104 protein-coding genes, 1 rRNA gene and 2 pseudogenes (1 of these 107 running past the window's edge) are annotated in these 115,343 nt (G+C 40.8%); 37 read left to right on the forward strand and 70 right to left on the reverse strand.

What is annotated here, in order from left to right; all coding sequences use genetic code 11:
• A 16S ribosomal RNA gene (locus FTU83_RS00005) occupies window positions 1–113 on the reverse strand; the annotation flags it as partial.
• Between the two features lie 538 nt (window positions 114–651).
• On the opposite strand from FTU83_RS00005, the gene FTU83_RS00010 reads away from it, so the two are divergent.
• From FTU83_RS00010 to FTU83_RS00040, 7 genes are all read left to right on the forward strand, one after another.
• Window positions 652–1,608 carry a VacJ family lipoprotein gene (locus FTU83_RS00010; RefSeq protein ID WP_180105432.1) on the forward strand — a complete coding sequence of 319 codons (957 nt, stop codon included), beginning with the start codon at window positions 652–654 and terminating at the stop codon, window positions 1,606–1,608.
• 98 nt (window positions 1,609–1,706) lie between these two features.
• Window positions 1,707–2,675: an RsbU family protein phosphatase GigA gene (gene gigA / locus FTU83_RS00015; RefSeq protein ID WP_078189557.1), complete on the forward strand. Its 969-nt coding sequence runs from the start codon at window positions 1,707–1,709 to the stop codon at window positions 2,673–2,675.
• Window positions 2,676–2,787: 112 nt separating this feature from the next.
• Window positions 2,788–3,306, forward strand: a complete 519-nt coding sequence (gene gigB / locus FTU83_RS00020) for an anti-anti-sigma factor GigB (protein ID WP_180009658.1) — start codon at window positions 2,788–2,790, stop codon at window positions 3,304–3,306.
• 32 nt (window positions 3,307–3,338) lie between these two features.
• Complete coding sequence (locus FTU83_RS00025) at window positions 3,339–4,163, forward strand: carbon-nitrogen hydrolase family protein (RefSeq protein ID WP_180105433.1); 825 nt, start codon at window positions 3,339–3,341, stop codon at window positions 4,161–4,163.
• 95 nt (window positions 4,164–4,258) lie between these two features.
• Entirely contained in the window at window positions 4,259–4,684 is a 426-nt protein-coding gene (locus tag FTU83_RS00030) for an organic hydroperoxide resistance protein (RefSeq protein WP_078189560.1), read from the forward strand.
• A 203-nt stretch (window positions 4,685–4,887) separates the two neighbouring features.
• A complete protein-coding gene (locus FTU83_RS00035; protein WP_180105486.1) occupies window positions 4,888–5,280 on the forward strand; it encodes a DUF4951 domain-containing protein in 393 nt (130 codons plus the stop codon).
• 171 nt (window positions 5,281–5,451) lie between these two features.
• Window positions 5,452–5,802 carry a hypothetical protein gene (locus FTU83_RS00040; protein WP_180105434.1) on the forward strand — a complete coding sequence of 117 codons (351 nt, stop codon included), beginning with the start codon at window positions 5,452–5,454 and terminating at the stop codon, window positions 5,800–5,802.
• A gap of 56 nt (window positions 5,803–5,858) precedes the next feature.
• On the opposite strand, the gene gspE is transcribed toward FTU83_RS00040, so the two are convergent.
• The gene (gspE, locus tag FTU83_RS00045) at window positions 5,859–7,346 is read right to left on the reverse strand and encodes a type II secretion system ATPase GspE (RefSeq protein ID WP_180105435.1); all 1,488 of its coding nucleotides are present in this window, start codon (window positions 7,344–7,346) and stop codon (window positions 5,859–5,861) included.
• 100 nt (window positions 7,347–7,446) lie between these two features.
• On the opposite strand from gspE, the gene FTU83_RS00050 reads away from it, so the two are divergent.
• Complete coding sequence (locus FTU83_RS00050) at window positions 7,447–8,268, forward strand: hypothetical protein (RefSeq protein WP_078192622.1); 822 nt, start codon at window positions 7,447–7,449, stop codon at window positions 8,266–8,268.
• A 9-nt stretch (window positions 8,269–8,277) separates the two neighbouring features.
• Entirely contained in the window at window positions 8,278–9,201 is a 924-nt protein-coding gene (locus tag FTU83_RS00055; protein WP_168379815.1) for a mechanosensitive ion channel family protein, read from the forward strand.
• Between the two features lie 121 nt (window positions 9,202–9,322).
• Here FTU83_RS00055 and FTU83_RS00060 read toward each other — a convergent pair whose 3' ends face one another.
• The gene (locus tag FTU83_RS00060; protein WP_180105487.1) at window positions 9,323–12,109 is read right to left on the reverse strand and encodes a DUF2339 domain-containing protein; all 2,787 of its coding nucleotides are present in this window, start codon (window positions 12,107–12,109) and stop codon (window positions 9,323–9,325) included.
• Window positions 12,110–12,272: 163 nt separating this feature from the next.
• On the opposite strand from FTU83_RS00060, the gene polA reads away from it, so the two are divergent.
• On the forward strand, window positions 12,273–15,038 hold the full coding sequence (gene polA, locus FTU83_RS00065; protein WP_180105436.1) for a DNA polymerase I: 2,766 nt from the start codon (window positions 12,273–12,275) through the stop codon (window positions 15,036–15,038).
• Between the two features lie 161 nt (window positions 15,039–15,199).
• On the opposite strand, the gene FTU83_RS00070 is transcribed toward polA, so the two are convergent.
• Genes FTU83_RS00070 through ppx form a run of 5 tightly spaced genes read right to left on the reverse strand, consistent with a single transcriptional unit; the run spans window position 15,200 to window position 20,309 of the window.
• The gene (locus tag FTU83_RS00070; RefSeq protein WP_078189567.1) at window positions 15,200–15,763 is read right to left on the reverse strand and encodes a YggT family protein; all 564 of its coding nucleotides are present in this window, start codon (window positions 15,761–15,763) and stop codon (window positions 15,200–15,202) included.
• 27 nt (window positions 15,764–15,790) lie between these two features.
• A complete protein-coding gene (gene proC / locus FTU83_RS00075; RefSeq protein ID WP_180105437.1) occupies window positions 15,791–16,621 on the reverse strand; it encodes a pyrroline-5-carboxylate reductase in 831 nt (276 codons plus the stop codon).
• Window positions 16,618–17,994: a tRNA lysidine(34) synthetase TilS gene (gene tilS / locus FTU83_RS00080; protein ID WP_180105438.1), complete on the reverse strand. Its 1,377-nt coding sequence runs from the start codon at window positions 17,992–17,994 to the stop codon at window positions 16,618–16,620. Before tilS ends, proC begins: the two co-directional genes overlap by 4 nt.
• Window positions 17,931–18,755, reverse strand: coding sequence for an acetyl-CoA carboxylase carboxyltransferase subunit alpha (locus FTU83_RS00085; protein WP_078189570.1), 825 nt, complete (start codon window positions 18,753–18,755; stop codon window positions 17,931–17,933). Before FTU83_RS00085 ends, tilS begins: the two co-directional genes overlap by 64 nt.
• A gap of 33 nt (window positions 18,756–18,788) precedes the next feature.
• Window positions 18,789–20,309 (reverse strand): exopolyphosphatase, encoded by a 1,521-nt coding sequence (gene ppx / locus FTU83_RS00090; RefSeq protein ID WP_180055945.1) that lies wholly within the window; start codon window positions 20,307–20,309, stop codon window positions 18,789–18,791.
• Between the two features lie 266 nt (window positions 20,310–20,575).
• Here ppx and trxA point away from each other — a divergent pair, with 266 nt between their 5' ends.
• From trxA to FTU83_RS00105, 3 genes are all read left to right on the forward strand, one after another.
• Entirely contained in the window at window positions 20,576–20,902 is a 327-nt protein-coding gene (gene trxA / locus FTU83_RS00095; protein ID WP_078189572.1) for a thioredoxin, read from the forward strand.
• 323 nt (window positions 20,903–21,225) lie between these two features.
• Window positions 21,226–22,494 (forward strand): transcription termination factor Rho, encoded by a 1,269-nt coding sequence (gene rho / locus FTU83_RS00100; RefSeq protein ID WP_067731074.1) that lies wholly within the window; start codon window positions 21,226–21,228, stop codon window positions 22,492–22,494.
• Window positions 22,495–22,906: 412 nt separating this feature from the next.
• Window positions 22,907–23,152: a hypothetical protein gene (locus FTU83_RS00105; protein WP_180105439.1), complete on the forward strand. Its 246-nt coding sequence runs from the start codon at window positions 22,907–22,909 to the stop codon at window positions 23,150–23,152.
• A gap of 286 nt (window positions 23,153–23,438) precedes the next feature.
• Here the strand turns inward: FTU83_RS00105 and FTU83_RS00110 are convergent, their stop codons facing one another.
• The 3 genes from FTU83_RS00110 to pheS form a co-directional block, all read right to left on the reverse strand.
• The gene (locus tag FTU83_RS00110) at window positions 23,439–23,735 is read right to left on the reverse strand and encodes an integration host factor subunit alpha (protein WP_004649746.1); all 297 of its coding nucleotides are present in this window, start codon (window positions 23,733–23,735) and stop codon (window positions 23,439–23,441) included.
• Window positions 23,732–26,113, reverse strand: coding sequence for a phenylalanine--tRNA ligase subunit beta (gene pheT / locus FTU83_RS00115; protein WP_180105440.1), 2,382 nt, complete (start codon window positions 26,111–26,113; stop codon window positions 23,732–23,734). Before pheT ends, FTU83_RS00110 begins: the two co-directional genes overlap by 4 nt.
• A gap of 130 nt (window positions 26,114–26,243) precedes the next feature.
• Window positions 26,244–27,224, reverse strand: coding sequence for a phenylalanine--tRNA ligase subunit alpha (pheS, locus tag FTU83_RS00120; RefSeq protein ID WP_180105441.1), 981 nt, complete (start codon window positions 27,222–27,224; stop codon window positions 26,244–26,246).
• A gap of 159 nt (window positions 27,225–27,383) precedes the next feature.
• On the opposite strand from pheS, the gene FTU83_RS00125 reads away from it, so the two are divergent.
• The gene (locus FTU83_RS00125) at window positions 27,384–28,412 is read left to right on the forward strand and encodes a hypothetical protein (RefSeq protein WP_180105442.1); all 1,029 of its coding nucleotides are present in this window, start codon (window positions 27,384–27,386) and stop codon (window positions 28,410–28,412) included.
• 85 nt (window positions 28,413–28,497) lie between these two features.
• Here the strand turns inward: FTU83_RS00125 and FTU83_RS00130 are convergent, their stop codons facing one another.
• From FTU83_RS00130 to FTU83_RS00140, 3 genes and pseudogenes are all read right to left on the reverse strand, one after another.
• The gene (locus tag FTU83_RS00130; RefSeq protein WP_180105443.1) at window positions 28,498–28,710 is read right to left on the reverse strand and encodes a hypothetical protein; all 213 of its coding nucleotides are present in this window, start codon (window positions 28,708–28,710) and stop codon (window positions 28,498–28,500) included.
• Window positions 28,711–28,819: 109 nt separating this feature from the next.
• Window positions 28,820–29,371 (reverse strand): adenylate kinase, encoded by a 552-nt coding sequence (locus tag FTU83_RS00135; protein WP_180105444.1) that lies wholly within the window; start codon window positions 29,369–29,371, stop codon window positions 28,820–28,822.
• Between the two features lie 73 nt (window positions 29,372–29,444).
• Window positions 29,445–29,777 (reverse strand): annotated as a pseudogene (locus FTU83_RS00140) (hypothetical protein).
• Window positions 29,778–30,079: 302 nt separating this feature from the next.
• On the opposite strand from FTU83_RS00140, the gene FTU83_RS00145 reads away from it, so the two are divergent.
• Window positions 30,080–31,048 (forward strand): hypothetical protein, encoded by a 969-nt coding sequence (locus FTU83_RS00145; protein WP_180105445.1) that lies wholly within the window; start codon window positions 30,080–30,082, stop codon window positions 31,046–31,048.
• Window positions 31,049–31,115: 67 nt separating this feature from the next.
• Here the strand turns inward: FTU83_RS00145 and rplT are convergent, their stop codons facing one another.
• Together rplT and rpmI are read right to left on the reverse strand one after the other, a co-directional pair.
• Window positions 31,116–31,475 (reverse strand): 50S ribosomal protein L20, encoded by a 360-nt coding sequence (gene rplT, locus FTU83_RS00150; protein WP_004647525.1) that lies wholly within the window; start codon window positions 31,473–31,475, stop codon window positions 31,116–31,118.
• 12 nt (window positions 31,476–31,487) lie between these two features.
• On the reverse strand, window positions 31,488–31,682 hold the full coding sequence (rpmI, locus tag FTU83_RS00155; protein ID WP_065994397.1) for a 50S ribosomal protein L35: 195 nt from the start codon (window positions 31,680–31,682) through the stop codon (window positions 31,488–31,490).
• Between the two features lie 223 nt (window positions 31,683–31,905).
• Between rpmI and FTU83_RS00160 the strand changes: the two genes are divergently transcribed.
• Together FTU83_RS00160 and FTU83_RS00165 are read left to right on the forward strand one after the other, a co-directional pair.
• Window positions 31,906–33,159, forward strand: coding sequence for an MFS transporter (locus tag FTU83_RS00160; RefSeq protein ID WP_180105488.1), 1,254 nt, complete (start codon window positions 31,906–31,908; stop codon window positions 33,157–33,159).
• A gap of 104 nt (window positions 33,160–33,263) precedes the next feature.
• Complete coding sequence (locus tag FTU83_RS00165; RefSeq protein WP_180105446.1) at window positions 33,264–33,998, forward strand: energy transducer TonB; 735 nt, start codon at window positions 33,264–33,266, stop codon at window positions 33,996–33,998.
• Between the two features lie 55 nt (window positions 33,999–34,053).
• Here the strand turns inward: FTU83_RS00165 and FTU83_RS00170 are convergent, their stop codons facing one another.
• A complete protein-coding gene (locus FTU83_RS00170) occupies window positions 34,054–34,482 on the reverse strand; it encodes a YqaA family protein (protein ID WP_180105447.1) in 429 nt (142 codons plus the stop codon).
• 12 nt (window positions 34,483–34,494) lie between these two features.
• Window positions 34,495–34,779: a hypothetical protein gene (locus tag FTU83_RS00175; protein ID WP_078189584.1), complete on the reverse strand. Its 285-nt coding sequence runs from the start codon at window positions 34,777–34,779 to the stop codon at window positions 34,495–34,497.
• Window positions 34,780–35,053: 274 nt separating this feature from the next.
• Here FTU83_RS00175 and FTU83_RS00180 point away from each other — a divergent pair, with 274 nt between their 5' ends.
• A complete protein-coding gene (locus FTU83_RS00180; RefSeq protein WP_180012434.1) occupies window positions 35,054–35,422 on the forward strand; it encodes an energy transducer TonB in 369 nt (122 codons plus the stop codon).
• Here FTU83_RS00180 and FTU83_RS00185 read toward each other — a convergent pair.
• Complete coding sequence (locus tag FTU83_RS00185; protein ID WP_168378472.1) at window positions 35,405–36,022, reverse strand: glutathione S-transferase N-terminal domain-containing protein; 618 nt, start codon at window positions 36,020–36,022, stop codon at window positions 35,405–35,407. The genes FTU83_RS00180 and FTU83_RS00185 overlap by 18 nt on opposite strands.
• Before the next feature lie 315 nt (window positions 36,023–36,337).
• On the opposite strand from FTU83_RS00185, the gene FTU83_RS00190 reads away from it, so the two are divergent.
• Entirely contained in the window at window positions 36,338–36,799 is a 462-nt protein-coding gene (locus FTU83_RS00190; protein ID WP_168378471.1) for an Hsp20 family protein, read from the forward strand.
• 702 nt (window positions 36,800–37,501) lie between these two features.
• Here the strand turns inward: FTU83_RS00190 and infC are convergent.
• Together infC and thrS are read right to left on the reverse strand one after the other, a co-directional pair.
• A complete protein-coding gene (gene infC / locus FTU83_RS00195) occupies window positions 37,502–38,050 on the reverse strand; it encodes a translation initiation factor IF-3 (protein WP_078192643.1) in 549 nt (182 codons plus the stop codon).
• A gap of 5 nt (window positions 38,051–38,055) precedes the next feature.
• On the reverse strand, window positions 38,056–39,978 hold the full coding sequence (gene thrS / locus FTU83_RS00200; protein ID WP_180007231.1) for a threonine--tRNA ligase: 1,923 nt from the start codon (window positions 39,976–39,978) through the stop codon (window positions 38,056–38,058).
• Between the two features lie 401 nt (window positions 39,979–40,379).
• Between thrS and FTU83_RS17345 the strand changes: the two are divergent.
• Window positions 40,380–41,917 (forward strand): annotated as a pseudogene (locus FTU83_RS17345) (glutamate synthase-related protein).
• Between the two features lie 63 nt (window positions 41,918–41,980).
• Here the strand turns inward: FTU83_RS17345 and FTU83_RS00210 are convergent.
• Both FTU83_RS00210 and FTU83_RS00215 read right to left on the reverse strand, forming a co-directional pair.
• Window positions 41,981–43,132 (reverse strand): alanine racemase, encoded by a 1,152-nt coding sequence (locus FTU83_RS00210; protein WP_180062964.1) that lies wholly within the window; start codon window positions 43,130–43,132, stop codon window positions 41,981–41,983.
• A 57-nt stretch (window positions 43,133–43,189) separates the two neighbouring features.
• Window positions 43,190–44,470 carry a D-arabinono-1,4-lactone oxidase gene (locus FTU83_RS00215; RefSeq protein WP_180105489.1) on the reverse strand — a complete coding sequence of 427 codons (1,281 nt, stop codon included), beginning with the start codon at window positions 44,468–44,470 and terminating at the stop codon, window positions 43,190–43,192.
• Between the two features lie 535 nt (window positions 44,471–45,005).
• On the opposite strand from FTU83_RS00215, the gene FTU83_RS00220 reads away from it, so the two are divergent.
• Complete coding sequence (locus FTU83_RS00220) at window positions 45,006–46,646, forward strand: acyl-CoA synthetase (RefSeq protein ID WP_180065880.1); 1,641 nt, start codon at window positions 45,006–45,008, stop codon at window positions 46,644–46,646.
• A 174-nt stretch (window positions 46,647–46,820) separates the two neighbouring features.
• Here the strand turns inward: FTU83_RS00220 and yjgA are convergent, their stop codons facing one another.
• The 9 genes from yjgA to mazG all read right to left on the reverse strand — a co-directional run bounded on the left by yjgA (window position 46,821) and on the right by mazG (window position 53,494).
• Window positions 46,821–47,354, reverse strand: coding sequence for a ribosome biogenesis factor YjgA (gene yjgA / locus FTU83_RS00225; RefSeq protein ID WP_180105448.1), 534 nt, complete (start codon window positions 47,352–47,354; stop codon window positions 46,821–46,823).
• 2 nt (window positions 47,355–47,356) lie between these two features.
• Complete coding sequence (locus tag FTU83_RS00230; RefSeq protein WP_180105449.1) at window positions 47,357–47,626, reverse strand: HPr family phosphocarrier protein; 270 nt, start codon at window positions 47,624–47,626, stop codon at window positions 47,357–47,359.
• Window positions 47,623–48,474, reverse strand: coding sequence for an RNase adapter RapZ (rapZ, locus tag FTU83_RS00235; RefSeq protein WP_078189595.1), 852 nt, complete (start codon window positions 48,472–48,474; stop codon window positions 47,623–47,625). Before rapZ ends, FTU83_RS00230 begins: the two co-directional genes overlap by 4 nt.
• 22 nt (window positions 48,475–48,496) lie before the next feature.
• The gene (gene panC, locus FTU83_RS00240; RefSeq protein ID WP_078192648.1) at window positions 48,497–49,345 is read right to left on the reverse strand and encodes a pantoate--beta-alanine ligase; all 849 of its coding nucleotides are present in this window, start codon (window positions 49,343–49,345) and stop codon (window positions 48,497–48,499) included.
• A 3-nt stretch (window positions 49,346–49,348) separates the two neighbouring features.
• Entirely contained in the window at window positions 49,349–50,158 is an 810-nt protein-coding gene (panB, locus tag FTU83_RS00245; RefSeq protein ID WP_111884734.1) for a 3-methyl-2-oxobutanoate hydroxymethyltransferase, read from the reverse strand.
• Between the two features lie 46 nt (window positions 50,159–50,204).
• A complete protein-coding gene (gene folK / locus FTU83_RS00250; RefSeq protein ID WP_180005386.1) occupies window positions 50,205–50,690 on the reverse strand; it encodes a 2-amino-4-hydroxy-6-hydroxymethyldihydropteridine diphosphokinase in 486 nt (161 codons plus the stop codon).
• On the reverse strand, window positions 50,687–52,156 hold the full coding sequence (gene pcnB / locus FTU83_RS00255; protein WP_180105450.1) for a polynucleotide adenylyltransferase PcnB: 1,470 nt from the start codon (window positions 52,154–52,156) through the stop codon (window positions 50,687–50,689). The genes folK and pcnB overlap by 4 nt, the downstream gene beginning before the upstream one ends.
• Window positions 52,157–52,290: 134 nt before the next feature.
• Window positions 52,291–52,722 (reverse strand): ComEA family DNA-binding protein, encoded by a 432-nt coding sequence (locus FTU83_RS00260; protein WP_180105451.1) that lies wholly within the window; start codon window positions 52,720–52,722, stop codon window positions 52,291–52,293.
• On the reverse strand, window positions 52,700–53,494 hold the full coding sequence (gene mazG / locus FTU83_RS00265) for a nucleoside triphosphate pyrophosphohydrolase (protein WP_180105452.1): 795 nt from the start codon (window positions 53,492–53,494) through the stop codon (window positions 52,700–52,702). Before mazG ends, FTU83_RS00260 begins: the two co-directional genes overlap by 23 nt.
• 104 nt (window positions 53,495–53,598) lie before the next feature.
• Between mazG and FTU83_RS00270 the strand changes: the two genes are divergently transcribed.
• On the forward strand, window positions 53,599–54,375 hold the full coding sequence (locus FTU83_RS00270; RefSeq protein ID WP_180105453.1) for an SDR family oxidoreductase: 777 nt from the start codon (window positions 53,599–53,601) through the stop codon (window positions 54,373–54,375).
• A gap of 165 nt (window positions 54,376–54,540) precedes the next feature.
• Entirely contained in the window at window positions 54,541–54,960 is a 420-nt protein-coding gene (locus FTU83_RS00275; RefSeq protein WP_078192655.1) for a hypothetical protein, read from the forward strand.
• A gap of 87 nt (window positions 54,961–55,047) precedes the next feature.
• On the opposite strand, the gene FTU83_RS00280 is transcribed toward FTU83_RS00275, so the two are convergent.
• Entirely contained in the window at window positions 55,048–55,689 is a 642-nt protein-coding gene (locus FTU83_RS00280) for a 4'-phosphopantetheinyl transferase superfamily protein (RefSeq protein ID WP_180105454.1), read from the reverse strand.
• A 277-nt stretch (window positions 55,690–55,966) separates the two neighbouring features.
• Between FTU83_RS00280 and FTU83_RS00285 the strand changes: the two genes are divergently transcribed.
• Window positions 55,967–56,536: a hypothetical protein gene (locus FTU83_RS00285; protein WP_180105455.1), complete on the forward strand. Its 570-nt coding sequence runs from the start codon at window positions 55,967–55,969 to the stop codon at window positions 56,534–56,536.
• A gap of 74 nt (window positions 56,537–56,610) precedes the next feature.
• On the opposite strand, the gene der is transcribed toward FTU83_RS00285, so the two are convergent.
• The 23 genes from der to FTU83_RS00400 form a co-directional block, all read right to left on the reverse strand.
• Window positions 56,611–58,020 (reverse strand): ribosome biogenesis GTPase Der, encoded by a 1,410-nt coding sequence (gene der / locus FTU83_RS00290; protein WP_078189606.1) that lies wholly within the window; start codon window positions 58,018–58,020, stop codon window positions 56,611–56,613.
• Between the two features lie 173 nt (window positions 58,021–58,193).
• A complete protein-coding gene (gene bamB, locus FTU83_RS00295) occupies window positions 58,194–59,339 on the reverse strand; it encodes an outer membrane protein assembly factor BamB (RefSeq protein ID WP_180105456.1) in 1,146 nt (381 codons plus the stop codon).
• Window positions 59,336–60,034, reverse strand: coding sequence for a tetratricopeptide repeat protein (locus FTU83_RS00300; protein WP_180073271.1), 699 nt, complete (start codon window positions 60,032–60,034; stop codon window positions 59,336–59,338). The genes bamB and FTU83_RS00300 overlap by 4 nt, the downstream gene beginning before the upstream one ends.
• 30 nt (window positions 60,035–60,064) lie before the next feature.
• Entirely contained in the window at window positions 60,065–61,360 is a 1,296-nt protein-coding gene (hisS, locus tag FTU83_RS00305; RefSeq protein ID WP_078189609.1) for a histidine--tRNA ligase, read from the reverse strand.
• A gap of 3 nt (window positions 61,361–61,363) precedes the next feature.
• Window positions 61,364–62,485 (reverse strand): flavodoxin-dependent (E)-4-hydroxy-3-methylbut-2-enyl-diphosphate synthase, encoded by a 1,122-nt coding sequence (gene ispG / locus FTU83_RS00310; protein WP_078192661.1) that lies wholly within the window; start codon window positions 62,483–62,485, stop codon window positions 61,364–61,366.
• Between the two features lie 23 nt (window positions 62,486–62,508).
• Complete coding sequence (locus FTU83_RS00315) at window positions 62,509–63,303, reverse strand: helix-turn-helix domain-containing protein (protein WP_180105457.1); 795 nt, start codon at window positions 63,301–63,303, stop codon at window positions 62,509–62,511.
• Window positions 63,294–64,097, reverse strand: coding sequence for a type IV pilus biogenesis/stability protein PilW (pilW, locus tag FTU83_RS00320; RefSeq protein WP_078189612.1), 804 nt, complete (start codon window positions 64,095–64,097; stop codon window positions 63,294–63,296). Before pilW ends, FTU83_RS00315 begins: the two co-directional genes overlap by 10 nt.
• A 15-nt stretch (window positions 64,098–64,112) precedes the next feature.
• The gene (gene rlmN / locus FTU83_RS00325; RefSeq protein WP_180105458.1) at window positions 64,113–65,348 is read right to left on the reverse strand and encodes a 23S rRNA (adenine(2503)-C(2))-methyltransferase RlmN; all 1,236 of its coding nucleotides are present in this window, start codon (window positions 65,346–65,348) and stop codon (window positions 64,113–64,115) included.
• A gap of 123 nt (window positions 65,349–65,471) precedes the next feature.
• Window positions 65,472–65,903, reverse strand: coding sequence for a nucleoside-diphosphate kinase (gene ndk / locus FTU83_RS00330; RefSeq protein ID WP_004697669.1), 432 nt, complete (start codon window positions 65,901–65,903; stop codon window positions 65,472–65,474).
• Window positions 65,904–66,012: 109 nt separating this feature from the next.
• A complete protein-coding gene (gene iscX, locus FTU83_RS00335; RefSeq protein ID WP_078189615.1) occupies window positions 66,013–66,213 on the reverse strand; it encodes a Fe-S cluster assembly protein IscX in 201 nt (66 codons plus the stop codon).
• Window positions 66,214–66,334: 121 nt separating this feature from the next.
• Window positions 66,335–66,886: a phosphatase PAP2 family protein gene (locus FTU83_RS00340; RefSeq protein WP_180105459.1), complete on the reverse strand. Its 552-nt coding sequence runs from the start codon at window positions 66,884–66,886 to the stop codon at window positions 66,335–66,337.
• Between the two features lie 190 nt (window positions 66,887–67,076).
• On the reverse strand, window positions 67,077–68,354 hold the full coding sequence (locus FTU83_RS00345) for a glycosyltransferase family 4 protein (protein WP_373685347.1): 1,278 nt from the start codon (window positions 68,352–68,354) through the stop codon (window positions 67,077–67,079).
• Window positions 68,355–68,473: 119 nt separating this feature from the next.
• Complete coding sequence (locus FTU83_RS00350) at window positions 68,474–68,947, reverse strand: sensor histidine kinase (protein ID WP_180105461.1); 474 nt, start codon at window positions 68,945–68,947, stop codon at window positions 68,474–68,476.
• A 475-nt stretch (window positions 68,948–69,422) separates the two neighbouring features.
• Window positions 69,423–69,833, reverse strand: coding sequence for a hypothetical protein (locus tag FTU83_RS00355; RefSeq protein ID WP_180007213.1), 411 nt, complete (start codon window positions 69,831–69,833; stop codon window positions 69,423–69,425).
• Between the two features lie 13 nt (window positions 69,834–69,846).
• Window positions 69,847–72,156 carry a fimbria/pilus outer membrane usher protein gene (locus FTU83_RS00360; RefSeq protein WP_180105462.1) on the reverse strand — a complete coding sequence of 770 codons (2,310 nt, stop codon included), beginning with the start codon at window positions 72,154–72,156 and terminating at the stop codon, window positions 69,847–69,849.
• Between the two features lie 5 nt (window positions 72,157–72,161).
• Window positions 72,162–72,890 carry a molecular chaperone gene (locus tag FTU83_RS00365; protein ID WP_180005391.1) on the reverse strand — a complete coding sequence of 243 codons (729 nt, stop codon included), beginning with the start codon at window positions 72,888–72,890 and terminating at the stop codon, window positions 72,162–72,164.
• 92 nt (window positions 72,891–72,982) lie between these two features.
• Window positions 72,983–73,483, reverse strand: a complete 501-nt coding sequence (locus tag FTU83_RS00370; RefSeq protein WP_180005392.1) for a hypothetical protein — start codon at window positions 73,481–73,483, stop codon at window positions 72,983–72,985.
• An 834-nt stretch (window positions 73,484–74,317) separates the two neighbouring features.
• Window positions 74,318–75,142, reverse strand: a complete 825-nt coding sequence (locus FTU83_RS00375; RefSeq protein ID WP_257222505.1) for a hypothetical protein — start codon at window positions 75,140–75,142, stop codon at window positions 74,318–74,320.
• 114 nt (window positions 75,143–75,256) lie between these two features.
• Window positions 75,257–75,715 carry a hypothetical protein gene (locus FTU83_RS00380; protein WP_180005394.1) on the reverse strand — a complete coding sequence of 153 codons (459 nt, stop codon included), beginning with the start codon at window positions 75,713–75,715 and terminating at the stop codon, window positions 75,257–75,259.
• Window positions 75,716–75,747: 32 nt separating this feature from the next.
• Window positions 75,748–76,098 (reverse strand): DUF2971 domain-containing protein, encoded by a 351-nt coding sequence (locus tag FTU83_RS00385; RefSeq protein WP_180005395.1) that lies wholly within the window; start codon window positions 76,096–76,098, stop codon window positions 75,748–75,750.
• Window positions 76,099–76,704: 606 nt separating this feature from the next.
• Window positions 76,705–77,721, reverse strand: coding sequence for a ketol-acid reductoisomerase (ilvC, locus tag FTU83_RS00390; protein ID WP_078192867.1), 1,017 nt, complete (start codon window positions 77,719–77,721; stop codon window positions 76,705–76,707).
• A gap of 109 nt (window positions 77,722–77,830) precedes the next feature.
• On the reverse strand, window positions 77,831–78,322 hold the full coding sequence (gene ilvN, locus FTU83_RS00395; RefSeq protein WP_078189625.1) for an acetolactate synthase small subunit: 492 nt from the start codon (window positions 78,320–78,322) through the stop codon (window positions 77,831–77,833).
• Window positions 78,319–80,046 carry an acetolactate synthase 3 large subunit gene (locus tag FTU83_RS00400; protein ID WP_168378448.1) on the reverse strand — a complete coding sequence of 576 codons (1,728 nt, stop codon included), beginning with the start codon at window positions 80,044–80,046 and terminating at the stop codon, window positions 78,319–78,321. The genes ilvN and FTU83_RS00400 overlap by 4 nt, the downstream gene beginning before the upstream one ends.
• A 758-nt stretch (window positions 80,047–80,804) precedes the next feature.
• On the opposite strand from FTU83_RS00400, the gene FTU83_RS00405 reads away from it, so the two are divergent.
• The 7 genes from FTU83_RS00405 to FTU83_RS00435 all read left to right on the forward strand — a co-directional run bounded on the left by FTU83_RS00405 (window position 80,805) and on the right by FTU83_RS00435 (window position 90,465).
• Window positions 80,805–81,101 (forward strand): DUF4124 domain-containing protein, encoded by a 297-nt coding sequence (locus FTU83_RS00405; protein ID WP_373683082.1) that lies wholly within the window; start codon window positions 80,805–80,807, stop codon window positions 81,099–81,101.
• Between the two features lie 128 nt (window positions 81,102–81,229).
• Window positions 81,230–83,851 carry a leucine--tRNA ligase gene (leuS, locus tag FTU83_RS00410; RefSeq protein WP_180105463.1) on the forward strand — a complete coding sequence of 874 codons (2,622 nt, stop codon included), beginning with the start codon at window positions 81,230–81,232 and terminating at the stop codon, window positions 83,849–83,851.
• A gap of 201 nt (window positions 83,852–84,052) precedes the next feature.
• Window positions 84,053–84,586, forward strand: a complete 534-nt coding sequence (gene lptE, locus FTU83_RS00415; protein ID WP_078192675.1) for an LPS assembly lipoprotein LptE — start codon at window positions 84,053–84,055, stop codon at window positions 84,584–84,586.
• A gap of 9 nt (window positions 84,587–84,595) precedes the next feature.
• On the forward strand, window positions 84,596–85,579 hold the full coding sequence (gene holA, locus FTU83_RS00420) for a DNA polymerase III subunit delta (RefSeq protein WP_180005398.1): 984 nt from the start codon (window positions 84,596–84,598) through the stop codon (window positions 85,577–85,579).
• A gap of 137 nt (window positions 85,580–85,716) precedes the next feature.
• Complete coding sequence (locus tag FTU83_RS00425; protein ID WP_180005399.1) at window positions 85,717–87,069, forward strand: MacA family efflux pump subunit; 1,353 nt, start codon at window positions 85,717–85,719, stop codon at window positions 87,067–87,069.
• A gap of 2 nt (window positions 87,070–87,071) precedes the next feature.
• A complete protein-coding gene (locus FTU83_RS00430; protein WP_180005400.1) occupies window positions 87,072–89,051 on the forward strand; it encodes a MacB family efflux pump subunit in 1,980 nt (659 codons plus the stop codon).
• A gap of 10 nt (window positions 89,052–89,061) precedes the next feature.
• Entirely contained in the window at window positions 89,062–90,465 is a 1,404-nt protein-coding gene (locus FTU83_RS00435) for an efflux transporter outer membrane subunit (protein ID WP_180005404.1), read from the forward strand.
• Window positions 90,466–90,500: 35 nt separating this feature from the next.
• Here FTU83_RS00435 and FTU83_RS00440 read toward each other — a convergent pair whose 3' ends face one another.
• From FTU83_RS00440 to FTU83_RS00450, 3 genes are all read right to left on the reverse strand, one after another.
• Window positions 90,501–90,902, reverse strand: a complete 402-nt coding sequence (locus tag FTU83_RS00440; protein WP_180005401.1) for a hypothetical protein — start codon at window positions 90,900–90,902, stop codon at window positions 90,501–90,503.
• A gap of 379 nt (window positions 90,903–91,281) precedes the next feature.
• A complete protein-coding gene (locus FTU83_RS00445) occupies window positions 91,282–91,992 on the reverse strand; it encodes a hypothetical protein (RefSeq protein ID WP_180105464.1) in 711 nt (236 codons plus the stop codon).
• The gene (locus FTU83_RS00450) at window positions 91,989–93,248 is read right to left on the reverse strand and encodes a hypothetical protein (RefSeq protein WP_180105465.1); all 1,260 of its coding nucleotides are present in this window, start codon (window positions 93,246–93,248) and stop codon (window positions 91,989–91,991) included. Before FTU83_RS00450 ends, FTU83_RS00445 begins: the two co-directional genes overlap by 4 nt.
• A gap of 366 nt (window positions 93,249–93,614) precedes the next feature.
• On the opposite strand from FTU83_RS00450, the gene FTU83_RS00455 reads away from it, so the two are divergent.
• Window positions 93,615–94,366, forward strand: a protein-coding gene (locus tag FTU83_RS00455) for an IS5 family transposase (protein WP_373683053.1) whose coding sequence is annotated in 2 segments (ribosomal slippage) — window positions 93,615–93,849 and window positions 93,849–94,366 — 753 coding nt in all. Because the reading frame shifts where the segments join, the coding sequence is not laid out codon by codon here.
• A gap of 100 nt (window positions 94,367–94,466) precedes the next feature.
• On the opposite strand, the gene FTU83_RS00460 is transcribed toward FTU83_RS00455, so the two are convergent.
• The 5 genes from FTU83_RS00460 to FTU83_RS00480 form a co-directional block, all read right to left on the reverse strand.
• Window positions 94,467–94,961 carry a tetratricopeptide repeat protein gene (locus tag FTU83_RS00460; protein WP_180004529.1) on the reverse strand — a complete coding sequence of 165 codons (495 nt, stop codon included), beginning with the start codon at window positions 94,959–94,961 and terminating at the stop codon, window positions 94,467–94,469.
• A gap of 19 nt (window positions 94,962–94,980) precedes the next feature.
• On the reverse strand, window positions 94,981–99,720 hold the full coding sequence (locus FTU83_RS00465; RefSeq protein WP_180004531.1) for an RHS repeat-associated core domain-containing protein: 4,740 nt from the start codon (window positions 99,718–99,720) through the stop codon (window positions 94,981–94,983).
• 65 nt (window positions 99,721–99,785) lie between these two features.
• Window positions 99,786–103,202, reverse strand: a complete 3,417-nt coding sequence (locus tag FTU83_RS00470; RefSeq protein ID WP_180105466.1) for a type VI secretion system Vgr family protein — start codon at window positions 103,200–103,202, stop codon at window positions 99,786–99,788.
• A gap of 237 nt (window positions 103,203–103,439) precedes the next feature.
• Entirely contained in the window at window positions 103,440–105,254 is a 1,815-nt protein-coding gene (locus tag FTU83_RS00475; protein WP_180004536.1) for a tetratricopeptide repeat protein, read from the reverse strand.
• Between the two features lie 115 nt (window positions 105,255–105,369).
• Window positions 105,370–106,140 carry a ThiF family adenylyltransferase gene (locus FTU83_RS00480; RefSeq protein WP_180004537.1) on the reverse strand — a complete coding sequence of 257 codons (771 nt, stop codon included), beginning with the start codon at window positions 106,138–106,140 and terminating at the stop codon, window positions 105,370–105,372.
• 198 nt (window positions 106,141–106,338) lie between these two features.
• On the opposite strand from FTU83_RS00480, the gene FTU83_RS00485 reads away from it, so the two are divergent.
• A complete protein-coding gene (locus FTU83_RS00485; RefSeq protein ID WP_218945745.1) occupies window positions 106,339–106,779 on the forward strand; it encodes a GNAT family N-acetyltransferase in 441 nt (146 codons plus the stop codon).
• A 56-nt stretch (window positions 106,780–106,835) separates the two neighbouring features.
• Here the strand turns inward: FTU83_RS00485 and orn are convergent, their stop codons facing one another.
• Complete coding sequence (gene orn, locus FTU83_RS00490; RefSeq protein WP_067763591.1) at window positions 106,836–107,393, reverse strand: oligoribonuclease; 558 nt, start codon at window positions 107,391–107,393, stop codon at window positions 106,836–106,838.
• Between the two features lie 125 nt (window positions 107,394–107,518).
• Here orn and rsgA point away from each other — a divergent pair, with 125 nt between their 5' ends.
• The 4 genes from rsgA (at window position 107,519) to secB (ending at window position 109,849) form a co-directional block, all read left to right on the forward strand.
• Window positions 107,519–108,577: a ribosome small subunit-dependent GTPase A gene (gene rsgA / locus FTU83_RS00495; RefSeq protein ID WP_180004539.1), complete on the forward strand. Its 1,059-nt coding sequence runs from the start codon at window positions 107,519–107,521 to the stop codon at window positions 108,575–108,577.
• A 93-nt stretch (window positions 108,578–108,670) separates the two neighbouring features.
• Window positions 108,671–109,078: a rhodanese-like domain-containing protein gene (locus tag FTU83_RS00500; protein ID WP_078189639.1), complete on the forward strand. Its 408-nt coding sequence runs from the start codon at window positions 108,671–108,673 to the stop codon at window positions 109,076–109,078.
• Window positions 109,079–109,098: 20 nt separating this feature from the next.
• On the forward strand, window positions 109,099–109,353 hold the full coding sequence (gene grxC / locus FTU83_RS00505; protein WP_078189640.1) for a glutaredoxin 3: 255 nt from the start codon (window positions 109,099–109,101) through the stop codon (window positions 109,351–109,353).
• 40 nt (window positions 109,354–109,393) lie between these two features.
• Complete coding sequence (gene secB, locus FTU83_RS00510; protein WP_078189641.1) at window positions 109,394–109,849, forward strand: protein-export chaperone SecB; 456 nt, start codon at window positions 109,394–109,396, stop codon at window positions 109,847–109,849.
• A 150-nt stretch (window positions 109,850–109,999) separates the two neighbouring features.
• Here the strand turns inward: secB and FTU83_RS00515 are convergent, their stop codons facing one another.
• The 5 genes from FTU83_RS00515 to FTU83_RS00535 form a co-directional block, all read right to left on the reverse strand.
• The gene (locus FTU83_RS00515) at window positions 110,000–110,806 is read right to left on the reverse strand and encodes an enoyl-ACP reductase (protein ID WP_078189642.1); all 807 of its coding nucleotides are present in this window, start codon (window positions 110,804–110,806) and stop codon (window positions 110,000–110,002) included.
• Between the two features lie 152 nt (window positions 110,807–110,958).
• Window positions 110,959–111,780, reverse strand: a complete 822-nt coding sequence (locus FTU83_RS00520; RefSeq protein ID WP_180004540.1) for a TatD family hydrolase — start codon at window positions 111,778–111,780, stop codon at window positions 110,959–110,961.
• A gap of 8 nt (window positions 111,781–111,788) precedes the next feature.
• Window positions 111,789–112,745: an RsiV family protein gene (locus tag FTU83_RS00525; RefSeq protein WP_180105467.1), complete on the reverse strand. Its 957-nt coding sequence runs from the start codon at window positions 112,743–112,745 to the stop codon at window positions 111,789–111,791.
• Window positions 112,746–112,819: 74 nt separating this feature from the next.
• Entirely contained in the window at window positions 112,820–113,647 is an 828-nt protein-coding gene (locus tag FTU83_RS00530; RefSeq protein ID WP_180004542.1) for a hypothetical protein, read from the reverse strand.
• Window positions 113,648–113,753: 106 nt separating this feature from the next.
• Window positions 113,754–115,343: the 3' portion of a peptide chain release factor 3 gene (locus FTU83_RS00535; RefSeq protein ID WP_078189646.1), read on the reverse strand. The gene runs 3 nt beyond the window's last position; the window shows 1,590 of its 1,593 coding nt (coding positions 4–1,593); the start codon falls outside the window, past its right edge — the gene reads right to left on this strand; the stop codon is at window positions 113,754–113,756.

The raw sequence follows: 115,343 nt of genomic DNA on the forward strand, positions 1-115,343 counted from the left end.
ACTCACCCGTCCGCCGCTAGAAATCGGTAGCAAGCTACCTATTCCCGCTCGACTTGCATGTGTTAAGCCTGCCGCCAGCGTTCAATCTGAGCCATGATCAAACTCTTCAGTTTAAAATCAATAGTACCTTAAAGGGTACCAATCTTGGCTCATCAATTACTGACAAAAATTTGCTCAAATAAACTTCGAGTAATTTCTACCATCAATCAATGAAAATAATTTCGATCGATCAATCAGTAAAAATCCACACAAGTTGTTCTTCATAATCTCTTAATGATCTTCTTGTTGGTTCGTCACCAGCAAGCTAGGTCGGCTATATTACTCTTTATTTCTAAAGAGTCAACCGGTAATTCAAATTATTTTTAAACTTATCAAATAAAACCCAACTCAATCAACTCAACCAAGTCATTGTTTTATTAGAAGTTTTAATCTTCATCACCGCCGATGGATGTGCATTCTACAGCATTTCTGATCCAACGCAACACTTTTTTTAAAATAATTATTTTGAGCGCACATTTTTCACTCAAAATTACATTTTTTCATTCATATTTTGATCAAATTTGGTTTAATAGTAATAAATCAGGATTATTTGAACGTTTTTACTTATTATACGGCAAACATTTTGCCGCGCTAAAAGCGTCAGGACTATATATGCGCCAAACTTCTTTTTTATATGCAGGATTATTGTCACTTGTCGTAACAACACCTGTATTTGCAAATGACGAGTCTTCAGCACCTGTTGCTCAAGACTCTGAAGCTGCCAATAAATCAAAAACACAACAACTTGCGCATGCTGCGATGGTCAAGTCATCTGAAGTTGCAAAAAAATTATCTGTAAATGCCAATGCAGCACAATCAGAAGAAGATAAAGACCCTTTTCAGCCGATCAACCGAAAAGTTTACGCATTTAATGATTATTTAGATGTCCATATTGCTCGCCCTGCTGCTGTGCAATATGTAGCGAAAACTCCTAAGGATATTCGTGAATCTTATCGTTTATTCCGTAAAAATTTGGGCGAACCGTGGAATGCGTTTAACCAACTCATCCAAGGACGACCGACACGTGCCGCAAAAAGTCTAGGTCGCTTTACTGTTAATACACTGACAACTTTAGGCTTTGCTGACCCTGCGAGTCGCCTAGGCCTAGAAACCGAAGATGAAAATTTTGGTGCAACTTTAGGATATTACGGTATTCCTTCTGGTCCTTATATTGTTTTACCGGTGCTTGGTCCAAGCACATTGCGCCAAACCGTCGGTCTAGCTGTAGATAGTCAAGGACGTCCACAGAAATATATGCTTGATGGTCATGATGTGGCGTATTGGTCTGAGCAAACTTTACGTGGAATCGATACTCGCGCTCAATTACTGGATATTGAAGGTGTATTGCAAGGCGATAAATATGCTCAAATTCGCGACATCTATTTACAACGCCTAAACTATTCTATTGCCGAGAAAAAAGGTATCGCTGAAGAAAACCTATTTATTGATGAAGAAGATGACAATATTGATGAATCTGAAGATAATTCAACAGACGTTTCATCTGATGATTCTACCGATTTCATTGATGATAGCATTTCAGATGATACCGACACGGTATTAACTGAATAAATAAAATTTTTCAATTGGCTGGTGTGGTTTTTCCCTCCAGCCATCATTAGCTTGCTATAGTACACTTATTATCTATCGAAGGATTCATCTAATTCTTTATGTATTTCATTCAACCTACTCGTGATATTCCATATTTAGATCAGGTACTTGATGCGCTTCCTAGCGTACAAATGATTAACATTGAAGATCTAGACTTGTATGATCCAACGATCATTGCAATTGCTGATGTTGCCGACTTTTTAAATCACCAATGGACACTTCCTACTATTGTGCTCGCTTTTGAGCATGAAGGTGCTGCATTGGCTCAAGCTTGGCAACAAGGCGCTTTAGCCGGATGGGTTTGGGATCATATCCCAACTAACCTTCAGGTGGCACTTACTAAAATTGATGCACAATACAAACGCAATCAAGATAGCCGTGATCTCCCTTCTGCTGCAGATTTGCAAAAACGTTTACTGCCCAATCCGATTGAACTCCACAACTATAAAGTTGAAACATTCTTCCAGCCTTCAGCCTATTTATCCGGTGATTGGTACGATTACTGGAAAATCAGCGATAAAGAAATCATGTTTTATCTTGCAGATGTATCTGGTCATGGGGTAACGAGTAGTTTACTAACCTCATGGATGGCTGCTTTCCACGGTCGTTCAAAAACCCCAAGAGAGTTGATCAAAAAACTCAATGGCATGTTGGTTCAAGAAAATATTGAAAAGCACATTACCATGATTGCGGGAATACTTAATCTCGATACGCATGTCTTGAAATGGTCTAGTGCAGGCCATTATCCGCCGGCCATTTTATTTGAACCTGGTCTTCCCGCACGAATTTTAAATACCAGTAGCTTTCCACTTGGCTTAACTGAAGACCTAGAAGTTGAAGAGTTTGAATTTACCTTAAATCGTTATTCACGCTTTGTAATTTGCTCGGATGGCGCACTTGAACCTTTTGACGGTGGATTGAATGAACAGCTAGGTCAATTGGTCTATCACTTGCAAAATCAATCATTTCAAGCACCAGACCATGTTGCTGATGATATTGCCATCCTAAGTTTACGTCGAATCAATTAATCACGAAATCAACTACTTAAACCGAATACGACTTTCTGATCATACTCGGCTACTTGAGTAAGCTGTGCCCCTATGGGATAATTTACTATCCTTCTCTGCAAATGGCATTTATATGTCAACAGGTCATGTTGAATATGCAAGCTTGAACGGAACGCATATTTTTAAGCTTATTGGCGAAGTGCGTGCCCAATCTTGTATTAGTCTAGACAAGTTATTAAACAAAATTGAACAGCAACAAAATGTCGTCGGTGCAATCGTTGATTTAACCCAAACGACATTTATCGATAGTACTGTTCTTGGCATTTTGGCGAAACTGGGTTTGAAGCTCAAACAAGTTCACCATATCCAAGCGGTAATGTTGTCTACAAACTCTGATATCACAACGCTTGCCAATAGCATGGGTTTAGGTCAAGTGTTTGTTATTTTGAATTATTGTGGTGATCCAAGTGTATGCACTCGCGCACTTATGGAAGAACACATTACCCATAGCAATATGCTGAATACGGTTTTAGATGCACACAAAACGCTGATGAAACTGAATGATAGCAACCAAAATATGTTTGAGCCTTTGGTCAAACAACTGCAAAAAGAGCAGGATAATCTAGTGCAACCCAAGCAGCAAAATGTCTAATTTAGGTTAATCACAGCAGAGACCCTCTTCGCATGACTTTACTTTCCGTTGCACAAATGAATTCTCAAAATGACATTGAAGATAACTTCAAAGTGATCGAGTCATTGATGCAACAATGTCAGGCTCAAGGTGCGAGTCTCATTGTATTTCCTGAAAATTTTGTCTGCTTTGCCGCAGGTAAACAACGCGAAACCGCGGCGCAATTTGAAAGTATTCAGCAGCGACTAGAACAACTCGCACATCGTTATCAACTTTGGATTGTTGCGGGCACACTCCCATGCCCTTATCGTCCAGATGGTTCAATCATTCAAGATGGCCGTGTCCGTACTGTTAGCCTGTGTATCAGCCCTGAACGTACCGAAGCACGTTATGACAAAATTCATTTATTTGATGTGCAAGTTGGTGACGCTGTCGGTGGCTATCAAGAATCAAAATTCTTTGAACCTGGTACTGAAACCGTAGTTGCAACAACACCTTTTGGCAATATTGGCCTGATGGTGTGCTACGACTTGCGCTTTCCTGAACTGGCTTTGAAACTTCGTAGCCAAGGTGCAAACATTTTAACGGCGCCTGCAGCTTTTACTTATACCACGGGTGAAATGCACTGGCAGTTGTTACTGCAAGCTCGTGCCATGGATAGTCAATGTGCTGTATTAGGTGCCGCACAACAAGGCTGGCATGGTGAAAAGCGTCAAACTTGGGGTCATGCTGGAGCAAGCAACAGCCGTGGTCAAATTTTAGCAATCACCGCAGAAGAAGGCGCTCAACTACTCACAGTTCCTTTTGACTTAGACGAGCAGCAACAGATTCGCGCATCAATGCCACTGATGCAGCACCGTGTTTTGGTTCAATATTGATTTTCACTCTGTATAAAATTACAAAAAAACTGAATATTATTTAAACAAAATCCCCCACGATATGATTTTGAACCATCATCTGAGGGATTAGAAAAATGACTTTAGAAAAAGCAGTTTATACAGCCCATGCAAAAGCCACTGGTGGTCGTGATGGTCGTGCAACGACGTCCGATGGTCATTTAGATGTTCAATTGGCGGTGCCGAAAATTATGGGGGGTACAGGTAATGGTACGAATCCTGAACAACTCTTCGCCGCTGGTTATTCAGCCTGTTTTTTAGGTGCAATGAAATTTGTGTCTAACCGAGATAAAATTTCGATTGCCCCTGCTGCCTATGTTGAAGGTGATGTTGGTATCGGCCCTATTCCAACAGGATTTGGTATTGAAGTGACGCTTAATATTCATCTTGAGGGTATGGATGCAAGCGAGGCACAGAAATTGGTCGATGCTGCACATATTGTTTGCCCCTATTCAAATGCGACCCGAAACAATATTAATGTCACTTTAAATGTTTTGACTTAAATCCATTTGTACCTATCTATACAAAGCACTGTTTTAATTCCTTATAAAATAGTGCTTTGAACTTTTTTGACTTCTACAAATCTACAGCTGAGCTCAAAATAAAGCCTTATCCATTTCCAATGCATTTAAATATTCTTATTCAGCTACCAAAACCTTGCTAAAATATATAACGATTATTATTTACATTCATTTGTTGATCTATGATGCTTAAACCTCTCCTTATCAGTACATTGCTAATCAGCGCACCCACACTAAGTTTTGCCGAATTAACCCTATCTGAAAAAGTCCGTCCTCAGATTAAATCCTTGGTTAATCCAGATATTCAACGTCTTGCGCTACCGCCAACACCGAACAACATGTCTTTACCTGCCTATGGTCAAGGCATCATTGGTTGGGGTACAGGCCCAGAAGGTGCTGCAGCGCGCTTAGCCAACATCACCAAAGCCGACGTTGAAAAGCTTAAAACTCAAGATGTCACTTTAGAGATGGTTCAAACTTGGCAAAAGTTTTATGAAAATGAAACGCAGCGCAATGCAGGTAACCCAACCGCGCCCATTCGTGCTGAATTGATGAAGAAAGTTGTCAGTTTGTGGTAAGTGAAAGACCGTACAGCCCATATTTTTGGGCTGTTTTTGTTCAAATTAAAATAAAAAATTATGAGACATTCGATAGAAAGAATAATGAATAAAATTTAAAAAATGTTTAATATTCAAACTATAATTAACTATACATCCATAAAAAATTAAAATCATTTTCAGGACTTTACAATGAAAACATACTTTTCGATGCTTTTTCTAAGCTTGGCCTTAGCCGCATGTAGCCAAACACCTGCGCCTGATTTTTCAGGGGAATGGAAACAAACACCTGACATGGAGAGCCTACGCAAACTTTCCATTAGCAAACAAGGCGATGACTACCAAATTAAAGACGAATTTTGGCTCGATAAAAATAATACTGAGCGCACTTCTAGTACTACATCAGGTATGGCCGAAGTGAGCCATGATGTTTTGAAATATAAAGAGAGCAATAGCATTGAAATGAAACTCAGTGATGCAACTCACCTCACTCTGACAGACAAAGCATATGATGCTGTAATTCATTTTGAAAAGATTAATTAAAGCAAAGCCCCGAATCATTACACAGGCTTCGGGGCTTTATTTATATTTCACACCGACTATTCAGCCGCTTCATTCGTCACTCTGAGCACTTCTTCAATGGTGGTTTTACCTGCCAAAACTTTACGCAAACCATCATCACGAATTGAACCCGCATTTGCACGTACATGATTTTCTAACTCAAACTCAGCAGCATTACCATGAATGAGGCGACGTGTTTGCTCATCAATCGGGACGATTTCATAAATTGCGGTACGCCCTGTAAATCCAGTATGCGAGCATTGTTCACATCCTTTAGGTTGTGGCAATTTTAATTCGGCCGATGCATCGAGATGCTTAAATAAGTCTTTTTCAAAATCATCGGCATCATGCCAAGTCGCACAGTGACGGCACAAGGTTCGAACCAAACGCTGCGCCACCACACCGATCAATGAGCTTGAAAGTAGAAAGGGTTCAATCCCCATGTCTTTAAGACGGGTCACCGCACCGATTGCTGTATTGGTATGCAGCGTTGAAAGTACCAAGTGGCCTGTTAATGACGCTTGTACTGCAATTTCAGCAGTTTCTAAATCACGAATCTCACCGACCATCACCACATCTGGGTCTTGTCGAAGCATGGCTTTTAATGCACGAGCAAAGGTCATATCCACTTTGGTATTGACCTGCGTCTGCCCGATCCCTTCAAGTTGATACTCAATCGGATCTTCTGCAGTCAATATATTTTTTGAACCATCATTTAGATCAGACAATGCCGCATATAAGGTTGTGGTTTTACCCGAACCCGTTGGTCCCGTAACTAAAATAATGCCATGCGGACGATGCACCAGTTGTTTCAGTCGATCATAGTCATGTTGCATCAAGCCCAAATGGGTCATATTTAAACGCCCAGCTTGTTTATCGAGTAAACGCATCACCACACGCTCACCATAGGAAGACGGTAAGGTTGATACACGAACATCAACTTCTCGGCCTGCCAAACGCAGTGAAATACGACCATCTTGTGGAATTCGCTTTTCTGCAATATCGAGTTTAGCCATGACTTTGATCCGTGACACCAACAATGGCGCAAGCTCGCGACGTGGCTGGACAATTTCACGTAATTGACCATCGACACGTAAGCGGACAGACAGCTTTTTTTCAAAAGATTCGATATGAATATCTGAAGCACCGACACGGATCGCTTCCGACAATAAGGCATTGATTAAGCGTACAATCGGCGCATCATCCTCCTGATCCATCAAATCTTCAGCTTCTGGTACAGAGTCCGCAAGGCTAAGTAAATCAGGATGATCTTCCAGACCCGCTGCCACTTGTTGAGACTCACCGGTGTCTCCGGCAAAGCTTGCACTGAGTAATTGATTAAATTCTTGCTCGCCACATAATTGATATTGTGCAGGATGCCCTAAATAGCGACGTGCTTCTTGTAAAGCCAGCAGTGGCGTGCTGTCACGACGTACAATAAAAGCTTGATCACCCTCATATCGAAGCAATACGCCATGACGTTTGGCAAAACTATATGGTATTTGTAATTGTTTAAGTACTTGCATCACGCATTATAATGATGAAAAAAGTTGTTTTGAGTGTACTCTAAGCATCTGACAGCGTGAAGTCTGTTTTTAGGATTTATCAGGACAAGGGATATACGCATTGCCATTAGAAAATGATTTGACTGAAAAGGAATCCCCAAAACGTAAATGGTGGGGGGAATATCAATTTGAACTGAATCACCCGCGCAGTTGGCAGTTTGGGTCTTTATTGTTCCGTGTAACGCGCGGCATGCAAGAGTGGCGTATGGAATACCATCGCCCGACCTTTCAGTTTGACTATGAGCAGCAATGGCATCCGATTCAAGACCCTGAATTTGGTTTTCCACAGCCCATTAAAATGGAACGTTATATGTTCCGCCAGACACATGACAAAATTCAAATTATGCCACGTTTGGCCGATCGGTCTGTGGTGATTAAACCAGTCGATCCGATTTATATTCCAGCTGGACAGCGCGGAACGCTATATATCAGCACACCGCTTTGGATTGCTGGTTTTGTCGAAGGTCTTAGAGAACCTTTGTTTGATATACCTGTGATTCTACCAAAAGATACCTGGTTTGGTCCGAACCATCGAATGGGTGAAATTTGCTATGCCACAGCAGTTGATGGTCGTACAGAACTTAAACAACTCAAACCTCGTGCTTTTCGTGCTGTAACCCCTATTGAGTTTCATAACGTGAGTAATCAACAGATTCGCTTTGACCGTATGAATGTCCCTGTACCGGCTTTGCCATTATTTTATAGTGAAAGTACAGGACGTTTATGGACTTCACAAATTCGGGTCGTGCATGAGGGTCATGACAAACCGCCGCGGGTCAAAATTGAAAACCGTACACCGCCACAAGCAGGTGACGTGATTTATCTGCATCCGCCACGCGAGTCAGCCAATGTGCTGTTCAATATGTTTGATTCATTTTTCTAACGGTGAGCCATGGCAGATTTAAATATTTCGACAGAAATTACCAGCAGCCTAAAAGGAATGGTCGCCAATCTCAATACTGATCGGCTGACGGAATTATTGGTGGCTGTATTATTGGCAGTCATCGGCTTTCTGATTGCTCGTTTTATCTCGAATACCTTTATTCGTACTGTAGGTATGCGTTTCAATGCCCATCAGCAGTTGGTTTGGCGTCGCGGGATTTTCTATTTCATCTTTTTAATCTTTGTGATGGCCAGTTTAAAAGAAGCCGGCTTTAAACTCAGCGTGTTCTTGGGTGCAGCGGGTATTTTAACGGTCGCACTGGGTTTTGCCTCGCAAACGTCCGCATCCAACCTGATCAGCGGGATGTTCTTGATCGGTGAAGGTTCTTTTGAAGTCGGTGATACCATTCAATTAACACTGATTCGTGGGCATACCATTGAAGGTGAAGTGATCTCGATTGATTTACTGTCGGTCAAATTACTCACGCAGGACAATGTCTATGTCCGTTTGCCGAATGAACAACTGATTCGGGCACCTGTACATAACTTGTCTAAGTTTCCAATACGGCGCATTCCAATTACCCTTGCGATTAACTTTCATGAAGACATCATCAAAGTCCGCGAAGTTTTATTAGATGCCGTCAGTAAATATCCATTGGTCTTGGCCGATCCTAAACCTGCCGTGACCGTCACTGCCTTTCGAGAATCTTCCATTGAGCTGCTTTTTGCCATTTGGTGTCAAAGAGAGAATTTCCTAAAAGTCCGCGATGAGATGCAAGAACGGATTCGTAATGCCTTTGTAGAAAATAAAATTGAAATCCCTGTACCGAAAATGGGTTTTGTTGACCACCCGCTTTCTACACAAGTAAACGATGCTGACGTCGATCAATATGCCAATGCACAAGAGATTCAACGAGAGCCTCAACTCAAATAATGGTTTATAGACTTGATATAAAAAGCCCTGCATATCATCAAATGTGCGGGGCTTTTTTATCATCTACTATTATAGTCATCGACCTGTACAGCTTAGTGATTTCGTACCTTTAAGAACTTCATCATGGCTCAATCTTGTCATTCGGCATGGGGGCAATATAAGCAATCAAAAGCATGGCAAAACCTGCGGCCATAAACGAAATCACTCGCATGAGGGTGCCGACATGAGATAAATCCAGTAAGACCAATTTCAACGTCACCAAGACCAAAATACTGCCGCCGAGTAGCCAAACTGAACGTAATTGGCGCTGACTGGCAAAGCGCATACTCACTAAAGCCAATAACACCCACAGCACGGTAAAACTTAGTTGAACGGTCGCATCACTCCAAATATCTAAACTGTTATAAGGCGTATCCAGATACATATGTAAGGCACGGAGCACAACATAACTACTTAACCAAAGTAGCCCTAGGACACTCAACACGGCAGCCAAGCTACGATCTAAACCAGCTTTTAACTGTTGATTCAACATCCATAAAAAAGCCGCTAACAACAGCAAACTCACTGCATCAAAAGGATTCAGTATCGGCAAGATATATCCCACAAAGGCCTGCTGACTAAATAATTGCGAACTGATGATCCAACTTAAAGCCAAAAACAAGCTGCTACGCGCTTGCCAAAACATTTTCCAGGCCGGTTGCTGCGCTTGCCAATAACACCATGCACAAAATATCAGCGGCAAAATTACCACACTGATATACGGCATACTGGGTATCAGTGTCAGACTGGTCCACGCCAAGCTGCTTAGAATCCCAAAACTGACCCATTCTTTTTCTTCACGCACACCGAGTAATGGTCGTAGCCAAAGCAGCGTCAAGCTCAGCCCAGCGAATGCAAAATACATCTGCTCCATCGTTGAATGCCAAAGTAACTGACCGTTCTCACTCACTGAAATAACTTGGTACAGCCCCATCACACAAACAGGTACTAGACCCGTCGACTTAATGATGGACCAACTCCACGAAGCTTTTCGTTTTAACAAGCCTTCATTCACCAACAGATAGGCCACACTGACGATCAATAGACTCAAGGCCAATTGATGACTACTCTGCAGCCAATCTAAGAGCAACATGATGAACATAGTAGTTGCTGAGAGCATTTGCACACATTGAAAGGCAATACTCGAACTTGAAAGCTGTTTATGAAATGCAGGAACAGCGTGCGTCACGATAATGGCCGCCAAATAGCTCAAACACACGCCCCAATACATCTGTGCAGGGAAATGTGGCAGTTGAACCAAATAATACAGACTTGAACAACCCGCCATCACCAAGAGCGCCATGCCTAAATAACGGCTGATATTGGACTGCTTGTATAGGGCATATATAAATATCAACGCACCTTCAACTGCCCAACCAACTACACTCCACTGCTCTTTCAATACTATCGGTGGAATCAATGCCAAGAAAATTAAGGTCAAACTCAAATAACTTTGTGCAATCAGTGGAATCACAGCACTGCGTTTACTGATGCTATACAGTACGGCAAAAAGCGCTGCGAATAGCAAGCTATACCCCGCCTGCCATACCGTTTCCTCAAAATACATCAAATACAATGCCAGATAAGCAAGCACTGGTGCGGCAAAAATCAGTGCAATATCCAAGGCAGGTTTAAGCTGAAAATGCTCAAGATCTTGTTTCGCCAATAACTGACTAAAACGAAAACCGAGCCAAATAAAAATTGCAGCGTGAGCTAAAACCAACACGCTCATCATCTGACGTTCGGTGGTGTATCCGTGGTAAAAAGCATATCCACCACCCATAATCACCGTCATCAAAAATGCGATTTGATTCAGATATTTCCACGGTCTTAAAGTACTCATGACCGCAACAGCAATATTAATCACAAGATAATAGGCAATAAATTCCGTTGCAGTTGCATCACGAACAGGCAAGGTAAATGGAGCAAGATAGGCAATCAGCATCGCCATGATTGCCAGCTCTACCGACTGCTGTTTCAAACTGAGCCAAATCGTCAATGCCATAAGCGCTGCATACAGTACACAGGCTATGCTAAAGCCCGAAATCACGGCATTGTAATAGGCAAAAAATAAAGTCAAAAACAGCGCTGCAAGACCTAAACCTTCTAGCGCCAAGGCAAAACTGCGGTTTTTGGTTTGTAGCCAAAAACCCAGTCCGACAACACCAGCACTGATCAAGCTCACAATCAACAGCTTCATGGCTAAGCTCAGTTGCCAATGCTCTGTGGCAAATCTAAGTAAGAGCACCACGCCAATCACCAAGACCAACACCGCCACTTTTAACACAGGATTACCTTGGAAAAGCCATTGCTGAATTTGACTAGATAGATTTGGCGCAGACTTGGATGGTGTATTAGTAGACGATGAATTGACTACTGCCTGATGTCTAGCTGTACCAATTGCCGTCGCGGGATGTACAAATGGTGTATTGTCAGAATCAAAAATTTCAGGACGGTCTATTGTAGGCGCTGATATTGAAGTAGCTGCATGACTCGATTGCGACTGAAGCGCACGTCCTTGCAATAGATGCAGCTGACGTTCTAATCGTTTCAGCCAACGCAGAAAAAAATAGACCCACAGGCTTATCCCAATCGCAACTAAATATCCCAATTCTGTTAACAGTCCAACGACCGTTAATAACGATGCAATATATAACGGAACCTTTGATGTCACTTGAAATGGTTGTTTGGATGAGCTCAGTGCATCAGCGCCGTGCTGCAAATCATCGACATAATTCATCACACTGAGCATAAAACCGATGCCGCTGATATAACTCAGGATACGGACATCTAAGTACCATGCCCCGATCCCCACCATAATCAGCGACATCAACCAAATCATCTTGATTTCATTATTCTGTTTCAGCATACCTGCTTCGTCATTTTCCTGAATGTTTTGATGATACATGAGCCTGACCGATGGATTAAAACTATTCATCAGTGATTCGGTAAGTTACATATACAATCTAGACTCAGCGTACGGGCAAAAAATCACGTACAATAAAACCGTTTTCAGGATTAGGAAATTATCCATGCCACCATTTGTCTTGGTCGATGGCTCATACTTTTTATTTCGTGCCTACCATGCACTGCCACCATTAACCACTTCAACCGGTTTGCATACCAATGCAATCCGAGGTGCCATTTCTGCCATCCAAAAATTAATGCGTCGCATCCAACCGACGCATATGGCCGTTATTTTCGATACACCTGAACCAACCTTCCGTCATGAATTGTCCCCGATTTATAAGGGTGACCGTCCAAGTATGCCTGAAGAATTATCACAACAAATTCCATATCTTCATGCATTAATTCGTGCTCTAGGGATTCCACTACATATGTTGCCAGGTGCTGAAGCCGATGACATTATCGGAACTTTAGCCAAACGCGCTGAAGCAGCCGGTCATCAAGTTTTGATCTCCACCGGTGATAAAGACATGGCGCAGCTCGTTACTGAGCGTGTCACTTTAGAAGACAGCTTCAAAGACAAACCGATGGACGTTCAAGGCGTTTTTGAAAAATTTGGGGTGTGGCCGAATCAAATCATTGACTACCTAACATTGATGGGCGATGCCTCTGACGGCATCCGTGGTGTACCCGGTGTTGGCGCAAAAACAGCAGCGAAACTTTTAACCGAGTACGGCTCGATTGGCGGCATTTTAGAAAATGTCGACAGCATTAAAGGTAAAGTCGGTCAAAACATTAAAGAAAATGTTGAAGGAATTGCTCTTGACCACCAACTGGCGAGCATCGTTTGTGACCTCGACATGGGCCTTAAATACGAAGATTTGAAACTTGCCGACCCAAATATTCCAGCACTGCGTGATTTATATACGGAACTAGAATTCCGTAACCAACTGCAGTCTTTAGATCATCCGAACAACCCCAATGGCGCAACCTACAAACAAGCAGCCAAAGCCATCAACACCACGGCGACTGTAGCCAATGCACCTGAAGTTGAAGATCAAGCGGACAAAACCAGTGTTGATGATTTACTCGGTGAAGCACGTTATCACACAGTATTGACCCAAGAAGATTGGGATGTGTTATTCAAGCGTCTAAGTACTGAAAAGCGTTTTGCCTTTGATACCGAAACCACTAGCCTTGACTACCGCGTGGCGCAGATTGTAGGTTTCTCGGTGGCTTTAGATGCACATGATGCCTATTACGTGCCGCTTGCGCATGATTATGAAGGTGCGCCGCAACAACTTGATCGCGACACAATTCTGAATCAACTCAAACCTTTACTTGAAGATAATGACGTACAAAAAATTGGTCATCATCTCAAATATGATGCACATGTCTTAGAAAATCATGGTATTCATTTGGCAGGTTGGTATTTCGATACCATGTTAGCCTCTTATGTCCTCAACTCTGTGGCAACTCGTCATGGAATGGATGACGTCGCGCGTTTGTATTTAAGTCATCTCACAACGACGTTCGAACAAGTGGCTGGCAAAGGTGCAAAACAAAAGACCTTTAACCAAATTGAGCTTGAAACTGCAGCCCATTATGCCGCAGAAGATGCCCATGTGACCTATCGTCTGTATGAAGTACTCGATAAAAAGTTACAAGCCCATCCGGAACTGATCAATATTTTGCACAATATTGAAATGCCGGTTGCCCGTGTTCTAACCTCTATGGAAGAAAACGGCATTGAGCTAGATATGAACTTCCTCGACCAACTCGGTGTGGAATTTGCCAATACCATTCAAAATTTAGAAACAGAAATTACCGATCTTGCGGGTCAAAGCTTCAATGTCAGCTCACCAAAACAAGTTGGTGAGATTCTGTTTGATAAATTAGGTTTAAAAGGCGGTAAGAAGACCTCTACAGGTCAGTACAGTACCAGTGAAAGTGTCTTAGAAAAAATCGACCATCCGATTACCGACTTAATTTTGGAATATCGTGGTCTCTCTAAACTGAAAAGCACTTATACCGATGGTCTGTTAAAACAAGTGAATAATGACACACATCGTGTGCATACCAGTTACCACCAAGCTTTAACGGCTACAGGTCGTCTGTCATCTACCGATCCAAACTTACAGAACATTCCTGTCCGTGAAGATATTGGACGTCAAATCCGTAAAGCCTTTATTGCACCTGAAGGTCGCATTTTACTGGCAGCCGATTACTCGCAAATCGAATTACGTTTAATGGCGCATTTCTCGCAAGATCATGCATTGGTCGATGCTTTTAATCATGGACAAGACGTACATAAACGTACTGCGGCAGAAGTTTTGGGCATTCCACTCGATGAAGTGACCAGCAACCAACGTCGTCAAGCCAAAGCGGTGAACTTCGGCCTGCTCTATGGTATGTCTGAATTTGGTTTGACCCGTCAGTTGGGTTTCACTCGAGAAGAGTCGCGTAACTATATTGGTAAATACTTCCAACGCTACCCTGGTGTTTTGGAATATATGGAACGTACTCGCCAAGTTGCACGTGAACAAGGTTTTGTGGAAACCATTTTAGGTCGTCGTCTGTATACACCAGACATTATGGCGAGCAACAAAATGGTGAAACAAGGCGCTGAACGTGCAGCGATCAATGCACCACTACAAGGTTCTGCAGCGGATATTATTAAATTGGCCATGATCGCCGTCGATAAAATCTTACCGAAAGATCAAGCCAAAATGTTACTGCAAGTACACGATGAATTGGTGTTTGAAGTTGATGCTGCAATTGCCGATGAACTGTCTGCCCAACTGACTGAAGTGATGCAATCTGTGTTGAAAATTTCCGTTCCACTGATTGTGGAAGTCGGTCAAGGCAATAACTGGGACGAAGCACACTAATTCATTCACGTTCATTCACACCTTTCTCCTTATAGGAGGAAGGTTGGGATGGAGGTGAGATGTTTCTTAGTTAGTAGAAATATCTTGTTTTACACCACATATTAAATCCACAAAAAAGGACGCCTCGGCGTCCTTTTTAATTTAACTCGTCTTAGCTCAGATTAAAGACCAGTCAATAATGCAATTGCGACTTGCTTCATAATGGTTTCCGCAACCAACAATGCCAAAATCGCAAAAATTGGTGACAAGTCAATCATCCCCATATTTGGAAGAATACGACGGAATGGCGCAAGTAGCGGTTCTGCCAACTCTTGAACCACTTCAATATAAGGCGAACGTGACTGGCTAAACATCACGACCCAACTCAAAATAATCGATGCAAAAATTAAGTAACGACAGAAACGGATTAAATCCTGAATCATGGTCACAAAGGTCATAATGATCAGATGGAATGGACTATTCACCGCCACGCCTGACAAATACATCAAACCAAACATTTTTAACAAATACAGAATCACCACCAACACCAATGCTGCGGTATTCACTCGACCTTTGGCCAAAGTTGGGAAAATTCGGCTAAAGATGTCGACAATTTTTGTTGCTTTTGCTGTTGCCAAAACCACAGGGTTATATGGACTCACGGCAGCAAGCTGCATTAAAAAACGGAAAAATACGAGCAAAATTGCAACGTTAATAATGATTCCAAAAATTTGAGCAGAGCCCATACTTGAACTTTCCTAAATCAAATCGAATTATTTGGTGCTTTCGCTTAACTCTTGTGCCAACTCTTGACTACGCTTTTGCGCTGCGGCTAAAGCGGCCTGAATATTTTGTGAAATTTGAGCACGATCAAATACTTCAATCGCAGCTTGTGTGGTACCGTTTGGAGAGGTTACATTTTTACGTAACTCCGCAGGACTATTGGCACTGGTAATTGCCATTTGTGCGGCACCTAATGCAGTTTGCAAGGTTAGCGCTGTAGCTACCTTTTCATCCAAGCCCATGTTTTTACCTGCACGGATCATACTTTCCATCATATAGAAAAAGTATGCAGGACCTGAGCCAGAAACTGCTGTTACCGCATCAATTTGCGCTTCTGAGTTTACCCAAAGTGTTAAACCCGTTGAAGCCAAAACTTGACTTGCAAGATCACGATCTTCAGCTGAAACCGCTTCAACTGCATATAAGCCATGCGCACCGGTTTGAACTAAAGCCGGTGTATTTGGCATGACACGAACAATACGCTCTGTGCCTAATAGTTTTGAAATCGTTGCAATTTCTGCACCTGCAACAATTGAAATCACCAACTTCCCTTCTAGCAAACCTTGTAATGGTGCCAAAACTTTTGCCAACACCTGAGGTTTAACTGCAAAAAGAACAATGTCAGCATCTCGAATTGCCGCAACATTATCATCGGTCACATGCAAATCTTTTTCAGCCAAAAGCTCACGTACTTTTTCTACGGGATCTGAAACTGTAATACGTGTAGTCGGGACACCACGTGCAATTAGGCCACCAATTAAAGCCTGTGCCATGTTGCCGCCACCAATGAAACTGATATTACAATTTAGAATTGCGCTCATGATTGAAGATCCGATATTGCAGATTTAGCGTTAAGAGATAATGTCGGTTGCCAGCCAGCTTGAGTACAAAATTCAGACTGCGCCAACCAAAAGCCCTGAGGCGTAAAGACGCCTAGCATAACATTATCTCGGCTTAATATTTGAATAGTATGACGCTGCCATGGAAAAATTTGCGCCTGCTGAATGGCTTTTTTCAAAGGCCAACTTCCGACACGACCATATAAATGAATTTTTTCGCCGCCAAGGCGTGGGCGTATCTGCAGTTGCTGCCCCAATAATTCAGGTGATAAGCCAACCTCTGAGGGTTGAATCACAAAATGGCCGGCAGGCAACTTGAGGCACTGACCTGCAACACAAGTTACAACTTCAACCTCTTGAATGGATTCTGCTGGCAGATAATCCGCTTTGGTAATCCGATGAAGTTGCTGTTGAAAGCGCAGATAATAAAATCCATTCCAGTGTAATGCCGCTTGCGAGTCTTCGCGTGAGCCAATCACTTCTGAAAATAATCGCTGTACCATTTCAAAACTTGGACGATATTGCCCCTCACCTTTCATCCAGTGCGATAACAACTGACGCTGACGTGCCAGACTGAGCTGTTGTAAAACCACTAAAGATAAAGTTTGCGATGAACCACAGGCTGCCAAATCTTGTTGCAACACCTCGTGTAAAATTTCATCAGCATCTTGCATCAAATAACTGGTTCGGCTCAGAGCTTTCTGCATTTTAGGAAATCGCTCACTGAGTAGTGGCCACAAAATTTCACGACTCCACGCGCGGTCATAGTCGGTATCAAAATTAGTGAGATCTTGAATATTTTGCACATGCAGTTGTGCTGCCCATTGGCAAATTTGCTCACGTGAAAGATCCAATAGCGGACGCCATAAAGCAAAATCTTCACGTACATCGAATTTTTTCATGGCAGCAAGGCCATGGACACCAGCACCTGAAAGTAGCCGCAACATCAGTGTCTCGGCTTGATCTTGCTGATGATGCGCGAGTACCAATATTTCATCTGCTTGTAAATGTTGGGCAAAGGCTTGATAGCGGGCCGAGCGTGCTTGATTTTCAAGGTTACCTTGCGCAACCTGAACTTTTTGTATGATGAATGGAAGATTCAGCGCTGCACACTGAGCACGTACAAACTCCCCCCAAGCGTGACTACTCTCTTGTAGTTGGTGATCAATATAAATTACCCGTATTTTTTCAGGGCACAAAAACGGCATAAGATGCAGCAGCAACATGGAATCCATGCCACCACTACATCCTATTAAAAATCGGCTTTGTTCAGGCAGCGCCTGAATTTGACTTAAGCAGTCAGCCCTAAATTGTCGCTGCCAAACTTCATTAAACGCTGATAACGCGCTTCGCATCGTTCGTTTGCATCCATTGGTTGCAGTTCTTCTAGAGCTTGCTTCAAGACCACTTTCAAATCCTGCATGACTTTTTCAGGGTTTAAATGTGCGCCTTCCGCTTCGTCCACCACGTATTCCACAATGCCCATCTTCTGCAATTTATCTGCCGTCAATGCCAATGCTTCACTTGCTTGTTCTGCTTTCTCTGCAGTTTTCCACAAAATAGATGCACAGCCTTCAGGTGAAATCACTGAATAAATACTGTGAGATAGCATAATCACACGGTCAGCCACGCCAATACCGAGCGCACCACCCGAACCACCTTCACCCAATACCGTTGCCACTACAGGCACTTTGAGTGAAGAAAGCTGAGCTAAGCTAGTTGCAATCGCTTCGGCCTGACCACGCTCTTCTGCACCCACACCTGGGTACGCACCCATGGTATCAATAAAGGTAAAGACTGGCAGATTAAAACGCTCGGCCATATCCAATAAACGCTGTGCTTTACGGTAACCTTCGGGGTTACTCATACCAAAATTATGTTGTAATTTTTCACGTGTACTACGACCACGGTGCTGACCTACAATCATCACAGGCTGACCATCTAAACGAGCCAAACCACCAATCATCGCGCCGTCATCACCAAATAGGCGGTCACCGTGCAAAGCATCGAACTCTGTAAAAATTTCGCCAACATAATCCAAAAACTGCGGACGTTCAGGATGACGTGCGATCTGAACCGTAGTCCAGGCTTTAGATTGAGCTGCTTTATTTTTCATAGGTCGATCATTATCCCTAACTTAACTGGTCTGTTAATTGATAAATTGTTCCGACTGGATATTCAGTTCAATATCCCAATGCTTAAATTGCACCTGCTCATCATGCAAGTCTGCAACCAACAAAGGCCACTGTTTGGCATCACCAGAAACACTAAGTTGCCATTGTTGCGCATTGTCCACGCTTAATTCAATGGCAGGAAGCATCTCATCGCTGCGACTATGATTTAATAAAACTGCTAAACGAAGCAATAGACATAAGTAAACAAGTTTGTTACCACCGACTTTCATCACATCAATGCGCGCGTCACTACGTAACTTACGACGATGATGCGCCACTAAATGTGACAAATGGTTTTGATCAATTTGTGAGAAACCCGGAATATCCGAATGTTGCAGTAAATAAGCACCATGACGATGGTAACCACTATGACTGATCGCTAAGCCAATTTCATGCAAATACGCTGCACGACGCAGTAAATCACTGTCATCACTGGTCAAATTCAGTGCGGTCGCCACACCATTAAACAGTTGTTGCGCGGTATTGACTACACGCTCAGCTTGTTTCACATCTGCGTTGTAGCGACCCATCAACGCATGTACAGAACGATCTCGAACATCTTCATGTTGGAAACGACCCAAGAGGTCATACATCACGCCTTCACGTAATGCGCCATCCGAATAGACCAATTTATCGATATTCAGCACATCAAAGACGGCATATAAAATGGCAATACCGGCTGGCAAAACTGCTCGACGGTCTTCTTTTAGACCATCAAATTCCATTTCATTGACATGCTTATATTTAAGCAATTTATCTTTGAGTTTAAATAGACCGTCACGTGTCAGTTCTTCCTGATCGTTACTCCAGCCCATATTGACACAAATCTGACGACACGCTTTGATCGTACCGCTTGAACCGACAACAGTATCCCAGCCCGCAGCTTTATAAGTGTTAGCAATACCTGCAATTTCCTTGCGAGCAGCATTTACCGCTTTATCAAAACTTTTCAGGTTAATTTCACCATCGGCAAAAAACGCTTTGGTAAAAGCGACACAGCCCATTTGCACGGATTCAGTATGAATCGGTTCAAACTCTTCACCAATAATCAGCTCTGTAGAACCCCCACCAATATCAATCACTAGACGACGACCACTGTTTGCCATGGTATGTGAAACTCCCAAATAAATGAGACGGGCTTCTTCACGACCAGCAATGATTTCAATGGGTTTCGGTAAAATTTCAGCGGCTTTTTGAATAAATTCATGACCATTTTTTGCTTGGCGCAAGGCATTGGTCGCCACAATACGTAAACGGTTGGCTTGGACAGGATTTAAACGCCCTACAAATCGTGCTAGGCAGGCTAAACCTCGTTGCTGTGCGGCTTCAGTCAAATTTTTATTTTCGTCTAGACCTGCGGCAAGCTGTACTTTTTCTGACATTGATGCAACTTTTTTCACTTCGCCATGGTCTACACGTGCGATAGCCAAGTGGAAGCTGTTCGATCCCATATCGATAGCAGCAAGTAATTCTTCATCAATCAAAAAATCAGACATTATTCAAAAAAACCTGTTCAGAATTGTGCTTAGATTAATTCACATACATGCAATTTAAAAGCCATTTATGAGCAGTTCGAACGGAACTTATCGTTTTTTTATCTGAAGCAATGATAGTCATACACGATCATCGGCATCGTGATCATCCATTAGACAAACTGACCATTCAGGTCGAAAATTTACATAACCCCCTACATTGTTATAGTTGGCTATGTAATACTTATAAGCATAGAGTCAACTTAAAAATTAAATCCGGAGCAAAATCCATGTCTGGCAATATCGTAAATACAACTGATGCAAACTTCCAAGCTGACGTACTAGAGTCTGATACTCCTGTACTTGTAGATTTCTGGGCAGGTTGGTGTGCTCCTTGTAAAGCCATTGCACCTGTACTTGAAGTACTTTCAACTGAGTTTGAAGGCAAAGTTAAAATCGTTAAAGTAGACGTAACTTCTTGCGAACAAACAGCTGTAAACTACAACATCCGTAACATTCCTGCATTATTAATGTTTAAAAACGGCGAAGTTGTAGCAACCCAAGTCGGTGCCGCACCAAAATCTAAATTGACAGCTTTCATCGAAGAAAACATCTAATATTTTTTCGATAAAAACAATCGAAAATACGCTGTTTTACACAGCGTATTTTTTTGGTTGATAAATTGACAAATGCTGTGTTCTCTCTTATATTGTTTACTCAAGAAATTAAGGATCTCAAATCCTGTCATTTTCTTACAACACAACACATAAAATGCCGCTCGGCAACAGAATTGTTTTTCACATCTCTCTTCATATAACGAATCAGATCTCTGAATTGTTTTGTGCAAACCAATTGCTATCGTTTCTTGCATGATCGCGGCACATTTGTTGCTCCCTTTTCCAACCTGTACCTCAGAATTTTAGATTCTATCTGACCACCTATGAACTTAACCGAACTCAAGAAAAAACCGATTGGCGAACTCATCAAGATTGCCGAGTTTATGGGCCTCGAAGGAATGGCTCGTAACCGTAAGCAAGATATTATTTTTGCCATCTTAAAGCGCCACGCAATGAACGGCGAAGAGATTTTTGGTGATGGCGTTCTAGAAATTCTGTCGGACGGCTTTGGTTTCTTACGCTCTGCAGCGGGTTCTTACCTAGCCGGCCCTGACGATATCTATGTGAGCCCATCACAAATCCGTCGCTTCAACCTTCGTACTGGTGACACTATTACAGGTACGATTCGTCCACCTAAAGAAGGCGAACGTTACTTTGCATTATTAAAAGTTAATCAAATTAACTACGACACACCCGAAAACTCACGTAATAAGATTCTTTTCGAAAACTTAACACCTTTATTTCCAACCGAACAATTGGTAATGGAATTAGGTAATGGTACAACAGAAGACTTAACTGCGCGTGTGGTTGACTTGGTTGCTCCGATTGGTAAAGGTCAACGTTCAATTATCGTTGCACCGCCAAAAGCGGGTAAAACCATGTTGTTACAAAACATCGCACAGTCGATTGTTCGTAACAATCCTGAATGTTTCTTGATTGTCCTTCTGATTGACGAACGTCCTGAAGAAGTAACAGAAATGGAACGTACTGTTCGTGGTGAAGTGGTTGCTTCAACATTCGATGAATCACCAGCTCGTCACGTACAAGTTGCAGAGATGGTGATTGAAAAAGCTAAACGTCTTGTTGAACACAAAAAAGATGTAGTGATTTTGCTTGACTCAATTACTCGTTTAGCACGTGCTTACAACACTGTAATCCCTTCATCTGGTAAAGTTCTTACTGGTGGTGTGGATGCCCATGCTTTAGAACGTCCAAAACGTTTCTTCGGTGCAGCACGTAATATCGAAGAAGGTGGTTCACTGACAATTATCTCAACTGCGTTGATTGAAACTGGCAGTAAGATGGATGAAGTGATCTATGAAGAATTCAAAGGTACAGGTAACCAAGAAATTACCCTAGACCGTCGTATTGCTGAAAAACGTGTGTTCCCTGCGATGAACATCAAAAAATCAGGTACACGTCGTGAAGAGCGTTTGATGTCTGAAGATAACCTACGTAAAGTTTGGATTTTACGTAAATTGCTTCATACACAAGACGAACTTGCAGCGATGGAATTCTTGCTTGATCGCATGAAAGAAACCAAAACCAATGATGATTTCTTCGATCAAATGAAACGTAAAGCATCCAACTAAGTTGAATGTTTGACTGAAAAGGCCATCTATAACGATGGCCTTTTTATTTGGTTGACTTTAGTTACACAAAGAAACATTTGATAGATCTCCATGTAAACTTATTTTCAAGTTTATGATTATAAAAAATATATGTTAAAAAACCCTATTCTTTTTAGTAGTTTATTTGCTATTTCGCCAATATAAAACTTTCTCTTAATTGTTATTTTCTGTTAAAAAATGGCCGTTTTTCACCTATTTTTAACGGTTTTTTCAAAGTCACTAGTAGCATTTCAAAATACTCAGTGATAGCATACACGCAGACCAGTTAGACTGCTCTATGCATTTTTAATACCTATTCAAATTAGGCATAATAAAAGCACACAACAGACTAACGCAGGTTATTTTTTAATCTCATATTTTAGAGAGTGATGCCATGTTATTCAAAAAAATCGCTATTGCTGCTGCAGTTGCTACTACTTTAGCTTTCGTTGGTTGTGCTAAAAAAACTGAAGAAGCTGCTCCTGCTGCTGCATCTGAAGCTGCTGCTTCTGAAGTAGTTGCTGCGTCTGACGCTGCTGCTGTTGAAGCTGCTGCATCTGAAGCTACTGCTGCTGCTTCTGAAGCTACTGCTGCTGCTTCTGAAGCTACTACTGCTGCTTCTGAAGCTGCTGCTCAATAATCTAACCGATTATTCAGCACAAAAAGAGAGCCCTTTGGCTCTCTTTTTTATTGCCTCAAACTTTAAACCCTAGTTCATAAAAAGAGCTAAAATTCAAAATACTAAACCCATACTTATTAAAAAATAAAAACTGACAATTTAGCTAAAGGAAAGCCACAATCAACCTCTACGACAACTCAACTCAACTCAAGTATATCGTCTCACTTTAAAAGAATATTCTTCAACATGAATTGTGCGATAGATGATGAGCACTGCGCCTACTAAATCAAAGACAAAAAAAAGCAGATCAATCGATCTGCTCATTTCCAACACGTTGACGGAATTTTTGTCCCGCACGGAAGGTCACTACACGACGGGCAGAAATCGGAATTTCTTCACCCGTTTTCGGGTTACGGCCTGGGCGTTGACGTTTATCACGCAACTCGAAGTTACCGAAACCAGAGAGTTTAACTTGTTCCCCAGAGATTAGCGCTTGGCTAATCTCATCGAAGAATAACTCGACCATTTGTTTTGCTTCACGACGGTTTAAACTCGTGAGCTCACTTAAATGATCAGCCATTTCTGCTTTTGTTAATGCTGTCATGAAGCCCTCAATGTCGCCTGGTAAGTGTTTTCCAACACCTGAAGTATGTTATCCATACCGGTTTTGATTTCAGCATCTTCTAATGTACGTGTTGGATGTTGCCATTGAATTGCAAATGCCAATGAGCGCTTGCCTTCTTCGACACCTTGACCAGTGTACACATCGAACAACCAAACTGCGTCTAAAAGTTCACCGCCTGTTTTTTCGATAAGTTGCTGAATTTCACTAACATTAATCTTATCACTAATTAAAAGCGCAATATCACGTCGAACCGACGGAAAACGTGATAATTCTGTAAAATTAGATACATAAGTTTGCAAAACAGCCAATTGATCCAATTCAGCTACCCAAGTAGTCGCCAAATCCAACTCATCTTCTAAAGATGGGTGTAAACGACCGAAGTAACCAATTGATTGACCATTGACTAAGATTTCAGCAGATTGGCCTGGATGCAACCACGTACGTTCTGAACGTACATATTCAACATTTAAACGTGCAGAATTTAAAATCTCTTCTACATCGCCTTTAAAGTCAAAGAAATCCATAGGCTGTGCTTTACCATGCCAAGATTCAGTCGTACGCGAACCTGTTGCAACTAGTGCAAAGGTTGGGATCTGTTTAAGATCATGAATGCTGTTCGCACCTTGATAATCAAAACGTAGACCAAGCTCATAGAAACGCACACGGTTTTGTTGACGGTTCACGTTGTATTGCACACATGGGATCAAACTTGATAATAAGGTTGAACGCATCACTGCAAGGTCGCTAGAAATCGGGTTTGCAAGCGCTAGTGGTTGAACCTGTGGATTCAATTGTTTCTCTAGTTTCGCATCTGCAAAGCTAAAGCTAATCGCTTCTTGATAACCCAAAGCCACTGCAGTTTGACGTAACTGAACCAATTCAAATTGGTCTTGGTATTTCGCTAGTTTGACATCAATCACCGGCAAGCTAATTTGAATATTGTCGTAACCGTGAATACGTGCCACTTCTTCGATGAGGTCTTGATAAATCGCCATATCAAAGCGGTGTGATGGTGGTACAACAGTCCACTCACCTTCTGCTTTCACAGTGACATTGCAACCCAAACGCGTTAAAGCATCGGTAATAAATGCAGATTCAACTTTATAACCGAGGAGTTGATCGACTTGTGCTTGATTTAGTTCAATGGCTTCACGTTTTGGTAATAACTCTACTTTTTCAGCAACAGTAATTGGACCAAATTCACCGCCAGCTAAATCAGCGATAAGCTGAGAAGCACGGTGCATTGCCGTCATCGGCAATTCAAAGTCTACACCGCGTTCATAACGCTGAGATGCATCAGTATGCAAACCAAAACTACGTGCACGACCTGCGATATAGAGTTGATCAAAGAACGCCGACTCAAGGAAAATTTCAGTGGTATCGTCAGAAACGGCTGAACTTAGACCGCCCATGATTCCTGCAATCGCCAAAGCTTTTTGATCATCCGCAATCACCATCACGTTTTCAGATAATTCAACTTCTTGTTCATTCAACAACGTTAATTTTTCTGCTGCTGTTGCTTGGCGTACACGAACTGACCCTTCAACTTTACCGCCATCGAATGCATGTAAAGGTTGACCCAATTCCATTAAAACGTAGTTGGTAATATCGACCAAAATACTGTGCTGACGAATGCCCGCACGAGCCAATGCACGTTCCATCCACTCAGGAGTTGGTGCTTTGGTATTGACGTTTTTGATCACTCGACCTAAGTAACGTGGGCAACCATCAGTTTCAATAACAACTTTCTTCTCATCAGTAATTGTTGCAGCAACTTCTTTAATTTCAGGGGCAGTCACAGGGAGTTGATTAATCACACCAATTTCACGTGCAATACCACGAATACTGAAACAGTCACCACGGTTTGGTGTAATACTGATATCAATCACATTGTCATCAAGATCTAAATATTCACGCACATTTACACCAACAGGAGCATCTGCAGGAAGCTCTAATAGACCGTCGATTTTGTCTTCAAGATCAATTTCAGACGCACCGCACAGCATGCCTTGCGATTCAACACCACGAAGCTTGCCTTTTTTGATTTTGAAATCGCCCGGAAGTACTGCACCAATGGTTGCTACAGGAGCTTTCATGCCTACACGCACGTTTGGAGCACCACAAACGATTTGTAACGGCTCGCCTGAACCGATGTTTACAGTAGTGACACGTAAACGGTCAGCATCGGGATGTTGAACCACTGTTAAAACTTCACCGACTACTACACCAGTAAATGGTTTTGCAGCAGGAGATAAATCATCAACTTCTAAACCTAACATGGTCAGTTGGTCAGAAAGTGTATCGCTATCAATGGCTGGGTTAACCCATGTACGCAACCAATTTTCGCTAATTTTCATTGTATAAAAACCTATTAATTCTAAATTTCTAATCCCCTCTAGCGCCCCTTTAAAGAAAGAGGACGAACCCTAAGTCATGATGGACAACCCCTCTCCTTTTAGGAGAGGTTAGGGAGAGGTATAAAACTGTTTAAGCAAATTGGCGTAAGAAACGCACATCATTTTGGTAGAACATACGTAGGTCATTAATGCCATAACGCAACATTGCAAAACGTTCTACACCTAAACCAAAGGCAAAGCCTTTGTATTTTTCTGGGTCAATGCCAGCGGCTTGTAAAACGTTTGGATGCACCATACCGCAGCCCAAAACTTCCAACCATTTACCACGTTCATCCATGATATCCACTTCCGCACTTGGCTCTGTAAATGGGAAATAAGATGGACGGAAACGTACTTTCAAATCTTTTTCAAAGAATTCATTTAACAAGTTAACCAACAAACCTTTTAGTTCTGCAAAGCTGGTGTTTTCAGCCACATACAAACCTTCGATTTGATGGAACATTGGCGAATGCGTTTGGTCCGAGTCACAGCGATAAACACGACCAGGACACACAATACGGATTGGAGGCTGCTGATTTTCCATCGTACGAATTTGCACGCCTGAGGTATGCGTACGAAGTAAATGATTCGCATCAAAATAGAAAGTGTCGTGCATCGCACGTGCAGGATGATGACCCGGAATGTTCAATGCTTCAAAGTTGTGATAATCATCTTCAACTTCTGGACCAGTCGCAACAGTAAAGCCAGCTTTGGTAAAGAATTGGCAAATACGTTCTTGAACTTGAGTCACAGGGTGAATACTACCCACCGTTTGACCACGGCCGGGTAAAGTAATATCAATCGTTTCGCTAGCAAGCTTTTGTTCTAATGCAGCTTTTTGTAATTCAGCTTGACGAGCAGTCAGTGCGTCAGTAATCGATTCACGAACGGCATGAATTTGAGCACCAAAAACTTTACGTTCTTCTGGGTCCATTTTACCGAGCGACTTCGATTGTTCCGCGAGCTGGCTTTTCTTCCCTGTAAATTGCACTCGCACTTGGTCGAGTGTAGCAAGGTCCTCTGCTGCTGCAATCGCAGCGAGCGCTTCAGTGGTCAGGGCTTCCAGTGACATAGTAACTCTCAAAGCAACAATTTAAAAAAATAATATAAACCCCTTATTCTAACAGTTTTTAGCCGTTATGATGAAGCGCATTCACAAGTTAAAATTGCATTAGCATCAAGTTTTAAAAAAAGTATAAGATAAACACAATATCAATGGGATCCAATCTTTATGGCACTCGATCCAATCTGGAAACAACAGCTCACACTCGTCACTTATGGCAATGAATTTCTCAACCAAGGTTTGAGTTTTCAACGTTGGTTGAATCACCACATTTTTGATCAGCACAGTTTCCATTTTCGTGATTTGCTATCACAGCATTTATTGGCTCAACATTTCCAAATTTGGCTAGAAGGCTTAAAAAAACACGGGGTACAACGCTTAAGTTTACATAGCTCTAGCTTGCTAAATGATGAACAAAATCCGAATGCTAACGTTGAACTTCTTCCCTTTGCCCATTTTATTGTGAGCCACGAACAAAATAAAAAGCAGGCATGGATTTTTGGTAAAGAACTTGCCGAGTGGTATAACGCAGAAAATGACTATGAAGCACCTGTATCCCAACAACTACAAATACGTCGCGAAACTTTTTGGCGCTATGAGCTGAACCATAAACTCATTAAACGCATTGAAGCGGATATGCAGTTACCCAAATGGGATGATATTCATAACTTCACTGAAGCAGAATTATTTTTGCAAAAACCGGCGGAAGGTTTTATTGAGCCGGAGGTGTTAGGCACACCTTATTATGGTACGCAGCCTGATCTAAGCAGCGAATCGAATGAATCCGCAAAACTTGCACTCTTGCCAACGGATGCACAAGCGGATTTCGCACATGATAGCTTACATCGCTTAGATGCATTAAACCGCCATATTCAGTCTAAAATTCAACATCCCTATCACGCAGATGGCAGCATCTATACACCTGAAGAACAGTTAAATTTGCGCCATTTTGCTCAAAAAACTGAAGATTTAACGGCAAAATTTATTGTTAAAGTCGCCAATCACTATAAAACTGCACGCTTAACTCCTGTAGTTGAAAGCTCTCCTCTGGATGGTTTTAAAACTGAGCAAAGAAAATCAAATCCTCAGCATGCACACACGCCTAACCCGCCCCATAAACCCGGTGCAGGTGGAGTAATCACCTTAATTATTATTACTGTTGTAATTTGCTTATTGGCTTATTACTTCGGTCTTTAACTGTATAAATGTGATCAACATTAAAAAGCCCTTCTCATAGAAGGGCTTTTTTTATAAACATGCTTATGTATGAAAAACCTCAAAATTATGAGGTAATTAAATAATTAAACGGACGAATTTCTAATCGAACACGATGCTGATCGGCATGTTGATTAATATAATGACTGACAGAGACTACTTCCCCCTCAAGCTCTGCATCTGCACCATACATGATTTTGACCGCCTCACCTTTGCGAGGGATCATTTCAAGTTCTACTGTGATGTTGCCTTGACCCACTCCAACAATTTCAGCCAACATTTTATTTTCCTTTTGTTTTTTCTATCCATACATTAGGCATGGCGCAAAGCTTGGTATAAAGATTATTTCTGTAACTTGGCTGCACTTTTTATTGATAAAACATCAAAACTTAAACATCAAAAACATAAGAGTCCAATTGTTCTAAAAATGCATCAACAGCATTTGCAGACTTTAAACGAATCCATTGAATATGTTGATATTCAGGTGCATTCATCATCTGTAGATATTTTTCACGATTCTTTTTATGGGTCTTAATCATCCACCAAATAATTGAATCTCGACCAAACATCCGCCACAAACTTTCCTGATTATTTGAATCTGGCCAAAGATCTTGTTTGGACTTAGCCCGAGAAATTGCGCGCTTTACAGAGCGGTATAAATTGACTGGAAATGGTAGATCGAGCCATATCACTGTATCTATTTCAGACCATTTCACCGGAATCGCCCGAGTATAGTTGCCATCAATAACATAACCATTTTTCGCTTTGGCAATTTCAGCTCCGATACGTGCAAAAAAGATTTCGTCAGGACACTCCTGCCAATCATCTAGCCAAAATAGATTATCCAGTTCTATATAATTTAGTCCTAATTTGTCCGCCAAAGCTCTGGAAAAGGTTGATTTTCCAGTGGCCGATGTACCGACTACGTTTATTCTTTTCATTGCCATGATGATCTACTTGAGTCTGGTGAATCTACTTCAAGATAACAGCATTGGATCTGTAGGTTAACTTTTATTATTCACGATAATCCAAAAGATCTGCATCGATATTGATAAAGTCAGGCTTTGGGGTTTGTTCAAATTGAACGGCTAATATTTGCGACTGAGTGGTTATGCATGCTTTTGCGACTCGATGCATCCCATCCATCACTCGACCACTGGCACATAAAATAATGGGATAACTTAAGTCCGCAGCATTTACCAATTGCAGATGTTCAATAATTTGCTGTGTGGTCGGTGCAGATTTTTGAAATTAATATGCTTCATTTAACTATTGAATGTCATTTACAGGGATTTGCTGAATCTTAAAATTTTGACTGAGTTTTACTAAACGATGTACATCCCAAATATACGTATCATCGCCTACTTAGCGGAAGTGATACTGTTTGCGCATCAAGCAGTTACCTTTTAAATCAAATTAAAGCTAAGATAGCTTACAATTGAAAAATAAAAAAATGCTTCATTATGATAGATCATTACGAACAATTTATTCTTGGTTTGCAATATAACGCTCAACGTTTTTTTAACCAGAAAATTTACTATGACGAGATTTTGCACCCATGGTGCGGCCAAGCTTGCGACATTTTCTTGATTCGCGATTTTAAAACCAATGCATTACTACATGACTCAGTTGATCATTTGATCATGTATATGGCTGAAAAGCGGATTAGAACATGCTCACTTTATCCATTTGATCTTCTTTTTGAGCATGCAAAACTTAATCAACATCCTCATTTTGACTTTGTAAAAACCAACTACCCTCTTGCTGTTTTCCACAACAATTTAAATCAAGCCTTTGCACTAGTTCAAATCCAATCTGAAACGAAAATTTTAGATATCAGCCCTATTGGTGATCCTCGGGAGTTTTGGGGTGCAAGTTCCACACAATTTCATGACGCATTCGGGCTGTTTACATTGATTGAGCTCAATCAACAACAGCGGAACGAATGCTTTTGCTTTGATAAAAAATCGAGTTGGAGCAGTTTAGTAAATAGCATTCAACTGGATTTATTTGAACATCCGTTTTCTACCCACATTCAGCCTCAATTTAAACTGATCCATAATTTGTATTATTATGACCTTCAGGATGATTCACTCCCTCTTCTTTTGGAGAATCCTCAAGCTTCGCCTCAAGTTGGATTAAGTCTGCTTGAAATGCTCAATTCAATCGAAGCTGCTATCAAAAATTTAAAACATGTAAAAAACGAAAGCTCACCGATCCATTTATTTACAACCGAAGAATATGCACAACTATTAGATTATGAGTACAAACTGTCAGAACACCATGTAGATGTCACGTGCTATACAGCCAATCATTTCAACCGCGAAAATTTAGTCAATGATGAAGAGAAAGCTTTACTCAAACAACTACAGAAAAAATACCCCAAAGCTAATTATTTCAACGCAACATCCGATCAAGCTCTTTCCGCCACCAGCACTTCAACAGATAAAAAGCCTGAAAAACCATGGGTTGCATTTTTTTCTTTAGTTTTAATTTTTGCCATGCTATTCGCTTTACTTTATGGCTTTTATTTACTTTTTAAACAATTTGAGTTTATAAAATTTGCCGCAATCACAATTGGCATCATTGTGTTTTTAGCCATATGGTCGAAAAAATAAGATGTCAAATCAAATTCGTCCATAAAAAAAGACCGCTAAAAGCGGTCTTTTTTTAAGTCATAAAGACTTATGCAGCTAATGCATCTTTAGCTTTAGAAGCTAAAGCAGCAAATGCAACTGCGTCATGCATAGCGATGTCAGCAAGTACGCGACGATCGATAATCACTTGAGCTTTTTTCAAGCCAGCGATCATACGGCTGTACGACAAACCATTTTGACGAGCACCGGCATTGATACGCGCAATCCATAGAGCACGGAATTGACGTTTCTTTTGACGACGGTCACGGTAAGCATATTGACCTGCTTTGATTACTGCTTGGAACGCTACGCGATATACGCGTGAACGAGCGCCGTAGTAACCTTTAGCACGAGCAAGAATTTTTTTATGACGGCGATGAGCCTGTACACCACGTTTAACACGAGCCATTTATAAATCTCCTTAGATGTATGGGCACATACGGCGAACTGAAGCAACGTCACTTACGTGAACCATTACACAGCCGCGTAATTGACGGATACGCTTAGCAGATTTTTTGGTCAAAATGTGTCGTTTGAACGCTTGGTGACGTTTAAAACCGTTTGCAGTTGGCTTGAAGCGTTTAGCTGCACCACGGCGAGTTTTCATCTTAGGCATAAGAACCTCTTTTGAACACCTGTTCGGCACGTCTGCACCATTGCAAAGACGCCCTGCAGGTAAGGGAGCGAGTATTCTAAAGCATCTTTGCTCAAAACAAAAGCAAATCTTTCTACCGAATATCGATCTTAATTAATTTTCTGATATAGATTTTCCGATGATTTTATAAGCGATGTCCAATAGGGCTTATATAATGTCGGCACGCCAACTATTAATGTCCATTATGAAACCTGCACAGGATGCTTTTGCAGCCCTACGTTATCGGGATTTCTCGATTGTTACGCTCAATCAATTTTGTCTGACCTTAGCCATTTTGATTCAAGAAATTATTGTTGCTTATTCACTGTATCAAATCACTAAAGACCCGCTAACACTGGGCTTAATTGGTTTAGCCGAAGCAATTCCTTTTATTGCTCTCTCTTTGTGGGGAGGATACTTTGCAGATCGTTTCAATAAACAGACCATTATGAAAATTTGTCTGTTTTTTTCTGTACCGATGCCACTGATTCTTTGGGGGTTATTTCACCAATACGGTCTCGGCCAAATTGATGTCACCCAACTGTCTTGGGGTATTTATTCGGTCATTTTTGGGCTTGGAACGATCCGTGGTTTCTATAATCCCTCGGCAACGTCGCTTAAACCTTTTTTAATCCCACGGGAGCTCTATGCCAATGGTGCAACATGGACAACGATTGGTTGGCAAAGTGGGGTGATTATTGGGCCAATGCTTGGCGGTTTTATGTTGGCATTTTTAGGCCGTGAAACCAGTTTGCTCAGTGTTGCAGCACTACTAACGGTCTGCTTCGTCCTCATTAATCTGCTCAGTAAACGCAGTTTCCCTAAAATTGAATCTGACAATTTAAAAGATAGTTTAAGTGAAGGTTTTCGATTTATCTGGAAAACCAAAATTGTCCTTTGGGCGATTTCACTCGATTTAGTTTCTGTGCTTTTTGGTGGCGTGATTGCCCTCTTACCGATTTTTGCCGAAGATATTTTAAAAGTGGGGCCTGAAGGTTTAGGCTACTTACGGGCAGCACCGTCTATTGGCGCCCTGATCACCATGATTGCATTGACCAAATTCCCTCCAACTCATCATGCATGGCGTAATATGTTATTGGCTGTAGCGGGTTTTGGTGTATTTACCATTTTATTCGCATTTTCAAGCCATCTTTGGTTATCACTCTTTGCACTGGCAATGACTGGTGCATGTGACAGTGTTTCTGTCGTCGTGCGTCAAACTATTTTACAGCTCTATCCGCCGGAAAATATGCGTGGGCGTGTTGCCGCGGTCAATGGCATGTTTGTCTCCAGTAGTAATGAACTCGGTGCATTTGAATCTGGATTGGCTGCAAAATATATGGGCACGATCATGGCGACAATCTTTGGTGGCTGTATGACCATGGCTGTAGTTGCAATCAGTTGGGCAAAAACCCGTGACTTATTTGGAATCGACATTACCCATCAGTCAAAAAAATAATGGCATATTTTCCATTTAAACCTTGCCAGTATTTCCAATACAGGAAATACTGCGCAGCAATATCGACGCATTCATCACTCACTTTGTGATCTTAGAATAGACTTATGAAACAATATCTGTGCTTAACCCTTTTGGCCTGCGCTCCATTTTCTATAGCGTTTAGTGCTTCAACCAAAACCCATCAACTTCCGGCACAGAATATTGAAGTTGCTCCTGCGCATTTAACCACGCGTTTAAATTGGTCGGTTTTTCCAAAACCGGTATATGCCAATGAAGACCTCAAGCAACGTGACCGCGCGGCCATTATTCGTGTTACAGCAAATGCAAAAGGTACAATTACCGATGCAAGTGTTGAAGAAAGTACAGGGGTCGATCAACTCGACCGAATCTTAATTTCTGCTGTCAAAAAAGCTAAAGTCAAGCCACATTTAGAAAATGGTGAATCCAAAGCCATTATTGGCTATCAAGCGTTTAATTTGAGAGTTAAAGGCAATACGCCTGAATGTGATTTCAACTTTGATTCAAAAGTTTGGAATGCACAAAGTGCAAATAAGAAAACGCCATTCCAATATGTATCTCAACCAAAATTAGATCTCACTAGTCATGAGTTGAAACAGCACGATCGTAAAGTCAAATTTAACTTTAAAGTGGATAAACACGGACAAGTAAAAAAGGTGAAGATCAAGCAAGGCTCTGGCATTTATGCACTCGATCAGAAAGTCGTTGAAGCACTAAGAAATAGTCAGATCTCGGTTAAACGTACTGCGAGCACCCTTTGGATCTACAAAAAGTCGAACTTTAAAGATGAAATTCAGTTTCAAGTAAATGGCTGTAAATAAGTAATAGATTCAACATTTCAAACAGGGATTGAATGTTTCAATGCCCTGTTTTATCTCAGAAGAAACCTAAAAATATAAGATAAATACAGAGATAACGCCCGGTTTTCGCTACGGTCACCATGAACACAAAGCGCCAGAAGTTTTCTTTCATTAAACCCGCAATTAAAGTAATAGGGTCTCCAATAATCGGCAGCCAACTCAGTAGCAAAGACCAATAACCATATTTGTGATAAATACCCTGTGCCTGCTGCATTTTCAGCTCTGACACGGGAAACCATGTTTTATTTTTATAATGTTCTACTTTTAAACCGAGCCACCAATTCACACAGGAACCGAGAACATTCCCGATACTGGCCACCACAATCAGCAGCCATGGATTATGTTGACCATAGCTCAACAAGCCGAGCAATACGGCCTCGGACTGTAAAGGAAGTAAGGTCGCAGCCCCAAATGCCGCGAAGAATAAAACTAAAAATGACCACATCGAAACGAATGCTTAGAGACCTAATTTTTTCTTCGACTTCAAATATTCAAAATTTGACCAAAGCACTGCGGCAATAATCACAACGATTCTCGACCATTTATATTGTGAAGAAATCGGTTCAATCGCAGCTCGCATCAAGTTTTGATCTTTGGTATGTAAATCTGCAAGAATATTTTGAACATGCACAATTTCAGCGACAAATAGCACTAAGCAGCCTGCAATACCAAAAATAATACTCCAATAGATTCTTGGGTTATTTTCAACAATACGGGTAAAATTTAAGAAAAAGTCTTTCATCGCAAAATCGTCCAACTAAGCCGTCAACAACGCGTTCTTTTCGGCAGCGCCGCATTCTAACACAGCGTTAGAATTTTCTTCCGTCCTATCTAAAATCTTAAGGGGAGTCTTTCCGCACTTTACTTTTATACATGAGACTTCTAATCTGCCACGCAAATATTGAATAATTTTAACTCACTTTATGAAAAAAATTCTTTGCTTAAGTTTTATCGTGTTATTACAAATTTTGACCGCTTAATATGCACAAAGTCCTTCTGAAATTGCCAAACAACACTTGATTACACAAGATCAAATGATTTGGAAAAAGCGACCTATTTTTAACTTCAACAATGACGATCTGGGCAATCAAAAACGTGACCTTAGTTTTAAATTATATGTTTTAGCCACCGGCGAAGTTCAAAAAGCTGAATTAATCAAAAGCTCTGGACTTACACACATTGATAAGCGGGTTGAGCAGTCACTTTTACGTGCCAAGTTCAAACCTTATATCGAAAATGGTGTAGCCTCCCCCCTTTGTTGCCTTACAGCCCTTCTCACTCAAGACCCTGAAAGAAAACCAAAGACCTTGGTGGAAAAAGCTTCTATTCATTTCATAAAAAAAAGAGCATGTTTCCATGCTCTTTTTTTAAACGTGTATTGCTAAGGCTTTTTGTACCGCTGGACGGGCCGTCAGTCGATCGATATAGTCTTTCACGTATGGATAATCTTCCAGCTGAATTTGCTGCCATTCATGACGCAGTGCCCAAGGCAGAATAGCCATATCTGCAATCGAATACTCTCCAGCCACAAATTTTTGACCAATCAACTGATGGTTCAAAACTTTATATAAGCGTTTAGACTCATTTACATAACGTTCAGTTGCATACGGAATACGTTCAGGTGCAAAACGACTAAAATGATGATTTTGTCCTAACATGGGCCCAAAACCACCCATTTGCCACATCAACCATTGTTCAACTTCAACGCGCTCAAACTCATCTTCTGGATAAAACAAACCTGTTTTACGTCCAAGATATTGCAGAATCGCACCAGACTCAAAAACTGAAATCGACTCTCCTCGTGGGCCATTCTGATCCACGATTGCAGGGATTTTATTGTTCGGAGAAATTCTCAAAAAGTCTGGCTGAAATTGATCATTTTCCAAGATATTAATCGGAAAAATTTGGTATTCCAAACCCATTTCTTCTAAAGCGATGGTAATTTTATGTCCATTGGGTGTACCCCAATAGTAGAGATCAATCATCTATATTCCTTTTTAATTTTCAGTAAGGCAATCTCATTTTGCTTTATGTATAACATGTTTAATCCAGTGAAAGCTTGTCAGTTTTTCTGAAAAGTAACGTTAAAATGTGAATTATCACTTTGCTTTTAAAATCACTTAAGGTACAAAAATTCAAAAAATATAATTTTTTTATAAAAATCCCTTGAAAAAAATCAGCACAGACCGATATTGATACATGTACAAGGATCAAACGATCTTGTTAGTGAACAGTGGATGCCAAGCATCACTGAACATTTCTTATTGTTACAACTTTGCTTATTAAAGAGAGTTCTAATTATGAGTAGTTTAAATCTTAACCCACTTTTCCGTCGTAGCATTGGTTTTGATCGTTTCAACGATTTATTTGATTATGCCATGCAAAGCGACACACCAAATTACCCGCCATACAATATTGAAAAAACGGCTGAAAATAGCTATCGCATTGTGGTGGCAACCGCAGGTTTTACAGAAGATGAACTTTCGCTAAACTTAGAAAATCAAGTGCTAAGCATTTCAGGTAAACCAACTGAAGCGCAAGATACAACTGTGGAATTCCTGCATAAAGGCATTGCTCGTCGTACATTTAAACTGTCTTTACGCTTAGATGAACATATAGAAGTGCAACAAGCCCTATATGAAAATGGTTTATTGACAGTGGACTTACAGCGTATTATTCCTGAAGAAAAACTGCCACGCCAAATTCCAATTGGCAAAAAGGCATTGATAGAAAGTCCTGTCCAAGAAAATAGCGCTGAGTAAACCCTCATAAAAAAAAGACCCTTCGGGGTCTTTTTTTTGAAAAAAATAGTTAAATTCGTAACATGATAAAAAAGAATTAAAATCATCCCATCTCAAAAATATAGTGTCTAGATTGCAAATTTTATGTTCTGATTTTTTATTCCAAACTAAATACTCCATATAGGTGTTTTTAATGAATCCTTGGTGGGTCTGGCTTACAAGCTGCTCATCTACTCTTTTTAAATTTTGGCGTATCTTGCAAAAAATAATCCTACTCTGTATTACTATCTATTTATATGAAATGTACTTTGTTCTGATTGCTTTTATGACATGGAATATACGACCTAATATTACCAAGATGAAAATCTATTGGAGGGTACTGAAAACCCCTATTTCACGGCCTGTTTTATGTAAATAGATCTCACATAGTTAGCTCAATAAAAAGCTTTGCTCACTTTATACCTACATTAAAACTAAATTAAAGCATTTCAAAACGTCTGAATCGAAACAACGATTGAATATCAATTAAAATATAATCAAATTTGTCTTTCTTAAAGAAACTTACTTAATACTCTCAGACATAAGTTCGCATTCATGAATTTTGCTCTATTTTCCAATCAATACGCAGCAAAAATTATTTGTGCCCTTGAACATCATTGAGATTAAAAACCAAAATATAGGCAAAAAAAAGCACTGCAAATGCAGTGCTTTTTTAATGGATACTTACTTTTTCTTTTTAGGACCAAGTAGCATACCCATTTGACGGCCTTCCATTTTTGGTGTTTGTTCAACAACACCATAGTCAACCACGTCAGCTTCAATTTTTTGCAATTGAGCCAAACCTAACTGTTGGTGTGCCATTTCACGACCACGGAAACGAAGCGTGATTTTTACCTTATTGCCTTCTTCAAGGAACTTGATAATGGCACGTAGTTTAACGTTGTAGTCACCAACATCAGTACCAGGGCGTAGCTTGATTTCTTTCACCTGTACTTGATGTTGTTTTTTCTTCGCTTCTTTTTGCTTTTGTTTTAGATCAAACAAATGCTTGTTGAAATCCATGATTTTGCAGACTGGTGGCTCAGCATTGGCAACGATCTCAACAAGGTCAAGATCTACTGCTTCTGCAGCACGCAAAGCGTCAGCAAGAGATACAATCCCTTTTTGCTCGCCATTTTCGTCTACTAGACGGACTTCTTTTGCACGAATTTCATCATTCAAGGCAGGACGGTTTGACTTTCCGCCCTGTTGATTACGGTCAGGCTGTTTAATCGCTTTTACTCCACAATGTACCGGCCGCGTTCGGCTACGGCTGCTTTTACTAAGTCGATGAATGCATCAATTGACATAGTACCCAAATTTTTTCCAGAGCGAGTACGGACGTTTACAGTACCTTCCTCAACTTCACGGTCTCCAAGAACCAATAAGTAAGGAATACGCTCTAAAGTACGTTCACGAATCTTAAAGCCGATTTTCTCATTTCTCAAGTCTGAAATCGCGCGGATACCGCTTTCTTTAAGTTTAGCGACGACTGACTCACATGCTTCAGCTTGTGAATCAGTAATGTTCATCACACATGCTTGAATTGGAGACAACCAAGGTGGCATGAAACCAGCATAGTGTTCAATAAGTATACCAATAAAACGCTCGAAACTGCCAAGTATTGCGCGGTGCAACATTACAGGCTGATCACGGTCGTTATCTTCAGTCACATAAGATGCGTCAAGACGTTCTGGTAAGTTAAAGTCACATTGAATTGTACCGCACTGCCATACACGACCTAAGCAGTCTTTCAATGAGAATTCAATTTTCGGACCGTAGAATGCACCTTCACCCGGTTGAAGTTCCCACTCTAGGCCTGCAGCATCTAAAGCATCTGCTAAAGATTTTTCTGCCATGTCCCAAAGTTTGTCATCACCTACACGTTTTTCTGGACGCGTCGACAATTTCATTTGAACTTCTTCAAAACCAAAGTCTTTATAAACATCTAAAGTCAATTTAATGAAGTCTGCAACTTCAGTACCGATTTGTTCTTTCGTACAGAAGATATGCGCATCATCTTGTGTAAAGCCACGTACACGCATAATACCGTGTAATGAACCCGATGGTTCGTTACGGTGACATGAACCAAACTCAGCTAAACGGATTGGCAGGTCACGGTAAGATTTTAAACCTTGGTTGAAGACTTGCACGTGACATGGGCAGTTCATTGGTTTTACTGCATAGTTACGGTTCTCTGAGTGAGTCGTAAACATGTTTTCAGCATAGTTTGCTGCGTGACCTGATTTTTCCCAAAGCGTGAAATCAACCACTTGCGGTGTACGGATTTCTTGGTAACCATTGGCTTGTTGAACTTTACGCATGTATTGTTCAAGCACTTGGTAAATCGTCCAGCCGTTTGGATGCCAGAACACCATACCCGGCGCTTCTTCTTGCATATGGAACAAGTCTAACGCTTTACCAATTTTACGGTGATCGCGTTTTTCAGCTTCTTCAATACGTTTGATATACGCAGCTAACTGTTTTTTGTCAGCCCAAGCTGTACCGTAAATACGTTGCAGCTGTTCGTTTTTCGCATCACCGCGCCAGTAAGCACCAGAGATTTTAGTCAACTTGAACGATTTTAAGAATTTAGTATTTGGAACGTGCGGACCACGACACATATCCAAGTAGTCTTGATGATAGTACAAGCCCATTTCAGTTTCTTCAGGCATGTCTTCTATCAGACGCAGTTTGTATTCTTCGCCGCGTGCAGTGAACTCTTTGATCACTTCATCACGTGGAGTCATTTTTTTGATGACATCATAGTCTTGGTCGATGAGCTTTTTCATGCGCTCTTCGATTGCTGCCATGTCATCTAAAGTAAACGGACGTGGCATCCAGATGTCATAGTAGAAACCTTCTTCAATGACAGGACCAATGACCATCTTTGCTTCTGGGAACAATTGCTTAACTGCATGACCTACCAAATGCGCACAAGAGTGACGAATGATGTGAATACCATCTTCATCTTTAGGCGTGATAATTTGTAGGCTAGCATCTTCTGTAATTAAATCAGATGCATCAACTAAACGATCGTTTACACGACCCGCAACTGTATTTTTTGCTAGACCAGGACCGATGCTTTGAGCAACTTCCATCACAGACACGGCATGATCAAATTCTTTTTGATCGCCATTAGGCAAAGTGATAATTGGCATATAAAAATCCTTAAGGAGTGATGCCCCGTACAATGGAGCATGTCACCGCGAGATTATGATCGAGGGAGACCCTCAAAAGATAAAAACGGTGGATAAATAAAATTCGACCTAAATTTTACACGCCCTGCCAACTTTAATAAACCTCTAATCCCATAGAAGTTGATTTTTCTGCCGCCTTTTACAAGACTCCTGATAATTCAAACAGATTTCAGCCGAAATGCGCTTTATGCTGTCAACATAATAATCACGTTCTAATTCATAAAATTATTCCGAATTTCGAACACCTATACCCACTGAACTCTCTATGTAGGCAGGTATCATGCAAGCACATTCACTTATATCTTGGTCTAGTTTAAAACCGCTCCAAACCCGCTTATGCCCTTGCAGCCAATGTCGATCTTGTGGTCTTACGGCTCGAAGATGATGATGTAGAACAAGTCGTGGTCATGTATGGTCGCTGTCAGCATCGCGGCGCACTCATGGCCGATGCCCATATTCAAGGAGATAAAATCGTCTGTGGGCTGCATGGCTCTCACTATATTTATAAAACTGGCATCAACCCACGTTATCTGAATAAAAATCTGCAAAAGTTTAAAGCGTGGGTGGAAGGCGATCAGGTGTATGTCGATCTTGAAGAAATTCAAGCGTGGGAAAAAAGAAATCCTCAACAATATAAGCGTGATCAATACCAAGGCCTATATGCTGACTCCGCGCCCGCGCCAGAAGAACCATATAATAAATTGATCTTGGAACTCGCACGAAATGGCTTAAGTAAATTTGGACATCATGGCCCGACAGCGGCAATGGGCGTGCCTTTCAATCAACTTCCGAAATGGGATGATATTCAACTGATCACCGCACAACTGTGGAAAATTCCATTGTTAGATAATGCACCCGTAGCAACCGAAGTGGTGATTGGCCCAAATGCTAAAAAACCTTTAAAACTCAACATTCCCGTGTTTGTGTCAGATATGAGTTTTGGTGCGCTATCTCAAGAAGCCAAAGTTGCCCTTGCAACAGGTGCTGAACTTGCAGGTACAGGCATTTGCTCAGGTGAAGGCGGAATGCTTACTGAGGAACAAGCGGCTAACTCCCGTTATTTTTATGAACTCGCGTCTGGTCGTTTGGCTATGACATCGAAAAAGTCAAAAAGTGTCAGGCCTTTCATTTTAAAGGCGGTCAAGCTGCAAAAACAGGTACGGGAGGACATCTTCCAGGCCATAAAGTGATTGGAAAAATTGCAGAAGTACGTAAATTACCAGAAGGCACCGCTGCTATTTCTCCTGCAACCTTCCCCGACTGGACGCATCTATCACAATACCGTGAATTTGCAGAATATGTCCGAGTAGAAACCGGCGATATCCCGATCGGCTATAAACTCTCTGCACAGCATATTGAACGTGATATTGACGCAGCACTGAGCATTGGTGTGGACTATATTATTTTAGATGGACGTGGCGGTGGTACAGGTGCAGCCCCAACCTTGTTCCGTGACAATATCTCAGTACCAACCATTCCTGCGCTTGCACAAGCACGTCGTCATTTAGACCGTTTAGGACGGTCAGATATTAGTTTAGTGATCACAGGTGGACTTCGTGTACCCGCTGACTTTATTAAGGCACTCGCTTTAGGTGCAGATGCCATCGCGATTTCAAACTCTGCCATGCAAGCCATTGGCTGTTTAGCTATGCGTGCCTGTCAGACCAATGATTGTTCTGTCGGCATTGCCACACAACAAGATCATTTACGTCGTCGTTTAGAAATAGACAAATCGGCACAACAACTGGCGAATTTTCTAAATGCATCTGTTGAACTGATGCAAGTCATGGCTCGTGCCTGCGGACATCATCATCTGAATCAATTCTGCAAAGATGACCTGACCACATGGAAAAAAGAAATGTCGAACCTCACGGGTATTCACTACAGTGGATTTGAGTAAGCTTCAAATCATGAGCTTTTTTCAAAACCATTGAACCTAAAAAGAGTCCATACGGGCTCTTTTTTATTCTCTGAAGGTTTCAAAGGCCATGAATTGAGCGGCTTGGTACAACCAAAGCTGTGCAAATTGAGGGATGATCATTTCACTTTGTGCAGGACGTAAAAAAATATAATCATCTACGTCTATGCTGCTTGTCTGTGGAATTTGCACAAGTTCCTGATTACTACTGCGACCATATAATGCATGGGGCTGACTGCCTTGAGGATAAACATAGTCCCCACGCCAATAACCTCCATAAATAAACACAGCCTGAGACTTTGCCCAACGACTGAGCCATTCTAACTGTGGTAATTCTGTCCTTGGCAACACTTTTAGCACGGGTGCGGCGATCCATAAGGCACTTTGAAAAGCGTGCAATTTTTTCAATTCAAAATCTACGGGTTTTAATAACATCGAGCCAAATGAAACTTCGTTACAGACACTTTGCTGACAATGAAAATTAAAACTAGGACTACCACCACCATTCCAACAGGTGTGTTCATCACAAAAGGTTGGGTAGCGCTGTTCTACATAAGCTTTGAATTGTTGATAACTTTGCTGGGACTGTTGATAAGTCTGTTCAGCAGATTGGATCAGCCGTGGAATCTTCGCCACATGTGCGTCATAGCCCATTAATCCTGAAAATTTTAAATGTTGGGGATGTTGAACGATTACATCCAAAACAGCCTTTAGCTCATCGATCGTTTTCAGACCTCCACGGTGTAGCCCCACATCGATTTCAATATTGATGCGTAGACACAGTTGATGCTGCTCAGCAAATTTGAGGTATTGGGCTAAACGCTGTTCACTATCAATCAGCCATTGCACTTGCGATTGCGTTGCCTGCAAAAATGCCTTGTCTGCATGGTGCAAGGCCTGAATCGGCATCGGTTTCCCAAACAACACATCGGCTTGCGGCATCGATTCGAAAAGTGTTTTCAGATGTGCAAAATGAAATAGCATGAAACGCTGTGTCTGAAGCTGTGTAGCACAATGTTGGAGCAATGCCATGCACGCCAAGGATTTCACTACCAAGCGCGGATACAGACTATGTGGTATTTGCTGCTGAGTGATCACCAAGTTGTGATTTAATGCGTCAACATCCACGATTAACTGGGGCATCCCCGTCCCGTTTTGCTTTAACAGCGTATTCAACTGTTGAAAATATGCATCCATGCCATCCCCTTTTTCATATCGTTCAATTGGTCTTCAGTGTTTAACCTTCCACGACGCTTATTCAATCAGTAATTGCTGTAGCTCTGGACTGAGCCACTTTTGCTGAGGATCTAATTCTTGTCGAATATTCAAAAAATCTTGCCACTTGGGGTACACATTTTGAAGCTGCCGCGCATTTAGGCTATGCAATTTCCCCCAATGCGGACGCCCGCCATATTTTAAAAAAATCGGCTCCACGAGCTTAAAGATGACTTGATAATCTTGCTTATAGAACTGATGCACCGAAATTGAGGCCGAATCTTGCTGATAAAACGGACTGAGCCAAATATCATCCCCACGTACAAGTCGATATTCTAGCGGGAAAAACATCGGAACCTTATGTCGTCGAAGGGTATGCAAAATTTCTTCTAAACAATTCATCCCGTGTTGCAGCGGAATCTGGTATTCCATCTCATTAAATTTGGTACTTCGAGCAGAAGGAAAAATTCGACTTGACCAGTCTACGTTGATCGAAGGTTTGACAAAAACACCTAATAATTTTTGTAGCCATGGATTCAGTGGTGGAAAAATTCGCGTCAATTCTGCACAAAGTTTGAGTAATACGTCGTCATCTAACCACTGTTCTTTTCGAGGTTGAAGGTTATCTTCCGTCTCATCTAAGGTTTTTAAAATAACCTGATCGGCATGACTAAATGCCCAGAACTCAATATGTCGATGTTCATATTGCCATTGCTGCATATTCTGCAAGACATCTTTCAGCGGACATAATCGCGTCTGTTCTTTGAGTTTATACATCGGTCGGTTTTGCAGCTGTACATGCGTCAGCACGCCTAAACTCCCGAGTGAAACACGCCCTGCTTGGAAAATTTCGCTGTTCTGTTCAGCACTGCATTGTATTAATTCACCCTGCGCGGTTAATAATTCAAACCTCGTAACCAGCGCCGATAAACACGGTAATTCGAGTCCGGTACCATGTGTTCCTGTTGAAATAGCTCCAGCCAAACTTTGACGATCAATATCACCTTGATTAATCAGTGCCTGATCAAAAGACGCGAGCTTCTCCCCCAAATCAAATAATCGTGTGCCAGCTTGGACGGTACTTTGGCAGCGTTCAGCATCGATATCTAGAATACCTTTGAGATGATCTAAACTTACTAAGGTATCTGTAGTTTTTGCCAAAGGGCTAAATGAGTGCCCTGCGCCAACCAAGCGAATCTTAGGATGGGATTGCACCACATCCATTAATTGCTCAAGATTTTGCGGTTGTGTAAATGACTTCGGGATCGACTTCTGAGCACCTGACCAATTTTCCCATGCAATGTCGTGTTGAATTGTCATATTCATCCTTGTCGCCATACTTTTTATTGTATTTAGCCGTATTGTTTTATTTTTGATTTCCGCTTTTGCAATGTTAATGCACAAGCCATCTTGATTTTTTACTTAGATTATACGAAGTTCTGTATCTTCTCAAATTTAAGTTTATTGTTATAAAACAGCAAATAAGCCACGATCAATTAAAGAGAAAATAATTCATCTATATAGCCACACAGACTATTCAAGGCGCTCTACATTTTTCATTAAGCATCATTCAAACCGAATCAATAAAAAAGATCACACACAGAAATATCTGCCAAATCAGTATAAAAAACCAACAATACCTGTATGTTTTTCAACTAAATTATTTATGCTAAAAAATCAATTTTGAGAACCATAGGGTTCATTTTCGTCACTTTACTGTTTTTATTTTATTCAATTTCAATCACTTAAAAATTTAGTGTAAATACTCGACTAAAGCATAAATGCAGAGAAGCTGCGGACTGAATTATTGTTAAGTCAGATTTAAAACAAATAGACATGGACTTGGAGTACCACGATGGTTAGCGCATACGATGAATTGCCACGGACCCCGGCAAATTTTGTGGCACTTTCGCCTCTACGTTATTTAGAGCGTGCAGCCTATATTTATCCTGATCAGGATGCCATTATCCACGGCAATCGTCATATTTCATGGCGCCAAACGTATAACCGCTGTCGTCAATTTGCACATCAGTTGCAACAATTAGGCATTGGCAAAAACGACACCGTGTCTGTGTTATTACCGAACGTTCCGGCTATGGTTGAAGCACACTTTGCCGTACCGATGGCAGGTGCGGTACTGAATACGCTAAATACACGTCTTGATGCGAAAACCATTGCCTTCATGCTGGAACATGCAGAAACCAAAGTCCTGTTGGTCGACCCTGAATTTACTCAGGTTGCCACAGAAGCTTTAGCTTTAATCGATCAAGATATTTATGTCATTGATGTGGCAGATGCTGAATTTGAAGGCACAGCACAACCGATCGGACAAATTGAATTTGAAGACTGGTTGGCGCAAGGCGATGCCAACTTTGAATGGCATTTACCCCAAGATGAATGGGATGCCATTAGCTTAAGCTATACCTCAGGCACCACAGGGAATCCAAAAGGCGTGGTGTATCATCACCGCGGCGCATATATCAATGCAGCGAGTAACATCATTGCTTGCGGCATGACGCCACGTGCAACGTATCTGTGGACGCTTCCTCTATTCCACTGTAATGGCTGGTGCTTTGCTTGGACAATGGCAGCCAATGGCGGAACCAATATTTGTCTACGTAAAATCGACCCTGAACTGATTTTCAAACTGATTGCTGAACACAAAGTAGATTATTTCTGCGGTGCGCCAATCGTACTTTCAATGATGATCAATACGCCTGAAGAGAAAAAAGCACAATTTGACCATCGCGTTGAAGTGATGGTTGCTGGTGCAGCGCCACCTGCAGCGATTATTGAAGGGATGCGTAATATTGGTATCAATGTCACACATGTTTACGGTTTGACTGAAACATATGGTCCATCGGCACTTTGCGCATCGCAAGCAGGCTGGTCTGATCTTTCCATTCAAGAACAAGCACAGCTGCATTCTCGCCAAGGTGTACCATACCCGCTTCAAGACGGCATGAAAGTCATTGATCCTGAAACCATGTTACCTGTTCCGCATGATGGCCAGACCATGGGCGAAATCATGTTCCGTGGCAACATCGTAATGAAAGGTTATTTGAAAAACCCAGAAGCAACGGCTGAAGCCTTTGCCGGTGGCTGGTTCCATACCGGCGACTTAGCAGTCTGCCAACCCGACGGTTATGCCAAAATTACTGACCGCTCTAAAGATGTAATCATTTCAGGGGGTGAAAACATTTCATCGCTCGAAGTGGAAGAAATTCTGTATCAACACCCTGCTGTACTGACCGCTGCAGTGGTTGCAAAGCCTGACCCTCGTTGGCAAGAAGTGCCTTGTGCCTTCATTGAATTGAAAACAGGCAAAGAGGCAACACCTGAAGAACTGATCGAATTCTGTAAACAACATCTTGCACGTTTCAAAGTGCCAAAAGATGTGGTGATTACCGAAATTCCAAAAACCTCGACAGGTAAACTTCAAAAGTTTGTTTTACGTGAATGGGCTAAAGAGCGCGCTGTTGGTGAATTTGGTTAATATTAAAACTCAAAAGCCAAGCTTGAATTTTTCACCATTCAAGCAAAAAAAAGCGACCTGATCAGGTCGCTTTTTAATGTAAAGTCTACATCTTCACGCTTTGCTTTAATGATCAGATCATGTTGAATTATCTGATCATTGAGCTATCTAAGCACTTGGCTATCTAATCATGCATTAGTTATCAGATAATAAAGCCACTTGTTGAATGTAGTTAAACAATTTCAACTTTGACGCAGTCAGTTCTTCTTCGCTTACATTTTTTGCTATATCACGTTGAATACGCAAAATATGCTGACGAATGGGATGATGTTCAGCAGCATTATGTGCTTTCATGAACTCTTTAATGACGGGATCACCTTGGGCAATCATACGTTCAGTCCAGCGTTGAAGCTGCGCTGTTTTTTTCGCACCTTGCTGCGGGGTTAAGTAAGATAAAATCATGGTTTCATCTTCATTACGCAGCAATTTACCTACACGTTGAAACTGACGGCGTCGCGCTTCATGTGAAGTAATTGTTTGTGCATCTAGTAGTGCTTCGATCAGACGCTCTTCAACAGGAAGATTTTTAACCTGTTTAGGATTCAGTTTTGCAAGTTCCTCGCCCAAAGCAGCCATACGTTGTACAGCTTTCTTTTGCTCAGTTTTACTTGCACGTCCTTCTAAGGATTCAAAGTCTTCTTCGGTATAGCGGTTCGGTCGACGTGCCACGTTTAATCTGCCTCGTAAAATTTTGCCGCAAACAGTGCTTGAATTTCAGATAAAGCATTTTCTTCATCTGCACCTTCAATCACTAAGCGTAAAGTTGTGCCCTTGCCTGCGCCAAGCATCAGCAAAGACATAATATTTTTGGCATCTACTAATTTTCCACCCTTACCAATTTGAATCGACGAGCGAAATTTGGTCGTGACTTCGATTAGCTTGCCAGATGCACGCGCATGTAAACCCAGTTTATTAATTACGTCAACAGTTGTGTCGATCATGACCAGTGCTTCATTTCTCTATGTAGAACCTGAATAGACCATTTTGCCTCAAGTGCTTTTTTTAGTCTATCTACGATATATACCGAACGGTGTTGCCCACCTGTACAACCGATCGACACCGTCATGTAATGACGATGCCCTTCGGCAAATGCCGGCAGCCATTTATCCAAGAAATTATAAATATCTTGGAACATTTCATTGGTTTGTTCACTTTGCTGTAAAAATTGACGAACTGGCTCATCTAATCCTGAATACTTACGTAATTCCATATCCCAGTGCGGATTGGGCAAATGACGGACGTCAAAAACATAATCTGCATCGAGTGGAATACCATGCTTATAGCCAAAAGACTGTAAGATCAAAATTAAATTATCTGCCTGTCCAAGTTTAGACAGCAACGTATGTTTTAAATCATGTACACTCTTATCTGTAGTATCAATATGTACTGTCGAGCGTAATTGAATCGGCAACAGTAAAGATTTTTCTTCCTGTATGCACTCATTTAAACTTTTGAAACGACTTGCCAACGGATGGGGACGTCGAGATGAACTGAATCGCGCAATCAATTCCTGATCACGCGTGGTCAAATAAATAATATCGACTGAGCCATGGCGTTGTAGCTGTTGAAAAACCAAATCGAACTCTTGTAAATCTGCACGTGTACTGCGGACATCCACACCCAGTGCCAATTGTTCAAGATTATTTTCTGAATCGAGTTTTTCAACAATTTCGGGGAGTAAGGCCAATGGCAAATTATCGATACAGTAATAGCCCAAATCCTCAAGTATCTGTAATGCAGATGACTTTCCAGATCCAGATTGTCCTGTAACAATTAAAATGCGCTTCATCGCTTGCTACCCCATAGCCGTTTTAAACTGCAGTATATTTAACCTGCATATTATCAATAAGACGTGTTGCGCCTAATTTAGCCGCAATAAACAACACCACGTCTTGATCAAATTCTTCAATTTTCTGTAATTCAGGTGTACGTGCTTCAACATAGTCCACAACAAAACCCGCTGCTGTCAATGTTGCTTTAATATTCGCTAACACATCTGCAAGTTGAGTTCCAGCATGTAATTCTGCCTCAGCCGTTTTCAAGCTTTGGTAAATCGTTGGTGCAATCGCACGATTTTCCGCACTTAAATAACCATTACGTGAGCTCAATGCCAAACCATCTTCAGCACGAGTAATCGGCACACCAATCACTTCTAGTGGAATATTTAAGTCACGTACAAACTGACGAATCACTGCAAGTTGCTGGTAATCTTTTTGCCCAAAGAATGCAAAATTCGGTTGAACAATATTAAAGAGTTTTGTCACAACAACAGCAACACCGTCAAAATGACCCGGACGCTGTTCGCCACACAAATCATTGGTAATGCCGCCCACGCTAATATTGGTTAAACGCGGTTTGTTGCCATACATTTGTTCAACAGTCGGTGCAAACACGATGTCACAACCCACTTCAGCCAATAAGTGCTGATCTTGTTCCAAAGTACGTGGATAGTTGTCAAAGTCTTCATTTGGACCAAACTGAATTGGGTTAACGAAAATACTCACCACCACGACATCACACAGTTTACGTGCTTCACGAACTAAATTAAGGTGACCTTCATGCAAGTTCCCCATCGTTGGTACAAAACCAATGATTTTGCGCGCAGCACGTGCTGGATTTAGCGATGCACTTAAACCTTGAATCGTTGTTTCAGTTTTCATGTCTTACAGCTCAATTTGGAATGTATGTTCTTTGGCAGGGAAACTACCATCAAGTACGGCAGCATGATACGCCTTAAACGCATCCACAATTGCTGTTTCCCCTGCTTGCTCTTTCATAAAGTTGCGAACAAATTTCGCCACGTGACTAAACGTTAGTCCCAACATATCTTGTTGAACCAAGACTTGAGCATCCGTTTCTGCACCGGCACCGATCCCAATCACAGGTGTATTTGGGAATAATTCACTAATTTCTTTACCCACTTGGGCAGGAACACATTCCAAAAGTAAAATTGCTGCACCTGCATCAACCACAGCTTTACAATCTGCAATGAGTTGATCCGCGGTTTCGCGTGTACGTGCTTGCACTTTATAACCGCCAAACACATGAACCGATTGCGGAGTTAACCCTAAATGCACACACACTGGAATACCATTACGGGTCAATACTTCAACTGTTTCTGATAACCATGCGCCACCTTCCAATTTGACCATCTGTGCGCCTGCTTGCATCACGGTCTTTGAATTCACCAAAGCGTCATTCAAAGTGGCATAGGTCATAAATGGCAAATCAGTCAAAATAAACGCATGTTTATTGCCACGACGCACTGCAGCAGTGTGATATACCATATCTTCAACAGTGACAGGCAAAGTTGAGTCATTCCCTTGAATGGTCATCCCCAATGAATCACCAATCAGAATACTATCGACTTCAGCAACTTCCATTGCTTTTGCCATGCTCGCATCATAGCAAGTCAGGCAGGAGAATTTGCGGCCTTCCGCTTTAAATTTTTTCAAGTCACTTAGACTAATCATTTCAATATTCCTCAGATGACGGCTTTCTCAAGTGGTCATACAAAAATTAAAGATGGGCCCAGTTTCCTGCATCCAATACAGTTAAATTTGGATTATTCAAAATAGGTAAATCTTTTAATGGTTGTCCTTTAATCTGTAGATTCTCATCTAAATCCAACAAAGGTTTCAACACAAAATCACGTTCTAAAACACCAACATGAGGCACCGTCAAACGTTCATTTTGAATGTGCTGTTCACCATAAATCAGTAAATCTAAATCCAGTGTACGCTCCCCCCAATGACGTAGGCGTACACGCCCCGACTCTTGTTCAAAGCGTTGCAATTCATCTAACAAAGCCAAAGGTGCTAGATCCGTTTCTAATGCAACCGCTGCATTTAAATAATTCGGCTGATCTTGTGGACCCATTGGCGGACTTTGGTACAGTTGTGAGACTTTCACTGTACCGAGTGTCGCAAGTTTATGCACCGCTTCACTGAGGATCTGTAGAGAATCACCTAAATTACTGCCTAAACCAATATATGTCAGCGTCATTGTGTTGGCCCAAAAATAACCTGAGTCAAATCTCGTTTCACACGTTTACGTTTTAAAATCGGATGATCTGCACCAATTTCACCACTGGCTGACGCTGCCACGATTGACACTGTCGCTGGACTGTTGGCATGTGATTTAGGCTTACGTTGACGGCGACTTCTGCTTTCTGGTTCATTCACCAGCGGTTCAATTTCAACTTGCTGATGTGCAGAAGTTTTGGCTTCCACATCTTCATGCGCCGCTTTACGACGACTCTTGGCACGTTGACGATTGTATTGGCTAATTGCCAGTTCTTTTTCGTCAGTGCTCATCTGCTGATAAGCATCCCACCACTGGCCCATACCTTGCGTGCTTATATCGCCCGATTTTTCACGCAGCAGCAGAAAGTCAAAGCCTGCACGGAAACGTGCATGACCTGAAAGTGCTTCAATTTGCTGTGGTTTTGGATTCAGCAAACGGGTTTGCATTTCCCAAACTTCACGAATAAATGTTTCGGCAAAGCGTGGAATAATGGTTCGTGTAGCCTGACGTTTCAATACATCTAAGCCTGCTTGAGCACGTGCTTCAGCAGGAACAACACCTTTATTTAGATAGAACGTACAACGCTCTTGGAACGGAATCCACAATAACACGGCATAGAAAAATGCAGGGTTAATGGTTTTCCCAATCGAAATACGTTGATCGGTATTTTTTGCAGCCAACTCAATAAATGGGGTTACGACTGGTTTGATATCTGCAAATAATTGATACCAAATACCAAAATCGATCAGCATCGGTAAGACGCGATTGAGATGCCCCATAGTAAAGAGTTTTTGTGACTCGTCGTATAAACGATGTGGAGACACATCACGCAGCAATTGAGTAAGTTCTGGAGTAAAGACATCCAGAATTTTTTGATCAATATTAAAGTTTAATTTGGCTGCAAAACGTAAAGTCCGAAGCATCCGCACAGGATCTTCTTCAAAACGTAATTGTGGATCACCCAATAAACGCAACGTTTTATGCTTAATGTCATCTACTGCATGGCAAAAATCTAGCACTTCACCTTTGCGTGGTTGGTAATACATTGCATTGATCGAGAAGTCACGACGTGCAAAGTCTTGCTCAATCGTACCCCAATTATTATCACGTAAAATCATGCCCGCAGCAGAAGTCACGGCTTTTTTAGGCGGCGCACGGAAGGTCGCAACTTCGATCAGTTCACGTCCTGAGTAGACATGCGCCAGCTCAAAACGACGACCAATAATTCGGCAACGTCGCCCGAAGACTTCTTTCACCTGAGCTGGTGTCGCATTAGTTACGGCATCAAAATCTTTAGGTGCATGACCCAACATTAGGTCACGGACACCGCCACCCACGATATAAGCTTCATAGCCTGCCTTAGTTAAGGCATCAATCACATCTAAAATGGAAGAAGGTAATTGTGCGGTTGATAAACCACATTTGGACGCGCGCAAAGTTTGCAAAAGACGCTGTCTCCTACGTCTGAACGTAAAATTCTTAAGATGTCGCTAATGATATCTCTAACACAATCAAAGGGCAATTTGATTATCTCGATGCCCAAGCTGAGCTTAACCTAATTCTTTTTTTTACACTTCACTTAAAGTGCCAATTTTGCTTTATTTTTAGCAAACAGCGCAGGACCGATTCCCTTAACCTGTTGAATATCATCAATGCTTTTAAATAAGCCATTACTTTTACGATATTGCACAATGGCTTCTGCTTTTTTCTGACCAATCCCATGTAATGTTTGCAGTTCATCAACTGAGGCTGTATTTAAGCGTACTTGATCTGATCGGCTATTTTGCTGAGTGCTGGGTCGTGACAAATAATAGTTGGTATTGCTCGGTGCAGTTGTCGCTTTGGACTTCGAGGCCTCAGATTGCTTTTTTAATTGCTGATCTTGAGCTTGCTGCATGGCTTTCCATTCCGCGTAGCCCGAAGGGCTTTGCGCAAAAGTTAAATCTGCCATTAAACTCAAAACCAAGACAAGTAGTTGCGTAAAGTATTTATTCTTTAGGATGTGGTACATATTTAGCCTGTTGTTTTAATTGTTGTTTTGCCTGTTCCCACAACTGATCCATTTCAGTCAGAGACAGGTCTTCTACATGTTTTTGTTGTAATGTGGCCTGTGCTTCAATATAAGCAAAACGGCTTCTAAATTTATGAATGGTACTTAAAAGTGCCATTTCACTTGAGATGCCAATCTTACGTCCAACATTCACTAGAGAAAATAAGCAATCACCAAATTCATCAAATATTTCGTCGGATTTTTTGCCTGCTAATGCCTCTTTTAATTCCCCTAGCTCTTCCTCAAGCTTGCCATAAGCCCCTTCAATATCTGGAAAATCAAAGCCAATTTTCGCCACATTTTTTTGAATTTCATCTGCTTGGCTTAATGCAGGAGCATGTTTAACCTCATCTAATCTTGATGCTAATTTCCCTCCTTTTTCTTGTTGTTTAATCTGTTTCCATAGTGTTGCCACATCATCCGCATTGAGTGCTGAGAACTGCTCTGCCTGAAACACATGGGGATGACGGCGAATTAATTTATCTGTAATGGCTTGCACCACATCTTGAAAATCAAATGCGCCTTGTTCGCTATACATCTGCGACTGAAAAACCACTTGTAGTAATAAATCCCCCAGTTCATCTCGTACATCATCACTCTGACCTGAACGAACTGCCGCTTCAACTTCATAGGCTTCTTCGATGGCATAACGAGTCAAACTTTCTGGGGTTTGCTTTTGATCCCATGGACATTTTTCACGTAATTCTTTCATCACTGCTAATAATTGTTCCATGTGAACTCCAGCTATTTACTCATCAGTACATTGTTTCGATTACAGAATTTGATATGCTCAAAATTCACTCAAGGAATGAGCAACTCAATTCAGGGAAGCATAACATGCAAAGTATTTTTATTAGCGGTGCAGGACAAGGGATTGGCGCAGCAATTGCACGACTGTTCATACAACAAGGATATAAAGTTGGGCTCTACGACATTAACCAATCTCAAGTTACCTCCTTAGCTGCCGAACTCAGTAGCCATGCCAAAGCTGGACATTTAGATGTAACACAACCAGAGCAATGGCAAAGCGCTTTAGCTGAATTTGTTGCATGGGCAGGTCAGCTGAATATCTTAGTCAATAATGCCGGAATTCTGTATTCAGGTAGCTTTGAACATACGGAACTGTCTGCACACCACCGTACGATTGATATCAATGTCAAAGGGGTGATAAACGGTTGCTATGCGGCATTTCCCTATTTAAAACAAAGCAATTTTGCTCGTGTGATTAACCTCTCTTCGGCTTCAGCAATTTATGGACAAGCGGATTTAGCCAGTTATGCTACATCTAAATTTGCTGTCCGCGGGTTCACTGAAAGCTTGGATATTGAATGGCAAAAATACAATATTCGCGTTTTAGATGTGATGCCTTTATTTGTTCAAACCGCGATGGTGCAAGACATGGATGCCCAAAGCATTAAGAAAATGGGGGTGAACCTTCAACCGAGCGATGTCGCTCAGCAAATTTATGCCTTGGTACAAAAAAAGGATACGGTCTTAATGGCCACACATACACCTGTGGGAATGAAAGCTAAATTTTTATTTAATTTATCGAAGTTTAGCCCGCAGTTTGTCAACCGCTTAAGTAATATTTGGATTGCACACAAACCCAAATAGCAACGTGTTACTAATCATTTAATTTTGCAATCATATTTGTACGCAAATTACACAAAGTTACACAATTGTCACATTTTAACAGGACAAAATTCCTTTTTTTGAATAATATTCACCCGCCCATTACTTTCGGGCGTTTATTTTCTAACAATAAAAGTGAATTATTTCATGAAAAAATTACTTGTTCTTGCAACTGTTACTTCTATTTCAATTTCTGCTTTTGCTACAACTCAATTCGCATCTTCAGAATTAAAAGCGATGGATTGTGCAACTCTTGCTGTTGAAAAAGCGAATGCTAAGCGCTCTTTAGAAGCTGCTGACAAAAACATTGCAAACATCCAAGCATCTGCTCAAGCGCCAGGCAAATCATTGAGCAAATTTGCTGGTTTAGCGGGTGGCGCTCTTGCTGCTTTCGGTGGTAACTCTGAAAAAGCTGCTCGTGCAGGCAACATTGCAAACAGCTTGGCTGGTGAGCAAGATACTTCTGATGCAGGCAACCTTGAACTTCAACAAGCGAACAAATCTGCTGCTCAAGCAAACATCGACAACATTGGTATCTACCAAGGTTCTAAAAAATGCAAAATCTAATCTAAAGCTAGTTTAGATTGATTTTCAAAAAAAGCCCTGTTCAGCCAGAACAGGGCTTTTTTCATGATGATTTTATTTCATACCGATTTATAAGACATTCAACTCAATATTAGGCAAATGAAAGCCTCGGCAAGATTGTTCACTTTGCCATGCCACCGTCAACATGACATGCGGCAGTTGAATATTCTGATAAGCAAAAGTGCCAATTGCGGGATGGCTACACATCCCACCATTCTGCTCAGGATGACACTGCGTATTCAGTTCATTCAGGTTCACTCGAATCCCTAAACCTGATGCTTTAAGTACCGCCTCTTTGGTGGTCCAAACTTTAAACCAAAAATCAGGATCATGCTCAAAGTTCTCCCAATTGAGTAATTCTTCGGGATGAAAGCTATGTTGAGCCATCGCATCAAAACGAACTTTTCGATTTAAATCCTCAATATCCACACCAATATTGGCGATTTTTTCACTGCTGGCCAAAACATAATGCTGCTGGCTATGACTATGATTAAAATGAAAATGTGGCAAATCAGGAATAAAAGGCTTACCAAACGCAGACTTTGAAAAATCTGAATTTTCAACTGATCTATTAAGCCGCTGCGCAAGTAATTGATTGCGATATTGGTAAATGGCTTGTTTACGCACGGCAATTACCTCTTGACGACTCAAGCCATGCGGCTCCACAAAGAAGTCAGTAATTGCACTATATTCAAGCTGAATTTTCGCCATAAGTTATTGATCCAATATCTTTTACACTACGTCCATGACGCTATATTTTATGCGACTGCCCGACACAAAATACACTACCATAGAGATGAGCGCATCGGTCATTTGACTCAGCTAAATTTTAAAACCCAGTTTAAGAATATATAATATTAATTAAGAAATACTTAATATTATAAATATATTCAAATACTTAAGTATAATAAATATTTCAAATACATCTTTAATTAGGTAAAATACTCTAGATTCTTATAACTTTAATTTAAAACTCGGGGTAAACCAGATGCTAAGAAAAATCACGTTAATCAGTTCACTTTGCGTCCTACCATGTTTCGCTCAAGCAGGTTTATTGGATGCGGCCGTTGCAGTGATGGGTGCCAAAAATGGCGCGATTATGGACCAAGCTGAAGCACGTATGAATCAAAGCCGTCAAGAAGCTGCCTATGCTGTGGCTCAAGCAGACCGTGGCTATGCCTCAAATTTCAATCAAGCTAGCCAAACCAACAATAGTGTTTATAGCACAAGTTATTTAAAAACCTTAGATTGCACTGATCTAAGCGTTGAACGTAAGACTTTTGAACGTACATTAGAAGCATCGCAACTGGCATTAAGCCAAGCGTCAGCACAGCAAAATAATCAAGTTTCAAAATGGGCAGGCCTTGCTGGCAACGCGCTATCCGCATTTTCTGGTCAATCAGAAACAGCGGCGCGTATGGGACAATTTGCTACAGCTTTTTCTGGCAATAAAAATACACAACAGGATAGCAGCAGCGCACAGCAAGCCCTGGAAGTTGCTCAAGCTAACCTCGATAATATTGATATTTACCGCCAAGCTAAAAAGTGCAAAAACTAATTTCTACATTTTTTAGATACATAAAGTGAAATAAAAAAGCCTGCATATCTGCAGGCTTTTTTGCTCATCTAAACTTAGCGTTTGAATTTCTTTTCCGCTTTTTTGAACTTCTGAACATAACGACGTTTACGTGCCGCCGTACGCTCATCGATTTGCGACTTACGACCCTCAAATGGGTTATCAGAGGTTTTAAATTCAATTTTGACTGGCGTACCTTCAAGTTTATAAACTTTACGGAACACGTTTTCTAGGTAACGACGATAGTCATTTGGCGTTTTATCGACTTTGTTACCATGAATCACAATCGTCGGTGGATTTTGTCCGCCCATATGTGCATAACGCATTTTGATACGACGACCTTGAACCATTGGTGGTTGGTGTGCATCAGTTGCATCATTCAAGATTTGAGTAATCTTCGCAGGTGATACTTTCAAATGAGAAGAATCATAAGCACGGTGGATCGATGGATAAAGATCACCAACACCTGTACCGTGAAGTGCAGAAATTAAGTGAATTTTTGCCCATGGAATAAAGTCAAAACGACGTTCAACATCTAATTTACATTGTTTACGGTCGTAGTCAGACATGTTGTCCCATTTGTTGATGGCAATCACCATCGCACGGCCTGCTTCAAGCGCATAACCAATCAAATGCAAGTCTTGCTCAACGATCCCTTCACGTGCATCGACAACAATTACCACAACATGCGCATCTTTCATCGCTTGTAAAGTTTTCACAATCGAGAATTTCTCGATCATTTCGTCCACTTTACCTTTACGACGTACACCCGCAGTATCGATTAATGTGTATTTACGGCCATCACGTTCAAATGGAATATAAATCGAGTCACGTGTTGTACCCGGTTGGTCAAATGCAACCACACGGTCTTCACCCAACAAACGGTTCACTAAAGTCGATTTACCCACGTTTGGACGACCAATAATCGCTAAACGTAAGCCTGTGTCTTTATCGTGTTGTTCTTCACTTTCATCTTCAGGCACTTCAGCTAACACTTCTTCAAGCATTTGCTGAACACCACGACCATGGCTGGCAGCCACTTGAAGTGGTTCACCCATACCCAATTTAAAGAATTCAACTAAAGCTGCCTCGGCATGTACACCATCAACTTTGTTGGCAACAAGATAAACTTTTTTACCTAGCGTACGTAAGTCACGTGCAATTTGCTCATCAGATGCCAATAGGCCTGCGCGCGCATCGACCACGAAGACAATAATATCTGCTTCATTAATGGCAGTTTTTGACTGTTCTGCCATGTACGAATCGATACCACCTTCAGTTTCGCCAATACCCCCAGTATCAACGACAATGAAAGATTTATTTTGATAAGTCGCGTCACCATATTTACGGTCACGAGTCAGACCGGCAAAGTCAGCAACGAGAGCATCACGGCTCTTGGTTATCTGGTTAAACAACGTTGATTTTCCGACGTTCGGACGACCAATGAGCGCAATTACGGGTTTCATAGATTAACCTTTATTCCAGATCAGCCAGTTTGGTCTGGTCTGAACATCAGAAAGCTTAGGAAGAATGGAAATAGGATAAATGCCTAAAATAAATAAAAACACGGGGCATTGATGATTCAATCCCCCGCGTTAAAAATACGGTTTGGCTTATTTTAACATAAGCCGCAGAAAAATTAACGGTTCTGCCAAATGCTTAATGCACCCTTACGTGTCGACACATATAATTGGTTGTCAATCACACGTAGTGAACGTACTTCACCACTAGTTTTAGAACGACCAACCAACTCACCTGTCGCTGGGTTGATTAAGTGAAGTACACCATCCAGATCACCAACCACAAGGTCTTGACCTAACATCACTGGGTTACTCAAATTACGATTAAGCAATTGGTCATTTTCCCACAATGTTTGACCAGTGGTAATTTCGTAAGCCACAATTTTACCATCAGTTTGTGTCACAAAGACACCATTGCCCGCAACTTCAGGACGCTGAATGCTGCTCGCATCATTGCTCCAGATCACTTGTTGTGAGGCAAGATCAAGCGCTGTCACTTGGCCTTGGTAACTGGTGGTAATTAAAAATTGACCTGCTACAGTCGGTTCACCGTCAATATCAATGAGACGTTGTACATCTGAACGACCGTCTGACACTGCAACACGACGCTGCATTTTCGGAATACCGCTCAATGCATCAATCACATAGATATAGGCATTTGAAGAAGCAATGAGAACATGACGCGCATCGAGTGATACCGGTGCTGCCATACCACGTAAACTAAACTGCACATTTGGCAAGTTATAGGTCCAAGTTTGTTGGCCCGCTGCCACATCGTTTGCGTATACCGTACCATCATTGGTAACTGAAATAACGCGACCTGCTTGAATCAACGACGGTGAAAGTAACGCACCGGTTAATTGCGCTGTCCACTTTTGTTCACCTGTTGCCTGATCTAATGCAAATAATTGACCTTTTGCATTACCCACAACCACAATTCCGTCAGCTGCTTCTACACCTGCAGTCAAACCTTGTTTAGAGATTTTCTTCTGCCATAAACGCTCTTTGCCTTTGTAGGCTTGAACTTCACCATTAGGATTTACGCTAAAAACAACGCCATTATCTGCATCCATACGTAAACGTAGTGGATCTGCTTCTTCAGTTGAAGCCACACTGTTTGAAAATACAGGTGCTAAAGTTTTTGCCTGTTCCAATTTTGGTAAAGGATTTGGTTTTACTTTTTCTACTTTTCCTTTATTTGCACAACCAGCCAAAGCAAGTGTTAAAACTGTCAGCGCACAGGTAATTTTGTATTTTCTATTCATTCAGTTGCTTCCACTTGTGTATCTATAATCGGACGTTCAATTTCAGGATCATCAACTAAAACGCCTACACTTTCGAGTTTAATTTGTAAAATTTGACGTTCTTCTTGTCGCTCAACCAAAGCTTCCCATGCACTTTGATAAACTTTCTTTGCATTTTCGATATCATTTTTTGCAACATAGACATCGCCACGGGCTTCATCTGCAGTTGCTTGAAAAGCAGGTTCTTTAACCGCTTCTAAAGTTTTTAATGCTTCATCAAATTTCTTTTGTGCCAATTGTGCATACGCCAAACGTAATTTCACCAATTGAACTAAGCCTGCATCATCAACTTTTGAATTTTCAACTTTTTTCAAAGCTTTTTCAGCGTTGGCATAATCCGCTTTATCATACGCCAATTTTGCCATAAGCAACTGAGTTTGGATGGCTTGTGGCGAATCTGGCGCTTCTTTTACAATTTTATCTGCAGTCGCAGAAAGTTGTGTAAAAGCGTCACCCGTCGCCGACTGAGCATCATCCATTAACTGCTGGACTTTGGCTGTTTGCATTTGTGATTCAGCCAAAGTTTTCTTCTGCCAGTATTCCCATCCGAAAAAGGCAATCAACGCAATTAAAATGCCGCTAACAATGGCAGAGCCATATTTTTTAGCAAACGATTTTAAATTATCAAGTTGTTCTTCTTCACTCAATGCGCTCATGAAATTACCTTTTTCCTTATGTTATAGGGATTATTTTGAAGAAATTTTTTCGATAATGAAGGCAACAAAGTCTGCCACATTCACTTCGTGTTGTTCTGCAATCGCTAGCTCTTTCACCAGCACTTGCCCAGCTGCTTGCTCACGTTCACCGTAAATCACAGCAAATAAAGCGCCTGATTGGTCGGCTTTTTTCATTTGCGATTTCATTGAACCTTGTGAACCAACTTTTAAGCGAATGTTGCTACCCGCTGCTTCAAGTTGATCACGAATTTGTTCAGCAAGGACCAATGCCTTACCTTGAGTTGCAGGATCTGAAACCAAGAATAGCTCACAGTCACGCACTGGGGTATTGTCTTCCACTTGTTCAAGTAGAAGAAGCAAACGCTCCATACCCATTGCAAAACCAACAGCAGGCACAGACTGGTCTGCTTTACCTTTAAGCTGACCGACTAAACCGTCATAACGACCACCAGCACATACCGTTCCTTGAGAACCTAAGTGTGTAGTTGTCCATTCAAAGACCGTTTTATTGTAGTAGTCGAGACCACGAACCAATTTCTGATTGATCACAAAACCAATACCAGCATCAGTCAAATACTGCTGCAATTGGGCAAAGTGAGCCAACGTTTCTTCACCCATAAAGTCGTGAAGTTTTGGCGCATTTTCCAAAATGCTTTGTGTTTTTGCATCTTTAGAATCCAAAATACGCAGTGGATTTGTGGTGAGACGACGCTGAGAATCTTCATCTAAGTCATTTTTATGTGACTCTAAAAATTCAACCAATGCCGCACGATAAGCTGCACGTTCATCAGACTCACCTAAAGTATTGAGTTCTAATTGAACTTTATCTGCAACGCCCATGCGTTTCCACAAACGCGCAGTCATTAAAATCAATTCTGCATCTTGATCTGGTGTTGCAACACCAAAGGTTTCTACGCCAAATTGATGGAACTGACGGTAGCGACCTTTTTGTGGTTTTTCATAGCGGAACATTGGGCCAACATACCATACACGCGGTGTAGCACCACGAAGTAAGTTATGTTCAAGCATTGCACGCACACACCCTGCTGTTCCTTCTGGACGCAAAGTCAAAGACTCAGGCGGATTACCTTTGTCTAAGAATGTGTACATTTCTTTTTCAACGATATCCGTTGCATCACCAATAGAACGTTTGAACAGATGAGTCTGCTCCACAATCGGCAAGCGAATTTGCTGATAACCATAAGCATCCATCAGGCTAGATAGATGCTGTTCTAGACGTCTCCATGCAGGACTTTGCGTAGGGAGAATGTCATTAAAACCTTTGATTGCGACGATTGAACTCATGATCTACTCAGAAAAACTTGTGCGAATAATCTCTTTAGCTTTAGCGTCTTCAAGATCGCTAACACGTTGACGAACCATCGCTTCGATTTCGTCAACCAACTGATTTGTGTCAATTAAATGGCTCTTTTCGCCATTACGATACACCAGTGAACGCGGACTTGCACCTACTACACCAATATCGGCTTCTTTGGCTTCGCCCGGACCATTTACTTTACAACCAATCACCGATACATCCATTGGGGTACGAATATCTTCTAAACGCTCTTCCAATGTTTGCATAACTTTGATGACATTAAACTCTTGGCGCGAACAACTTGGGCATGCAATAAAGTTAATGCCGTTCGAACGTAAGCCCAATGATTTTAAAATATCAAAGCCAATTTTGATTTCTTCTTCAGGCTCTGCTGCCAATGAAATACGCATGGTGTCACCAATGCCTTCCATCAACAAACCGCCTAAAGCGATAGCAGATTTGACTGAACCCGTGCGGTAGACACCTGCTTCAGTCACACCTAAGTGTAATGGGTTATCAATTTGTTTAGATAACAAACGGTACGCATCCATCGTCAGAAAGACATTGGATGCTTTGACTGACACTTTAAATTCATGGAAATTTAAACGGTCTAAAATATCAATATGGCGCATTGCAGATTCAAGCAAAGCCTGACCTGTAGGCTCACCATATTTCTTTTGAATATCTTTTTCCAGTGAACCGGCATTGACACCAATACGCATAGAGATGTCATTATGTTGTGCAGCAGCTACCACTTCACGAATTTTAGCTTCTGAGCCAATATTACCCGGGTTAATACGCAAACAATCTGCACCAAGGTCTGCAACACGTAAAGCAATTTTATAATCAAAGTGAATATCGGCAACCAATGGCACTTGCACACGTTTACGAATTTCACCAAAAGCTTCAGCAGCTTCCATACTCGGTACAGAAACACGCATGATGTCCGCACCGACGTCTACACAGCGCTGAATCTGTGCCACGGTCGCTTCGACATCACAGGTTTCAGTATTGGTCATACTTTGGATGCTGATCGGCGCATCACCACCGACATACACCGAACCTACTTTAATTTTACGCGTTGGACGGCGCTTAATTGGATTTTCAATCATTGTTCAGTCTGCTCTGTTGTCCCTTAACGTGATAAACGGAAATCTGCTTTGCCGTTTACGGTATATGGTGACAATGAAATATTTTCATTATTTAAGCTTAATGACACTGCTGTTGCATCATCCAAACGAATTTGGAATGGTGTTTCACCGCTTAAGTTGAGCGTCGATGCTTGACGACCTGTCGCCAACACCTTACCCGTAGAATCCACAATATGTACTGAAGTTGGGCTACTGAAGGTCAATGTCAATTGATCACCGCTGACCGCTGCATTTCCGCCATTCATGTCGAGGACTTGAACTTCTGAAGCGACATCATTGGTCACAGCGTCTTCATTATCGCTGCCCGAGGTCATGCCCTGAATCGCCGCCACGATCGCACCAATGACCACCAACACCACCAATGCAATCAGACCACGTTTGATCCATTTACGATTACGGTCACGATTAGAACCAGGTAATTTACCCATTATTTTAATCGGTGAATTATTTAACGCGTGATTTGGCAACAATCCCGTATCGTTGGCATAAATATCATCAAAACGTTGAATGATATTGGTTGCATCAACTTTTAAATATTTGGCATAAGTGCGGTAGTAACCTTTAATAAAGGTCGCTTCAGGCAATGACTTATAATCATCTTGCTCAAGTGCAGTCAGTGTTTTTAATGGAATATTGAGTTCTGATGCGACAGCTTCAAGTTCCAGTTTTTGCGTAATACGTACTTGACGTAAATACTCACCTGGGCGTTGTACATTTCCTAATGCATTTGGAGCTACGCTCGAACCATTCGATTGCGGTGAATTAGGATTTACTTCCATACGGCCTCAGTACTGTACTGTAATTGCAAATAGCGTTGGTATTCAGGACTTTCTGGGAACAAAGCACGTAACTGGTTAACCAGTACTTGCATACCCAAATTGTCGCCATTGGCACGCGCTGTTCGAATGCCAATCCAGAGTGCGCGCGCACCCTGATTTTTTTGTCCTACTGCACGTACAAATTGTTCATACATTTGTGTGGCAGCAGGGAACTGCTGATTCAAATAAAAGATTTCAGACAACTCTAACATTGAAACATAGGAATCACGATTAGCCTGCAAAGCTTGTTTGAATGATTTTTCAGCATTCGCCACATCACCCACTTTCAGGTAAATTCGACCTAAATTTTCCAATGCTTTGAAACGTTGATCATAACCTAAAGTTGAACCTGCGATGCTGAACTGTTCAATCGCATCATTATAGCGCTCAACTTGGTATAAATACGTACCGTAGTTGTTACGCGCTTGAGAATTTTTTGAGTCTGCTGAAATTGCACGCTTAAAATAACTATCTGCTTTTTCTAAGTTGGCTGGGCTGCCTTCTCGTTGTAGTAAGACACCCATCATCATATTGGCTTGGGAATCGCGAGAATCCACTTCTAAAGCCTGATCTAATGCGCGTTTAGCAGAGTCCAAATCCCCTGCTTTCAGGTGTTCAACAGCCAATTGCGTTCTGATTTTTACGGCTTTCTCTGGGTCTTTTTTCCCAATCTCAGGCGTTTGACATGCTGTTAATGCCAAAACCGATGCACATAAAGCTGAAACGAAAGTGAACTTATACGTTAACTTTTTCAATTGGCTGCCTCTTTATTATCCTTGTGAGCGCAGTATCTCATTTTGCTGCGCAACTTTCTTTTTCCATTGCTCCGCACGACGAGTACGGTCAGCAACTTGCCCCACGAGTTGTCCACACGCAGCGTCGATATCATCACCACGTGTCTGACGAATCGTACACACAAAACCGGCATCAGACAAAGTTTTTTGGAAAGAAATAATACGGTTACGGCTTGAACGACCGTATGGCGCATGCGGGAACGGGTTAAACGGAATTAAATTAATTTTGCTTGGTAAGTTTTTCAACAGCTTTAACATTTGCTGTGCATGTTCAGGATGGTCATTTACACCATCTAACATCACGTATTCGATGGTCACATGTTTACGTGAACTTTCATTGCCATCTTTGGCGATATAACGCTGACAAGCTGCAATCAACTGTTCCAACGGATATTTTTTATTGATCGGAACTAGTTCGTTGCGTAATTCATCATTTGACGCATGGAGTGAAATGGCCAAGGCCACATCAATGTCTTGTGCCAATTGGTCAATTTTAGGCACCACACCTGATGTTGATAAAGTCACACGACGCTTCGACATGCCATACGCAAAGTCATCCAGCATGATACGCATTGAATTCAATACGGCATCATAGTTCAACAGTGGCTCACCCATGCCCATCATCACCACGTTGGTCACTGAACGTTCACGATCCGCAACTGGCACATCTTCCATATAAGAGAAGTTCGCCATCCAAAGCTGTCCAATAATTTCAGCTTGACTCAAGTCACGTTGGAAGCCTTGTTTACCAGTTGAACAGAATGAACAATCCAGAGCACAGCCCACTTGTGACGAAATACACAAGGTCTTACGTGCGCCGGTTTTATCTTCTGCAGGAATGAGCACGGTTTCAACCAATGAACCTGCACCATCACCTACACGGAACACCCATTTACGAGTACCGTCTTTTGAGTAATTTTTATGCACCACTTCAGGCGCTTTAATTTCACAAATCTTTTCTAGTTTTTCACGCAATTTGCCTGAAATATTGGTCATTTCAGCAAAATCAGTCACGAAGAACTGATGAATCCATTTCATCACCTGCCCAGCACGGAACTTTTTCTCCCCCATTTCTTCGAAGAATTTTTCCATTTGCGGACGTGACATGCCCAGTAAATTCACTTTCTCCACAGTATTTTGCTGCGTCGGAGCGGATGGAGATTGTTGCTGTGCATCAGAAACAGCTGATGTAGCGACTACTTCAGTACTCATGTGTAATTACCTAAACCATGTCTAAAGATCAAAGGAGAAGCTCAGTTATTGAGCAAAGAATTATTCAGAGAATAAAAAAACCAGACAAGCAGTATACCACTTATCTGGTTTGAATACTTCGAATTAACGAGTACGTGGAGCGATCTCAGTTTGAGCGAAGAAGTAGTTAACTTCACGATCTGCAGATGCTACAGAGTCAGAACCGTGAGCAGCGTTTTCGTCGATGCTTACAGCGAAGTCTGCACGGATAGTACCAGGAGCAGCTTCTTTAGGGTTAGTTGCGCCAAGGATTTCACGGTGAGCAAGAACTGCGTTTTCGCCTTCAAGAACTGAAACTACAACTGGACCAGAAGTCATGAATGCAACTAGGTCAGCAAAGAAACCACGTTCTTTGTGCTCAGCGTAGAAGCCTTCAGCTTCAGCTTGAGTCAAGTGTTTCATTTTAGTTGCAACGATTTGAAGACCCGCTTTTTCGAAACGAGCAAAGATGTCGCCGATGTGGTTTTTAGCAACTGCGTCTGGTTTAACGATAGATAAAGTACGTTCAATAGCCATGAGAGGCTCCTTAAGTCAATTTGACGTGAAAAATTTGCCGCATTATACCGAATAATGCGCTATTTTCTGCTTTTGCTATACAAAAAAATTGCTTTTTTCGATGTAGGGATTAACTTGCCTCATCAATCCAGGCCATCTGAATTCCCTCAAGCAGACCTTCAGTCGACTTTTCTGGGTCATCAGTGAAATTTGGCAATGCACATACCCATGCATGTAGGTCAGTAAAGCGAATCCATTGCGGATCAACATCAGGGTGAGCTTCATACAGCTCAATTGCGATATCAATGGTATCTGTCCAGCGTAAACCCATGGGTCTTCCTAACATCGTCTATAGAATGATGGCTTACTTTAACAAATTTCAGCAATTGGACGTGATAAACCCTTTTAATTTTTTTATTACCAGATTTTGCAATTGTGATGTCCACATCAAACTATAAAACCAAACCCAAAAGAGGTGCACAGAGAATAATCGCCGCACCCACTGCAGCGCCTATTGCAGCACCCACTGCCACATCACTTGGGTAATGCAAACCTAAGATCATGCGGGATAATGCCACCAATAAAGTAAAGGGTAACATTAAGACCAACAGCATGGGTTGAATATAGCCCAGCACTGTTGTTGCCATGACCGCATGTAGAGTATGCCCCGATGGAAAACTAAAATGATCTAGAGGGCGTTCACCTAAGCGAATCACTTGATGCACTTGATACGGTCTTGGGCGCACAGTTTTCTTTTTGAGGAGTTTATAGATCGAGGTCCCGACGGAACCACCCAGTAATACATAGACGATTTGTACACTGTAAGACATGCCCTGCACGATCCAAACCGTCGCCAACATGACATACCAAAACACACCATCACCAAGTCGACTCACCATTTTAAATATGTCAGCCACAACTTGTTGATGTGAAAAATGATTGAGATAAATACAGCCTTTTAAATCGAGATGCAGCATTCTTGTTTTTGCATTTTTAAAATTCATCGCTAATCTCCTATCTACAGTCAAAGTCTGACTATGTTGGGGTTGAGCTAGATTTGTGTTGTTATTTTTACAAGTTGAGATCTGTGTTTGACTCAGCTTAAGTTGTCTTTTTGACAGTGCAATGATGCTTTGATGACAGTTCAATGAATATTGGTTATGAGGATGCTCAACCAGTATATAACCAATAGCGCTAGCTCCATTGGCTCATCATGGCTTGATCCACCACGCGATATAGCGCTTGCTCAAATTGCTGTACGGGATATTGCCATCCAATTTTAGCAGCGTCTTTTGCCGCCTCGATGCCCATGGTTTTTAATTTAGCGCGTTGCGGCAATTGTTGCATAAGACGAATAAATTCATCGGTTCGAGATAAATGACATAACCATCCCGTTTGCTGATTTCTCACGTGCAATTGGGCACATGCAGCATTATATGCAATCACCGGCAATCCGCTGGCCATTGCCTCCAAAACCACATTACCAAAGGTCTCAACCTGACTTGCGAAAACAAAAACATCCGCACTGGCATAGGCTTCCGATAAAGCCTGACCACTTAAACTTCCCATAAAAATAACATCTAGGGATTTTGCCAGTTGCATTAATCGTTCACGATCAGGCCCATCACCCACAATGACCAATTTCGTTCGTGCATCCATGGCCAACATCGAACGATAGGCAGAAATTAAAACATCCACTTCTTTTTCAGGAGATAGCCGTCCGACATAGAGCATCACGCGGGTATGTTCATCTGCTTGCCACTGTTGTCTCAGTTTTGCTCGATAATGTGAGGGAGAAAATCGACTATGGTCCACACCACGCCCCACCACCACCAATGGACAACTAAAACCTAATCGATGCAAGGCATCTGCAGTATCTTGGCTCGGTACACAGGTAAGTTGAGTATTGTTATGAAACCATCGTAAATAATGTTGTACAGGCTTCATTAAAAACGCTAAATCAAAGAAGCGACTAAAATCATGAAAGGCCGAATGAAAACCACTGGACACAGGAATCTGTAAAGAACGCGCCAGTTGAAGCATAGCAAAACCCAAAGGCCCTTCAGTGACTATATGCACAATGTCGACTTGGGCTTTTTTTAAAGCTTTACTGAGTTTGATTAGTTGCGGCCAGCCAAATTGTAAACCTGAATATTTAGGAATCGACTGCGCTCGAACCAAACACTCTTGATCAGGTCGAAAATCCTGACAACTTTCGGACTGTTCAGGACGTATTAAAAATATTGAGTTGCCTTGTTGCTGCAAACCCTTACACAGCTGCAATAAAGAATGTGCAACACCATTAATTTCTGGCGCCCACGTATCTGTAACAATGGCAATTTTTAGAGGTGGACGGATTAAGGTTGAGACCGTTTGCACATCCATTCGTGATTGCATATGCTTAAATTGGAACTGAAATCGCGCAGGTTCATCCTGCATACGCCCTAAATTAATAGCCGATTCTGTCATGATCTTACATGCTTCTTATAAATGTATAGTCACAGTTTAAGCAGCAGTTTTTTGCATTTTGATGATTATTTGATGACAGTTTATTGAAAAAAATTGACTAATTTCTTCTACAAAATCATGATTTATCCGTAATTTTTAATCACTTTTAAAATCGTCTGACCCGCACGAGAAGTGATTTGCATATCTGCGTTCATCCGCTCTAAACGCCCACTCATACTACGAAGCCCCACACTCAAACCGGCTTGATTGACCAGATCCACATCAAACCCCACACCATTGTCTTCTACTTCCATTATCAATGCCGAGTTTTCATAATAAATCCGAATCTGCACCACGGTCGCATGACTATGCTTCACAATATTGGTTAATGCTTCTTCGGCTACACGCTGTAGGGTTAAACATTCCATTGGAGTAACATCCACTTCCCATTTTGCAGGAACTGACCATTTAGCGTGTATATCGAGCTCATCAAATAACTGATTAAAACGGTGCCTAAAGGGTGCCATCCATAACAAAGGGGTTTCAGGCAGTTTAGTGCCTAAACTAGGACCACTATCAATGATCTGTCGTAAATCATCTCTTAAAATTTTCAACATCGATAAAAATTGTGGATTGGTCAGATCTTTGGCGCTCTGCTCAGCCTATGCCATTAATCGCAATGATCGAGCTGAGCCATCATGTAGGTCATGTGCTATTTGAATACGCTCTTGCAAGCGAATATTTTCCATTTCCAACTGATAATGATTGTGTAAAATGTGTATTTACTCTCATTTGTTTGTGCGACCAGTGTGGCCAAAGTGCCATTAAATTTTTCAATTCGTCTTACACTTTTAGTCAAGCGTAGTGCAAAAAAAATCGCCACACCCAAAGTAGTTTTCGGGGAAGCATATGCTGAAATCAAATTTCCTTCATTTCTGACTTTATATGCATAGCAGAAAATTAAGCTACTTAGATTAAAGCCCAAGATTCACCTAAATATCTATCATCAAGCTTCAATCTAGCGGTATGAACGAAATCAGCACTCCGCATATAATCACCTTGGGCTTGAAATAAATTTTGTCGCTAAGCAACTCAAAACACCATATTTACAAAGACTGTATCGCGGTAGATTCCTGCTGGTGTCGTTGCATTCACTCGCTCCACCAAACGCACAGCAATCACATAGTTATTTTTGCCAGCGCCTTGCTCGGTAGAAACATTCCACAGATTTTCCATCGCACCTGAAACAGTCATCCGTGTTTTGAGCTTAATCGGGCCATTCGTCACAAAACTACTGCCCGAAGTATCCTGCAAATTACGGCTATTAAAGCGTATGCGGTATTTACCGGAACAATCGACACTAAATGAACTTGCCGCTTGACTATTATAGTAATTCGCCAAGCGCATATTGGTTTCACTGATTCGTCCCATTTCACAACGACTCGGCGCTGCAAATGTCATTGAACTAAATAACGCTGCTGAGATGAGTAAAATACTTTTCATTGGAAATACTCCTTTATTTACACTGCAATGTAATTAATTCAGGAGTTTGGTTTTCTACCTTTTTCGGCACTGTTAAAGCTGTTTGGCAAGATCGACCACCACTGGTCCTCACCGTCAACTTGTAGTAGCCTTCAACCAAACCATATAACATTACCGTGCCATCTGAACCCACTGGATAAACATCAGCTTCTGGGGTATCAATTGCAACTTCACTTCCTGCCACAAATTGATGACCTTGTTCATCCAATATTTTGACCAATATTTGTTGTGTATCAAATACTGAAAAATTAATGTTATAACCACGCTGTCTTAACGCAACTAAACGATGTGCAGCATTCGGAACTTTGCTTTCGATCGGCAATTGGTTTTCATCGAATGAAATATCGTAATTAATATAAGGAACGATATCGTGTACAAAGGCATAGCCTTTTTTATTGGTTTTCGCGACTGGAGACATTGATCGCATGACATCAATATCTTCACGACCACCAACATTCACTAAAGCAAAAGCATTATCGACAAAACTGGTCAATGCGTATTGACCACCCAACCACACCATAGCGCCACGGTAGCCAACCTGTGTTGTTGAATCATTTTCACTATAGAGATGACTTAGGGTTAAATCACCAACATTAGTGGACAAACCACTATAGGCATTTAATACCGTTTCATCATTACGATAATCCACACCTAGCGCATAATTTGCACCATATTCACCAAATGCATTTTGGATGAAACGTACACCGCCGGATTTATTGGTACCTGCATCAGCCTGAATACGTTTACCACCACCAAAATTATAAGAAAATGTAATAAAAGCACCTGAGTCATCGCTATCACCAAATTCTTTAAAATAATTGGCGGTATACATTAAATTCTGTGTGATTTCGCGACTCACACCCACTGTGAGCATTTTGCGATCCTCTAATTCAAATAAAGGATCATTAGATTCATACTGGGTTTGTTCGATATAGTTCAGATTTAAATTTTGAAAGAATGGGAAATTAGCAAAACTCAAATACGCCATATTTTCAAATTTTGGAAAAATATGATTATCTTCATAACCTAACGCCCGATAATCATTTGTAGCGTAGCGTGAACTCACACCAAAATTGAGTTTCCCGAAATTACGACTAATAGCCAAACCTGCAGAATAGCCATCGTCATTATCGGTTTTACTGCCTAAAAAAATACTGTCTAAAACAAACCATCGATTGACCGCTTGCGTCCATAGCAGTCCTGCATTTTTTACTTTGTCACTATAGGTAGCACTTGCACCCAACGTGGTACGACTGGTGACACCTCTACGCCAATAGGCTGAACTGAAAAAATCGCGATAATCACTATTTTCTTCGTCATAACTGAAGCGTAGTTTCCCTAATGAAATGTTGTAATCATTTAAGTCTTCTTTGAGCAATTTACTACTAATTAACACCGGGAAGCTTCGAACAGTGGTATTCCCCAAGACATCTTGTACAACCATTTGCGCTGTACCTGCACTTTCAATATTGGCACCTGTTTGTAAGTTATAATCTCCAGGTGAAATCTTTTTCTGATAAATATTTACGCCATCAATATATAAATCAACAGTCGAAGGTAAAACTGCACTACCTTTTAGACTTGGAATATTCCAATACACAAAATCTGGACGTGACGTATAGTCTGTACCAAAACTCAAACCACCAAATCGCACACCATGAATTAATGCGCTATAGGCAGAGGTCGTATCACCAATAATCAGCTTGGTCGCACTTTTGGAGAAATCAAACTCAAGACTACTATTTAACCTTACAAATTTTTCTTCACGATAATCATCCCCTTTATTATTTCGATAAAAGGCATTATTTCTTAAAATCCAATTGTCTTTAAACACCCCAAGTTCAGGCAGTACACCAAAATTATTATGTTGAGTGTTATTTTCAAAGTGCATTTCATAATTGAGAAATGCACCAAAATTTGCAGGCATCGGCTGACTGATTAAGGCATCCGTTTCTAGCCCAAAGAAATATTTTGATGGAAGATTAATTTTGATAGCTTGCAATTGAGGATCAAATCCAGAATGAATATCTTGATCCGTTACCAAACAAAATGAATTTTTAGTTGCATGTCGTTTCAGAATTTCTACTTTAATTTGCAGCTTATCAAGATCTGCGCACTCTATATAAAACTTGTTATTTTCAGTCAGTAATAATACTTCGCTCTTGCGGTCTACTTCGTTTACCCAAATACTGGTTGGAAATAAATCATCAGGCATATCAACAGCTTCTGCATGAGCAGAATTAGCACATAAAATACAATATAGAAGCAATGTAATTCTATTCATAGCCACTACTCAACTAAATTAAACTCCAAAGGAGTGTCACCTTTATCTGTTTCCACAACGACTTTATAATTACTAGCGCCTTGTAAAGAAACACTCCCGATGTCGTATTGGTTTTTACCTAATGCCAATAAATATTTCATATCGGAAGATTCAGCGACTGTTTTCTTGCTTTTATCGATGACATAAAGTTTTTGGATTTGAATGTGTGATTTTGCTAAATTTTCAACCTGAATAATGGTGCGACCATTCGATTTTTTAGCAATAAATTTCAAATAAGCGGGTTCTTGTTTGCCGACAAAAAATGGCACATTAATACTTAATAACAGTGCAATTTTCGATTCAGAGTTCGTCACTTGAGGTAGCTCAGTATAAAGAATACGCCATGCTTCTTCTTGTTGTAGGTTCATACTTTCTACAGATTGAGTAAAACCCACACGAACCATTTGTTTTGAATTTGGTTTTAAAATAAAGTTCTTCGGATTGATAATAATATTGGATTCAGGTGAAAGAACATCTTCCCCTGCGGCATTTTGAGTCCATTTAAATGCTTGAGCCTCAAAAATACGTGGTGTCTCATCATCCCCTTTCGACTCCAAAGTAAATGTCGCACTGCGTTGTTTAGATTTATCGGTTAAATATAACTGCACAGGGCTAATTGAAATACCTGCAAATATTTGAGGACTCAATAAGCAAGTCATTAAACTAAATGAAACGACTTTGAATAAACTTTTCATATACCCACCCCAGTACATTTAAATATTATTATCAATTCAAAAATAAAAAGAAGTTGACCCTAACTGTGTAGAATCAACTCCCTAAATTTGGATTAGTAAGCTACTTTGATATATAAAGTATCTTTGTATGTACCAGCACGTTGAGTACCTGAAATTGTATTTTTTGGAGCTACAGATACAGCAAAGTTATCAACGCTCATACCAGCTACAGGTGTAGAACCGATTGGATAATTCACACCACCTTTTGAAGTCGTGATTTTTGTAAATACTTTATCACTAGTGGTTTCATGTTTTACAAAAGTATCTGCACTTGAACCCGCGTTTAGCGTAGATAGATTTAATGTATATGGAGTGTTCGTTGTAACTGTAAAGCCACTAGCACCCGTATAACTGTCTTCAACGAGTTTGATGTCTTTACCTACCAAAAGCTCACATGCTTTAAGAATCTGTAACTTTATGTCGATTTCGCCTTCACACGGCGCACCGCCACATTGTTTAGATTCTTTTTTACCACCAGCGATTGCAGATGTTGCTGGAAGTGCTACGAACAATGTTGCAGATAGTACTGCGGTTAAAATTTTAGATGTAGACATTTCACTTCTCCATTCTCATATGAGATTTATTAGTATGTGCATCAAAGGATATTTATTAAGAAAAACTAATTAATCTTACTTTCCCTAGGTGCTGATTCATTCTTAATCATGTGGAGAAAAAAAGAACCTAATGCGGAATATTCACACGAATATTCATGTAATATTATTTTTTACGAATATTTAAATTATGTGGTTGTAATATATTAAATATTTTTAATTTTTATATTTTTATTTAATTTTTCTCTTTATCCCAAATTTTGGGGATTTTTTTCATATCCCTATTTTTTGGTATAACATATCTTATTGTTTTTATTAAATTTAGTAACATTAAAAATAATATAGGCTGTTACATATTTCACCAAATATTTGTGAAATAGTTCAAAATAATTTTCAAACAAACCAATAATATTTGAATATTCAACTATATTAATAGTAAAGGCCGATTAAATTTTATTTTTAAATAGAATCTCGAATGTATAATCACTACTTTCAGGTATGTCTTTTGAAACGCAATACAAGAATTACGTCACCAAATACTGAGCCTTTGTATTAAATTACAGGTTTTGAAACACGTCTTAGTTTCCAATGTTAAGCTTTTGTAAATCATATTTTCTTTCTTTAAATTTCAGTTTTTTGTTTTTCAAATTTTTAGAATCTCATTTATTACATGAAATATCATGTATGTTAAAATTCAGTCCCTCTCTTTCAACCCTCTTTTTACTTTGATTTTTTATTCAAAATACTGACTACCTCATTTAAAAGTATCTACATTCATCTTTAGAAAATTCTATAAATAAAAAAAGCCCCAAGTTATGGGGCTTTTTAAAATTTAACTTACTCACTGACTGGATAAAGCAATCCTTGATCGACTCGAAAGATTTGACCTGATCCAAAGTCGATCTGCTGCAACTCTCCTTTTAATTTTGGGAAGCCAGCAATTTTTTCCAATTGTGGTGAGCGTTGAAAATTCTTCGTTTTAGGATTGTACATCCAATAAATAAATCGCTTATCTTCTATTTTTCGACCATCAGAGGTATCTGAAAGTACAACATCATAGTATCCATCAAAGTTTACATCTAAGAATCCCATACTATTCCCAAAAGCATTAAAGCCTTGTAATGACTGTAGTACTTTGCCATTTGATTTATTAACCACATCTACGCGTTTTAGAGACTTCCCATAAGGTTGGTCTGCGGATTGCACCCCATAAAACTTAAACAGCAGGATAGGTTTATCTGCAGCTTTAAACGCAGGTTCAAACTGTAGATAACTTGTAGATGGTGGTGCCGTTTGTTCCGTCAGTTCAGCTTTAAAGTAGCCTGTATTTGCATTCAATGTACCTGCCAATCGATAAGCTGCTGCAGCACTTTGTTCCGTCCCAACATTGACTGAATTCAAGTCAATAAAATCTGCTTTTTGAGTCCCTTTAAAGTTAATTTGTTTGGGCTCTTGCAGATCAGTCAACGTCCCGTGCGGATTCCATATGCCAGCATACAAATCTAAGAAATAGCGTCCTTCAGTCGAGCGAAGCATCCGCTGCATGGATATGCGAACATCAGGTAAAGGCTTTAACTCAGACAGTGTTATATCTGCATCTTGTGCAAAACTCACCACAGGTAGACAAAGAGCGAGTAAAAGAGAGAGTTTTGATATTTTCATTGCAATTACACACTCCATGCAGCATGAATAATGCCTACTCTATCACAACCTAAATTCAACACAGATGACACAAATATAGGAGTTTTGAAACTACCTACGACTCAAACTATCAGATTAAATTGGAGTCGCTTTTAAAGCCCATGTTTCCAAATCTAATGAAATACATTTCAAACCAATATTAGATTCAATACATAGATCTTTCAGCAATTCAAACTGATCTACCTTATGATCAATTACGGGCTTCACAAGCTCTTGCTTTCTTCTAAGATCAATATATGCATTTTTCCCAACATATACTTCAACAAAGGCTTCTTCAGGCAATTTTAATGTATAAATTGGACGCGTTTGCAATTGGACTCTTTGCCAAAGTTGGTCATTGATATATGCATGTGTTTTTGTAGAAAAGTGATACCCGAATTGAGCATCGCTAATATTCTTTACAATACGTACTTCCTCTTCGTATGCCCATTCCTGCATTTTATAAAGCAAACCATGCTTTATTAAAACTTCTTCATTATCCCAATTTAAAATATTTGAATTTCCTACAGACATTAATTTTTCAACACTTGCCACATTGGCTTGCTTCGGCGCTGTTTTTAAATATCTCAACTCTCCTTTTGTTGAAGGAATAATAAATTGATCACCATCTGTATATCACACTCAAAACCTGCTTTGCATGTGTCAATTCCGATCACAACACCTTTGTAACTATCCCCATAATGTGACCACATGAGTGGATTTAAAGCAGTTCTAGTCAAACTTAAAATCACATACTTTCTAGAAAACCGATTACGGAATGCCCCTATTGCTAGGGATGTCGGCACATCCAAATCATAAAAACCAAAACCAGTGCATTCAAATGGGTCATTAAAATCTTCTAAATCTGAAAAACCTAGAGATTTTGTTTTTAAAATCGTTAAAGCAGCTTCAAAACTCACATATTTATATAAAATCATTATCCTAACCCACGCTAATATTGGGTTTTTTGTAGCATAAAACTCAAAAGATAATTAATTAAATAAATTCTTTTCTTTGCTTACGATTTTGTTCACTTCTATCCAAAGTATGAACGAGTACAAACACTGTTTTGTACGAAGTACAACGAGGCAGCACACCATTCTGTGTGACGCGTAAGGAATGAAAGCATGCTTTTCTATTTTTAAGGCACGTAACTTTAGGTATTAAAAAACCCACTCAAAATGAGTGGGTCTTCGTATTCAAATCAATTGATTCAAGAAATTAGTTTTTCTCTTTATCAACGATTTTGTTCGCTTGGATCCAAGGCGCGAAAATGATGAAAGCATCGCTTACATCATTTGAGGCTCGTAGCCTTGATGCCGTCTTTTATAAGGGATAAAAAAGCCCCTGTTAAAAACAAGGGCTTTTTGACTTAGATATCAGAACTTCGTTCTTTTCTTTGTCTACGATTTTGTTCGCTTGGATCCAAGGTACGTAAAAATAGAAAAGCATGCTTTTCTATTTTTAAGGCACGTAACTTTAGATATTAAAAAACCCACTCAAAATGAGTGGGTCTTCGTATTCAAATCAATTGATTCAAGAAATTAGTTTTTCTCTTTATCAACGATTTTGTTCGCTTGGATCCAAGGCATCATCGCACGTAACTTGTTACCAGTTACTTCGATACCATGCGCCGCGTTTTGACGACGACGAGCAGTCATTGAAGGATAGTTCAACGCACCTTCTTGGATGAACATTTTCGCGTATTCACCAGATTGAATACGTTTAAGCGCATTACGCATCGCTTCACGAGATTGTTCGTTGATTACTTCAACGCCAGTTACGTATTCGCCATATTCAGCATTGTTTGATACTGAGTAGTTCATGTCCGCGATACCGCCTTCGAACATTAAGTCAACGATCAATTTAAGTTCGTGTAAACATTCGAAGTAAGCCATTTCTGGTGCATAACCAGCTTCAACAAGAGTTTCGAAGCCCATTTTAACCAATTCAACAGCACCACCACAAAGGACTGCTTGCTCACCGAAAAGGTCAGTTTCAGTTTCTTCACGGAATGAAGTTTCGATAATACCAGTACGGCCACCACCAACACCTGAAGCGTAAGAAAGCGCAACGTTACGTGCATTACCAGAAGCATCTTGGTGAACAGCGATAAGATCAGGTACACCTGAACCACGTTGGAATTCTGAACGTACAGTATGACCAGGCGCTTTTGGAGCAACCATGATTACGTCAAGGTCAGCACGTGGAACAACTTGGTTATAAAGAACAGAGAAACCATGAGCAAATGCTAGCGTTGCACCTTGCTTGATGTTTGGCTCAATTACGTCACGGTAAAGTTGTGATTGGAACTCATCTGGAGTCAAAATCATAACTAAGTCAGCTTGAGCTACAGCAGCAGGAACTTCTGAAACTTTAAGACCAGCATTTTCAGCTTTTTTCCAAGAAGTAGAACCAGCGCGTAGACCTACAGTTACGTCAACGCCTGAATCTTTAAGGTTAAGCGCATGAGCATGGCCTTGTGAACCATAACCAATGATTGCTACTTTTTTGCCTTGGATGATAGATAAGTCTGTGTCTTTATCGTAAAAAATTTGCATTGCTGTCTCCGCTAAAATGCTTTCGTTTCCTTTAACTTGATACCGTGATTCTGTTTGATTATTCACGTTTCAAGTACCTCACCCATAGGAGTGAGGTGAATATATAAAATTAGATAGTTAAAACTTTTTCGCCACGTGCGATACCTGAAACACCTGAACGTACAACTTCTAGAATTGTATTTTCAGCTAAGGCATCAATAAAACCATCTATCTTTTCAGTTGTACCTGCGATTTGAATGGTATATGTCGTTGGCGTTACGTCTACGATTTGTCCACGGAAAATATCCGCAGTACGTTTAATTTCGGCACGTGCTGAACCGAGTGCTTTGACTTTAATTAACATCAATTCACGTTCAATATGAGCACCTTCAGACAAATCAACAACTTTAACAACTTCGACAAGCTTGTTGAGTTGTTTGGTGATTTGTTCAATTTTATGCTCATCGCCATACGTGGTTAAAGTCAAACGCGAAAGCGTCGGATCTTCTGTTGGCGCTACGTTTAATGTCTCAATGTTATAACCACGCTGAGAGAATAAACCTACCAAACGTGAAAGCGCACCTGCTTCGTTTTCTACAAGTACAGAGATAATATGTCTCATTGTGTGCGCTCTCCTTTGCCTAACCACATATCTTTCATTGACTGGCCAGCAACCAACATTGGATATACATGCTCTGAACGGTCAACCATCACGTTAATAAACACGCACTTGTCATTGATCGCCATTGCTTCAGCAAGCTTCGATTCGAGTTCATCTGCATGATCAATTTGAATACCCACATGCCCATACGCTTCCATTAATTTAGGGAAGTCAGGAAGTGACTCAACATAAGAACTTGAGTGACGACCTTCGTAGTTCATGTCTTGCCATTGCTTAACCATACCTAATGCACGGTTATTCAAGCATAGAATTTTTACATTCAAGCCATATTGCTTACATGTAGAAAGTTCTTGGATACACATCTGAATCGATGCTTCGCCAGTAATACACACTACTTGTTGATCTGGGAAGGCAAGTTTTGCTGCCATAGCATATGGCAAACCTACACCCATGGTTCCTAGACCACCTGAGTTGATCCATTGACGTGGACGTGTGTATTTGTAGTAAAGCGCACCAAACATTTGGTGTTGACCAACGTCTGAAGTAATGATGGCTTGGCTATTGGTAATTTTATCCAACGCTTCAACAACTTGCTGTGGCTTCATTGAACCATCAGTTGGTTTATCATAGTTCAAACCATGAACTTGACGCCATTCATTGATTTGTTTCCACCAAGCCGCGATATCTTCTGGATTTGGTTTAGACACATTCAATTGCTTTAATTGAGCCAACATTTCAGTCAATACAGGCTCTACTGCACCCACAATTGGGATGTGCGCCATAATTGTTTTTGAAATCGTTGCTGGGTCTATATCAATATGAATGACTTTGGCATTTGGACAGAATTTCGCTGGATTATTGGTTACACGGTCATCGAAGCGCGCGCCCACACACAGAATCACATCTGCATTGTGCATCGTCATATTGGCTTCGTAAGTACCATGCATACCCAACATGCCGATGAATTGTTCATCATTGCCCGGATACGCACCAAGACCCATTAAGGTACTGGTTACTGGATAACCCAGTAAATGTGCAAGTTCTGTCAACTGTGCAGAAGCATTGCCTTGAACCACACCGCCGCCTGAATAAATAATTGGGCGTTTAGCATGAATCAATTCATCAATTGCTTTACGAATTTGACCTGAGTGACCACGATGCGGCGGTTGATACGAACGCATTTTCACTTTTTCAGGATATTCGTAAGCAAATTTCTCTGCAGGATTCGTTGCATCTTTTGGAATATCAACGACAACAGGACCCGGACGACCACTTGAAGCGATATAAAATGCCTTCTTAATAATCGAAGGGATTTCGCTTGCATGACGTACTTGGAAGCTGTGTTTTACGATTGGGCGCGAAATACCAACCATATCCGTTTCTTGGAACGCATCCTCACCGATAAGATGGCTTGCAACCTGACCTGACAAAATCACCATTGGGATTGAGTCCATATAGGCAGTTGCAATTGGAGTTACGGTATTTGTTGCACCCGGACCAGATGTCACCAGTACGACACCTGTTTTACCTGTGACACGTGAGTAAGCATCAGCCATATGACCAGCAGCTTGCTCGTGGCGCACTAGGTAATGATTGATTTTTTCTTGTTGAAATAGCGCATCATAAATATGCAGTACTGCGCCGCCTGGGTATCCAAAAACATGTTCAACGCCTTCGTCCGCTAAAGCGCGTACGAGCATTTCACCACCAGATAAAAGTTCCAACGTGATTCACCCTAATCTTTTTTCACGCACAAATGGAGGGCATTTGTCGTGGTTAATTCATTAACTGTGTGCTCTGTTATAGCACACAAATTTCATAGTTTTCATAGCAATAAGAAAAAAATCTGACCTGCTTGCTGTTTGAGCAATATGGGGTCTAAAACATGTTGGGATAAACATATTTTGTTGGCTTTGTTCAACCTCTCGGCTAGAGAAGAAGTCCATTGCTAAAATGCACTCATTCGAAGGGTGATCGATCTAAGGCATATAAAACTAAAGACAGCATTTTTGTAGTTTCAACCATTAAAGTCAAGTTTAAAAATGGGCTTTTTTCTGATTACTTACAGACCGTTTGTTTTTTAAGCACACTCCCGTTCTTTGCATTCTTTGTAGTTTGTTTATTTATAACCAGTTAGCATGTATTTAATAAAATACTTTTATAAATCTAATAAATAAATTAAATGAATTGCTGTGGGTTTTTAATTCAATTGCCTCACTTTCAACTTAAGGCATGGATTAAATGATAAAAACACAATATTTTGATTGCTTATTAATTCCACAATTCATCATTCACAAATCATCATTCACAAAGTTACTCATCCCACGCGATGCCCCTTTTATCCTTTGTGCTAAAAAATGCATAGATTCTGCTGTCAAAAAAGCGCAAAATTTTCAGCATAATTTTGCATGATCACTATAACTTTGGGACTGAATTTATGATGAAGACGACGATTGCACGAACTGCCTGTATTTTATCTAGCATGGCGTTTTGCCTGACCAGTTTGGACCTTTCAGCGAAAGAATATTACAAATGGGTGGATGCTAAAGGTTCAACGCATTACACCACCACGCCACCGCCAAAAAATGCGCAGCGTAAAGGTAAAGTAAATACCTATGGCGCAACAACGACTACGCAATCAACTCCAGCAAAAAACCAAGAAGAGGTTTCACGTGAAGCCGAACAGTCGAATGAACAAAATGAGCAACAAGCAGAACAACAACGCGAAGCCAATGCAGCACTCCGCCAAGCTCAAGCGGTAGCTGCCGCAGCACAATAATTCATGCCAAAGTCCTGCTATATCGACTTAAATTATTTACATCTACACAGCATCGCAAAATTCACTCTAGGCGTATTTTGCGCTATGCTGTAGCACAAACTTTTTAACCGTTATTTCTATTTACGTTTATGACTACTCACATTGACCCTGAATATCAAGCCAGTGCGATTGAACCTACAGTCCAACAAGACTGGGAAAATCGCAAAGCCTTTAAAGTTGCCGACCAAGTAGAAGGACCACGTCGTTATATCCTCTCTATGTTCCCTTATCCAAGTGGCAAACTGCATATGGGTCATGTGCGTAACTACACCATTGGTGATGTGATCAGCCGTTTCCACCGTTTACAAGGTGAAACTGTGCTACAACCCATGGGTTGGGATGCTTTCGGCCTACCTGCTGAAAATGCGGCGATTGCCCATCAAGTCGCTCCTGCAAAATGGACTTTTGAAAACATTGATTACATGCGTAATCAGCTTAAAAAGTTAGGTCTTTCTGTAGATTGGGATCGTGAATTTGCAACTTGCACACCTGAATACTATCGCTGGGAACAATGGTTATTCGTACAGCTTTATAAAAAAGGTTTAATTTACCGTAAGCTTTCAACAGTGAACTGGGACCCAGTAGACCAAACTGTTTTAGCAAACGAACAAGTTGAAAATGGTCGTGGCTGGCGTTCTGGTGCATTGGTCGAAAAACGTGATATTCCAATGTACTACTTCCGCATCACTGACTATGCGCAAGAATTACTTGACGATTTAGAAACATTAAAAGACGGCTGGCCACAGCAAGTTTTAACCATGCAACGTAACTGGATTGGTCGCTCACAGGGTATGGAAATCACCTTCCCTTCAGCGAATCCAGATATTTACGCAGATGGTTTAACTGTATTTACCACTCGTGCTGACACCTTAATGGGTGTGACTTATGTTGCGGTTGCAGCAGAACATCCGATGGCACTTAAAGCTGCGGAAAACAATCCAGAGCTTGCTGCATTTATTGAAGAATGCCGTATGGGTTCTGTTGCTGAAGCAGACCTTGCGACTGCTGAAAAGAAAGGCATGGCAACAGGTTTGTCAGTTAAGCACCCAGTTACAGGTGAAGAAGTTCCTGTTTGGATCGCAAACTACGTCTTGATGTCTTACGGTTCAGGTGCGGTGATGGCGGTTCCATCACACGATGAACGTGACTTCGAATTTGCGAATAAATATGGCTTAACCATCAAGCAAGTGATTGATGCGAAAGGCGCAGATGATAGCGACTTCTCTGCGACAGAGTGGCAAGAATGGTATGGCTCTAAAGAAGGTAAATTGGTGAATTCAGGTGAATTTGACGGTTTAGATTTCCAAGGCGCATTCGATGCATTCCTTGCAAAACTTGAGCCTCAAAAGCTTGCAAATGTAAAAGTTCAATTCCGTTTACGTGACTGGGGTGTTTCTCGTCAGCGTTATTGGGGTTGTCCAATTCCTATGATCAACTGTGAAAAATGTGGTCAGGTTCCAGTACCTGAAGAACAACTTCCAGTTGTATTGCCAACGGACGTGGTTCCAGACGGTTCAGGCAATCCACTCAACAAAATGCCTGAGTTCTATGAAACCACTTGCCCATGCTGTGGTGGCGATGCTCGTCGTGAAACAGATACTTTGGATACCTTTGTAGAATCATCTTGGTACTATGCACGCTATGCATCTCCAGATTTCACTGACGGTATGGTGAAACCTGAAGCGGGTCAAACTTGGTTACCTGTGAACCAATACATCGGTGGTGTTGAACATGCGATTCTGCACTTACTCTATGCACGCTTCTTCCACAAATTGATGCGTGATGAAGGCGTCGTTCAAGGTAACGAACCATTCACTAACCTTTTAACACAAGGTATGGTGTTGGCTGATACGTACTACCGTGAAGCTGATTCAGGTAAGAAGACTTGGTTTAACCCTGCTGACATCGATTTAGAACGTGATGAAAAAGGCCGTATCATTTCTGCGAAATATCAAGGTGATGGTCAAGACGTCGTGGTTGGCGGTCAAGAAAAAATGTCGAAATCGAAAAATAACGGTATCGACCCACAAGCGATTATTGATCAATACGGCGCAGATACTGCACGTGTATTCATGATGTTCGCTGCACCACCAGATCAATCACTAGAATGGTCTGACGCTGGTGTTGAAGGTGCAAACCGTTTCTTAAAACGTGTATGGCGCCTAGCAACTGGTTTCCTTGAACAAGGTAACTCTGCTGCAAACATCGACAAAGCGACACTATCTACCGCTGCACAAGACTTGCGTCGTAAAACACACGAAACCATTCAAAAAGTGGGTGATGACATTGCTCGTCGTCATGCCTTCAACACCGCCATTGCTGCGATGATGGAACTTTTGAATGCAAACAATAAGTTTGAAGCGAAAGATGACAATGACGTTGCCGTTGCACGTGAATCAATCACAACCCTTCTAACTTTACTTGCTCCGTTTGCACCACATTTAAGCCAAACCTTATTGGCTGAGTTTGGTATCGAATTAACATCAGCACGCTTCCCTGCGGTAGATGAATCTGCGCTGACTCGCAATACACAAACGATTGTAGTGCAAGTGAACGGTAAACTTCGTGGCAAATTAGAAGTGTCTGTCGATGCCTCTAAAGATGACATTCTGGCGCAAGCAAAAGCATTACCTGAAGTTCAACAATTCTTGACTGGTCCAACCAAGAAAGAAATTGTGGTGCCGAATAAATTAGTGAATTTGGTGGTTTAATTTAATCCCCCTAAATCCCCCTTTATAAAAGGGGGACTTCCCGCTCCCAACAAAAAATCGGATCTCCTCCCTTTTTTAAAGGGAGGTCGGGAGGGATTAAAAAACAATTCCCAAACAAAGCCCGTTGCGAGTCAACGGGCTTTGACTTTACAATCCACACAGGATTTCAACATTATCCCTTCGGGAAACAGAGGACACTTTATGCACTTGGTTCAACGTGTTGCTGCAATTGTATTAACTATGGGCCTGAGCGCAGGCATGGTCGGTTGTGGTTTTCATTTAAAAGGCACCAACCCTGCTGCTGTACCTGTAGCCTATTCCAATATGCGATTGGCACTTCCTGAAGATACGGATGACTTACATGAAAAGTTAGCGATTTATTTAGGTTCTGCAGGCGTGCAATTGAGCAATAATCAAAATGCCTATGTCTTACATGTGTTGGATTACACTCCACGACGTTTAGAACTCAATGGTAAATTGGTTGAAACTTTACTGCGCTTGAATGTGACGTTCCAAATTGAAGATGCTCAAGGTAACCCTGTGACAGAACCACGTACATTGATGGCAACACGTAGCTACCAATACGACGTAGCAACCGTGAACACTGATGACCAAGAAGAAAAATATTTAAAACAAGTGATTATTGATGACATTGCACAACAGATCGTGCGCCAAATTTCATCAAACCGCTTACCAAAAGCAAACCCACTAACTGCACCGACCAAAGCTGAGTAATTTTGATTTATGAAACTTGACTATCTTCAGGCATTAAAACGTGTAGATGAAGCGCAAGGTACCTGGGTGCTACATGGTCAAGAGCCATTACTCGAACAAAATCTCCTCGATGCATTTCGTAAGAGTTGGAACGCTCGAGAAATCGAGCGTCAACGTTATGACATTAGCTCTGCTGCGGACTGGAAAAATGTCTTTAATGCGTTAAACAGCTTGTCATTATTTTCTAGTCAACTGGCAATTGAGGCACATGGCAGCATTAAACCCGATGCCAATGGGCTAAAACTGTTAAAAAGCTATTTGCAGCAAAATGAAAGCAACTTGCTGCTCGTGGTAATGCCGAAGCAAGACAGTGCGAGTTTAAAGACCAGTTTCTTCCAAACCATTGATGCCAATGGGGTCAATGTTGCACTGACTGCAAACTATCCTAAAGATCGTCAGCAAATCTTAGCCACCGAGGCGCAAAAGCTCGGCATTCAACTCGCCAATGATGCTTGGCAATGGCTAGAGCAGCATCATGAGCATAATTTACTGGCTGCAAAAAATAGTTTAATGCGTGTCGCAGATACTTTTCCTGAAGCTGAAATGATTCAGATTGATCATCTGTACTCTTGCTTACAAGATCAGTCACGCTACACCACCTATGATTTAAATGATGCAATGCTGCAAGGCAATTTGGCGCAATCAATTAAAATTTTTCAATATTTGATTGCCTCTGGTGAGCCGATGTCACTCATTTTATGGAGTATCAGCAAGGAAATGCGCTTGCTGATGCAACTGTTTGAGCAACCACAAAATGCCTTACAAATTGGCATTTGGAAGACCAAGGTCGGGCTGTATCAACAAGCTTTACGCCGTTTAAATGCCAATGAGTTTTTGACGTGGCCTGCCCTATTACTTCGTTTAGACGCGTCAATAAAAGGTTTAGGTCATGAAAATCCTGAGCACTTGGTACAACAAGCTATTGCCAGCTTGTGTGGGCGCAGACTCTTCTAGTCTAATGAAAAGGCTGTAATAACTTGCATTGCAGTATAAAAGAATAATTATCATTACTATTTGTTCAAAAAGTTCACAATTTATCCGTATTTAAATCTTATAATTCAATCATCTTTATAAACTTTTAACTGCCAATCATGCCAAAAATAAAACCAGCAAAATTGATCGTAGCCATCATCGTTGCTTTGGCAATCGCTGTCACTGCATGGCATTTCCTAAAACCTAAAGAAACTCAGCCGCAATATATTACTGCTGAAGTGAGTCGTGGTGACATTGAAAACTCAGTGCTCGCAACTGGTGTGCTTGAAGCAACCAAAATGGTGAGTGTTGGTGCACAGGTTTCTGGTCAGGTGAAAAAGATGTATGTGCAACTCGGTGATGAAGTGAAACAAGGTCAGCTGATTGCCCGTATTGACTCGGTACGTCAGGAAAATGACCTTAAAACAGCCGAAGCCAGTATTAAAAATCAACAAGCGCAATTGGCAGTAAAAAATGCAAATTTAGCCAAAGTCGATGCTGAATATAAACGTCAGCAAGCGATGTACGCTCAAGATGCGACTAGTCGTGCAGAACTTGAATCTGCGCTAGCAAGTTATAAAACTGCGCAAGCTGATATTGCAGCCATTAATGCACAAATCGAACAATCACGTTTAACTTTAGCGACTGCAAAAGAAGACTTAGGCTATACACAAATTGTTGCACCAATGGATGGAACCATCGTGGCAATTGTGACTGAAGAAGGTCAAACCGTAAACGCCAACCAAAGTGCGCCAACCATTGTGAAATTGGCAAAGCTCGACACCATGACCATTAAAGCTGAAATTTCTGAAGCTGATGTGATGAAAGTCCAAGAAGGTCAAAGTGTTTACTTTACGACGTTGGGCGACAGTGAAACAAAACACTATGCAACCCTGCGCCAAGTTGAACCTGCGCCGAACTCAATCAACACCGAAAGCAACAGCAATACCTCTTCGTCTTCAAGTACTGCGGTTTACTACAATGCGCTATTTGATGTCCCGAATGAAGACGGCAAATTGCGTATCGATATGACTGCTCAAGTTTATATTATTTTAGATGAGGCGAAGAATGTCTTGACTGTCCCTGCTGCAGCCGTACAAACCTCGAACCGTCCACAACGTAGCCGAAATAATACGTCTACCGATGGTCAATCTGCTGATAAAAATGCCAACGCAGAAGCTAGATCGAACAAAGACAATCCACACCGTCCTAAAGGTTTAGAACTGACTGAAGCTGAAAAAACATTGGTCAAACAAGGTAAAGCGAGCGTTGCGATGGTGCGTGTATTGCAAGCGGATGGTTCTGCGCAACCACAACCGGTATTACTTGGTTTAAATAACCGTGTGACCGCACAAGTGATCCGTGGCTTAAAACAGGGTGACAAAGTCGTGATTGCCGACGGTTCTGATACTTCAAATGATTCAGCGAAACGCAGCAACCGTGGTGGTGCTGGCGGCCCAATGAGAATGTAATCATGAGTCAAAATCAGACGCCTCTACTCGAGGTCAAGAATCTGACTCGTGAATTCCCTGCCGGTGAAAGCACAGTCCAGATTCTAAAAGGGGTCAATCTTGAGATTTACCCAGGTGAACTGGTAGCAATTGTAGGTCAGTCCGGTTCTGGTAAATCTACCCTAATGAACATTTTAGGTTGCCTAGATAAACCCACAAATGGCAGCTACAAAGTCAAGGGGCGTGAAACCCGTGAACTTGAACCAGATGAACTGGCACAGTTACGCCGTGAATATTTTGGCTTTATTTTCCAGCGCTATCACTTACTCGGTGATTTAAATGCTGCTGGTAATGTCGAAGTTCCTGCAATCTATGCCGGTGCAGATGCAACCGAACGCAATGCACGTGCCAAGCAACTGCTGACTGACTTAGGACTGGGTGAAAAAACCCAAAACCGTCCGAGCCAACTTTCGGGTGGTCAGCAACAACGTGTGTCGATTGCGCGTGCCCTCATGAATGGTGGCGATGTTATTCTTGCCGATGAACCGACCGGTGCATTGGATAAGAATAGTGGTATTGAAGTGATGCGGATTTTGCGCGAACTCAATGCCAAAGGTCATACTATTATATTGGTCACTCACGATCATAATGTTGCGAAAAATGCGACGCGAATTATTGAAATTTCTGACGGTAATATCATCTCAGATCAGCCCAATGTGCCTGAAACAGATGATGAACCTTTAGAAAAACAACAACTCGTTCCAAACACACAGAAAAAAACCTCGAGCTGGCGCTCAGCCGTTGATCGTTTAGGTGAAGCCTTCCGTATGGCGATTTTAGCCATGAATGCTCACCGTATGCGTACATTTTTAACCATGCTCGGGATCATTATTGGTATCGCTTCTGTGGTTTCTGTTGTGGCTCTTGGGAATGGTTCACAAAAGCAAATTTTAGAAAATATCAGCAGTTTAGGTACCAATACCATCACGGTGTATCAAGGTCGAGGCTTTGGTGATAATTCCAGATCCTCCCAAGTCAAAACATTGGTTCCAGCCGATGCGACAGCCCTTGCTGAGCAGCCTTATGTCGATGGCGTTAGTCCTTCAGTCAATTCATCTGTTACAGCACGTTTTAAAGATACAGAGGCTTCAACCACAGTGAATGGTGTGAGTGAAGATTTCTTCTATGTCAAAGGAATGAACTTCGCTTCTGGTCAGCCTTTTGATAAAGAAAGTGTGACTGAGCAAGCGCAAGATGTGGTGATTGATAGTAATACTAAAAATACCTTTTTTGCAGATGGCACCAACCCTGTGGGTCAAGTGATTTTGTTAGGCAGTGTACCAAGCCGTATCATTGGCGTGATCGAAGAACAAAAAAGCATGATGGGCAACTCAGATAGCCTGAATGTGTATTTGCCCTATTCAACGGTCATGAGTCGTATGCTAGGTCAGTCGAATGTACGCAGCATCATTGTCCGAGTGAAAGATGAATATCCAAGTGCCGCTGCTGAAAACGCCATATTGAACTTATTGGTGCAACGTCATGGCGCGCAAGATGTCTTTACACAAAACTCCGATAGTATCCGTGAAACCATTCAACAAACTACGCAAACGATGACCTTGTTAGTTTCTGCAATTGCGGTGATTTCATTGATCGTCGGTGGTATTGGGGTCATGAACATTATGTTGGTTTCTGTGACTGAGCGTACTCAAGAAATTGGTGTACGTATGGCCGTGGGTGCCCGTCAAAGTGACATTTTACAACAGTTCCTGATAGAGGCGGTGTTGGTGTGCATCTTAGGCGGTGTGCTTGGGGTTTTATTATCTTTAGGTATTGGACAATTGATTAGTCATTTTGCCGGTGGAACATTCCAAATGGCCTATTCAACGACGTCTATTGTTGCTGCATTTGTCTGCTCAAGTATGATTGGTATTGTGTTTGGCTTTATTCCTGCACGTAATGCCGCACAGCTTAACCCTGTCGATGCGCTTTCTCGCGAATAAGGAAATAATGATGCAAATGACCTTAACTAAACTTGCAAGTGCCTTCATTCTCGGAAGTAGCCTAGTCGGCTGTGCCGCTGTGGTTAAGACGCCGTATGAAGCTCCTGCAACACAAATCCCGACGCAATTTCAAAATGCGAAAGCCATGAGTCAGCAAGTTCATGCCGATACGTATGCTGACCAATGGTGGACATTGTTTAATGATGCTCAATTAAACCAGTTGGTGAATCAAGTTTTAGCTGCCAATACTGACCTCGCTGTTGCAGGTATTAATTTACAGCAAGCTCGACTACAAGCAGGTTTGGCTGAAAATAAACAAGGGCCACGCGTGAGCTCAAGTGTTTCAACTGGACATAACTTTGACCTTAACTCAGGTGATGATTCATCAAAAGGTGTGTCACTCAACGGTGGTGTTAGTTATGAAGTAGATTTATTTGGTCGTTTGGCTAGCCAGACAGAGGCCGCAAAATGGGAAGCTTTAGCAACTGAACAAGACCTGCAAGCCACTGCTCAAAGCTTGATTGCAACAACAGCTAATCTATATTGGCAGCTCGGCTATTTAAATGAGCGCTACAGTATTGCACAGCAAAACTTAGCCAGTACGCAAAAAACCTATGACTTGGTCAAGGTGCAATACAAAGCTGGCGCCGTATCAGGTTTAGATCTAACGCAAGCGGAACAATCTGTACAAAGTCAAAAAGCGACCTTAAGCCAAATTGCCCAACAAAAAGTGGAAACACGTACTGCATTGGCTGTGTTATTGCATCAGCCTGTACAGCAACTGAATATTGCTGAGCCACAGCGTTTACCTCGAATTGCATTACCGACGATTGCAGCAGGTTTACCTGCCGAGTTGTTGTCTCGCCGTCCAGATTTACAAGCGAGCGAATTAAGATTACGTAAAGCTTTGGCAAATAAAGATGCAACGAAAGCGAGTTACTACCCTTCGATTAGTTTGACTGGCAGTTTAGGCTCGAGTAGTACCTCTTTGAGTAATTTATTACAAAACCCTGCTTTGGCTTTGGGTGCAAGTTTAAGTTTGCCTTTCTTGCAATATAACGATATGAAGAAAGACCTCGCGATTAGTGATTTGGATTATGAAAAATCTATTATTCAATATCGTCAGACCTTGTATCAGGCTTTTGCCGATGTGGAAAATGCGCTATCCAATCGTACTGAGTTAAGTCAACAAGTTGCTTTGCAAGAGCGTAATGTACAGCTTGCAGAAAAGACTGAGCGTTTGACTGAAGTACGTTATCGAAATGGTGCCATTGCGTTGAAAAACTTGCTTGATGCACAAGAAACCACACGTAATGCGCGACTGTCTTTGGTTCAAACCAAACAGAGTCAATATAATGCTTATGTAACTTTAATGCAGGCGTTGGGTGGCAGTCCGATTAAGCAGTTGCCTTAAGTCCTTTAGATGTAAAAAAAGCCCTGAGGGGCTTTTTATTTATCCATCATTTTAAACATCGTAAATTCAAAATTATCTTTTGCACTGATTTCTTCTGGCCGCTCTAAATTCATTTTATTTTTTCTTATGACAGCATCATGCCAAACGGGCAATGGTTTGATATACAATAAAATTCTTCGCGCCACAAAGTTACACACATCAAAGGGATAAAAAAATAATACTGGAACCCAATTATAGATATAAATGATCCGAAATAGCTTCCAGGTCTCTTTCCAGCTTTCTTTTGCGCCTTGAACATTTTGACAATAAATCAGTTGTTTAAAAGTATCAATTGTCCCATACATAGGGTGAGGTTTCGGATAAAGCTCTTCTGGTCCTTTCATTATAAAATGACAAATAAAAGCCCATAAACCTTGGGTACGGAATATTCTAATCATTGGAAAGCCAATCACAAAGGTATGTTTTAGGATGCCGTCTTCGATGATATGTGCCCGAAGCTCTCGTAATGGAATGCAGATAACCCAAAACTACTGCCCATAATATAAACCACACCTGTTCATTTCTTTTCTATATATTCTTGATAATTAATATAGAAAAAATTTACCTGCTTTCTGTTAAAAACAGCTTAAAATAGTTGGGGTTTTCCTCATGTTTATAGTAACAACATATAAACCCAAAAATCGGGAGTCCTATTACATACATCAAAACAACAATTATAATAAATTTTTCAAATAATCAATAATCATTTTTATTCCACTATTATTTTAAAAATAACACCCAACCTAAAAAAATCATTTTAACCTCTTGATAATAAAATTATTTAAACCTTATTTTAACACATTTAATAAAATATAATAAAAATAAAATATTGACATAAGTTACACAAAAAAATGTTACAACAGATCCAATTAGAAATAAGCCAAAATCATAAAAAGAATCATTACCACCATTAGAAAAACTACTTACGCCAAAAAAAACATAAGGAAGATTTTTTCCAAAAACAAAACCAAAAATAAAAAAAACAATCACAAAAAAATAAAATATTTTATGAAAAAAACTCCTATTAATTACTAGTTTATTTAAACGATAATCCTCTCTTTTCTTATAATCAAATTCAAGACCAAAAAATGAAGAATTAATAGCATCAAAAATAATCATTCCATTTTTTTTCATTAAATAAAATAAATCAAATAAAAAATAAATAATGAAAAATAAAAAAAGAAAATATATATTAAAAAATCTTGAACCAAACTCAAAATACATAAAAACAAAACTAAGAAAAACCAAAAAAGACGAATACCAATCTCTAAATAAAACCAAAAATGTTTTTTTAAAAAAAACAAATGAAAGAAAATAAACAACTAAAAATGAAAAATTCAAAAACAATAGCAAGCTTTTATTATCACCAAATAAATACAACATAATATTAAAAAACAAAATTACAGTAAAATAACAAAACATTGTAGCCAATTGAATATCAGACTTAACATTGTATGGAATTAATTTTACATTATTAATATTTTTCATATTATTGGCTCAAACTTAAATTCTTGGTTCTCATTAGAAATTTTACTTGTATTTTCCACGCTAATTTTTATAATTTTTTGACGTATAGTTTCCCAAATTGCTTCCGTTTGATCTTTTGAAATTTGTGCCCAAGGTACACCACTTGTTCCTAATCCAGCTGCATCTGCTTTTTCTAAATAAAAAGATGCCGCTAACATAGCTATTGCACCTGCTGCTATTACAACTAAAGCACTACCACCAAGTATTACTGCAGCTACACCGACAATCACAGCCGCCAACCCAGCAACTAGAGCTTTTGAGAAGTCAATAATAATTTGTCCGAAAAGTTCGCTTAGTTTTTTATCAGGGTTATCATTAAGTATCCACTCCAAAGTATCAGCAGCGGCCACTAAAAATAATCCGAAAGGTGATCCTTTAACAGCAGTGGTAATAATTTTACCACTTGTTTTAATTGCTCCTACAATTGGAGAGGTTTGTAAATTTGATTTTAGATCATGTGCTAACTCATAGATTCCACCAATCATAGTTACTTTCTTATTATTAACTGAAATAGTAGTTAAATTCATATATTTTTTCCAAACAGCTCTACCTTGGAATATCAAAAGTAGCTTTCCAGTCTTAGATCTTTTTAAATAGAATTTTAATTGATGCAACTTACCATTTTTATCCCTCCCCTCCATTAAAGGAATAAGAATAGTAGTTAAAACAAGCTTCCTATTCTCTCTAGAATACCAAAAATTTTCAGCTGCATAAGCTCCAGCAGGAAAATACTTTGCATCAAAATTAAATGATGCTAATATTTCAAATATAAAGTGTCGGCAAGACTTAGCCTCCATATTTAGAAAGTCCACACTTGTGTATATTTTTTCCTCAATACCTGGATAATCTTTTATTTCAATCAGATAACCATCCAATCTATTATCTGAAGCATCTTGCAATACCTTATTGTATTTATTTTCATTCATTAGTTTTGTAACAGTTTTTTTCATTTCTTCTTGAGAACTGATATTTATCTCCTCTTTACTATTATTTTTCCTTCCTAATACAAAGTCCTTAAAATTAGAACTGGAATACAATAATGGTCCAGCATACTTTGAATCTTTTGATTTTTGAGTAGGAATTCTTTTAATAATCTTCCCTTTTGATTTTACGTTTACAAACCCTCTATAGCTGTATGGTAAAAACAACTGCTCAGACTTACCATTTTGTATTTTTTTATTTTTTAATCTCCCCCAAGAACTATCATAGAAAACCACATCACCATCTAAAAAAACATCATAGGTTTCTCCTTATTAATAAAAACTTAATTATATGATGATTGATTGTATAATAAATTTTAGGTGCAGACTTATTCATACCAATATTATATTACCAAATAAGTATTTAATGATAATTTAATAAAGCTATCCCGATAAATCAATTCCACTTTTATCTATACTAATTTCCAACTTAGTATACTCACCAATTATTCAATCATACGAAATTGATAATTCTTGAATAGATTTCTTTGCCTCATTAAGAAATCCATTTAAGAATTATTTTAGGGCGTGTCCTCATTTGAAAAATTGGTTTTAAATACTTAAAATCCTCCTTTAAGCTCTTTTGATTTCTATATTTTTTCAATGGCACGTACTCTTCTCACCGATGATATCTGGCAGCAAATTCAAGATACTATGCGATTACACGGTTGTTACTGTTCAAAGAATAGTAGAAATATCATGGAAGCGATCTTATGGAAACTGCGTACAGGCGCCACATGGCGTGATATTCCCCAAGAATTTTGTCCTTGGCAAACTGCTTACAATCGCTTTAATCGTTGGGCAAGCAAGGGATTGTGGGATAAATTTTTTTTAGATTACGAGGCATCTTGGATCAAGAATGGGTATTCATTGACGGAAGCTACATACGCGTGCATCAACATGCAAGTGGAGCTCGGCATGGTTTCGAAAGAGCAATTGGACAATCACGCGGTGGACGAACAACAAAAATACATCTTGCAACCGACGTGAATGGATTACCGATTGATTTTAAAATCACTGAGGGTGACGTCCACGACAGTCAAGTTGCAAAACAACTGATTGATACGGTAGACGAGGCAACTTATCTCATTGCTGATAAGGGGTATGATGCTGAGCACATTAGAATATATGCCAAGAACAAGAATATGATTCCCATTATTCCATTGAGATCAAACAGTAAGAGATCGAATAAGGAATTTGATAAATATCTATATAAATTAAGACATTTAGTTGAAAATGCTTTTGCGAGATTAAAACATTTCCGTGCTATTGCAACTCGATTTGATAAACTGGCACGCAATTATAAATCTATGATTCGTATAGCCTGTATATTTATTTGGTGCAAAGCCAAATGAGGACACACCCTAGTAATTACATATCATCAAAAAAAACTATGATCAAAATATCTCAACATAATACCTATAATAATTTAAGACACCCACAAATAATGTAAAGTTATTTAGAGTTAAATTCACCATTTTCAAGTCTTTTTAAATACTCTTGCGCTACCTCCTCACCATTTAAAGCAGCCTTATTTAACCATTTTTTTGCATTTAAATTATCTTTTTTTAACCCATTCGTACCTAACAAATAGGACAACCCTAAATTTAATTGAGCCAAACTATAATTTTGTAAAGCAGATTTTTCCTCCCAATATAAATATAAATTAGGATTTTTTTCTAGTCTTTCTCCAAATGCATATTCGCCCGCCAATTCATCTTGTGCTATTGGATCTCCTTCTTGAGCTGCTTCTGTTAGATACTGAATATATAATTTTGGATTTGAATCTTTATAGCTAATAGCTATTTCATAATTCTCATTATCACTTAAAACATTAATTTCAACATTATGCTTATCCTCTTGATTATTTTTAATATCATTCATAACATTCTTTGTATTAGAACAAGAACAGATTAATAGCACCATTAAAACTAAAACACTTTTTTTCATTTGATAACCTCAATAAATATTAAAATCCACTAAACCACTGAGAAGACGGTGGAATATAAATTGGATCTGGCTTTGGATATTTTTTCGCTTCCTCAGTTCTTCTTTTAATCTCCTCTCTACACGTATCATCACATGTGTAATTTCTACAACTCTCAAACCTTTGGCTAGTAACTCTTGCTTCCCCCCCTGTAGCACCAACTGACGCCACATAGCCTCTAGTAATCCATGTATACCATCCTACTGATCGAGCTTTTCCTATATGTGTATTACCAACTGAAACACCTTTTACAACGCTTAGCGCAACTCCTTTATCTACCCAATCCCCGTTAAAAACATCAGGTTCAATTCTACTAAGCCCATCTTCAAACGTTACAGAATTCATGCCAAAAGCGCCAACAGAAAGCCCTTTGGAATAACCTACTCCCCCAGCATAAATTTGTACTTTTGCTCTTCGCCCATTCTTGCACTCACTCGTTAGGGTAAAATCCCCCCCATTAGCAAATGCTAAACTTACTTGGTATGCACTGCCCGTCCACTGTATCAACCCTAATGGATCCACCCACAGATTCGGATCACTTACATAACTACTATTATTTACCCCCCCAAATAAGCCAATTGGATCCTTACTCAAATACCTTGCACTATGTGGCTCATAATATCTGTAACGGTTATAATGTAAACCTGTTTCACGATCAAAGTATTGTCCCTGAAATCGGATATTGGTTTGTTCAAGTGAGTTTTCACTCGCCTTGATCCCTAAAGAAGTGCCCCATGTATCCTGTTTGATTTCCCAAACGCATTCACCTAACTCATTACTTAGTGTTTGTGGTGTACCCACTTGATCACAATGATAAAACGTAACCCGTTCTAACTCAGCCTTATTCTTCCGTGTTTCAGTTTTCCATACAGGGTCTTTATAAACTGAGTAAGGTTCTGTTTGGAACTTTAAGTAATCTGGCGTTTCGATTAATTTAATAAATCCTGCATAGCCTGTTTGTAATAATGGTACAAGGCTATTCGGCTCATAAACATAATGTTTGGTATATTGTGTTTGTTCATTACTGGATTGTTGTGACTCCCAAATCATTAAGTCACCATCCCAACCAAATAACGTTAAGCTGTTTTCTATCGGGCTATGTTTATATAAGCGTCGCCCAAAGACATCATAGCCATAAGTCGTGACTTGACCATTATTGTCACTTCGCTCTAAACGATTCAGGTTATCCCAAGTCAATTTAAGCGTTTTACCAGCTTGGGTGGTTTCAACCACATTGCCCAGTGCATCGTATTTATAGTGTTTGCCTTGATATTGCGTAATCAGGTTATTTTTCACTTGTGATGATTGTGTCGCAATCGGGTCAATCAAGTTACCCGCTGGGTCAAAGGCAAAGCTTTCTGTAAGTTGCGGACCTTGGCTTTTGATCAATCGTCCAATTACATCGTATTGATAGTTGAGTTGACCTAAGCGACTGTCCTCAACTTGGGTCAGTAAGTAGTTTTTATCGTATTGATAATGACGTTCTGCTTGATGCTGTACACGACCTGTAGTTTCTTGTTCTGGTCGAATAATTTGTGAACTCAGCAGACCGACATCATTATAATTTTTGCTTTGAATTAAGCCATTGGCGAGCATCCGCGCAGTTTCACGGTGTAAATCATCGCGCTGAAATGCCACCATGTCTTTTTTATTTAACGCAATGCCATAAATATGCCCTGAACCATAACTCAAATTGCTTTGAACCTGTCCATCAGGGCGAATCGTTTGAGTTAAATTTCCCAGCACATCATATTCATAACGCAGCACAGCCGTCAGCGGAGTTAAATGCGGCACTTTATAATGCTGATGCTCACGGACCAATTGGCCAAGCGCGTTGCGATAAAAATCGATTTGACTGTCTTTATTCGTCGCCTTACTCAACTGATGATTCAGGTTGTATTCAAATTCTTCTGTTTGACTTACACGAGTTTGTACATGGGTATAAGTTTTTGAAGCGATTGCACCATCAGCAAAATATGCAAATTGAGTAAACACATTCGGCTGACGGATTTGGAACAGCTGACCGTTTTCATTGTAGCTATAATATTTTTCTTCGCCATCGAAAGCCTGTTCACGTGCCAATTGACCATAACGGTTATATTCAAATAAATATTCTGCATGGTTTTGATTGATCAGCTTTTGAATACGGCCTTGCTGATCCCATTGGTAGCCTATTTGATGACGGTTCGCATCTATACGCTGTTCGAGCAACCCAACTGAGTTATAACGATACTGCGTGCTTAAACCTTTGGTATCCGTATGCTTCAGCAAGCGCCCTTCTTCATCATGCTCAAATTGTTCCTTTAAACCATCAGGATAAACAATTGCTCTAAGCTGACCTTTGTCTTTACCTTCTGAGCTGTAGATATATTTGATTTGCTGCGCAGCAGCAGACTGCTGGGCCGTCAGTGCGCCTTCTTCATCGTATTCCCATGCGCTTTCTTTACCTGAACAATCGCTATATGCGGTCATTTGCCCCAAATCATTGTATTGAATTTTTTTAGAGCCGCCTTTGGCATCAATGATTTCTACAACTTGATTATCGTTGTTGTATTTATATTGCGTGCTATGACCTAAAGGATTAATTTCCTTGGTGACATTACCATCCGCATCGTATTCTTTTTTCCAAATATTCCCTTCTGGATCTTTAGTTTCCGTCAAATTTCCTGCTTTATCATATGCAAAGCGGATCATACCGCCATTCGGCTGTACAATTTTAATCAGCTGATCTTGCTCATTATAAATTTGTTCAGTTTCTAGGCCTGCAAAATCAATTTGACGGGTAATGCGTTTTTGACTGTCACGAGAGAGCCATTTTTCACGGCCATCGGCTAAGCGTGTGCGATAGGTAAAACCATCTAAATCAAAGTAGTAATAGGTCGGCACATCATAAGCATCATACACAGCAACTTGGCGCAGTCTCGGGTGCCACTCCAAACGTGTTTTAAAACTACCATCATCTGCCCATTCTGCGATGGCTTTGGCATTCGCCTCTTTTGATTCATAACGGATATTTTGCCCACGACCAGTACGGTCGGTATAGCGAGTCAGTTGATGCGCATCATTATATTCATAGCTGCGCACGTGGCCATTTTGATCTACAGCCTTAATTAAATTGCCTTGCGTATCATATTCATAACGTGACACTGGCTCTGCCTGTTCATCCACAAAAGCAGCGATAACTTTTACTTGATCATTAAAGGCAAACTTGAGTTGATGCTTGCCTCGTTTCAATTGAAAATCAATGCCTTGTAGATAAGCCTGCTGCTCAAACAAAATATAACTTAAAGCAACTTTTTCATCTGTTTCTTCATTAAATTGCTGAATCAACTGATAGTGTTTTCCGCCATTAAAGCTATGGAAATGAAAACTCCACGCTGAACCAAAATTTAGTAGCAAATCTTCATTTTCTAAAGGTTCTACCGTAAAGCCTTCATAAGGCACCGTGTATGCTTCATAGGTAATTGAATCTGGTAGCTGATGCTTGCGCCCATTACTATCAATAAACAAATAGCCGTTTCTATTTTGGATGATGACATTCGAAAAAGGCATCATCCAACGCGCGCCCATGAGGCTTTGGTCAAACTCATACATTTGCGAGTTATATTGACGCTTAAAGCTGAAACCCACTTTAGGCAAATTAAAATCGGTGTGATTGACTCTTTCCGCACCTATAGCATAACTAATACTATTATCAGTTGCTGAGTCACTAGGTGTAGCATCCTCTCTTAGAATCGAACAAGTCGAATCATTCAATGCGTCAGCCTGTAAAGCTAAAAACTCTAAAGTATCGCCCGTCGTATGCTGCTCATGCTCGCCAGTTTGATTAATCGGCACACTGGCATTGGCTTTGTTACCTTGAGTTTTAATGGCTTTTAAGGTTTCTTGAATTAGCCATGCCAAACTGTATTTTAGACCTGCGTTAGCTTGACGTTGAATTTCATTTGGAAATGAACTCAATGCCTGAGTTGCTTGAGTTTGTAGCAGCGTGCCTGTTTGTTCTTTCCTTATTTTAGGTAGCATATTGGCAAGTGCGCTGGTTTTACTTAAATCAATCAGCGGTTTTGCCCAATTGCTAAATTGTTCTGCCGGATCTCGTTTTTCAGCACTTGCACCAAAGCTAATAGTCGGTGAAACCAGCCCCGACTGAATAGGTGCTGCAAAAGTGTTTAATATTGATGTTCCTAAATTTGTCGCACCTGAAAGCAGGCTAGGTAGTTTGGCCTGTGTTTCAGTCAGAAACTTTTCTAAATCTCCTGCCATTTGTGCATTTAAATGCAAAGACATGCGACGGATATCAGCTTCTTTGATCTTACCATTTTGCGGATATAAGCATTCAGCCATGAGTCCCAATAAAGGACGTAAAGCCATACGTACATGAGCTTCAGCTTTAGGTTCTAAATACAAACCTATCAGGTTCATACTCAGCACTGCTATTTTTTGTACAGCGGCATCCCCTTGTTCTTGCTCGGTGGCAAATAATAACAAGTCTAAAACTGCCCCAGATAATGCAAAGATATTCGCTACAGTCGGAACATTTGCATTAGCTTTTAGCTGCTCAAGGCTGGTATTTCCACACGCTTTTAAATAATCCTGAATTTGATGTGCTATAAACTTATGATCTTCAGTATGCGTCACACTCTCTAAATTGAAAATTGCCAATTCTACGGCTGGCTTATTTATTGTCTGTTGTTCTTTTTGAACATTTTGATCAGTTGTCATGTAAAAACCTATTACTCAAATTCTAAATATTTAAAATTGTGTTTTGCTGTCGCTCTTATGAAGTACTAACCATTGTTCTTTTTCGGTCGTGTGGTTTCACTGTAAGTGAGGTAAGGACTTGAATATTGTTTCCGGTCCACCCAATCATCTTCACTAGCAAGGACAGGTATCGCTTTTTCTGGTACAGCTTCCGCTACTTTTATTTCAGGCACTTTAGGCACTGCGACTGGTGCAGCTGTCACATTCGTAGGCGTTGCAGAGCCTTCTCGAATGGTTTCCGTATAAGTCAATGCGCGTGTAGAATAAGAAATTTTACGACCCACAATATCCTTATCAATAGTTGCTTGAGAGTTCTGAACTGCGGCAGCAGTTGACCCAGAAACGATGCCGTTACTCATTCCACTTCCACCTAATACGCTGGATAAGCCTTGTGCACCCTGACCCAAACTTGCCATTTGTGAAGCAGAAAGTCCCAAGTTGAGTTTCGATGAAATTGCAGATAGTGCGGAATTGGTGACTTGGTCTTTAAATTGATTTAATGCCTGTCCACCTAGATCTTTTAATGCATTTTTTCCGATATTTTTTAAAGAATCGGCATTTAAATTAAAGAGATTATCTTTTAACTGTGATGTTAAATTTTGCCCCAACGACCCGAGTGCATTCTGAATCAAGTCTGAAGCTCCCGGTACAACGTTTTCTGCCCATTGATAGTCACGCTTAAAATGACTCGCTGAATCCCAAGCACTTCGAGGATCTTTGTCAAACTCAACTTTAGCCGGTCCTGGTGCAATACCCGTTACTTGAGCAAAGCCATTGCCGTCTAATTTTCCTGTAACTTGCTTGCCCAAAGCATCAATCACTTTAAATCCAGTTCCGCTAAAGAAATCTTGACCACCATAGCTCTTAAGCAGTTCTAAGGCCCCTTTCATCGGATTAGAAGCAGGAAGTTGTGCAGACTTGCTAGCACTCGATGCTGGTTTAAATAGATGCTGCCCTGCATTTACTTCAAATTTACCGCCTGTCTTAGCAAAAATTCCCGAGCCATTTAAAGTAATTTGGGAAGTAGCTCCTGTGATCACAATCTCTTTCGGACTGCTAATCTCTATTTTGTCCTCAGTAGAAGAAATCGTAATTCCTTTTTTTGCCAAAATATCCAAAGCATCAGACTGCGCCTGAATTTCGACTTTACTTTGCGCTGCTATTGCTTTAATACCACCTTGAGCTGCAAATAAGCTAACCTTACCTAAAGCTTGTCCCACAATATTTTTTTGCGTACTCAGGTTAATGCTATCACCGGCAATTTGGTTGATCATGCCTGTTGCTGATAAATGAATATCCTCTGGTGTACTCAGTGCAATACCATCCACTGAGTTAAGTAAAAGAATGGCTTTTTTAAATTTAGCGATATCTTTTTCTATTTCACTGGCAAAAGCTTTGAGCTGTTCAACAGATTCAATTTCATCTGTTTTTTGTTGCTTTGCAATATCACTTAAAGACTTACTATTACTATGACTCGTCTCCAGCTGTGTTCTTGCAATCTCTGCATCTAAATGTTCACCATTGGCCTTTTCCTGTTTATAAGTCGACACCAATAAACCTTGTCCAGCCCGAACCGCCCCCCATTGATCGGTCCGCAGCTCAAAACCTTCCCCCCGATCTTCACTTTCTGCTTTATCTTTTGGATGACTGAGCTTACCGAGGTTCAGTTGGCTCGCACCATGACTACTTTGCAACTGCGTACTGATTTGCCCCGTGGTGTCATCAAAGCGTAATTGACCAAATCCCTCTCCCGCCACTTCTTTGGAACGAATTCCCGCGAGTTTTTTGGTATCTGGTAATTGTCCTTTATTGTCAAATTTGGTGGGACTACGCTGCGCTTCATGAATACGCCCCGCGACAAAAGGTCGGTCAATGTTGCCATCAAAGAAATCAACGACAACTATTTCACCAATTCGAGGTAAGAAGCGTGCGCCATAACCTTCGCCGGCCCAAGGCGTCAGTACATCAACCCAAGCCGAGTCTGTGTCATTATTGTTCGCACCTGCACCACCATCATGGCTATGATCATCAGAACGGGTAAACAGAAAACGGACTTTTATCCGCCCCCATTCATCAACATGGATTTCTTCACCGGCAGGCCCCACAACTTTAGCACGCTGCGGATGTGTTACTGGTCGATGTGTAAGTGGATTAAATTCAGGAACGGTCGTAATATTTCGACGTTGCAAAGCTAAAGTATTGGCTTGGCGTTCATCCGCATCGCTTTGTTTGACTTGCCACTGACTTTGATGGATCAGTTGTGTAACTTGATCGGTTAAGTCTTTGGGTAAATTATTTTGGTTATAAAAAGACTTAGATAAAATCAAAAATTCTTGATCGGCACCACGATGCTGGTCAATCTCTGGATGCTCATCCAATTTGAACCAATAACCAACTTGTGTATCACGCACGGTACTTTTAGCAATAAATTGTTTGGCTTGAGCCGCATAATAATCACTAAAATTTTGATTGAGACGTTCAACTTGAGCACTATTAGAGGCAGTTGCAGCATCTTCACCATTCAGATCTTGTATCCATGCAGGGCTCACATGCCATGCCTGCTCTAAGCTTAAGCTCGCATTATCTTGATTTTGACTATGTAGATGCTTGCTTTGTACTGCACCACCACCCTCGTCCTGTTCAAGCACATCCGCCTGCCACCGCTGCACATGTACCGACGTCGGCTGCAGACTGCGCTGACCGATAAAACTGGTCATACTGTCATTTTTTTCAGTCGCACTACTGCGATGAAAACGGATATTACGTCGCTCCAAAGCTTGATATTGACTATTATCATCAATCAAACGTAGCTTTTGGGCTGCTATGGGTGTCGCAGACGATGTTACAAAAGATTGAGCTTCATCAACCAACCAATGAATGCCTTCACTGCGTAATAAGCGGGTAATAAAATCATAGTCGGTTTCATTACTTTGCATCATGAATGGTCGAACGTCATACTCTTTTTTTAAGCCACTTAAGTCCAAACTTAAGCTCGCTGCAAAAAGTGGGCTCTTTTTTTGCCATTCCTTAAAAATAATCTCGACCACATCTTTGACCGATTTATTCATAAACACGCGGCTATTACGACGCTTATGCCATAATGCCGTTGCATCTTCTAAGGTCAACTTATATAGCGTTAATGCACCATCACTTTGGCCTTGAAATGCTTCTGTAATGATCCCGGTAATACGAAAAAGTTGACCCGCATCGGTTACCTGATCGATTGCGGCTTGTGTACCAATAAATTGTTTGAGTTCTAAGGTGGCAGAAGTTGAGAGACAGATGAGCTGAACATTCAAACCTTCACTTAAGGCATGTTCCCCATCAATACGTTGCAAGAATACTTGTTCATTCAGCGTGGTATTGGAAAATTGAATATGCAAAGCACGTTTTTGTGGACTAATGCCCAATTTTTCAATTGCAGAATATATATTGTTCAGCATCGTTATTATCTAAAATCAGATTTTTATAAAATATGCGGGGTATTTAATCAAAAAAACTCATATTTTTCTAGGCATAATTTGCCTGCTTTTTTGGGTTTTATGTAAGTAAAAATTCAAATTTCCACATCAATTCTTTATGTTATTTTTACTCTATTTATTTCTGTATTAAAATAAATGTAGAGACCATCAAACTAAACTTCAGGTCTCTTCATACCACCTTACTGCTTTGCATCACGATTAATTGGCATTTAAAAATGCGTGAATATTCTCCAATTGTTCTTGTGCTTCAACATAGCCTTGCAAAGCCGCTTTTTCCAAATATTGCTGTGCAATTTTAAGATCACGCTCTACGCCCATGCCATGAATATAGAAATAACCCAATCGCGTTAATGCCGCAGCATTCATCCCTTGAGCCGCTTGTACATAATAGCTATGCGCTTGGGATAAATCTTGCTGTACACCCAAACCATGTTCTGACATTTCACCGAGCTGGTACAAGGCAGTCGCATTTCCCAATGCTGCCGCTTGCGAGAAATATTGCAATGCTTGTTGGAAGTCTTGTGTTCCCCATTGTCCTTTTAAATTAACCACACCCAGTTGCGTGAGTGCATCAGAATGACCTAATTTTGCCGCTTTCAACAATGCCCGCTGTGTTTGAGCATCATCAAATTGTAGATCAGGCAAGATATTGTCCACGGCTAAACGGTAGAGATACCAAGCAGCATCCTGCGAACCTTGTTCTGCGGCTTTTTCCAGATAACTCAGACACTGATCACGATGTGCTAAAGGATATTCTGGCAATGCATAAAACCGTCCAATCACATAGTTTTGATCCGCGACACACGTAATGGACATATCATTTAAGTGTCTTGCCGCTTCAACTAAAAGTTGCTGCGCTTGCTTGATATTTCGCTCAACACCGACGCCGTGTAGACAGCATAGGGCCAAACCGACTTGGTTAATGAATAATGGTTTGAATTGATACGCTGTTTGATATAACTCAAATGCTTTTTGCGGATCATCACTAACCAAATACTTTTCAAAATACAGTGCGGCAATAAGACTAATCGCTTCAGCATCTTTAAGTTGAGCAGCTTCGGTCAGAAAGCGAAAACCTAAAGTTTCCTGCTTCTCCAAATACCAACCATGAAAATGTGCAATGCCTAATAATCGGCTGGCTGCCGCAACTTTGTGCTCTTTGGCCTGCTGCAAAAGGTCATGATAAACCCGCTGACGCTGATCGACGTCGATTTTACCCATCAATACTGCTTGATAATATTCATACAACTGCTGCTGGTGCCCGAGTAGCAATCCTCGCTTTAAATATTGCAATGACTTTTCATCATTTTGCGCAAGATACTTTCCTTGAGCATAGAACTGCTGCAATTGCTGAATAGCCGCCATATGGTCTTGTTGGGCGGCTTTCAGTAAATATTCCAATCCCAGAGCAATATTTGGCGTGGCTTGTTTTAAATAGAACTGTGCCAATTGATACTGTGAATTGGCATGTCCATTGTCCGCATTTTTTTGCAACAAATCTAAATGTTGCTGCTCGGCATGTGTCTGATCTTCTGGGTTTAGTTCGGCGAGTCGATATTGTGCATCCAAATGACCGCGTGAAATCGCATGTCGATACCAGTATTGCGCTTTTTCAATATTGGGCACACCGCCATAGATACCTTCTTCAACTTGCCCCAACACATATGCAGCATCATCGCTACCTAAACTATTGGCTTTTTCCAATAAAGCCAGCGCATTTTCCACACTGACTTCTCGGCCTAAGCCTTGTAAATGCATCTGCCCCATAGCGACATAGGCCTGCGGAATTTCATGCTGTTTGGCTAAATTTTGATACAACTCATAGGCACGCGCATAGTCGGTTGGTGCATCAAGCATTAAGCGTTCTGCGAATTTCAGCTGCGCATCTAATTGGTCTATCCACAAGTCATGCCCAACCGCTTTAGCCTGATCGCGTTTCACTGGATCGGGTCTTTTCCACATCCAAAACGCAAGTGCTCCCATCCCCAAAATTAGTATCAGTAAAAACCACATACTCGCCCCAAAAAAATCAATATTTTAATTATTCCAACATTGTGTCTGATTTTAATTCTATATACAAAAAAAGCACCGAATTCGGTGCTTTATTTTTTTCAAAATGAGATAGCTGTCATGCTTTTGCTCGTTTTGCATCAAGTTTTTTGAGCACCTCTGACACAGCCACCATCGCAAAGCTGGACGTCACGACTACTGCTGAACCATATCCACCACAACGTAAGCCTGCACTTGGACAAACATCAGCACTGGAAAATGGATTATCAATTGAATAAACACAGGTGATGCCAAACTTTTCTTTCGGCTTTTTACAAATGCCTTTGCCACGTAATTGTGTCCGCAATTTAGCTAACATCGGGTCTTGCTCTGTTCTTGATAAATCTGCGACTCGGATTTTCAGCGGATCAAGTTTACCCCCTGCTCCACCCGAAACGATCAACGGAATTTTATTAAAACGGCAATGTAGCATTAAGGCAAATTTTGCCTTCACATCATCAATGCAATCTAAAATTAGGTCAGGAGCACCTGCCAAAATTTCTTTGACATTTTCGGGTGTGAGATAATCATCAATCAAATTTATTTTGATTCGGGGATTAATCGCACGGCAGCGCTCTGCCATCACTTCAATTTTTTCATGTCCCAGTGTCGTGCTCATGGCAGGCAATTGTCGATTAATATTCGATGCAGCAACTACATCCATATCGACCAAGGTCAGCTCACCAATACCAGTACGCGCTAAAGCTTCTACCGCCCATGAGCCTACACCACCGATCCCGATCACCATGACATGACTTTTTTCATAATGATGAAAACTTTCATCACTATATATTTTGGCTACGCCAGCAAAACGGCGGTCATATTCATCATCTTGGAGCAGTTCAGTCATAGGTTTGGAGGCAGAGTTAAATCAGCCGCCATTTTAGCAAATTCACTGCTTTTTTTCTTTGATAAAACGCAATTCAGCAGACAGCGCAACAGAGCGGCATTCGCATCAGGTCTAAATCCATCAAAATAAACATTTACAGCGAACGGAGATCTGCTTTAAAAATATAACCATAGATCAAAAGCTCAAGTGTGTATTGCCATGGACATCCATCCTCTGCCAAATAATTTAAAAATCACCGATGACAAAAATGAAATGGATTTAGACACCGTGCATCGCTTTTTAAGCCATACCTATTGGTCAAAAGACATTCCGAAACATGTGGTGAAAAAAGCGATTGAAAACTCTTTGGCCGTGGCCTTACTTCTCGATGATGAACTCATCGGTTTTGGTCGTGCCATTACGGATTATGCAACTTTTGCTTATTTAGCCGATATTTATGTCGCCGATGAGCATCGAGGCAAAGGCTATTCAAAATTGATTGTGAGTACTTTATTTGAAAAATGTGGCTCCGCAGATCTAAGACGCATGTTACTTGCAACGGCGGATGCACATGGTCTATACCGCCAATTTGGCTTCACTGATTTGGCTCAACCTGCAAGTTTTCTCGAGATTCATCAAGCCAACGTCTATCAACGATAGAGAAAATATCTCGGATAAAAAAAAGAGGCTTTCGCCTCTTTTTCTATCTTACAACCTTAGTCTTTATTCATAATAAAGAAATATTCACGGTAGTATTTGAGTTCTGCAATGGAGTCACGGATATCATCCATCGCTAAATGTGAGGCATTCTTTTTCAAGCCACCCATGATCTCTGGGCGCCAGCGTTTCGCCAATTCTTTCACTGATGATACATCGAGATTACGGTAGTGGAAGTATTGTTCCATTTCAGGCATTAAACGATGCAAGAAACGACGATCTTGGCAAATTGAGTTACCGCACATCGGTGATGATTTTGGATTTACCCATTTTTTCAAAAATTCTAAAGTTTGCTGTTCAGCATCTTGTGCTGTCAATTTACTACGACGTACACGTTCGATCAGACCTGATTGACCATGTTGGCGAGTGTTCCATTCATCCATCGCATTGAGCACACGGTCAGACTGATGTACCGCAAGCACAGGCCCTTCCGCCAGAATATTTAAATTATCATCCGTCACAATTGTTGCAACTTCAATAATCTGGTCGTTATCTGTATCTAGACCTGTCATTTCAAGGTCAATCCAAATCAGGCGTGTATCAGGTGTGCTGCTCATAAATGTGCAATCTTATTAGGCTGTAAAAATGAACATAGTAGCAAATTTATTGGGCTTGCGCTGTAAATAGACCCTGCTTTCATGCTATTTTTGCCATCTAGTTTTCATGGTTTTTTAGGATATGAATGGCTTTAATTCGTAAGCGCCGACTGACTGAACAGCAGCAACGTCGCATTCAGAAGCAACATAAATCTCGTCAGGAAGAAATCGATACTTCTGCAGATTTGGAAGGCTTGGTCGTCCAACATTATGGTCGTCAACTTGAAGTTCAAGCGCTGTCTACACCCGACCAACATCCTGAAAAACCTATTGTGCAAGCTGGTGAACCTGAACCACATTGGAAACCCATCGAATTAGGCAGTGTTTGGCGCTGCCATACCCGTACCAATCTCGAATTATTGGTGACGGGTGACCGTGTCAAATGGCAAGCTGACCCGATCACAGGTTTGGGGATTATTACCGCGATTCATCCACGCCAATCTTTACTGACACGCCCTGACCGTTATCACAAAGTGAAACCTGTCGCAGCCAATGTCAGCCTGATTGTGATTGTATTTGCACCGCTTCCTGAGCCAGCGCCAGGCCTGATAGATCGCTATTTGGTGGCCTGTGCAGATGCCGATATTCCAGCATTATTGGTCTTAAATAAATCCGATTTGCTTAAAGACAATGACCCGATCTTAACGCTATTACAAGAATATCGTGACTTGGGCTACGAGGTCATGCAAACCCAATCTGATGGTGACTTAAGCGCACTTTCTGCTCGACTTTCAGGTGAAACTGTCGCATTTGTAGGTCAGTCTGGGGTTGGTAAAAGTACTTTAATTAATGCCATTGTTCCGGATGCTGCGCAAAAAACCAATATTATTTCGGAAAACTCCGCGCTCGGTCAGCACACTACCACGTCTACGCGCTTAATTGCGTTTGGTGAAGGTTCTGCATTGATTGATTCACCTGGAATTCGTGAATTTGGTTTATGGCACTTAGAACTGGAAAAAGTTCAGCAAGGTTTCCCTGAGATCGAGTCACATTTGGGTTATTGTCAGTTCCGTAACTGTACGCATAAACATGAAAAGCAATGTGCGCTTAGAATGGCGGCTCAAAATGGCGAAATTTTGCCGCGCCGATTAGACAGTTATTTACGTCTGATCGACGAAATCACGGAAGCGCAGCAAAAAAATTAATTTTTATTCTGTTCATGCCCTTGAAGGGGTGATTTTGATCACCATATTTATGGGCTATACTCTTGGCAATTTAAAATTGTAGTTAGGTGAATTGTGGAACGTTGGTTCGAATTTATGGGGAATCACCCCTTCTTATTTGGAACGCTGGCTGTATTGGTCGTGCTGTTCTTTATTCTTGAAGGCCAGCGTAATGGTCGCAAAATTTCACCTCAATCTTTAGGGATTTTAGTTAAAGCTAAAAATGCTCAATTGATTGACTTACGTGATGCGAAAGACTTCCGCGAAGGTCATATTAGCGGTAGCCGTAATATTCCCTATAGCCAAATTACAAAACACATTGAAGAGTTAAAAACTTCTGATCGTCCGTTGGTTTTTGTATGTAACCTTGGTCAAGTGGCAGGTTCTGCATTGCAACAAGTCGGTCATGCTGATGCATACCGTCTAGATGGCGGCATTAGCAACTGGAAAGCTCAAGGCTTACCTTTAGTTAAAAGCAAATAAGCGCTTCTTAGGAGATTAACATGGCTGAAGTTACGATTTATTCAACAACTGTATGTCCTTACTGCATTCGTGCAAAACAGCTCCTAGAGCGTAAAGGCGTGGCTTATAAAGAAATTAATTTATCAAATGAAGCGCCTGAAGTACGTGTTGAATTGATGCAACGCACCAACCACCGTACCGTTCCTCAAATTTTTATTAATGATCAGTTTATTGGCGGTTTTGACCAACTTTATGCTTTAGAGCGTGAAGGCAAACTCGACGGCATGCTATCTTAATTTTAAACATAAATCGTCACCTCATATTAAGGAATAAACAATGAGTGAAGAACAACAAGCTCAACCACAATTGGCATTAGAGCGTATTTATACTAAAGATATTTCTTTCGAAGTACCTGGGGCTCAAGTATTTACTAAAGAATGGCAGCCTGAACTAAATATCAACCTTTCTTCTTCTGCAGAAAAAGTTGATCCAACACACTTCGAAGTTTCACTCAAAGTTGTCGTTCAAGCAAACAATGCGGGTGACACTGCATTTATCGTTGACGTTACTCAAGCAGGTATCTTCCTGATCGATAGCGTTGAAGAAGAACGTCTTCCGTACATTCTTGGTGCTTACTGCCCAAATATCTTGTTCCCATTCCTACGTGAAGCAGTGAACGATATGGTGACTAAAGGCAGCTTCCCACAATTATTGCTTACACCAATTAACTTCGATGCTGAATTCGAAGCGAATTTGCAACGTGCGCAAACTGCTGCTGAAGGCCAAGCTTAATCGCTTATCTTTAAATCTAAAAAAGACCGCTTTTAGCGGTCTTTTTTATTACCTTTTAGCTTCCCCCTTTACTAAAAGGGGGAATGAGGGGGATTTACTTCTACTTAACAAAATCCCTCCCCCCCTCCCTTTTAAAAAGGGAGGAGCAAATTACTCAGCATCTGCCATTAGATCAGCGCTCATACCTACAGTATTAAAGCCTGCATCAACATACAGAATTTCACCTGTAATACCATTTGCCCAAGGCGAGCAAAGGAACAATGCTGCATTACCGACATCTTCAATGGTGACATTGCGTTTAAGTGGTGCGACTTTTTCATTTAGGTCTAACATTTTACGGAAAGATTTAATCCCTGAAGCCGCTAAGGTACGAATCGGACCTGCTGAAATCGCATTGACACGAATACCTTCAGCACCAAGACTTGTTGCCAAATAACGTACGCCTGCTTCTAGTGACGCTTTTGCCATACCCATAACGTTATAGTTTGGCATTACGCGTTCAGAACCTTGGTAAGTCAGCGTCAATAAGCAACCTTGACGTGCAGCCAATAAAGGTTTTGCCGCACGAGCCATCGCAATAAAGCTATATGCGCTGATGTCGTGAGCAATTTTAAAACCTTCACGGTCGGTAATATCAGTGAAATCGCCATCTAAAGTATGTGCCGGTGCAAAACCAATTGAATGCACAACACCGTCTAGACCATCCCAATGTTTAGCAAGTTCAGCAAAAGCGGTATCAATTTCAGCGTCCACTGCGACATCACATGGGAAAACTAAAGTTGAACCAAATTGTTCAGCAAAATCATCTACACGTTTTTTTAATTTTTCGTTTGGATAAGTAAAAGCCAGTTCTGCACCTTCGCGATGTAAAGCTTGCGCAATACCAAATGCGATTGATAACTTACTTGCAATACCCGCGATTAAAAAGCGTTTGCCAGCCAATAGTCCTTGTGCCATGTGAAACTCACTCAAAATAATTTAACAGCATAATGCCAAGTCTAAAGCATTTTAGAAATTGCATAATGCGCCTTTTTTTAGAAAACCATCATTGTATAAACAATGTGGAGAAAACCTGATTCAATCAAGCAGCGTCAATATTTATTGGCCGCTTAAGCGTCCAAATGCAATGCTTGTAATGAATTTCTCCATAAGATCTGTGCAATCTCAGATTCAGTACGGTTTAAGCTCTGAGCCAAACCCAGCAATACATAGGGCAAATTGACCGGCGTATTACGAGTACGCCCTTCCGTCGAATGCTGACAACATAAGGGTGTCATATCGGGACAGTCGGTTTCTAAGACCAAATGTGCCGCCCCTAAAGTCTGAACCACTTGATGTAATTTTTTTGCATTGGGATTGGTGATTTGCCCCGTTACACCAATTTTAAAACCTAGCTTGGTAAATGCCTTCGCTTCTTCAACACCACCACTAAATGCATGTGCGATACCACCGAGCTTAAATTGATGCTTTTTCAACATCGAAAGCACCTCCGCATGGGATTTGCGAATATGCAGCAAAATGGGTTTATCAAACTGCTGTGCTAATTCAAGTTGTGCGGAAAAATACTGCTGCTGCTTTTGAAAAAGTTCGGGCTGTTTATGCTGTTTCAAAAAGGTATCTAAACCTATTTCACCGATAGCGACACAATCATGCTGCTTTAGCAGCTGTTCCACATCGAACAAATGTTCTGTACGATGTTGCTCAATATAAAACGGATGTAAGCCGGGGGCTAAATAGCTTTTGGGAGCATTGGATAAACGATCTAAAAACTCTTGGGTTTGCAGCAAATCGTGAAAACGTGACTGCACAAAACCAATCAATACCAAAGCATCGACACCCACCTGTTTGGCAGCATGCGCCAACTGTTCCCGATCAACGTCAAAATCAGGAACATCAAAATGCGTATGCGTATCAAACAGTGAGTAAGTCATTGAACTAATTAATTTACTTTTACGGCTGAGGCTTCAGCAGCTTCAACTACTGGTAGATATTGCTTTTTCAAGATACTTTGCAATTGATCATACGGAATGGTCAAACGTGGTAAACCCGCCACATATGGCCCAATTTCATATTCGGCATATTGCAAAATTAGACCTTGCTGACTTAGATAAAAGTTTTCAGACAGTTTAAATTTCCAAATCTGTTCATATTCTTGAACATTGTCCGCCAACTTGGCATCTTTCACCCAAGTTTTAAAGACTTCATAGCCCAGCTTTTCAAGTTTAGTACGTTGATTGGGCAGCAATATGTCATTGAGCTGTACCAATTTTTGAGTGCTTAAATCGAAGTTATAATATTGCTGTGCAGAAGAACCATGCGCCCCACCTAAATATGAGCTGGTATTTAAAACCACTGTTGCCAAGGGTTTTTCAGCATTCAATATTTTAGGTTTAATCATCAAACTGATTTGCTGATTGGCGCTTAAAGATTTCAACTCTTTATCTAAATTTAAAAATGCTTGCATATAAGGCTGCGTGGCTTTTTCCAATTTTAATTTGGGCGTTTCAACCTTTGCCAAAGCAGATTTTGCTTCAGACGCTGCAGGTACTTCACTTGCAGCGGGAGCGTCTTTGCTCAGCGTTTTATCTTCTAAAGGCGAAACAGACAGGATCTCTCCCAACTGTTTTAAGATTTTCGCATCAATAAATTCATCAATAAAGGCTTGATTACTGTTTAAGCGTTCAACTGAAATTTCAGGACAGACCCCGCCATCACATTCAGGTAAATTCAGTTGTAATTTTTCCGTATCACCAATCAGTTTTGCACTCAAATCTGGCTGTTCAGTTTTGGCTTGATCCGGCTTTTTTTCAGGTTCAGCTTGTTGTGGCTGACACGCCGTGAATGCAACAGAAACTGCCAATATTGAGCTTGCCCAAATTTTATTTTTTTGCACCATTGCTTCAACCTTTCATTTCGAATAATTGATATTTATCTCGGTAAATATCTCATCAAATTAAATACTTTCGTTGTTTAGAACATATGCTGATAAACGTCAGCTTTCAATACTTGTTGTGTTTGCGCTTTGCTGAGATAAATATCCAGTTGTGTACTATCTTTGACAATTTCATCTGTACGGTAATGCAAACCGACACCTTCTTGATCAAAGAACCAATCTGCTTGGCCCCAATAGAGTTTTTTCGGTGCCGATTTTTTGACATCTACCTCTTGTTCATCTAACCATTTGCTATAGGCTTGCTGCACAATAGCATCCATATTTTGCTGTTGCTTTGCATCAATAATATCTAAAGGTTTAAGATTCTTTTTCGCACGGCGGTCTGCCACAAAAAAATAATAACGCTCTTTGACCGTGATATTTTCCTGTTTGGTATCGACACCGATTTGCAGCAACACATATTGATTCCGTTGATATGGAACTCGTGTGTACATCGCCAATTCATAGGCTTTATTGGTTTTAAACTCTGCTTGCCAAGCATCTGATTTTTTCACATACGCATCGACAGCTTGTTGGAGATTCATATTTTGCTTTAATGCAATCTGATCTTGTACGACGCTGGCCTGATTCTTTTCAATCCAGCCATTCAACCATGTATCCACGGTTTGAATGGTTTGTATCTCTAAATCAATACAACTTTTATTTTCACAAAACGGTTTGGCAATTTTTGCGGCTTGCTCTTGGATATTTAAATAGGGCAAAACATCTGGATTGATTACGGTCGCTTCAGAAGCGCCATCATCGGCCGGCTTTGTCGCTTTATTTTCTTTTCCTGAATCGCATGCACTGAGCAGCAAAACACTCCCCAAAAGTACAAAAACTGTAGCATCCTTGAATATTTTCATGATGTCCTAAACGACCAAATGATTGCGTAATGTATGGATTTAAAAACTCTACCACAAAATAAAACAGCTTCACGAAGAAGCTGTTTTATTTCTGTAAAAGAATAACTTAGTGTTCACGTGTATTACGGAACACGATATCCGGATAACGTTCTTGCATTAACTGTAAATTCACACGACTTGGTGCAAGATAAGTTAAATGACCACCGCCATCGACAGACAATTGGTCGTGTGCTTTTTTCTTAAATTCGTTGAATTTTTTCTCGTCATCACACGATACCCAACGTACGGTATTGATGCTTACAGGCTCGTAAATACAATCAACTTTGTATTCTTCTTTCAGACGATAAGCCACGACTTCAAACTGAAGTACACCCACAGCACCCACGATTAAGTCATTACTGTTTTGTGGCATAAAGACCTGAGTTGCACCTTCTTCTGAAAGTTCTTTTAAGCCTTTTTGTAGCTGTTTTGACTTCAATGGATCTTTTAAACGCACGCGACGGAACATTTCAGGTGCGAAGTGAGGAATACCGGTAAAGTGTAAATCTTCACCTGAAGTGAAGGTATCACCGATCTGAATCGTACCATGGTTATGCAAACCGATAATGTCACCCGGCCATGCTTCTTCAAGATGTTGACGGTCACCGGCAAGGAACGTCAAAGCATCACTAATACGTACATCTTTACCTAGACGCACATGTTTCATTTTCAAGCCTTTTTCATACTTACCTGAACAGATACGCATGAATGCAATACGGTCACGGTGTTTTGGATCCATATTGGCTTGAATTTTAAAGACGAAACCTGTGAAGCCTTCTTCAGTCGCTTCAACTTTGCGGTCTTGCGTCGGATGTGCTTTAGGTTCAGGCGCATATTGACTAAATGCATCCAAAACATGGTCTACACCAAAGTTACCGAGTGCCGTACCAAACAGGACTGGCGTTTGACGGCCTGCCAAAAATTCATCACGGTCTAAAGGTTCATTGGCCATTTGAACCAATTCCAATGATTCTTCAAATGCTGCCCAAGCGAGATCGCCGACTTTTTCACGCAAATCTGCATAGTCATAGCCATCACGGACTTCAATATCCGTAATGGTTGAACCGAAACCTGCCTTATAAACGTAGAATTTTTCTTCGAGTAGGTTAAATACACCGGCAAAGTCACGACCTGTACCCAGTGGCCAAGTAATCGGAACACATTTAATTTTTAATACGTTTTCGATTTCATCAAGCAGTTCTAATGGCTCACGAATTTCACGGTCCATTTTGTTGACGAATGAAATAATCGGCGTGTCGCGCATACGACACACTTCCATCAACTTGATCGTACGATCTTCGACACCTTTTGCACCATCAATCACCATAAGTGCAGAGTCAACGGCAGTTAATGTACGGTAGGTATCTTCAGAAAAGTCTTCATGCCCTGGGGTGTCGAGCAAGTTAATCATCTTGTCTTTAAACGGGAACTGCATAACCGAAGTGGTGATCGAAATCCCACGTTCTTTTTCCATTTCCATCCAGTCAGACGTTGCCGCACGATCAGATTTACGGCTTTTTACCATACCTGCAACCTGAATCGCCTGTCCCCATAACAACAGTTTTTCTGTCATTGTGGTTTTACCGGCATCGGGGTGGGAAATAATAGCGAAAGTACGTCGCTGAGCGACCTGTGTCGCTAATTCTTCTTTAAAACT

The sequence above is a fragment of the Acinetobacter sp. YH12152 genome (genome assembly GCF_013418285.1).
GTDB classification, from domain to species: domain Bacteria; phylum Pseudomonadota; class Gammaproteobacteria; order Pseudomonadales; family Moraxellaceae; genus Acinetobacter; species Acinetobacter amyesii.

Coding starts and splice junctions, on each gene's coding strand:
- FTU83_RS00425 (WP_180005399.1), top strand. CDS start 85,717: ATGCCAAAAATAAAACCAGCAAAATTGATCGTAGCCATCATCGTTGCT.
- FTU83_RS00160 (WP_180105488.1), top strand. CDS start 31,906: ATGAAACCTGCACAGGATGCTTTTGCAGCCCTACGTTATCGGGATTTC.
- FTU83_RS00175 (WP_078189584.1), bottom strand. CDS start 34,779: ATGAAAGACTTTTTCTTAAATTTTACCCGTATTGTTGAAAATAACCCA.
- ppx (WP_180055945.1), bottom strand. CDS start 20,309: ATGTCTGATTTTTTGATTGATGAAGAATTACTTGCTGCTATCGATATG.
- FTU83_RS00315 (WP_180105457.1), bottom strand. CDS start 63,303: ATGGAAGTAAATCCTAATTCACCGCAATCGAATGGTTCGAGCGTAGCT.
- FTU83_RS00460 (WP_180004529.1), bottom strand. CDS start 94,961: ATGAAAAAAAGTGTTTTAGTTTTAATGGTGCTATTAATCTGTTCTTGT.
- FTU83_RS00010 (WP_180105432.1), top strand. CDS start 652: ATGCGCCAAACTTCTTTTTTATATGCAGGATTATTGTCACTTGTCGTA.
- FTU83_RS00445 (WP_180105464.1), bottom strand. CDS start 91,992: ATGAAAAATATTAATAATGTAAAATTAATTCCATACAATGTTAAGTCT.
- FTU83_RS00470 (WP_180105466.1), bottom strand. CDS start 103,202: ATGCTGAACAATATATATTCTGCAATTGAAAAATTGGGCATTAGTCCA.
- FTU83_RS00145 (WP_180105445.1), top strand. CDS start 30,080: ATGGCTGAAAAGCGGATTAGAACATGCTCACTTTATCCATTTGATCTT.
- FTU83_RS00165 (WP_180105446.1), top strand. CDS start 33,264: ATGAAACAATATCTGTGCTTAACCCTTTTGGCCTGCGCTCCATTTTCT.
- FTU83_RS00530 (WP_180004542.1), bottom strand. CDS start 113,647: ATGAAAATATTCAAGGATGCTACAGTTTTTGTACTTTTGGGGAGTGTT.
- gspE (WP_180105435.1), bottom strand. CDS start 7,346: ATGCAAGTACTTAAACAATTACAAATACCATATAGTTTTGCCAAACGT.
- FTU83_RS00485 (WP_218945745.1), top strand. CDS start 106,339: ATGGACATCCATCCTCTGCCAAATAATTTAAAAATCACCGATGACAAA.
- pheT (WP_180105440.1), bottom strand. CDS start 26,113: ATGAAAATTAGCGAAAATTGGTTGCGTACATGGGTTAACCCAGCCATT.
- FTU83_RS00300 (WP_180073271.1), bottom strand. CDS start 60,034: ATGAGCGCATTGAGTGAAGAAGAACAACTTGATAATTTAAAATCGTTT.
- FTU83_RS00070 (WP_078189567.1), bottom strand. CDS start 15,763: ATGGGCTCTGCTCAAATTTTTGGAATCATTATTAACGTTGCAATTTTG.
- panB (WP_111884734.1), bottom strand. CDS start 50,158: ATGATTAGTCTAAGTGACTTGAAAAAATTTAAAGCGGAAGGCCGCAAA.
- FTU83_RS00435 (WP_180005404.1), top strand. CDS start 89,062: ATGCAAATGACCTTAACTAAACTTGCAAGTGCCTTCATTCTCGGAAGT.
- FTU83_RS00515 (WP_078189642.1), bottom strand. CDS start 110,806: ATGGCACAAGGACTATTGGCTGGCAAACGCTTTTTAATCGCGGGTATT.
- FTU83_RS00030 (WP_078189560.1), top strand. CDS start 4,259: ATGACTTTAGAAAAAGCAGTTTATACAGCCCATGCAAAAGCCACTGGT.
- FTU83_RS00110 (WP_004649746.1), bottom strand. CDS start 23,735: ATGACAGCATTAACAAAAGCAGAAATGGCTGATCATTTAAGTGAGCTC.
- FTU83_RS00280 (WP_180105454.1), bottom strand. CDS start 55,689: ATGGCGAAAATTCAGCTTGAATATAGTGCAATTACTGACTTCTTTGTG.
- FTU83_RS00355 (WP_180007213.1), bottom strand. CDS start 69,833: ATGAAAAGTATTTTACTCATCTCAGCAGCGTTATTTAGTTCAATGACA.
- FTU83_RS00135 (WP_180105444.1), bottom strand. CDS start 29,371: ATGAAAAGAATAAACGTAGTCGGTACATCGGCCACTGGAAAATCAACC.
- FTU83_RS00220 (WP_180065880.1), top strand. CDS start 45,006: ATGGTTAGCGCATACGATGAATTGCCACGGACCCCGGCAAATTTTGTG.
- FTU83_RS00525 (WP_180105467.1), bottom strand. CDS start 112,745: ATGGTGCAAAAAAATAAAATTTGGGCAAGCTCAATATTGGCAGTTTCT.
- FTU83_RS00185 (WP_168378472.1), bottom strand. CDS start 36,022: ATGATTGATCTCTACTATTGGGGTACACCCAATGGACATAAAATTACC.
- rho (WP_067731074.1), top strand. CDS start 21,226: ATGAACTTAACCGAACTCAAGAAAAAACCGATTGGCGAACTCATCAAG.
- FTU83_RS00285 (WP_180105455.1), top strand. CDS start 55,967: ATGCTAAGAAAAATCACGTTAATCAGTTCACTTTGCGTCCTACCATGT.
- FTU83_RS00475 (WP_180004536.1), bottom strand. CDS start 105,254: ATGTGGTTTTTACTGATACTAATTTTGGGGATGGGAGCACTTGCGTTT.
- holA (WP_180005398.1), top strand. CDS start 84,596: ATGAAACTTGACTATCTTCAGGCATTAAAACGTGTAGATGAAGCGCAA.
- ilvN (WP_078189625.1), bottom strand. CDS start 78,322: ATGAGACATATTATCTCTGTACTTGTAGAAAACGAAGCAGGTGCGCTT.
- gigA (WP_078189557.1), top strand. CDS start 1,707: ATGTATTTCATTCAACCTACTCGTGATATTCCATATTTAGATCAGGTA.
- FTU83_RS00190 (WP_168378471.1), top strand. CDS start 36,338: ATGAGTAGTTTAAATCTTAACCCACTTTTCCGTCGTAGCATTGGTTTT.
- FTU83_RS00230 (WP_180105449.1), bottom strand. CDS start 47,626: ATGATCGACACAACTGTTGACGTAATTAATAAACTGGGTTTACATGCG.
- rpmI (WP_065994397.1), bottom strand. CDS start 31,682: ATGCCTAAGATGAAAACTCGCCGTGGTGCAGCTAAACGCTTCAAGCCA.
- gigB (WP_180009658.1), top strand. CDS start 2,788: ATGTCAACAGGTCATGTTGAATATGCAAGCTTGAACGGAACGCATATT.
- leuS (WP_180105463.1), top strand. CDS start 81,230: ATGACTACTCACATTGACCCTGAATATCAAGCCAGTGCGATTGAACCT.
- rsgA (WP_180004539.1), top strand. CDS start 107,519: ATGGCTTTAATTCGTAAGCGCCGACTGACTGAACAGCAGCAACGTCGC.
- FTU83_RS00275 (WP_078192655.1), top strand. CDS start 54,541: ATGAAAAAATTACTTGTTCTTGCAACTGTTACTTCTATTTCAATTTCT.
- FTU83_RS00040 (WP_180105434.1), top strand. CDS start 5,452: ATGAAAACATACTTTTCGATGCTTTTTCTAAGCTTGGCCTTAGCCGCA.
- FTU83_RS00270 (WP_180105453.1), top strand. CDS start 53,599: ATGCAAAGTATTTTTATTAGCGGTGCAGGACAAGGGATTGGCGCAGCA.
- grxC (WP_078189640.1), top strand. CDS start 109,099: ATGGCTGAAGTTACGATTTATTCAACAACTGTATGTCCTTACTGCATT.
- FTU83_RS00480 (WP_180004537.1), bottom strand. CDS start 106,140: ATGACTGAACTGCTCCAAGATGATGAATATGACCGCCGTTTTGCTGGC.
- orn (WP_067763591.1), bottom strand. CDS start 107,393: ATGAGCAGCACACCTGATACACGCCTGATTTGGATTGACCTTGAAATG.
- FTU83_RS00440 (WP_180005401.1), bottom strand. CDS start 90,902: ATGATTAGAATATTCCGTACCCAAGGTTTATGGGCTTTTATTTGTCAT.
- FTU83_RS00215 (WP_180105489.1), bottom strand. CDS start 44,470: ATGACAATTCAACACGACATTGCATGGGAAAATTGGTCAGGTGCTCAG.
- FTU83_RS00055 (WP_168379815.1), top strand. CDS start 8,278: ATGGCAGATTTAAATATTTCGACAGAAATTACCAGCAGCCTAAAAGGA.
- ispG (WP_078192661.1), bottom strand. CDS start 62,485: ATGATTGAAAATCCAATTAAGCGCCGTCCAACGCGTAAAATTAAAGTA.
- FTU83_RS00520 (WP_180004540.1), bottom strand. CDS start 111,780: ATGACTTACTCACTGTTTGATACGCATACGCATTTTGATGTTCCTGAT.
- FTU83_RS00125 (WP_180105442.1), top strand. CDS start 27,384: ATGGCACTCGATCCAATCTGGAAACAACAGCTCACACTCGTCACTTAT.
- polA (WP_180105436.1), top strand. CDS start 12,273: ATGCCACCATTTGTCTTGGTCGATGGCTCATACTTTTTATTTCGTGCC.
- FTU83_RS00035 (WP_180105486.1), top strand. CDS start 4,888: ATGCTTAAACCTCTCCTTATCAGTACATTGCTAATCAGCGCACCCACA.
- FTU83_RS00430 (WP_180005400.1), top strand. CDS start 87,072: ATGAGTCAAAATCAGACGCCTCTACTCGAGGTCAAGAATCTGACTCGT.
- FTU83_RS00085 (WP_078189570.1), bottom strand. CDS start 18,755: ATGAAAAATAAAGCAGCTCAATCTAAAGCCTGGACTACGGTTCAGATC.
- mazG (WP_180105452.1), bottom strand. CDS start 53,494: ATGGAACAATTATTAGCAGTGATGAAAGAATTACGTGAAAAATGTCCA.
- FTU83_RS00170 (WP_180105447.1), bottom strand. CDS start 34,482: ATGTGGTCATTTTTAGTTTTATTCTTCGCGGCATTTGGGGCTGCGACC.
- bamB (WP_180105456.1), bottom strand. CDS start 59,339: ATGAATAGAAAATACAAAATTACCTGTGCGCTGACAGTTTTAACACTT.
- rplT (WP_004647525.1), bottom strand. CDS start 31,475: ATGGCTCGTGTTAAACGTGGTGTACAGGCTCATCGCCGTCATAAAAAA.
- der (WP_078189606.1), bottom strand. CDS start 58,020: ATGAAACCCGTAATTGCGCTCATTGGTCGTCCGAACGTCGGAAAATCA.
- FTU83_RS00105 (WP_180105439.1), top strand. CDS start 22,907: ATGTTATTCAAAAAAATCGCTATTGCTGCTGCAGTTGCTACTACTTTA.
- panC (WP_078192648.1), bottom strand. CDS start 49,345: ATGAAAACTGAAACAACGATTCAAGGTTTAAGTGCATCGCTAAATCCA.
- ilvC (WP_078192867.1), bottom strand. CDS start 77,721: ATGCAAATTTTTTACGATAAAGACACAGACTTATCTATCATCCAAGGC.
- FTU83_RS00340 (WP_180105459.1), bottom strand. CDS start 66,886: ATGAATTTTAAAAATGCAAAAACAAGAATGCTGCATCTCGATTTAAAA.
- FTU83_RS00025 (WP_180105433.1), top strand. CDS start 3,339: ATGACTTTACTTTCCGTTGCACAAATGAATTCTCAAAATGACATTGAA.
- FTU83_RS00365 (WP_180005391.1), bottom strand. CDS start 72,890: ATGAAAAGTTTATTCAAAGTCGTTTCATTTAGTTTAATGACTTGCTTA.
- FTU83_RS00350 (WP_180105461.1), bottom strand. CDS start 68,947: ATGTTGAAAATTTTAAGAGATGATTTACGACAGATCATTGATAGTGGT.
- thrS (WP_180007231.1), bottom strand. CDS start 39,978: ATGCCAATTATCACTTTGCCTAATGGCGATCAAAAAGAATTTGATCAT.
- FTU83_RS00360 (WP_180105462.1), bottom strand. CDS start 72,156: ATGAATAGAATTACATTGCTTCTATATTGTATTTTATGTGCTAATTCT.
- rlmN (WP_180105458.1), bottom strand. CDS start 65,348: ATGAGTACTGAAGTAGTCGCTACATCAGCTGTTTCTGATGCACAGCAA.
- lptE (WP_078192675.1), top strand. CDS start 84,053: ATGCACTTGGTTCAACGTGTTGCTGCAATTGTATTAACTATGGGCCTG.
- FTU83_RS00405 (WP_373683082.1), top strand. CDS start 80,805: ATGGCGTTTTGCCTGACCAGTTTGGACCTTTCAGCGAAAGAATATTAC.
- secB (WP_078189641.1), top strand. CDS start 109,394: ATGAGTGAAGAACAACAAGCTCAACCACAATTGGCATTAGAGCGTATT.
- FTU83_RS00130 (WP_180105443.1), bottom strand. CDS start 28,710: ATGTTGGCTGAAATTGTTGGAGTGGGTCAAGGCAACATCACAGTAGAA.
- FTU83_RS00370 (WP_180005392.1), bottom strand. CDS start 73,483: ATGTCTACATCTAAAATTTTAACCGCAGTACTATCTGCAACATTGTTC.
- FTU83_RS00260 (WP_180105451.1), bottom strand. CDS start 52,722: ATGTACCACATCCTAAAGAATAAATACTTTACGCAACTACTTGTCTTG.
- iscX (WP_078189615.1), bottom strand. CDS start 66,213: ATGGGTTTACGCTGGACAGATACCATTGATATCGCAATTGAGCTGTAT.
- hisS (WP_078189609.1), bottom strand. CDS start 61,360: ATGAGTTCAATCGTCGCAATCAAAGGTTTTAATGACATTCTCCCTACG.
- trxA (WP_078189572.1), top strand. CDS start 20,576: ATGTCTGGCAATATCGTAAATACAACTGATGCAAACTTCCAAGCTGAC.
- FTU83_RS00210 (WP_180062964.1), bottom strand. CDS start 43,132: ATGGATGCATATTTTCAACAGTTGAATACGCTGTTAAAGCAAAACGGG.
- proC (WP_180105437.1), bottom strand. CDS start 16,621: ATGAGCGCAATTCTAAATTGTAATATCAGTTTCATTGGTGGCGGCAAC.
- rapZ (WP_078189595.1), bottom strand. CDS start 48,474: ATGAAGCGCATTTTAATTGTTACAGGACAATCTGGATCTGGAAAGTCA.
- FTU83_RS00385 (WP_180005395.1), bottom strand. CDS start 76,098: ATGATTTTATATAAATATGTGAGTTTTGAAGCTGCTTTAACGATTTTA.
- FTU83_RS00465 (WP_180004531.1), bottom strand. CDS start 99,720: ATGACAACTGATCAAAATGTTCAAAAAGAACAACAGACAATAAATAAG.
- pheS (WP_180105441.1), bottom strand. CDS start 27,224: ATGTCACTGGAAGCCCTGACCACTGAAGCGCTCGCTGCGATTGCAGCA.
- ndk (WP_004697669.1), bottom strand. CDS start 65,903: ATGGCTATTGAACGTACTTTATCTATCGTTAAACCAGACGCAGTTGCT.
- FTU83_RS00060 (WP_180105487.1), bottom strand. CDS start 12,109: ATGCTGAAACAGAATAATGAAATCAAGATGATTTGGTTGATGTCGCTG.
- folK (WP_180005386.1), bottom strand. CDS start 50,690: ATGACGCTGACATATATTGGTTTAGGCAGTAATTTAGGTGATTCTCTA.
- FTU83_RS00375 (WP_257222505.1), bottom strand. CDS start 75,142: ATGAAAATATCAAAACTCTCTCTTTTACTCGCTCTTTGTCTACCTGTG.
- tilS (WP_180105438.1), bottom strand. CDS start 17,994: ATGCGAAGCGCGTTATCAGCGTTTAATGAAGTTTGGCAGCGACAATTT.